Annotated in this window: 120 protein-coding genes and 4 tRNA genes (2 of these 124 only partly in view); 87 read left to right on the forward strand and 37 right to left on the reverse strand. The window is 46.5% G+C overall.

The window, feature by feature from the left end:
- On the forward strand, positions 1–403 hold the end of the coding sequence (locus C2740_RS03525) for a serine hydrolase (RefSeq protein ID WP_251369690.1). Its footprint begins 662 nt before the window's first position; only the last 403 of its 1,065 coding nucleotides appear in the window; its start codon lies beyond the left edge, outside the window; the stop codon is at positions 401–403.
- 1 nt (position 404) lies between these two features.
- Here C2740_RS03525 and C2740_RS03530 read toward each other — a convergent pair whose 3' ends face one another.
- From C2740_RS03530 to C2740_RS03590, 13 genes are all read right to left on the reverse strand, one after another.
- Positions 405–1,229: an IclR family transcriptional regulator gene (locus C2740_RS03530; protein WP_215294029.1), complete on the reverse strand. Its 825-nt coding sequence runs from the start codon at positions 1,227–1,229 to the stop codon at positions 405–407.
- A gap of 94 nt (positions 1,230–1,323) precedes the next feature.
- Entirely contained in the window at positions 1,324–2,358 is a 1,035-nt protein-coding gene (locus tag C2740_RS03535) for a quinone-dependent dihydroorotate dehydrogenase (protein WP_215294030.1), read from the reverse strand.
- Between the two features lie 9 nt (positions 2,359–2,367).
- Entirely contained in the window at positions 2,368–3,123 is a 756-nt protein-coding gene (locus C2740_RS03540) for an arginyltransferase (RefSeq protein WP_215294031.1), read from the reverse strand.
- Positions 3,120–3,857 (reverse strand): leucyl/phenylalanyl-tRNA--protein transferase, encoded by a 738-nt coding sequence (aat, locus tag C2740_RS03545; protein ID WP_215294032.1) that lies wholly within the window; start codon positions 3,855–3,857, stop codon positions 3,120–3,122. Before aat ends, C2740_RS03540 begins: the two co-directional genes overlap by 4 nt.
- A gap of 34 nt (positions 3,858–3,891) precedes the next feature.
- Positions 3,892–4,452 carry an NUDIX hydrolase gene (locus tag C2740_RS03550; protein WP_215294033.1) on the reverse strand — a complete coding sequence of 187 codons (561 nt, stop codon included), beginning with the start codon at positions 4,450–4,452 and terminating at the stop codon, positions 3,892–3,894.
- 9 nt (positions 4,453–4,461) lie between these two features.
- Positions 4,462–6,288 carry a bifunctional chorismate-binding protein/class IV aminotransferase gene (locus C2740_RS03555; protein ID WP_215294034.1) on the reverse strand — a complete coding sequence of 609 codons (1,827 nt, stop codon included), beginning with the start codon at positions 6,286–6,288 and terminating at the stop codon, positions 4,462–4,464.
- Positions 6,289–6,312: 24 nt separating this feature from the next.
- Positions 6,313–6,888 (reverse strand): peptidylprolyl isomerase, encoded by a 576-nt coding sequence (locus C2740_RS03560; protein WP_215294035.1) that lies wholly within the window; start codon positions 6,886–6,888, stop codon positions 6,313–6,315.
- 50 nt (positions 6,889–6,938) lie between these two features.
- Positions 6,939–7,565 carry a 2-hydroxychromene-2-carboxylate isomerase gene (locus C2740_RS03565; RefSeq protein WP_215294036.1) on the reverse strand — a complete coding sequence of 209 codons (627 nt, stop codon included), beginning with the start codon at positions 7,563–7,565 and terminating at the stop codon, positions 6,939–6,941.
- Between the two features lie 10 nt (positions 7,566–7,575).
- Positions 7,576–8,889: a replication-associated recombination protein A gene (locus tag C2740_RS03570; protein WP_215294037.1), complete on the reverse strand. Its 1,314-nt coding sequence runs from the start codon at positions 8,887–8,889 to the stop codon at positions 7,576–7,578.
- 7 nt (positions 8,890–8,896) lie between these two features.
- Positions 8,897–9,376 (reverse strand): DUF3429 domain-containing protein, encoded by a 480-nt coding sequence (locus C2740_RS03575; protein WP_251369691.1) that lies wholly within the window; start codon positions 9,374–9,376, stop codon positions 8,897–8,899.
- Between the two features lie 40 nt (positions 9,377–9,416).
- Positions 9,417–10,271 (reverse strand): 3-hydroxybutyryl-CoA dehydrogenase, encoded by an 855-nt coding sequence (locus tag C2740_RS03580; RefSeq protein ID WP_215294038.1) that lies wholly within the window; start codon positions 10,269–10,271, stop codon positions 9,417–9,419.
- Between the two features lies 1 nt (position 10,272).
- Entirely contained in the window at positions 10,273–11,004 is a 732-nt protein-coding gene (locus C2740_RS03585) for a glutathione binding-like protein (RefSeq protein WP_215294039.1), read from the reverse strand.
- Positions 11,005–11,015: 11 nt separating this feature from the next.
- On the reverse strand, positions 11,016–12,215 hold the full coding sequence (locus tag C2740_RS03590) for a pyridoxal phosphate-dependent aminotransferase (protein ID WP_215294040.1): 1,200 nt from the start codon (positions 12,213–12,215) through the stop codon (positions 11,016–11,018).
- A gap of 59 nt (positions 12,216–12,274) precedes the next feature.
- On the opposite strand from C2740_RS03590, the gene yaaA reads away from it, so the two are divergent.
- Both yaaA and C2740_RS03600 read left to right on the forward strand, forming a co-directional pair.
- Positions 12,275–13,051, forward strand: a complete 777-nt coding sequence (gene yaaA, locus C2740_RS03595) for a peroxide stress protein YaaA (RefSeq protein ID WP_215294041.1) — start codon at positions 12,275–12,277, stop codon at positions 13,049–13,051.
- The gene (locus C2740_RS03600; RefSeq protein ID WP_215294042.1) at positions 13,051–14,262 is read left to right on the forward strand and encodes a DUF2863 family protein; all 1,212 of its coding nucleotides are present in this window, start codon (positions 13,051–13,053) and stop codon (positions 14,260–14,262) included. Before yaaA ends, C2740_RS03600 begins: the two co-directional genes overlap by 1 nt.
- 56 nt (positions 14,263–14,318) lie before the next feature.
- Here the strand turns inward: C2740_RS03600 and C2740_RS03605 are convergent, their stop codons facing one another.
- Complete coding sequence (locus C2740_RS03605; RefSeq protein WP_215294043.1) at positions 14,319–14,693, reverse strand: hypothetical protein; 375 nt, start codon at positions 14,691–14,693, stop codon at positions 14,319–14,321.
- Positions 14,694–14,706: 13 nt separating this feature from the next.
- Positions 14,707–15,696, reverse strand: a complete 990-nt coding sequence (locus C2740_RS03610) for a malate dehydrogenase (RefSeq protein ID WP_215294044.1) — start codon at positions 15,694–15,696, stop codon at positions 14,707–14,709.
- 149 nt (positions 15,697–15,845) lie between these two features.
- Here C2740_RS03610 and C2740_RS03615 point away from each other — a divergent pair, with 149 nt between their 5' ends.
- From C2740_RS03615 to C2740_RS03730, 24 genes are all read left to right on the forward strand, one after another.
- Entirely contained in the window at positions 15,846–16,583 is a 738-nt protein-coding gene (locus tag C2740_RS03615) for a GntR family transcriptional regulator (protein WP_215294045.1), read from the forward strand.
- 132 nt (positions 16,584–16,715) lie between these two features.
- Positions 16,716–17,135 (forward strand): succinate dehydrogenase, cytochrome b556 subunit, encoded by a 420-nt coding sequence (gene sdhC, locus C2740_RS03620; RefSeq protein WP_215294046.1) that lies wholly within the window; start codon positions 16,716–16,718, stop codon positions 17,133–17,135.
- Between the two features lie 24 nt (positions 17,136–17,159).
- On the forward strand, positions 17,160–17,525 hold the full coding sequence (gene sdhD, locus C2740_RS03625) for a succinate dehydrogenase, hydrophobic membrane anchor protein (RefSeq protein ID WP_215294047.1): 366 nt from the start codon (positions 17,160–17,162) through the stop codon (positions 17,523–17,525).
- Positions 17,526–17,529: 4 nt separating this feature from the next.
- Positions 17,530–19,308: a succinate dehydrogenase flavoprotein subunit gene (gene sdhA / locus C2740_RS03630; protein ID WP_215294048.1), complete on the forward strand. Its 1,779-nt coding sequence runs from the start codon at positions 17,530–17,532 to the stop codon at positions 19,306–19,308.
- 17 nt (positions 19,309–19,325) lie between these two features.
- On the forward strand, positions 19,326–20,030 hold the full coding sequence (locus tag C2740_RS03635) for a succinate dehydrogenase iron-sulfur subunit (RefSeq protein WP_215294049.1): 705 nt from the start codon (positions 19,326–19,328) through the stop codon (positions 20,028–20,030).
- Positions 20,027–20,296, forward strand: coding sequence for a succinate dehydrogenase assembly factor 2 (locus tag C2740_RS03640; protein ID WP_215294050.1), 270 nt, complete (start codon positions 20,027–20,029; stop codon positions 20,294–20,296). The genes C2740_RS03635 and C2740_RS03640 overlap by 4 nt, the downstream gene beginning before the upstream one ends.
- Positions 20,297–20,378: 82 nt before the next feature.
- On the forward strand, positions 20,379–21,692 hold the full coding sequence (gltA, locus tag C2740_RS03645; protein WP_215294051.1) for a citrate synthase: 1,314 nt from the start codon (positions 20,379–20,381) through the stop codon (positions 21,690–21,692).
- A gap of 17 nt (positions 21,693–21,709) precedes the next feature.
- Positions 21,710–23,119 carry a 3-isopropylmalate dehydratase large subunit gene (gene leuC / locus C2740_RS03650; protein WP_215294052.1) on the forward strand — a complete coding sequence of 470 codons (1,410 nt, stop codon included), beginning with the start codon at positions 21,710–21,712 and terminating at the stop codon, positions 23,117–23,119.
- Positions 23,120–23,131: 12 nt separating this feature from the next.
- Positions 23,132–23,335, forward strand: a complete 204-nt coding sequence (locus tag C2740_RS03655) for a hypothetical protein (RefSeq protein ID WP_215294053.1) — start codon at positions 23,132–23,134, stop codon at positions 23,333–23,335.
- 24 nt (positions 23,336–23,359) lie between these two features.
- Positions 23,360–24,007, forward strand: coding sequence for a 3-isopropylmalate dehydratase small subunit (leuD, locus tag C2740_RS03660; RefSeq protein ID WP_215294054.1), 648 nt, complete (start codon positions 23,360–23,362; stop codon positions 24,005–24,007).
- 21 nt (positions 24,008–24,028) lie between these two features.
- A complete protein-coding gene (gene leuB / locus C2740_RS03665) occupies positions 24,029–25,099 on the forward strand; it encodes a 3-isopropylmalate dehydrogenase (RefSeq protein ID WP_215294055.1) in 1,071 nt (356 codons plus the stop codon).
- 23 nt (positions 25,100–25,122) lie between these two features.
- Positions 25,123–26,280, forward strand: coding sequence for an aspartate-semialdehyde dehydrogenase (gene asd / locus C2740_RS03670; RefSeq protein ID WP_215294056.1), 1,158 nt, complete (start codon positions 25,123–25,125; stop codon positions 26,278–26,280).
- Between the two features lie 7 nt (positions 26,281–26,287).
- Positions 26,288–27,667, forward strand: coding sequence for a FimV/HubP family polar landmark protein (locus C2740_RS03675; RefSeq protein WP_215294057.1), 1,380 nt, complete (start codon positions 26,288–26,290; stop codon positions 27,665–27,667).
- Between the two features lie 9 nt (positions 27,668–27,676).
- Entirely contained in the window at positions 27,677–28,504 is an 828-nt protein-coding gene (gene truA / locus C2740_RS03680) for a tRNA pseudouridine(38-40) synthase TruA (protein ID WP_215294058.1), read from the forward strand.
- A gap of 27 nt (positions 28,505–28,531) precedes the next feature.
- Positions 28,532–29,209 (forward strand): phosphoribosylanthranilate isomerase, encoded by a 678-nt coding sequence (locus C2740_RS03685; protein ID WP_215294059.1) that lies wholly within the window; start codon positions 28,532–28,534, stop codon positions 29,207–29,209.
- 30 nt (positions 29,210–29,239) lie between these two features.
- The gene (gene trpB, locus C2740_RS03690) at positions 29,240–30,433 is read left to right on the forward strand and encodes a tryptophan synthase subunit beta (protein WP_215294060.1); all 1,194 of its coding nucleotides are present in this window, start codon (positions 29,240–29,242) and stop codon (positions 30,431–30,433) included.
- A gap of 8 nt (positions 30,434–30,441) precedes the next feature.
- A complete protein-coding gene (gene trpA, locus C2740_RS03695) occupies positions 30,442–31,239 on the forward strand; it encodes a tryptophan synthase subunit alpha (protein WP_215294061.1) in 798 nt (265 codons plus the stop codon).
- Between the two features lie 5 nt (positions 31,240–31,244).
- A complete protein-coding gene (gene accD / locus C2740_RS03700; protein ID WP_215294062.1) occupies positions 31,245–32,132 on the forward strand; it encodes an acetyl-CoA carboxylase, carboxyltransferase subunit beta in 888 nt (295 codons plus the stop codon).
- Between the two features lie 4 nt (positions 32,133–32,136).
- Positions 32,137–33,462: a bifunctional tetrahydrofolate synthase/dihydrofolate synthase gene (folC, locus tag C2740_RS03705; RefSeq protein ID WP_215294063.1), complete on the forward strand. Its 1,326-nt coding sequence runs from the start codon at positions 32,137–32,139 to the stop codon at positions 33,460–33,462.
- 3 nt (positions 33,463–33,465) lie between these two features.
- A complete protein-coding gene (locus tag C2740_RS03710; protein ID WP_215294064.1) occupies positions 33,466–34,284 on the forward strand; it encodes an SPOR domain-containing protein in 819 nt (272 codons plus the stop codon).
- Complete coding sequence (locus C2740_RS03715; protein ID WP_215294065.1) at positions 34,284–34,850, forward strand: CvpA family protein; 567 nt, start codon at positions 34,284–34,286, stop codon at positions 34,848–34,850. Before C2740_RS03710 ends, C2740_RS03715 begins: the two co-directional genes overlap by 1 nt.
- A gap of 4 nt (positions 34,851–34,854) precedes the next feature.
- The gene (gene purF / locus C2740_RS03720; RefSeq protein ID WP_215294066.1) at positions 34,855–36,393 is read left to right on the forward strand and encodes an amidophosphoribosyltransferase; all 1,539 of its coding nucleotides are present in this window, start codon (positions 34,855–34,857) and stop codon (positions 36,391–36,393) included.
- Positions 36,394–36,453: 60 nt separating this feature from the next.
- Positions 36,454–37,662 (forward strand): O-succinylhomoserine sulfhydrylase, encoded by a 1,209-nt coding sequence (locus C2740_RS03725; protein ID WP_215294067.1) that lies wholly within the window; start codon positions 36,454–36,456, stop codon positions 37,660–37,662.
- On the forward strand, positions 37,646–38,302 hold the full coding sequence (locus C2740_RS03730) for a bifunctional 2-polyprenyl-6-hydroxyphenol methylase/3-demethylubiquinol 3-O-methyltransferase UbiG (protein WP_251369692.1): 657 nt from the start codon (positions 37,646–37,648) through the stop codon (positions 38,300–38,302). The genes C2740_RS03725 and C2740_RS03730 overlap by 17 nt, the downstream gene beginning before the upstream one ends.
- On the opposite strand, the gene C2740_RS03735 is transcribed toward C2740_RS03730, so the two are convergent.
- The gene (locus tag C2740_RS03735) at positions 38,292–39,398 is read right to left on the reverse strand and encodes an ABC transporter ATP-binding protein (RefSeq protein WP_215294069.1); all 1,107 of its coding nucleotides are present in this window, start codon (positions 39,396–39,398) and stop codon (positions 38,292–38,294) included. The two genes, C2740_RS03730 and C2740_RS03735, sit on opposite strands and share 11 nt — an antisense overlap.
- Complete coding sequence (gene modB / locus C2740_RS03740; protein WP_215294070.1) at positions 39,398–40,051, reverse strand: molybdate ABC transporter permease subunit; 654 nt, start codon at positions 40,049–40,051, stop codon at positions 39,398–39,400. The genes C2740_RS03735 and modB overlap by 1 nt, the downstream gene beginning before the upstream one ends.
- 105 nt (positions 40,052–40,156) lie before the next feature.
- Here modB and C2740_RS03745 point away from each other — a divergent pair, with 105 nt between their 5' ends.
- From C2740_RS03745 to mnmH, 16 genes are all read left to right on the forward strand, one after another.
- Entirely contained in the window at positions 40,157–40,492 is a 336-nt protein-coding gene (locus C2740_RS03745) for a helix-turn-helix transcriptional regulator (RefSeq protein WP_215294071.1), read from the forward strand.
- A gap of 28 nt (positions 40,493–40,520) precedes the next feature.
- Positions 40,521–41,921, forward strand: coding sequence for a sulfite dehydrogenase (gene soxC, locus C2740_RS03750; RefSeq protein ID WP_215294072.1), 1,401 nt, complete (start codon positions 40,521–40,523; stop codon positions 41,919–41,921).
- Entirely contained in the window at positions 41,905–42,993 is a 1,089-nt protein-coding gene (locus C2740_RS03755; protein ID WP_215294073.1) for a c-type cytochrome, read from the forward strand. Before soxC ends, C2740_RS03755 begins: the two co-directional genes overlap by 17 nt.
- A 67-nt stretch (positions 42,994–43,060) precedes the next feature.
- A complete protein-coding gene (gene soxY / locus C2740_RS03760) occupies positions 43,061–43,513 on the forward strand; it encodes a thiosulfate oxidation carrier protein SoxY (protein ID WP_215294074.1) in 453 nt (150 codons plus the stop codon).
- Positions 43,514–43,569: 56 nt separating this feature from the next.
- Positions 43,570–43,878, forward strand: a complete 309-nt coding sequence (gene soxZ, locus C2740_RS03765; RefSeq protein WP_215294075.1) for a thiosulfate oxidation carrier complex protein SoxZ — start codon at positions 43,570–43,572, stop codon at positions 43,876–43,878.
- Positions 43,879–43,922: 44 nt separating this feature from the next.
- Complete coding sequence (soxA, locus tag C2740_RS03770) at positions 43,923–44,735, forward strand: sulfur oxidation c-type cytochrome SoxA (protein WP_215294076.1); 813 nt, start codon at positions 43,923–43,925, stop codon at positions 44,733–44,735.
- Positions 44,736–44,754: 19 nt separating this feature from the next.
- A complete protein-coding gene (soxX, locus tag C2740_RS03775) occupies positions 44,755–45,393 on the forward strand; it encodes a sulfur oxidation c-type cytochrome SoxX (protein ID WP_215294077.1) in 639 nt (212 codons plus the stop codon).
- Between the two features lie 58 nt (positions 45,394–45,451).
- A complete protein-coding gene (gene soxB, locus C2740_RS03780; RefSeq protein WP_215294078.1) occupies positions 45,452–47,182 on the forward strand; it encodes a thiosulfohydrolase SoxB in 1,731 nt (576 codons plus the stop codon).
- A 20-nt stretch (positions 47,183–47,202) separates the two neighbouring features.
- Positions 47,203–47,640, forward strand: coding sequence for a DsrE family protein (locus C2740_RS03785; RefSeq protein ID WP_215294299.1), 438 nt, complete (start codon positions 47,203–47,205; stop codon positions 47,638–47,640).
- A gap of 11 nt (positions 47,641–47,651) precedes the next feature.
- The gene (locus tag C2740_RS03790; RefSeq protein ID WP_215294079.1) at positions 47,652–48,629 is read left to right on the forward strand and encodes an MBL fold metallo-hydrolase; all 978 of its coding nucleotides are present in this window, start codon (positions 47,652–47,654) and stop codon (positions 48,627–48,629) included.
- Positions 48,630–48,693: 64 nt separating this feature from the next.
- A complete protein-coding gene (locus C2740_RS03795) occupies positions 48,694–49,005 on the forward strand; it encodes a hypothetical protein (protein WP_251369693.1) in 312 nt (103 codons plus the stop codon).
- A gap of 19 nt (positions 49,006–49,024) precedes the next feature.
- Entirely contained in the window at positions 49,025–50,146 is a 1,122-nt protein-coding gene (locus C2740_RS03800; RefSeq protein WP_215294080.1) for a YeeE/YedE family protein, read from the forward strand.
- A 24-nt stretch (positions 50,147–50,170) separates the two neighbouring features.
- The gene (locus tag C2740_RS03805; RefSeq protein ID WP_215294081.1) at positions 50,171–50,608 is read left to right on the forward strand and encodes a YeeE/YedE family protein; all 438 of its coding nucleotides are present in this window, start codon (positions 50,171–50,173) and stop codon (positions 50,606–50,608) included.
- Between the two features lies 1 nt (position 50,609).
- Positions 50,610–51,053, forward strand: a complete 444-nt coding sequence (locus C2740_RS03810; protein WP_215294082.1) for a DUF6691 family protein — start codon at positions 50,610–50,612, stop codon at positions 51,051–51,053.
- 52 nt (positions 51,054–51,105) lie between these two features.
- Positions 51,106–51,450, forward strand: a complete 345-nt coding sequence (locus C2740_RS03815) for a TIGR01244 family sulfur transferase (RefSeq protein ID WP_215294083.1) — start codon at positions 51,106–51,108, stop codon at positions 51,448–51,450.
- Positions 51,451–51,481: 31 nt separating this feature from the next.
- Complete coding sequence (gene mnmH / locus C2740_RS03820) at positions 51,482–52,555, forward strand: tRNA 2-selenouridine(34) synthase MnmH (RefSeq protein ID WP_215294084.1); 1,074 nt, start codon at positions 51,482–51,484, stop codon at positions 52,553–52,555.
- 4 nt (positions 52,556–52,559) lie between these two features.
- Here mnmH and C2740_RS03825 read toward each other — a convergent pair whose 3' ends face one another.
- Positions 52,560–53,738, reverse strand: coding sequence for an acyl-CoA dehydrogenase (locus C2740_RS03825; protein ID WP_215294085.1), 1,179 nt, complete (start codon positions 53,736–53,738; stop codon positions 52,560–52,562).
- 93 nt (positions 53,739–53,831) lie between these two features.
- Between C2740_RS03825 and C2740_RS03830 the strand changes: the two genes are divergently transcribed.
- Both C2740_RS03830 and C2740_RS03835 read left to right on the forward strand, forming a co-directional pair.
- Entirely contained in the window at positions 53,832–54,542 is a 711-nt protein-coding gene (locus tag C2740_RS03830; RefSeq protein ID WP_215294086.1) for a queuosine precursor transporter, read from the forward strand.
- Between the two features lie 98 nt (positions 54,543–54,640).
- Entirely contained in the window at positions 54,641–56,248 is a 1,608-nt protein-coding gene (locus C2740_RS03835; RefSeq protein WP_215294087.1) for an ABC-F family ATPase, read from the forward strand.
- A 39-nt stretch (positions 56,249–56,287) separates the two neighbouring features.
- Here C2740_RS03835 and C2740_RS03840 read toward each other — a convergent pair whose 3' ends face one another.
- From C2740_RS03840 to C2740_RS03855, 4 genes are read right to left on the reverse strand one after another with little or no spacing between them, the layout of a single operon-like run.
- Positions 56,288–56,551 (reverse strand): DUF1289 domain-containing protein, encoded by a 264-nt coding sequence (locus tag C2740_RS03840; RefSeq protein ID WP_215294088.1) that lies wholly within the window; start codon positions 56,549–56,551, stop codon positions 56,288–56,290.
- Entirely contained in the window at positions 56,548–57,720 is a 1,173-nt protein-coding gene (locus tag C2740_RS03845) for a GNAT family N-acetyltransferase (protein ID WP_215294089.1), read from the reverse strand. Before C2740_RS03845 ends, C2740_RS03840 begins: the two co-directional genes overlap by 4 nt.
- A gap of 2 nt (positions 57,721–57,722) precedes the next feature.
- Entirely contained in the window at positions 57,723–58,109 is a 387-nt protein-coding gene (gene gloA / locus C2740_RS03850) for a lactoylglutathione lyase (RefSeq protein WP_215294090.1), read from the reverse strand.
- A gap of 2 nt (positions 58,110–58,111) precedes the next feature.
- The gene (locus tag C2740_RS03855) at positions 58,112–59,782 is read right to left on the reverse strand and encodes an electron transfer flavoprotein-ubiquinone oxidoreductase (protein WP_215294091.1); all 1,671 of its coding nucleotides are present in this window, start codon (positions 59,780–59,782) and stop codon (positions 58,112–58,114) included.
- A 157-nt stretch (positions 59,783–59,939) separates the two neighbouring features.
- Between C2740_RS03855 and C2740_RS03860 the strand changes: the two genes are divergently transcribed.
- From C2740_RS03860 to C2740_RS03935, 16 genes are all read left to right on the forward strand, one after another.
- Complete coding sequence (locus C2740_RS03860) at positions 59,940–60,641, forward strand: CoA transferase subunit A (protein WP_215294092.1); 702 nt, start codon at positions 59,940–59,942, stop codon at positions 60,639–60,641.
- Positions 60,642–60,689: 48 nt separating this feature from the next.
- Entirely contained in the window at positions 60,690–61,340 is a 651-nt protein-coding gene (locus C2740_RS03865; RefSeq protein ID WP_215294093.1) for a CoA transferase subunit B, read from the forward strand.
- Between the two features lie 80 nt (positions 61,341–61,420).
- A complete protein-coding gene (locus C2740_RS09460) occupies positions 61,421–63,244 on the forward strand; it encodes an alpha/beta fold hydrolase (protein WP_215294094.1) in 1,824 nt (607 codons plus the stop codon).
- A 13-nt stretch (positions 63,245–63,257) separates the two neighbouring features.
- On the forward strand, positions 63,258–65,282 hold the full coding sequence (locus tag C2740_RS03875; protein ID WP_215294095.1) for a bifunctional (p)ppGpp synthetase/guanosine-3',5'-bis(diphosphate) 3'-pyrophosphohydrolase: 2,025 nt from the start codon (positions 63,258–63,260) through the stop codon (positions 65,280–65,282).
- 18 nt (positions 65,283–65,300) lie between these two features.
- Positions 65,301–65,377: transfer RNA gene (locus C2740_RS03880), tRNA-Val, on the forward strand.
- Positions 65,378–65,488: 111 nt separating this feature from the next.
- Entirely contained in the window at positions 65,489–67,411 is a 1,923-nt protein-coding gene (thrS, locus tag C2740_RS03885) for a threonine--tRNA ligase (protein WP_215294096.1), read from the forward strand.
- Between the two features lie 42 nt (positions 67,412–67,453).
- Positions 67,454–67,978, forward strand: a complete 525-nt coding sequence (gene infC / locus C2740_RS03890) for a translation initiation factor IF-3 (protein ID WP_201721516.1) — start codon at positions 67,454–67,456, stop codon at positions 67,976–67,978.
- A gap of 150 nt (positions 67,979–68,128) precedes the next feature.
- On the forward strand, positions 68,129–68,326 hold the full coding sequence (gene rpmI, locus C2740_RS03895; protein ID WP_011902674.1) for a 50S ribosomal protein L35: 198 nt from the start codon (positions 68,129–68,131) through the stop codon (positions 68,324–68,326).
- 25 nt (positions 68,327–68,351) lie between these two features.
- Complete coding sequence (gene rplT, locus C2740_RS03900; RefSeq protein WP_215294097.1) at positions 68,352–68,717, forward strand: 50S ribosomal protein L20; 366 nt, start codon at positions 68,352–68,354, stop codon at positions 68,715–68,717.
- 25 nt (positions 68,718–68,742) lie between these two features.
- Positions 68,743–69,789, forward strand: coding sequence for a phenylalanine--tRNA ligase subunit alpha (gene pheS, locus C2740_RS03905; RefSeq protein WP_215294098.1), 1,047 nt, complete (start codon positions 68,743–68,745; stop codon positions 69,787–69,789).
- A gap of 33 nt (positions 69,790–69,822) precedes the next feature.
- Positions 69,823–72,279, forward strand: a complete 2,457-nt coding sequence (gene pheT / locus C2740_RS03910) for a phenylalanine--tRNA ligase subunit beta (RefSeq protein ID WP_215294099.1) — start codon at positions 69,823–69,825, stop codon at positions 72,277–72,279.
- A 45-nt stretch (positions 72,280–72,324) separates the two neighbouring features.
- Positions 72,325–72,648: an integration host factor subunit alpha gene (locus C2740_RS03915; RefSeq protein WP_215294100.1), complete on the forward strand. Its 324-nt coding sequence runs from the start codon at positions 72,325–72,327 to the stop codon at positions 72,646–72,648.
- A complete protein-coding gene (locus tag C2740_RS03920; protein WP_215294101.1) occupies positions 72,626–72,976 on the forward strand; it encodes a MerR family transcriptional regulator in 351 nt (116 codons plus the stop codon). Before C2740_RS03915 ends, C2740_RS03920 begins: the two co-directional genes overlap by 23 nt.
- A 25-nt stretch (positions 72,977–73,001) precedes the next feature.
- Positions 73,002–73,078: transfer RNA gene (locus tag C2740_RS03925), tRNA-Pro, on the forward strand.
- Positions 73,079–73,107: 29 nt separating this feature from the next.
- On the forward strand, positions 73,108–73,527 hold the full coding sequence (locus C2740_RS03930) for a PaaI family thioesterase (RefSeq protein WP_215294102.1): 420 nt from the start codon (positions 73,108–73,110) through the stop codon (positions 73,525–73,527).
- A 202-nt stretch (positions 73,528–73,729) separates the two neighbouring features.
- Positions 73,730–74,014 (forward strand): H-NS family nucleoid-associated regulatory protein, encoded by a 285-nt coding sequence (locus tag C2740_RS03935; RefSeq protein WP_215294103.1) that lies wholly within the window; start codon positions 73,730–73,732, stop codon positions 74,012–74,014.
- A gap of 65 nt (positions 74,015–74,079) precedes the next feature.
- Here the strand turns inward: C2740_RS03935 and C2740_RS03940 are convergent, their stop codons facing one another.
- The gene (locus tag C2740_RS03940) at positions 74,080–74,778 is read right to left on the reverse strand and encodes an excisionase family DNA-binding protein (RefSeq protein ID WP_215294104.1); all 699 of its coding nucleotides are present in this window, start codon (positions 74,776–74,778) and stop codon (positions 74,080–74,082) included.
- A gap of 300 nt (positions 74,779–75,078) precedes the next feature.
- Between C2740_RS03940 and C2740_RS03945 the strand changes: the two genes are divergently transcribed.
- The 9 genes from C2740_RS03945 to bamC all read left to right on the forward strand — a co-directional run bounded on the left by C2740_RS03945 (position 75,079) and on the right by bamC (position 86,489).
- Complete coding sequence (locus tag C2740_RS03945; protein WP_215294105.1) at positions 75,079–77,934, forward strand: 2-oxoglutarate dehydrogenase E1 component; 2,856 nt, start codon at positions 75,079–75,081, stop codon at positions 77,932–77,934.
- Between the two features lie 40 nt (positions 77,935–77,974).
- Positions 77,975–79,177: a 2-oxoglutarate dehydrogenase complex dihydrolipoyllysine-residue succinyltransferase gene (odhB, locus tag C2740_RS03950; protein WP_215294106.1), complete on the forward strand. Its 1,203-nt coding sequence runs from the start codon at positions 77,975–77,977 to the stop codon at positions 79,175–79,177.
- Positions 79,178–79,189: 12 nt separating this feature from the next.
- Positions 79,190–80,626 carry a dihydrolipoyl dehydrogenase gene (gene lpdA / locus C2740_RS03955; RefSeq protein WP_215294107.1) on the forward strand — a complete coding sequence of 479 codons (1,437 nt, stop codon included), beginning with the start codon at positions 79,190–79,192 and terminating at the stop codon, positions 80,624–80,626.
- The gene (zapE, locus tag C2740_RS03960) at positions 80,627–81,730 is read left to right on the forward strand and encodes a cell division protein ZapE (RefSeq protein WP_215294108.1); all 1,104 of its coding nucleotides are present in this window, start codon (positions 80,627–80,629) and stop codon (positions 81,728–81,730) included.
- Positions 81,731–81,739: 9 nt separating this feature from the next.
- Complete coding sequence (locus C2740_RS03965) at positions 81,740–82,591, forward strand: 3',5'-nucleoside bisphosphate phosphatase (protein WP_215294109.1); 852 nt, start codon at positions 81,740–81,742, stop codon at positions 82,589–82,591.
- Between the two features lie 29 nt (positions 82,592–82,620).
- A complete protein-coding gene (locus C2740_RS03970) occupies positions 82,621–83,823 on the forward strand; it encodes a tryptophan--tRNA ligase (RefSeq protein WP_215294110.1) in 1,203 nt (400 codons plus the stop codon).
- A 32-nt stretch (positions 83,824–83,855) separates the two neighbouring features.
- On the forward strand, positions 83,856–84,395 hold the full coding sequence (locus C2740_RS03975; RefSeq protein WP_215294111.1) for a bifunctional 2-polyprenyl-6-hydroxyphenol methylase/3-demethylubiquinol 3-O-methyltransferase UbiG: 540 nt from the start codon (positions 83,856–83,858) through the stop codon (positions 84,393–84,395).
- A gap of 76 nt (positions 84,396–84,471) precedes the next feature.
- Positions 84,472–85,344 carry a 4-hydroxy-tetrahydrodipicolinate synthase gene (gene dapA / locus C2740_RS03980; RefSeq protein ID WP_215294112.1) on the forward strand — a complete coding sequence of 291 codons (873 nt, stop codon included), beginning with the start codon at positions 84,472–84,474 and terminating at the stop codon, positions 85,342–85,344.
- Positions 85,345–85,352: 8 nt separating this feature from the next.
- Complete coding sequence (gene bamC / locus C2740_RS03985) at positions 85,353–86,489, forward strand: outer membrane protein assembly factor BamC (RefSeq protein ID WP_251369694.1); 1,137 nt, start codon at positions 85,353–85,355, stop codon at positions 86,487–86,489.
- A 72-nt stretch (positions 86,490–86,561) separates the two neighbouring features.
- Here the strand turns inward: bamC and C2740_RS03990 are convergent, their stop codons facing one another.
- A complete protein-coding gene (locus tag C2740_RS03990; protein ID WP_215294114.1) occupies positions 86,562–86,747 on the reverse strand; it encodes a hypothetical protein in 186 nt (61 codons plus the stop codon).
- Positions 86,748–86,856: 109 nt separating this feature from the next.
- Positions 86,857–88,089 (reverse strand): cupin domain-containing protein, encoded by a 1,233-nt coding sequence (locus tag C2740_RS03995; protein ID WP_215294115.1) that lies wholly within the window; start codon positions 88,087–88,089, stop codon positions 86,857–86,859.
- A 54-nt stretch (positions 88,090–88,143) separates the two neighbouring features.
- On the opposite strand from C2740_RS03995, the gene C2740_RS04000 reads away from it, so the two are divergent.
- A complete protein-coding gene (locus C2740_RS04000; RefSeq protein ID WP_251369695.1) occupies positions 88,144–88,752 on the forward strand; it encodes a peptidylprolyl isomerase in 609 nt (202 codons plus the stop codon).
- Between the two features lie 6 nt (positions 88,753–88,758).
- Here C2740_RS04000 and cysE read toward each other — a convergent pair whose 3' ends face one another.
- Positions 88,759–89,517 (reverse strand): serine O-acetyltransferase, encoded by a 759-nt coding sequence (gene cysE / locus C2740_RS04005; protein ID WP_215294301.1) that lies wholly within the window; start codon positions 89,515–89,517, stop codon positions 88,759–88,761.
- A 23-nt stretch (positions 89,518–89,540) separates the two neighbouring features.
- Positions 89,541–90,290: an RNA methyltransferase gene (locus tag C2740_RS04010; RefSeq protein ID WP_215294117.1), complete on the reverse strand. Its 750-nt coding sequence runs from the start codon at positions 90,288–90,290 to the stop codon at positions 89,541–89,543.
- A gap of 129 nt (positions 90,291–90,419) precedes the next feature.
- Here C2740_RS04010 and C2740_RS04015 point away from each other — a divergent pair, with 129 nt between their 5' ends.
- The gene (locus tag C2740_RS04015; protein ID WP_215294118.1) at positions 90,420–91,208 is read left to right on the forward strand and encodes an inositol monophosphatase family protein; all 789 of its coding nucleotides are present in this window, start codon (positions 90,420–90,422) and stop codon (positions 91,206–91,208) included.
- A gap of 20 nt (positions 91,209–91,228) precedes the next feature.
- On the opposite strand, the gene C2740_RS04020 is transcribed toward C2740_RS04015, so the two are convergent.
- Genes C2740_RS04020 through C2740_RS04030 form a run of 3 tightly spaced genes read right to left on the reverse strand, consistent with a single transcriptional unit; the run spans position 91,229 to position 93,347 of the window.
- The gene (locus C2740_RS04020) at positions 91,229–92,017 is read right to left on the reverse strand and encodes a UDP-2,3-diacylglucosamine diphosphatase (protein ID WP_215294119.1); all 789 of its coding nucleotides are present in this window, start codon (positions 92,015–92,017) and stop codon (positions 91,229–91,231) included.
- Positions 92,014–92,517, reverse strand: a complete 504-nt coding sequence (locus C2740_RS04025; protein WP_215294120.1) for a peptidylprolyl isomerase — start codon at positions 92,515–92,517, stop codon at positions 92,014–92,016. Before C2740_RS04025 ends, C2740_RS04020 begins: the two co-directional genes overlap by 4 nt.
- Entirely contained in the window at positions 92,517–93,347 is an 831-nt protein-coding gene (locus C2740_RS04030) for a M48 family metallopeptidase (protein WP_251369696.1), read from the reverse strand. Before C2740_RS04030 ends, C2740_RS04025 begins: the two co-directional genes overlap by 1 nt.
- A gap of 60 nt (positions 93,348–93,407) precedes the next feature.
- Between C2740_RS04030 and cysS the strand changes: the two genes are divergently transcribed.
- The 13 genes from cysS to C2740_RS04095 all read left to right on the forward strand — a co-directional run bounded on the left by cysS (position 93,408) and on the right by C2740_RS04095 (position 103,888).
- Entirely contained in the window at positions 93,408–94,826 is a 1,419-nt protein-coding gene (gene cysS / locus C2740_RS04035) for a cysteine--tRNA ligase (RefSeq protein WP_215294121.1), read from the forward strand.
- Positions 94,811–95,482 carry a DNA-3-methyladenine glycosylase gene (locus C2740_RS04040; protein ID WP_215294122.1) on the forward strand — a complete coding sequence of 224 codons (672 nt, stop codon included), beginning with the start codon at positions 94,811–94,813 and terminating at the stop codon, positions 95,480–95,482. Before cysS ends, C2740_RS04040 begins: the two co-directional genes overlap by 16 nt.
- 9 nt (positions 95,483–95,491) lie before the next feature.
- A complete protein-coding gene (locus C2740_RS04045) occupies positions 95,492–96,463 on the forward strand; it encodes an acetyl-CoA carboxylase carboxyltransferase subunit alpha (protein ID WP_215294303.1) in 972 nt (323 codons plus the stop codon).
- Positions 96,429–97,721, forward strand: coding sequence for a tRNA lysidine(34) synthetase TilS (gene tilS, locus C2740_RS04050; protein WP_215294123.1), 1,293 nt, complete (start codon positions 96,429–96,431; stop codon positions 97,719–97,721). The genes C2740_RS04045 and tilS overlap by 35 nt, the downstream gene beginning before the upstream one ends.
- 84 nt (positions 97,722–97,805) lie before the next feature.
- On the forward strand, positions 97,806–99,056 hold the full coding sequence (locus C2740_RS04055) for an aspartate kinase (protein WP_215294124.1): 1,251 nt from the start codon (positions 97,806–97,808) through the stop codon (positions 99,054–99,056).
- Positions 99,057–99,157: 101 nt separating this feature from the next.
- Positions 99,158–99,252: transfer RNA gene (locus C2740_RS04060), tRNA-Ser, on the forward strand.
- Between the two features lie 210 nt (positions 99,253–99,462).
- On the forward strand, positions 99,463–100,038 hold the full coding sequence (locus tag C2740_RS04065; RefSeq protein ID WP_215294125.1) for a phasin family protein: 576 nt from the start codon (positions 99,463–99,465) through the stop codon (positions 100,036–100,038).
- Positions 100,039–100,387: 349 nt separating this feature from the next.
- Positions 100,388–100,684, forward strand: coding sequence for a hypothetical protein (locus C2740_RS04070; RefSeq protein ID WP_215294126.1), 297 nt, complete (start codon positions 100,388–100,390; stop codon positions 100,682–100,684).
- A 23-nt stretch (positions 100,685–100,707) separates the two neighbouring features.
- Positions 100,708–101,169 (forward strand): Smr/MutS family protein, encoded by a 462-nt coding sequence (locus C2740_RS04075; RefSeq protein WP_215294127.1) that lies wholly within the window; start codon positions 100,708–100,710, stop codon positions 101,167–101,169.
- Between the two features lie 30 nt (positions 101,170–101,199).
- Positions 101,200–101,535, forward strand: a complete 336-nt coding sequence (locus tag C2740_RS04080) for a YqjD family protein (protein WP_215294128.1) — start codon at positions 101,200–101,202, stop codon at positions 101,533–101,535.
- A 6-nt stretch (positions 101,536–101,541) separates the two neighbouring features.
- Positions 101,542–101,910: a phage holin family protein gene (locus C2740_RS04085; RefSeq protein WP_215294129.1), complete on the forward strand. Its 369-nt coding sequence runs from the start codon at positions 101,542–101,544 to the stop codon at positions 101,908–101,910.
- On the forward strand, positions 101,907–102,188 hold the full coding sequence (locus tag C2740_RS04090; protein WP_215294130.1) for a YqjK-like family protein: 282 nt from the start codon (positions 101,907–101,909) through the stop codon (positions 102,186–102,188). The genes C2740_RS04085 and C2740_RS04090 overlap by 4 nt, the downstream gene beginning before the upstream one ends.
- 23 nt (positions 102,189–102,211) lie before the next feature.
- Positions 102,212–103,888, forward strand: coding sequence for an AMP-binding protein (locus tag C2740_RS04095; RefSeq protein ID WP_215294131.1), 1,677 nt, complete (start codon positions 102,212–102,214; stop codon positions 103,886–103,888).
- A gap of 22 nt (positions 103,889–103,910) precedes the next feature.
- Here C2740_RS04095 and C2740_RS04100 read toward each other — a convergent pair whose 3' ends face one another.
- From C2740_RS04100 to C2740_RS04115, 4 genes are all read right to left on the reverse strand, one after another.
- Positions 103,911–105,659: an IlvD/Edd family dehydratase gene (locus C2740_RS04100; RefSeq protein WP_215294132.1), complete on the reverse strand. Its 1,749-nt coding sequence runs from the start codon at positions 105,657–105,659 to the stop codon at positions 103,911–103,913.
- A 74-nt stretch (positions 105,660–105,733) separates the two neighbouring features.
- Positions 105,734–106,726 (reverse strand): transporter, encoded by a 993-nt coding sequence (locus tag C2740_RS04105; RefSeq protein ID WP_215294133.1) that lies wholly within the window; start codon positions 106,724–106,726, stop codon positions 105,734–105,736.
- Positions 106,677–107,216 carry a hypothetical protein gene (locus C2740_RS04110; RefSeq protein ID WP_215294134.1) on the reverse strand — a complete coding sequence of 180 codons (540 nt, stop codon included), beginning with the start codon at positions 107,214–107,216 and terminating at the stop codon, positions 106,677–106,679. Before C2740_RS04110 ends, C2740_RS04105 begins: the two co-directional genes overlap by 50 nt.
- Positions 107,217–107,219: 3 nt before the next feature.
- A complete protein-coding gene (locus C2740_RS04115) occupies positions 107,220–108,539 on the reverse strand; it encodes a U32 family peptidase (RefSeq protein WP_215294135.1) in 1,320 nt (439 codons plus the stop codon).
- Between the two features lie 157 nt (positions 108,540–108,696).
- Here C2740_RS04115 and C2740_RS04120 point away from each other — a divergent pair, with 157 nt between their 5' ends.
- Positions 108,697–109,740: an alpha/beta hydrolase gene (locus C2740_RS04120; RefSeq protein ID WP_251369697.1), complete on the forward strand. Its 1,044-nt coding sequence runs from the start codon at positions 108,697–108,699 to the stop codon at positions 109,738–109,740.
- 54 nt (positions 109,741–109,794) lie between these two features.
- Here the strand turns inward: C2740_RS04120 and C2740_RS04125 are convergent.
- A tRNA-Asn gene (locus C2740_RS04125) sits at positions 109,795–109,870 on the reverse strand.
- Between the two features lie 21 nt (positions 109,871–109,891).
- Between C2740_RS04125 and thiD the strand changes: the two genes are divergently transcribed.
- Positions 109,892–110,776, forward strand: a complete 885-nt coding sequence (gene thiD, locus C2740_RS04130; protein ID WP_215294136.1) for a bifunctional hydroxymethylpyrimidine kinase/phosphomethylpyrimidine kinase — start codon at positions 109,892–109,894, stop codon at positions 110,774–110,776.
- Between the two features lie 22 nt (positions 110,777–110,798).
- On the opposite strand, the gene thiE is transcribed toward thiD, so the two are convergent.
- Positions 110,799–111,722, reverse strand: a complete 924-nt coding sequence (gene thiE / locus C2740_RS04135) for a thiamine phosphate synthase (RefSeq protein ID WP_215294137.1) — start codon at positions 111,720–111,722, stop codon at positions 110,799–110,801.
- A 17-nt stretch (positions 111,723–111,739) separates the two neighbouring features.
- Positions 111,740–112,264, reverse strand: partial view of a thiazole synthase gene (locus C2740_RS04140; protein ID WP_215294138.1) — the 3' portion only. It continues 294 nt past the right edge of the window; the window shows 525 of its 819 coding nt (coding positions 295–819); the start codon falls outside the window, past its right edge; it ends in the stop codon at positions 111,740–111,742.

Below are 112,264 nucleotides of genomic sequence, written 5' to 3' on the forward strand. Positions count from 1 at the left end.
GGACCATTCGCATTTTGCTGATCCTACTGGCTTGATGAGTGAGAACGTGGCGTCTGCTGAAGATTTAACCCGCATGCTGAACGCTGCCTATCAGTACAAAATGATTCGTGAGTTTTCAACATGGCCCGATTTAACGATGGTGATTGCCAAGCGCCCACAGAAGTTCCTAAACACCAATCGTTTAGTACGATCAGGTGATATGAATATCGGCCTACAAAAGACGGGCTTTATTAATGCAGCAGGTAAGTGCTTGGTTATGCAAGCCAGGGTGAATAACACCCCTCTATTGTTAGTCTTCTTAGATTCTGTTGGTACGCAATCGCGTTTTGCTGATGCGGTACGAGTGCGCGATTGGTATGAGCGTATGCCTTCAGGCGCCCAACCCATTCGCCGCTTAATGTAATCTAGGCAGCTGAGCCAGGATCGCTGGATTTGGGTTTGTAGCCCATCCCTTTAGAAATCTGTAGGGCTGTATCCTGCAAGGCTTTTAACCAATCTGCTTGCATTCGGTCTGTCGGTGAGCTGAGTGATAAACCCGCAACCAATTTACCGGTGTCATCCAAAATTGCGGCGGCTAAGCAGCTCACACCCAACTCCAATTCTTCGTCATCGCGCGCATTGCCTTCTTTGCGAACTTGATTCAGAGCAGCTTCTAATTTGGCGAGGTCCGTAATGCTGTTGCGGGTGTGCCCTGATAAGCCGGTACGGGTGACATAAGCGCGCACTTGGCTAGGGTCATCACTGGATAAAAATAATTTACCTACTGAAGTAAGGTGTAGTGGTGCGCGACCACCAATGGCGCGAACCACTTGCATGCCAGAGCGTTCGCTATAGGCGCGATCGATGTACACAATCTCATCACCTTGGCGTACCGATAGATTAACGGTCTCACCAGTAAGCTTATGCAGTGTACGCATCGGAATTTGCGCAGCCTCACGAACAGAGAGCCGTGCTTTAACTAAGTTACCAAGCTCCAAAAGTTTTAAGCCAAGACGGTAGGTGCCGCCATCACCACGCTCTACTAAACGGCAGGCCACCATATCATTCAGAATACGGTGGGCAGTGGAGGGGTGTAGACCCGTTTGTTCGGCCAAATTCTTGAGGCTGCTTGATTCTTCTTGTTCTGCCAAGGCGTCAAGCAAATTCATCATGCGCTCAACCACCTGGATGGCTGTTTTACCAACTTCCCCAGTGCTTCTGGTGTTTTTGACGGTTTTGCTCGTGCTCATGGAGTTTATTGTAGCGATTTCAGATGCGATTGCATATTATGAAATCCTGCTGGAACGATTCCTGAGCGTCAATACTCAGTATTCAGAGGTGATTCTAGGATTGTCTGAGGGCCTTAGCGCACTCATTTACTAGATCTGGACCCCGGTAGATTAGGCCGGTATACAGCTGCACTAGGCTGGCGCCAGCCATGATTTTTTCTCTTGCATCGGCTCCTGACAAAATGCCGCCAACACCAATGATGGGAAGATTGTTCCCCAACCGTGCCTTCAGTGTTTTGATCACCTGATTTGATGCAGCGCGCACTGGAGCGCCAGATAATCCACCAGCTTCACCACCATGATTCATCCCTTGTACCGTATCACGACTAATAGTGGTGTTGGTAGCAATGATGGCATCGATACCAAACTCTATGAGTAGATCTGCAATCAAATGAAGGTCGGTGGCATCTAAGTCAGGTGCAATTTTTAAGAAGAGCGGTTTGCGAACGCCATAACGATCGCTTAAACGTTTTCTGGCTTCATCTAAGTCGCCTAATAATGAGCGCAACATTTCTTCTCCCTGGAGAGCCCGTAGGTTCTGGGTGTTAGGGGAAGAGATGTTGACGGTAATGTAAGAGGCGATTTCATAAACAGCCTCCATTGCCAGAATGTAATCACTGGCCGCATCTTCAATTGGCGTACTGGCATTCTTGCCAATATTCATACCCAAAACACCACCCTTTTGCCAAAACTGGGAGCGACGTACGCGCGCAACGCAAGCTTCAACACCATCATTATTAAAGCCCATGCGATTGATGATGGCCTGAGCCTCTGTGAGTCTAAACATGCGGGGCTTAGGATTGCCGGCTTGTGGGCGCGGGGTAACTGTGCCGATCTCTAAAAAACCAAATCCAAGGGCGGCAAGTGCATCGATATGCTTGCCGTCTTTATCTAATCCGGCAGCTAAACCGACTGGGTTTGGAAAAGTAATTCCACAAATCGTATGTGGGTCAAGCACCGGTTTAGTAAGGAAGCGTTCAAGAAGGCCCCAACGCTGAGCACGATCTAAATTACTGAGGGTGAGGTTGTGGGCTTGTTCGGGATCTAGGCAAAAGAGCCAGGGACGCAAAAGAGAATAGCGATCAATCATGGGTAGATATTATGACCCAGTCAACCCAGACAAAGGCTGCCAGTGATCATCAATCAAACCTTCCATAGGCTGATACTTGGCCTTATAGGACATTTTTTCACTCTCTTTAATGTAGTAGCCAAGATAGAGATAAGGAAGTCCGAGTGTTTTTGCCTGCTCAATTTGCCATAGGATGCTGTAACTGCCGTAGCTAGAGGCATGTACAGAGGTATCAAAGAAGGTATAAACCGAAGAAATGCCCTGATCCAAGATATCAATCATGCTAATCATGCGCAGGCGGCCAGGGTGGGGGTCATGTGGCCCATCGCGAAACTCCACAATGCGTGAGTTCACCCGGCTTTGCAACAAGAACTGCATGTATTGATCTTGGTCTTCGTTATCCATTTCTCCGCCAGCATGTCGTTGGTTTTGATACTGCTGGTACAGCTGGTAGTGCTCATCTTGATAGCCTAAGTTGAGAACGGATACTTCGAGGCCGAAGTGTTTTTTCCAGGAACGACGTTGACTGCGTGAAGGCATAAATTGATTCACTAAGATGCGGGTGGCGATACAAGCCCGGCATTCATCGCAATATGGGCGATAGGTGTAAAGACCGCTACGACGAAAGCCCGCATTCAAAAGCTCACTGTAAACATCCGCATGAATTAAATGAGACGGCGTAGCCACTTGGGAGCGCGCCATTCTGTTGGGTAAATAAGAGCAAGGATAGGGCGCCGTTGCATAAAACTGTAATGCGGTGAGCGGAAGTTCTTTGAGCTGGGTCATAGCCAGTGGGTCAAGATTGTTTTATCAAAAGTCCAAGATGATTCCATCTTAGTTTGATTTACAGATATTTGCAGTTGCTCTAAAAATTGTCCCCTAGCAATCGGGCTAGCACCCAGGGAATGCAGGTGTTCCGTCTCTTGCTGGCAATCAATCATGGCAATCCCGTTCTGAAGGCACCAGGCACTTAAGCTCGCTAGGGCAATCTTCGAGGCACCCGGTTTGCGGCTAAACATCGATTCCCCAAATACCATCCCGCCAAAGGATACGCAGTAAAGGCCGCCAATCATCTGACCCTGTTCAGTCACAGCGATGCTATGCGCATGACCTTGTTCATGAAGTGCAGTGTAAGCATCCATGATTTCATGGGTGATCCAAGTGCCATCTTGATCTTTTCGACTACTGGTAGCGCATGCACGAATCACTGCACCAAAATCTACATCTACCGCAATTCGTGAGTGAGCATCTTGGCAAAAAAAGCGAAGACTCTTTTTAAGGGAATCACTGCATTTAAATTGCGCAGGCTTGAGAACCATCCGGGGATCTGGTGACCACCACAAAACGGGTTGATTATCGGAGTACCAAGGAAAAATGCCTAACTGGTAAGCCTGGGATAATTGTCCGGGATATATCCGTTCACTGACGGCAATTAATCCAGGTACGCTGGGATCGGGATCCGGATGAATCAGCGGGTTTGGAAAGGAATCGTTTGGTCCAAGCCAAGCAATTTGACTCATGCCTTGACCCCTAACTCGACCCATAGCTTAGCCACTAAATTCTTTCAGAGGGCAAAACGTCGCGACTCCGTACATGAAATGCTTTGCCTTCTTCTAATAGGCCTGCAGCACGATCAGCAAAGAACCATTCCAGCGTTTGTTTAACCGTTGGAAAGGCTAATTCTGCCCAAGGAATCTCATGCTCATCAAAGAGAGCTACTTCAAGACTCTCCTCGCCGGCAGAAAATTCCGGTGAATCCATTCTTGCTAAATAAAACAGGTGTACTTGTTCTGCATGCGGAACATTGAGTAAGGAGTAGAGCGGTCCAATTTCTACATGAGCACCCGCCTCTTCATGTGTTTCTCGAGCAGCGCCATGACCAGTACTTTCACCTAATTCCATAAAACCCGCAGGCAAGGTCCAATAACCAAGACGTGGTTCGATGGCACGGCGACATAGAAGCACTTGCTTACCGTAGATCGGAATGCTACCCACTACATTGCGGGGATTTTGATAATGGATGCTTCCACATGCTTCACATACATGGCGTTCACGAGAATCATCGGCCGGAATCTTGATGGTCAGCAGCGTGGCGCAGTTAGGGCAATACTTCATACTGACTTTCTAGAAATGGGCTTTGATAGTGCCACGTAGGGCATTGCTAAGAATAATCTCATCTGCCATTGAAACATCATTAATAGTCAGGTTGGCTTCGCGGGCATTGAACATGGGATCGGCTAGTAGGCTTGCGCGCAGTACCCCTGGTAACAAGCCAGCTGAAACGGGGGGAGTAAGCCATTCAGAGCTACCTTGAGGTTTAACAAAAATGCTAGTTCTGCCTCCTTCAGTAACAAAGCCCTGCTCATTAGTAAAGAGGGCATCAAAACCCCCTAATTCGGTGGCGGTCTGCCAAGCAAGATTGTAGAGATGGCGGTTGCTCACCTTGTGACGCAATAAAGCATCGCCAGAAAACATTCGCATATCGCCAGAAAGAATATCTTTTGCCCAGAAAATTTTGACGGGTTCATGAAGACTTTCGAGAACTCCAATAGAGGCTGACAATTCACCGTTGGGAGCAAGATCAAGTCTTAGCCTAAAAGAAGTTGCGGGATTGAGTGATGAACATGTATTTGTAATCACTGCTGTTGCGGCAGATCTATGAAATGGAATGCCCAAGGCTAAAGCGGATGACTGCATGCGATCTAAATGAAGCTCAAGTTGTTGCGGATTTCCTTCGGCAATGGCAATCGTTTCGAATAATCCGGTAGCAGCGGAAAGATTCTTGAAGAAGGCGGATTTAATTTGGCACTCTTGCCATTCTTGTTTTGCATCAGAATCATTAGTAATGCCAGCACCGATTCCCAGGGTAAAAGTGGAGGCATGTGACTGAGTATCTTCTGTAATCTCAACCGTGCGGATGGGAACGCTAAAAGCAAAGTCTCCACTGGGGTCTAGCCAACCTAAGGCACCACAGTAATAGCCACGATCTTCAGGCTCTAACTCTTGAATAATTTCCATGCTGCGTTTTTTGGGCGCACCTGTTACTGAGCCACAAGGGAAGACAGCACTCAGAATATCAAAGAGAGCAGTATTTGGTTTGGCTTGGCTCTGAACAGTTGAAGTCATTTGCAATACATCACCATGTCTAGCAACTTCAAATAAATTAGGTACCGTGACCGTGCCAGGTAAAGAGACGCGGCCAAGATCATTACGCAAGAGATCCACAATCATGACATTCTCGGCTTGATTCTTCGGATCGTCTGATAAAGCGCTTGCTACTTCAGATAATGCGCTGGCAGTGCCTTTCATCGGCATTGCTTTTAAGGTATCACCTTCGCGGGAAATAAAGAGCTCGGGAGATTGAGAAAGTAAGTAGCTGCCAGAGTGTGCGATATATGCCCCAAACCTACCGGGCTGACGCTCACGTAGGCGACTATATAAAGCCAGTGGTGAACCATATGTCTTGCCAGAAATTCGGTAGGTATGATTGATTTGATAGCTATCGCCACTGCGAATGTATTCCTGAATGCTAGCAATATCAGATGAAAACTGCACTTCATTTAATGACTCACGAATATCGAGCACACCAGCAGTCTTCTGGCGACCCTCGAGCATCGCAATCTGCTTAGCGATGAAGGTATCCACTTCAGTCTTGGATAGCTTGTCATAGCCTTTAAATGACCAAGCCTCGATCAGCGGGTGTGAACTTGGGCTAGCCTCTGATCTTTGTGGAAGCTGATGAATTTGTCTGCCAAACTCATACGCAAATGCAGCAACTACAAACTCGCCTCTAGCAAGCGAAGCAGTAATCTGGGTTAAACAGGCCTGAGTCGCAGCTAGATCCTGAGCATTGTCACCACTTGTAAGCACTCGCCAATACTGCAGTGGGTTTTCATAATGACGACTAGATGGCTTAGCTGCTGTACTTTGCGCATCATCGAGCAAAATCATCGCAGCTAACCTAATGTCTTCTAGTTATTTCAGAAGGGTGGCAGATTCAATAGTGACAGTCTTGGATGGCACATCAGCCATTCTGCCCATTCGTGGGGCTGGTGCCACCATGGTAGGTAGCTTGCGAATGGCATCGATGGTTTGCATCCCAGAAATCACCTTCCCAAATACGGTATAGCCATTGCCCATTGCATTCGGGTAGTCCAATGCCGCATTATTGTTAACGTTAATAAAAAATTGGGAGGTCGCAGAATCAGGGTCAGCAGTACGAGCCATTGCAATGGTGTATGTATTGTTCTTGAGGCCATTGTTTGCTTCTGATGCAACCGGTGCATCAGTCGACTTTTGCATCAGATCAGGAGTAAAGCCGCCACCTTGAATCATGAAGCCATCAATGACGCGATGAAAGATGGTGCCATTGTAAAAACCACTTTTGACATAATTTAAAAAGTTAGCGGTAGTCTTTGGGGCTTTCACATCATCGAGCTCTACTACAAAGTTGCCCATGGTGGTTTTGAATTCAACCTTAGTGCCAGCAATAGCAGCTTGGCTAGCAAAGCAGGCGGCAATCAGAATGAGGCTGGTAAAAAGCTTACGCATAAGGACTCCTTGGGTGAGATAGATACAACAGATTGTATTGCGCAACCGCATTAAGTCAGTCCGTTTGGGACATTGCCAGCATAGGCATAGGAGGCTTCCTCGAACATGCCTGGCCGATTGAGGTAGTCCAGCGCCCAATCAATGGTATCGACGCCCCAAAAACAATGTTGCTTCAGTATCAGGGCCGGCAATCCAAAGGCGCCATCTGCTTTAGCCTGATCGGTATTGGCAATGAGCCTAGATTTTACTTCGGGGCTTTCTGGTTTTGCAGTATCTGCTGGCAAACCTAAATAAGTACAAAACTCGGACCAAGAAAGATTGGGATCTTTACCTTCCATCCACACATAATCAAAGGCGCGTTCAAGCATGGCCCAATCTGCATTCTCTTGTACAAGAAGACGCTGAGCTGCAACTGTCATAAACGGGTGGTGTTCAGGAAAGCGAAATGGGATGCCTAACTTTTCAGCTTGCCAGACACAAAATTGATATGTATGCGGACGCTTGGCGGTGATTTCACCAGGACCTTTATTGTCAGTGGCCCTTAACAGGCCGCCTAAGAGAATTGGGACGGGTGTGATGTTGAGTTTGTCTTCTAAACGCTGCCTTTGCTTAATATACAAATAAGCAAAAGGTGAAATGATGTCGTAGTAGAGGGTGGCTGCTGTTTTCTCACTCATAGAGTCTGCCCTATTTCCCTTTGTACTCAGCATCCAGTTTTCGTAAGAAAGCCAGTTTTTCTTTAATCTGACTCTCCAGACCACGCTCCACAGGTTCATACCATTGTGTTTCTGGCATTCCTTCGGGCAAATAGGATTCACCAGCGGCATAGCCATGCGGTTCATCGTGTGCGTAGCGATATTCTTTGCCGTGTCCAAGCTCTTTCATGAGTTTAGTTGGCGCATTGCGCAAATGATTGGGCACCGGCTTAGATTGATCTTGGGCAACATAGGCTCGCGCAGCATTAAATGCCTTGTAACTAGCATTACTTTTTGAGGCTACCGCCAAATACACTACCGCTTGACCTAAAGCCAGCTCACCTTCGGGCGATCCTAATCTTTCAAATGTTTGGGCGGCATCGTTTGCTAATTGCATCGCTCTGGGATCGGCTAATCCAATATCTTCCCATGCCATGCGAATAATGCGGCGCGCTAAGTAACGCGGATCTGCGCCACCATCGAGCATGCGACAAAACCAATAGAGTGCTGCATCAGGGTTGGATCCCCGCACTGATTTATGGAGCGCAGAAATCTGGTCATAAAACTGATCGCCACCTTTATCAAAGCGACGTGCCTGGACAGTAAGCGCATTTTCAATAAAGGCTTGGTCAACAACATCAACAAGAGCGTTAGGTGTCAAAACGGCATTACGAACTTGCTCTACTAGATTGAAGAGTCTTCTAGCATCGCCATCAGCATTAGAGATCAGAGTATCTATTGCGCTATCGTCAAATTTGACATTGGGCATAGCATGCTGATGTGCGCGAATAAATAGCTTCTTCAGTTCATCTGCAGTTAATGATTTAAGTACATACACTTGTGCACGAGATAAAAGTGCTGAGTTCACTTCAAAAGAAGGATTCTCAGTAGTGGCGCCAATAAAGGTAAAGAGGCCTGATTCAACATGAGGTAAAAGGGCATCTTGCTGACTCTTGTTGAAGCGATGAATCTCATCAACAAACAAAATTGTTTGCTTGTCATATTGCGCCATGTTTTGTTGCGCTTGTTCAATGGCTTCGCGAATCTCTTTGACGCCAGCTAAGACTGCAGAGATGGCAATAAATTCGCGCTCAAAGGCTTTTGCTGAGAGGCGTGCCAGCGTTGTCTTGCCTACGCCTGGAGGCCCCCACAAAATCATTGAGTGGGGCTTGCCTGAGGCAAACGCTAGATTAAGTGGCTTGCCGGCCGCCAATAAATGGGTTTGCCCAATCACTTCTTCAATGTTTTTCGGACGCAAAGCTTCCGCTAGTGGCGGCGGAGGGGTGCTCTCGAAAAGACCGCTCATTGAACAGTCATGCTTGAATAAAGAGAATGACGATGGCTGCCCAGCTTAAGCAAGCCGCGGCAACATAAGTCAGGCGATTGCGGATCGTCATAAAGGTGCTGCGTGCTGCTTCATCAGAAAAATAATATTGATAGGTGCTCTGATCAATATTGCGCTGAATGATTAAAGTGGATGCCAAAATCAACAGCCCCACCGGAATATAAATATGCAAGGCAACCCAGGCAACTAGTGCGGGAATCACACCCCAAATCCAAGCATTGCGGTCAACCCAACGATCACCAATAGGTGCTTTGCCTAAGTGATGCAAGTTAGCGCCCCAATGTAAAGCACCCATAAAGGAAGTAATCACTGCCCCATAGCCCGCAAGAGACTCTGCACTTAAATAGTTCAGAGGCGTTGGCGCGAGCTGCACCATTAAAGCGAGGCCAATAAAAGGAATGAGACCAGCGTAAGCCAGTTTACTAACTAGGGGTGGAATAGGATTCACGAGCACTTCAGTTTTAGTTGAGGTTAATTGGATTGGGAAATTATTTGTCGTAGGTATAAATGCCGCGACCGGTTTTGCGACCTAGATAACCGGCTGCAACCATTTCACGAAGGAGTGGGCAAGGGCGGTACTTGGAGTCGCTGAAGTTTTCAAAATAAACCTCCATCACCGCTAAACAAGTATCTAAACCAATGAGGTCTGCCAAGGCTAAGGGGCCGATAGGTTGATTACAGCCCAACTTCATACCGGCATCGATATCTTCTGGACTAGCAAGTCCTTCTGACAGCACGAAGAATGCTTCGTTAATCATGGGTAACAAAATGCGATTCACCACAAACCCTGGTGAATTCTTCACGGTGATGGGTTCTTTGCCAATTTGTTTAGCCATCTCAATAATGGCGGCATGCGTTGTGTCGCTCGTCTGCAGGCCACGAATCACTTCTACTAAAGCCATGAGAGGTGGCGGGTTGAAAAAGTGCATGCCAATGAAGCGCGCTGGATTTGAGTCAAGTGCAGCAAGCTTGGTAATCGATAAGGAGGAGGTATTGGTGGCAATGATGGTGTCTTTGCCAACAATCTCATCTACTTGCTTGAGAATCTTTTCTTTAATTGCTTGATTTTCAGTAGCAGCTTCAATGACTAAGCCTAAGCCCTTGAAATCTGCATAAGAGGTACTGCCTTTAATTCGCTTGAGTGCCGCTTCTTTTGCATCGGCAGTGAGTGTTTCTTTCTTAACGAGGCGATCTAAGCTTTTACTAATTTGATCCAGCCCGCGTTGTACGGCTGCTTCATTAATATCAACCATGACGACATCGAGACCGGCAACCGCACAAACCTGTGCAATACCATTACCCATTGTGCCCGCACCGACCACGCCAACTGATTGAATCTTCATTTCATTTCCTCTTTTGATACTGGGTTGAACCAAATAATTGCTCTCTAGCCTTATTGTCTGTCAAGGGCTTGCGTAATGCGGTTAATACTTCGCAACCACGCTTGACTGCTGGACGTTCACTAAGCTTTTCAAACCAATGCTTGAAATGAGGAAAGTCATTAATCTCAATACCTTGATTTTTCCAATTTCGCGTCCAAGGGTAAATCGCCATATCCGCAATCGAGTAGGTTTTACCTGCTATATAAGGATTATCTTTCAGTTGCGCATCCAGAACTCCATATAAACGCTTTGCTTCATTGGTGTAGCGATGAATGGCGTAGTCAATTTTCTCGGGGGCGTACAGTCGAAAATGGTGGTTTTGCCCAAGCATAGGTCCTAAACCACCCATTTGGAACATGAGCCATTGCAAAACCTCATACTTAGCGCGAGTTGTTTTAGGAAGAAACTTGCCGGTCTTGCTGGCGAGGTAGAGCAAGATGGCGCCGGATTCAAAAATACTGATTGGCTTTCCATCGGGCCCATGGGGGTCTACTAATGCCGGAATCTTATTATTCGGACTAATCTTTAAAAAGTCCTTGGCAAACTGATCACCAGCGCCAATATCAATGGGGTGGGCAACCCAACCCTTACCTAAGCGATAGCCACATTCCTCCAGCATGATGTGGACCTTGTGGCCATTCGGCGTTGGCCAGCTATAAACATCAATGACGTTTTTGGATTGCTTATTTGCCATGGGGGATCTCTCTATAAGTTTTGTAAGCGTTGTAAGGCATTCGATAAAGTCTGTTCTTCTTTGGCATAACAGAAGCGGATCACGCCAGATTCAGTGGGTTGATCATAAAAAGCGGAAACGGGGATAGCCGCTACACCAACTTTGGTGGTGAGCCATTGACAAAAATCTGCTTCATTCAATTTGGATTCTGGAATGCTCAGTGCAGAGTAATCGACGCACTGAAAATAAGTGCCAGGTGTTGGCAGTAGCTTAAATTGAGTCTTCTCTAAACCAGCCCGAAAAAAATCCCGTTTGGATTGATAAAAAGCCGGAAGATTTAAGTAATGCGATGCATCTTCTAGATAGGAAGCGAGGCCATACTGCATTGGTGTATTTACAGTAAAGACATTGAACTGGTGAACCTTTCGAAATTCTTTAGTGAGCAAGGGAGGCGCTGCTACATAGCCGACCTTCCAGCCAGTAACGTGATAAGTCTTACCAAAGCTGGAAATTAGAAAACTCCTTGCAGCCAGCTCTGGGTGGGAGGCAACGCTGTGATGTACGGCGCCATCAAAGACCATATGCTCATAGACTTCATCACTCAAAATGAGCGCAGAAGTATTTTTCACTAATTGCGCTAGGCGATCTAAGTCAGCTTCTTGCCACACCATTCCAGTAGGATTGTGCGGAGAGTTAATGATGAGTAAGCGTGTTTTGGAATGAATAGCCTTAGCCAAAGCCTCCCAAGGAATTTCATAAGAGGCCACTTGACCATTTGGGTCACGCTTTACTTGAAGTGATACTGCAATGGTTTTGCCACCTGCTAATTCAATTGAGGGTCGGTAGCTATCGTAAGCAGGTTCAATGATAACCACTTCGTCGCCTGGGCTTACACAGGCAAGTATTGCTGTGAGAATGCCCTGAGTGCCCCCCGCAGTTATCGTGATTTCTTTATCGGGATCATAGTGATGGCCATATAGGTTTTTAATCTTTTGGCAAATTCCGTTTCGCAGTTCAGCGATGCCAATCATGGGGGGGTATTGGTTGCGATCGGCGAGCATCGCATCATTGACGCTAGTAATTAATTTGCGATCACAAGGAAAATCTGGAAAGCCTTGCCCTAAGTTGATTGCTTGATGCTCCACTGCAAGCGCAGACATAACGGTAAATACCGTTGTTCCTACATTGGGTAGGCGACTCGGAAATGAGGGTGCGTGGTCTGGCGCGGTCATTTGGGGCAGGGAAGTCTAGTAGTCGCTAGAATGGTAAAAATACATATACAAATTGTGCCATGCTGATCGTACTTTCTCCCGCTAAATCCTTAGACTACAAGACCCCAGTCCAGGTCAAGGCGCCTACCTTGCCTGAATTTGTCTCGGAATCGGCCAAACTGATCGCTGACCTCAAAAAGCTGTCCCCTCAGGACCTAGCTAAGCTAATGGGTTTGTCCGATCCATTGGCAGCCTTAAATGTCGGCCGTTACCGGGATTGGTCTAAGAAATTTACCGAAGAGAACAGCAAGCCAGCGATCTATGCCTTTGATGGTGATGTCTATGACGGCTTTGACGTCAAAACCCTTAATGCCAAGGCAGTTGATTTTGCTCAAGACCATATCCGGATTTTGTCTGGTCTCTATGGTGCTTTAAGGCCCCTCGATTTGATGCAGGCCTATCGCCTGGAAATGGGCACTGCATTCAACAATATCAGAGGCAAGGATCTTTACGCTTTTTGGGGTAGCCGGGTAACGGATTCGCTCAAGAAAATATTGGAAAAGCAAAAGAAGCCTGCGCTACTCAACCTGGCCTCAGAGGAGTATTTCAAGGTCTTGCAGGCTAAAGATTTGGATTGCCCTGTTATTTCCCCTGTATTTCAGGACGCTAAAGACGGAAAGTACAAAATCATTTCGTTTTATGCCAAGCGCGCACGTGGGTTGATGGCGCGTTACGTAGTCGAGAACCGCATTACCGATCCAGCCGATTTAAAAAGTTTTCATTTGGATGGGTATAAGTATTTTGCTGCAGAATCGAAGTTAGACAAGCCGGTATTTAGAAGGGCAGAGAAAAAATAATGGCCGTACATCGCACGAAGTCTTCGCAACGCAGTTCTCCCGAAGTTGAAAAGCTGGTATCTGACGCCATTTCCTTGGCAGCCTCTGGCAGTCAGATTGAAGATCGCTTTTGGGAAGATCGCCTCAATATTCGTTTGATGCGTTTACTGAAAAGCCAAAATCAAAATGTGATTGATGCCGCTCTAGATCAAACTTTTCGCATCAACACGGTTGCCTTTGAAGTACTTGCGGATTCTGCAGAAACCTTGGCGGAGTCCCTGAGAATGGAGCATGAGGGGCAGGAGTGGGATGTTCTTTTATTGGCGATGCCGATTGTGGCGCATACCCGTTATCAAATTCCTTCTGGACCTTTACCGGCAAGTATTATTGAGGCGACTGCGCAGGCCTTGAACGCTGCTATTGCTGCCCCTGATACCCGTCTTGCCATTGTTCCTTGGCTCTACAGCATTGATCAGATGCCTCACTCTCATTGTCAAACACGTGTCTTGACTGAGTCCTTGGCTAATGCGGCAATCTGCAATAAAGATGTCAAGCTTGAGTTGCGCGATATGTCTGAGACCATTGCAGTCCTGGCTGATCCCCGTTTCATTATTGCTGCTTTAAGTGCGCCCAGTGGAGCCCCTATCTTCCGTTGGCAGGCTGAGCCTCCAGCTCGGCAAGAACGTGGCGTGAGCTTGATTGGTTGGCAAAACGCAATGCAAGAGCCGATTGCTTCTTTGCTGCCAGGTTGTGAATTCGAACTCTTACTTCCAGAATCTTATTTCACAAATTGCCGTTTAGCCGATAAGCATGTTCGTCCCTTGAGTATTCGCGCAGCGGTGAACTTTTTAGAGAGCGGTTTAGGTATCTTGCCTGCTGGCTTATCTTGCGTAGTGGGTGCATTTGGAGAAGAGCAGGCTGATGAGTACCGCATTTCCTTTAGCGCAAAGGGATCCCCAGAAATTATGTATGGCGTGATCTGGCCTTTGTATGACCGCGAGAGCGTGGCGAGCGATGCCTTAAATGATCTGTCGGATGATGAAAGCCCAATCAAGAAAATATGCGATGCTTTGCATGATGCTGGAGTGGAGGATGTCTTTCGTCATGCAATGCTTTTTGAGCCAGAGTTATGTGATGACTGTGGCGCCCCGCTATTCCCCGATCGCTCAGGAGAGGCAGTGCATGCAGAGATGCCCGAAGACTCTCCAACCCAACAACCCCTATTTCACTAATACAAAAGAAAAAGCCGAGAAACTCTCGGCTTTTTAATTGATGCGTTGATGAAGCATTAGTTCTGAGTAAACGGCTCAGCACCAGCAAATAAATGCGGTAACTTGCCAGATCTCATCTCTGCGGTTTGGCAGAAGTCAGCCAGCCTGACGCCCGCTTTAATGTTAAACAACATTGCCTTGTTACCAAGCACAACAAGGTCATGCCCGCTGTTTGTGTTTTTGTAACGCAGACTGCCAGGCAATGAAGTTTGACGATCTAAGTCGAACGTTTTGGATTCCCAAGTTAAGCGAACTTTCTCGGTAGTGCCAGAAGTTTTGAACTGTTTACTTTCGCTGCAAGTCCAAGTGAAAACTTCTTCACTAGCGCTGACGTGTGCAGCAGCAAAAAAACTGGCAATGACAACGCTAATGGTAAGAAGATTTTTCTTCATGTGTAATTTTTCCTTAGGAGAGCAAATGCTTCACGCCAGCTTGCTCTTCAAGCAATTCATTGAGGGTATGAGTCATGCGCTCACGGGAGAATTCATCGATCTCTAAACCTTCGATCATTTTGTACTCGCCGTTTTCGCACACTACTGGGAAGCCATAGATCACTTCAGCTGGAATACCGTACTCGCCTTTAGAAGGAATACCCATAGTGACCCATTTGCCATTCGTACCGAGCACCCAATCACGCATGTGATCAATCGCAGCATTTGCAGCAGAAGCTGCAGATGAGAGACCACGAGCGTCAATGATGGCTGCGCCACGCTTACCAACGGTAGGAATGAAGGTATCCTTGTTCCAGGCTGGATCGTTAATGGCGTCTTTTACAGACTGACCATCGATCGTTGCAAAGCGATAGTCTGGATACATTGTTGGACTGTGGTTACCCCAAACAATCAGTTTCTCAATGTCAGCAACAGGCTTGTTTAGCTTTGTGGCCAACTGTGAGAGTGCGCGATTATGATCGAGACGCAACATTGCTGTGAAGTTCTTCGCAGGAATATCTGGAGCAGATTTCATCGCGATATATGCATTGGTATTTGCTGGGTTACCAACCACCAATACTTTGACAGTCTTCTTAGCAACTGCATTCAATGCCTTGCCTTGAGCCGTAAAAATTTGTGCGTTAGCAGAGAGTAAATCTTTACGCTCCATGCCAGGACCGCGAGGACGTGCGCCAACCAAGAGGGCTACGTCAATATCTTTAAACGCGGTCATGGGGTCAGAGTGCGCTGTCATGCCTGCCAATAGTGGGAATGCGCAGTCCTCTAATTCCATCATCACGCCAGCCAAGGCTTTTTGAGCTTTCTCATCCGGAATCTCAAGCAACTGGAGGATGACAGGCTGGTCTTTGCCCAAAAGGTCGCCATTGGCGATACGGAACAGAAGGGAATATCCGATTTGACCGGCTGCACCGGTTACAGCGACACGCATTGGGGCTTTTGCCATTACTAATAACTCCAGAGGAAGGTTAATTAATCAAAACATTTCTATTATCCATTTAAGTGTATGGACTTTCGCTTTACACTGTCAATGACGTCTTATATAAGACTAGAATCACCGTAAATTTTATCCAATTGCTATCGACTGGAGTCAATTTGTCAGAAGTCAATTTGCCTGTTGCCTCATTTAGCCCTCTGTACGAGCAGATCAAGTCAATGATTTTGGCTAGCCTGCAAGCTGCAGAATGGCTTCCTGGAGCAGCCATCCCTAGTGAAATGGAATTGGCGGCACGCTATGCCGTTAGCCAGGGCACCGTCCGCAAGGCTATCGATGAGCTGGCAGCCCAAAGCTTATTGGTGAGACGTCAAGGGAAGGGTACTTTTGTTGCCACCCATCAAGAAGACGATTGGCAATATCGTTTTTTACGCTTATCCCCTGATTCTGGTGAGAAATTTCATCTCACTAGCCAGTTTTTAGCCTGTGTCAGGGCTAAAGCAAGTCCTTATATAGCGGATTTGCTTAAATTAAAGGCAGGTGACGCAGTGATTCATATTGATCGTGTCCAGAGTTTTGCAGGTAAACCCATTGTTTTTGAAGAGATTTGGCTACCTGGAGCCCGCTTTAAGGATCTTGATCTCGAGGCGCTGAATACCTGGCATGGTCCGGTATACGCTTTCTATGAGAGTCAATTTGCGACACATATGGTGCGTGCAGAAGAAAAAATTAAGGCAGTAGCTGCTGATGAAGTCTTGGCGGGTCATCTCCAATTGCCACTTGGCGCACCACTGCTTTCTGTTGAGAGAGTGGCCTTCACTTACGGGAATAAACCAGTAGAAATTCGTCATGCCAGATACGACACTTCAGAGCAGCACTACGAAAATAAATTGAACTAAAAATATCCGTTAAAACCCCTATTTAACGCTTTTAAACACTAAAAAATCCCCACCACCCCTAAGGTTTCCAATAGAATATGTTGCGACACAACAAAACCACAATAAACCTCCACTTAAACATCGAGATTGCCCATGGTTGATGCACAACACAATGTAAAAAAAGATAAACCGGTTTATCGAAATATTGGCCTAGCCCAATTAGTGAAATATCGCCTTCCTTGGGCAGGGAAGGTTTCTATTCTTCACCGCATCAGCGGAGCGGTATTGTTCCTCTTATTGCCATTCATCTTGTATCTCTTTGATCAGAGTTTGGCTTCTGAGTTGAGTTATCAAAAATTCCAAGCTTTTACTAGCAACATTTTGGTAAAAATAATTTGCCTAGGCTTGATCTGGTCATTCTTGCACCACTTTTGTGCTGGTATCCGTTACCTCTTACTCGATTTGGAAATCGGGGTGGAGAAGTCGGAATCCAATCGCTCTGCCATCATTGTTTTAATTGTTGGCTTGGCTCTGACGGCAATCGTTGGCCTCAAATTATTTGACCTGTACTAAGCGCACATCACTTAAGGAAATTTCATGCCTATTTATCAAATTGGACCAAAGCGCTTAGTTGTAGGCGCCCATTACGGTCTTAAAGAGTGGATCATCCAACGCGTCACTGCGATTGTGATGGTGATATTTACAGTTGTTTTGCTGGTTGACTACTGCATCACTGGTAGCGCAACTTATGAAGGCTGGTCTGGTCTTTTCGCCAATCAGTTTATGAAGCTTTTAACCTTGTTGGCTTTATTCAGCCTTTTCTATCACGCCTGGATTGGTGTGCGCGATATCTGGATGGATTACATCAAGCCCGTCAGTATTCGTTTAACACTGCAAGTGTTGACCGTCCTCTATCTCGTAGCCTGTGCGGCCTATGCCGTCCAAATTTTGTGGAAAGTGTAATTCGATGACTGCAATTCAAAAATCATTGCCACGCCGCCGTTTTGATGCGGTGATTATTGGTGCGGGTGGTTCAGGTATGCGTGCTTCATTGCAATTGGCGGAAGCTGGTCTCAATGTTGCTGTATTAACGAAAGTTTTCCCAACACGTTCACATACGGTTGCTGCACAAGGTGGTATTGGTGCTTCATTGGGTAATATGAGCGAAGACAATTGGCACTATCACTTTTATGACACTATTAAAGGTTCTGATTGGTTAGGTGACCAGGACGTCATCGAGTTTATGTGTCGTGAGGCGCCAAAAGTTGTTTACGAATTAGAGCATTTTGGTATGCCATTTGACCGTAATCCAGATGGTACGATTTATCAGCGTCCATTCGGTGGTCACACTGCAAACTATGGTGAAAAACCAGTGCAACGTGCTTGCGCTGCTGCTGACCGTACTGGTCACGCAATGTTGCACACCTTGTATCAGCGTAACGTGCGCGCTAAAACCAATTTCTTTGTTGAGTGGTTAGCCCTGGATTTAATTCGTGACGATGAGGGTGATGTCGTTGGTGTTACCGCTCTTGAAATGGAGACTGGTCAGGTTTATATCCTTGAAGCCAAGGTTGTTATGTTGGCTACAGGTGGTGCAGGCCGTATTTGGGACGCCTCTACTAACGCATTTATTAATACCGGCGACGGTATGGGTCTTGCAGCCCGCGCAGGTATTCCATTGGAAGACATGGAGTTCTGGCAGTTCCACCCAACCGGCGTAGCGGGTGCGGGCGTATTGCTGACAGAGGGTTGTCGCGGTGAAGGTGGTATCTTGCGCAACAAAGACGGTGAGCGTTTCATGGAGCGTTATGCGCCAACCTATAAGGATTTAGCGCCACGCGATTTCGTATCTCGTTGCATGGATCAAGAAATTAAAGAAGGGCGCGGTTGTGGTCCCAACGGTGATTATGTTGTGCTGGATTTGACGCACATTGGCGCCGAAACGATCATGAAGCGTTTACCTTCTGTGTATGAAATTGGCATTAACTTTGCTAACGTTGACGTGACTAAAGAGCCCATTCCAGTTGTGCCAACCATTCACTATCAGATGGGCGGCATTCCAACTAACATCAATGGGCAAGTGGTTGTGCCTGCCAACGGTATTCATAACGAAATCGTGAATGGCTTGTATGCCATTGGCGAATGCTCATGCGTCTCCGTTCACGGTGCAAACCGTTTAGGCACGAACTCATTACTAGACCTTTTGGTATTTGGTCGCGCAGCGGGTAACCACATTGTTGGCTTGGGCTTGAAGAATCGTGAGTTCAAGAAATTGCCTGAGAATGCTGGTCAGCAAACCTTGGAACGTATTGCGAAGTTAGATAACTCTACTTCTGGTGAGTACGCACAAGACGTTGCTAACGACATTCGCAAGTGTATGCAGAAATATGCTGGCGTGTTCCGTAATCAAGAGCTGATGGATGAAGGCGTTCGTCAAATGGCGAAATTGACTGAGCGTGCTCAGAACTTGTGGGTCAAAGATAAGTCTGAGATTTTCAATACAGCGCGTATTGAAGCGTTGGAAGTAGCTAACTTAGTTGAGACTGCCAATGCAACCATGATTTCTGCTGCAGCCCGCAAAGAAAGTCGCGGTGCACACTCACATGATGATCACCAGCATCGGGATGATGACAACTGGATGAAGCATACCCTTTGGTATAGCGAAGGAAATAAGCTCTCTTATAAGCCAGTGGTATTAAAGCCTTTGACTGTTGAGTCCTTCCCTCCTAAAGAACGTACTTTCTAAGCGAAGAGAAATAGAAAATGAGTGATATCCGTATATTTGAAATTTACCGCTACGATCCAGATGTCGATGCAGCTCCACGCATGCAGCGCTATGAGCTAGAACTTACTGGCGAACGTATGTTGTTAGATGCCTTGATTTCTTTAAAGAAGCAAGACGAAACAATTTCTTATCGTCGTTCATGCCGTGAAGGTGTGTGCGGTTCAGATGCGATGAACATCAACGGTAAAAATGGTTTGGCTTGTTTGACCAATATGTTGACTTTGCCTAAGGTCATCACATTGCGCCCATTGCCTGGCTTGCCAGTCGTGCGTGATTTGATCGTCGACATGACTTTGTTTTTCAAACAATACCTGTCTATCAAACCTTACTTGGTAAATGACAATCCACCTCCAGAAAAAGAGCGCCTTCAGAGCCCTGAAGAGCGTGAAGAGTTAAATGGCTTGTATGAGTGCATCTTGTGCGCATCTTGCTCAACTTCATGCCCATCATTCTGGTGGAACCCTGATAAGTTTGTGGGTCCAGCGGGCTTGTTACAGGCATATCGCTTTATTGCTGATAGCCGTGACGAAGAAACATCGCAGCGCTTGGATAATCTGGAAGATCCGTATCGCTTATTCCGCTGCCATACCATTATGAATTGTGTGGACGTCTGTCCTAAGCACTTGAACCCAACCAAGGCAATTGGCAAGATCAAGGAGTTGATGGTTCGTAGGGCAGTATGACCCTAGGCAATGCAGAGTTATATCGTTTAAAGAGTGATGCTCGTAGAGGCTTGCTAGAAAACGACTTAATTCTGCAGCGCTTCTTTGAGCGTTATGGCGCTCAGTTGAGCGAAGCAGATGGAATCGTTTTAAGTCAGTTATTGGCCCTTGATGACAATGACCTCATGGATTTGTTAATTGGTCGTAAAGATTCAGTATCAATGTTGGAGAAAGAGATGCAGTCTGATTCTTTCAAAGCAGTTTTACAAAGGCTCAGAGAGAAATAATTCAGCTTTTTGGTGCAGTGGTAGTGATGGCATTTGATTGAATAGTGTTTTACTCATAATTTTGAATGACTAAGGATTAGAAATGATTGAATCGGACATCAAAGCAAAACTCTCGTTTTCGGATGGCACGCCAGATATTGATCTGCCAATTTACAAAGGAACAGTTGGTCCTGATGTAATCGATATTCGCAAGCTCTATGGTCAGACTGGTAAGTTCACTTACGATTCAGGTTTTCTTTCTACTGCGTCTTGCAATAGCAAAATTACTTATATCGATGGCGACAAAGGTGAGTTGCTCTATCGCGGCTACCCAATTGAAGACCTGGCAAATAACTGCGACTTCTTGGAAGTGTGCTTTCTGCTGATTAATGGTGAATTGCCAAACGCTACCGAGAAAAAAGATTTTGAAGAAATGGTTATGCACCACACTATGGTTCATGAGCAGATGCAATTCTTCTTGCGCGGTTTCCGTCGTGATGCGCACCCAATGGCAGTACTGACTGGCTTGGTCGGCGGTATGGCAGCTTTCTATCATGATCAAATTAACTACAGCGATCCAAAGGCGCGTGAAGTAGCGCAAATTCGTTTGATCGCGAAGATGCCAACCCTTGTGGCAATGGCATACAAGTATTCAGTAGGACAACCTTTTATCTATCCAGATAATTCTTTGTCATACACCGCCAACTTTATGCGCATGATGTTTGCTACCCCATGTGAAGAGTACAAAGTAAACCCAGTATTGGTACGTGCTTTGGACCGCATCTTTACCTTACATGCAGACCATGAGCAAAATGCTTCTACATCGACCGTGCGTTTGTGCGGCTCTTCAGGCACAAATCCATTTGCTGCTATTTCTGCTGGTATAGCCTGTCTATGGGGTCCGGCTCACGGTGGAGCAAACGAAGCTTGCTTACAGATGTTGAATGAGATTCAAGCAAGCGGTGGCGTTGATAAGATCCATGAATTTATCGCTCAAGTGAAAGACAAGAACTCTAGCGTTCGTTTGATGGGCTTTGGCCATCGTGTTTACAAAAACTTTGATCCACGTGCAAAATTGATGCGTGAGACTTGCTATGAAGTTTTGAATGAACTCGGTCTGCAAGATGATCCATTGTTCAAGTTAGCAATGACCCTTGAGAAGATTGCTTTGGAAGATGAGTATTTCGTTAGCCGCAAGCTCTATCCAAACGTGGACTTCTATTCGGGCATCGTGCAGCGCGCACTTGGCATCCCAACAGAAATGTTTACCTGTATTTTTGCTTTGGCAAGAACAGTAGGCTGGATTGCGCAGTGGGAAGAGATGATTACCGATCCAGAGTACAAGATCGGACGTCCACGTCAGCTGTATGTTGGTGAAACTTCACGCAAGGTTCCTAACATCTCGGTTCGTAAATAAGGTTCTTAAGGTCGCTCATGTCTCGTACGCTTTATGACAAATTGTGGGATGACCACGTTGTTTACTCTGAAGAAGATGGCACAGCGACGATCTATATTGATCGTCAGCTACTGCATGAGGTAACTAGCCCTCAAGCGTTTGAAGGCTTGAATATGGCCGGTCGCCCAGTTTGGCGTATCTCTGCGAATTTAGCAGTTTCAGACCATAACGTGCCAACAACAGATCGCTCTGAAGGTATTGCTGATCCAATTTCAAAATTGCAAGTAGATACCTTGGATCAAAACTGCGATGCTTTTGGTATTACCCAATACAAAATGAACGATGCCCGTCAAGGAATTGTTCATGTGATTGGGCCAGAGCAGGGCGCAACTTTACCGGGCATGACGGTGGTGTGCGGTGATTCGCATACCAGTACTCATGGCGCATTTGGTGCTTTGGCATTTGGTATTGGCACTTCAGAAGTCGAGCACGTATTGGCGACTCAAACCCTGCTCATGAAAAAGAGCAAGAATATGTTGGTTAAAGTAGATGGCCGTTTGCAGCCAGGCTCTACTGCTAAAGATATCGTTCTTGCTGTCATCGGTAAGATTGGCACTGCAGGGGGAACGGGCTACACCATCGAGTTTGCTGGCGAAGCCATACGCAGCCTATCGATGGAAGGTCGTATGACCCTTTGTAATATGGCAATTGAAGCTGGTGCAAGAGCGGGCTTAGTTGCCGTTGATGAAACCACTATTGAATATATTCAAGGTCGCCCATACTCACCAAAAGGCCCAGCGTTATTGCAAGCTTTACAGTATTGGAGAACTTTGCATTCTGATTTAGATGCAAAATTTGATGCAGTAGTGGAGTTGCGCGCAGAAGAGATTGCCCCTCAAGTGACTTGGGGTACTTCACCAGAAATGGTGCTTGCCATCAGCGAACGTGTTCCTGATCCAGAAAAAGAGCGTGACCCTAATAAGCGTTCTGCAATGGAGCGTGCATTGGAGTACATGAATCTGACTCCGAATACGCCACTAAGCAGTATTTCCGTTGATAAAGTATTTATTGGCTCCTGCACCAATAGCCGCATCGAAGACATGCGCGCAGCAGCTAAAGTGGTTGATCGTCTTGGTAAAAAAGTTGCGGCGAATGTGAAGTTGGCATTGATTGTTCCTGGTTCAGGATTGGTTAAAGCGCAAGCGGAGCGTGAGGGCTTGGATCGCATCTTTAAGGCTGCTGGCTTTGAATGGCGCGAGCCAGGTTGCTCTATGTGTTTGGCAATGAATGCTGATCGCTTAGAGCCGGGTGAGCGTTGCGCATCAACTTCCAATCGTAACTTTGAAGGCCGCCAAGGTAATGGCGGTCGCACCCATTTAGTGAGTCCTGCGATGGCAGCTGCCGCTGCAATTGAAGGGCATTTTGTTGATGTACGTAAGATTTCATAAGGGCCATTCAGAATGAAATTTTCTCCAGTATCTTTAATGGCTAAATTAGCTATCGTTGGTATTGCAGGTCTTACCATCTCTGCTTGCAGCAATACGTTTGAAGGCATGGGGAAAGATTTACAAACGATGGGTAAGTCAATGGATAGCTCAAATAGCACCCAAAATAATCAGTCACAAACCAAGGGTAAAGATGTTGTGATTACCCCTGTGAAGTAAACATTAAGAGTTAAAGTCAGAATCATGGATAAATTTACGGTATACAAAGGTTTGGTTGCTCCGCTTAATCGCGAGAACGTGGATACCGACGCTATTATTCCGAAACAGTTTCTCAAATCCATCAAGAAGACTGGTTTCGGTCAAAACTTATTTGATGAGTGGCGTTATTTAGATCATGGTGAGCCAGGGCAGGATTGCAGTGCTCGCCCAGTTAATCCTGATTTCATTCTGAATCAGGCTCGGTACAAGGATGCCGGGATTCTTTTGGCGCGCAAAAACTTTGGTTGTGGCAGCTCCCGTGAACACGCCCCTTGGGCGCTTGATCAATTCGGTTTTAGGGCAGTCATCGCCCCTAGTTTTGCCGATATTTTTTACAATAATTGCTTCAAAAACGGTCTTCTACCCATCGTTTTGACAGAAATTCAGGTTGATCACCTGTTTAACGAAACTCTCGCATTTAGTGGCTATCAGCTCACTATTGATCTCGAAGCTCAACAGGTGATTACCCCTGATAGCACTGTATATAGCTTCGAAGTAGCCCCATTCAGAAAGTATTGCCTTCTCAATGGTCTGGACGATATCGGCTTAACTCTGCGACATGCAGATAAAATCAAGGGTTATGAAGCCGAGCGCATTCTCAAAATGCCTTGGCTTGCGACACAATTGCCGTAATTTTAGATTTAAAGGCCTTTCATGAAAATTGCAGTTCTACCGGGCGATGGTATCGGCCCGGAAATCGTTGCTCAAGCCGTTCGAGTTTTAAATGCACTCGGCCCAAAGTTTGATCTTGAAGAAGCCCCTGTTGGTGGCGCCGCTTATGATGTCGCCGGACACCCTTTGCCGCCAGCAACTCTTGATTTGGCAAAGAATGCTGATGCGATTTTATTTGGTGCAGTGGGTGATTGGAAATACGATACCCTTGCGCGTGAATTGCGTCCAGAGCAGGCTATTTTAGGATTGCGCAAACACTTAGAACTGTTTGCTAACTTCAGACCAGCAATTTGCTACCCAGAGTTAACTGCAGCGTCTAGTTTGAAGCCAGAGATTATTGGTGGCTTAGATATTTTGATTGTGCGTGAATTGAATGGCGACATCTATTTTGGTCAACCGCGTGGTATTCGTAGTTCAGAGTTGCCTTTGTTTAAAGGTGCGCGCGAAGGTTTCGACACCATGCACTACAGTGAGCCTGAAGTAGAGCGTATTGGTCGCGTTGCTTTTGAAGCGGCGCGCAAACGTGGCAAGAAAGTATGTAGCGTTGATAAAGCAAACGTTTTAGAAACTTCACAACTGTGGCGCGAGGTGATGATTCGTATTTCTAAAGAATATCCTGATGTTGAGTTATCCCATATGTATGTGGATAACGCTGCAATGCAGTTGGTAAAAGCGCCCAAGGCATTTGATGTGGTGGTAACTGGTAATCTGTTCGGAGATATTCTTTCTGATGAGGCAGCGATGCTTACAGGCTCCATTGGTATGTTGCCTTCCGCATCATTAGACAAGAACAATAAGGGTTTGTATGAGCCCAGCCACGGTTCTGCACCTGACATTGCCGGCAAAGGTATTGCGAATCCCTTGGCAACGATTCTTTCTGCGGCAATGATGCTGCGCTATTCCTTGGGAATGCCAGCTGAAGCGGATCGGATTGAAAAAGCTGTGCAAACAGTATTGGCACAAGGCTTGCGTACAGCTGATATTTATACCGCGGGCACTCAAAAAGTATCTACTGTACAAATGGGCGATGCAGTAGTCGCCGCACTCTCATAAATCGACATAAAAATTTATTCATCATGGTAAATACAAAAACTCCTATAGTAGGCTTAGTTGGCTGGCGTGGTATGGTCGGTAGCGTCCTGATGGAGCGCATGCTTGCCGAAAAAGATTTCGACCTAATCGAGCCTATCTTCTTTAGTACTAGCCAAGCAGGAGGCGAAGTGCCATTGCTCAATGGTCAAAAAGTAACAAAGAGCGAAAGTACTTTGCGAGATGCCAATGACATCCAAGCATTGTCACGTTGCGACATCATTTTGACTTGCCAAGGTGGTGACTACACCAACGAAATATTTCCAAAACTGCGAGCTGCAGGCTGGGCTGGTCATTGGATTGATGCTGCTAGTGCATTGCGCATGAAGGATGATGCTGTCTTGGTATTGGATCCAGTCAACCGTTCCGTAATTGATCAGGCATTGGCTGCTGGAGGTAGAAACTGGATTGGTAGTAACTGCACCGTGAGCTTGATGATGATGGCTATGGGTGGTTTGGTAAAGGCTGACATGGTTGAGTGGATCAGCGCCATGACTTACCAAGCGGCATCTGGTGCTGGCGCACAAAACATGCGTGAGTTGCTTTTGCAAATGGGTGCTTTGCGCGACAGTGTTGCTACTGAATTAGCAGACCCTTCCTCATGGATTTTGGATATTGATCGTAAGGTAACGGAAACATTACGTTCAGCAGATTTTCCGAAAAAGAATTTCCGCAACACTGCCTTGGCTGGTAGTTTGATTCCATGGATTGATGTGCCAGTTGAAAATGGTCAAACGAAAGAAGAGTGGAAGGGTGGCGCTGAGTTCAACAAAATCTTGGGTCGTCCAGCATTCCGCACTCCTGGCAGTATTCCAATCGATGGATTGTGCGTACGTGTTGGCGCAATGCGTTGCCATTCACAAGGTTTGACTGTGAAGTTAAAGAAGGATATTCCACTTAAGGAAATCGAATCTATCTTGGCAAATGATAGCCAATGGGCCAAAGTAGTGCCAAACGAACGTGAATTGACAGAACGGGACTTATCGCCGGCAGCAGTGAGTGGCACTTTGACTGTGCCTATCGGCAGATTGCACAAATTGGCGATGGGTCCGGAGTATCTTGGTGCATTTACTGTGGGTGATCAGCTATTATGGGGTGCTGCTGAGCCCTTGCGCCGTATGCTCAGAATCCTACTCGAGAGGTAATGAACAGATGCTTCGTCTTGATCAATCTAGTTTGCTTAAAGTAATTTGCTTTACTTTGCTCAGTTGGTCTTGCACGGCCAGTGCGATTTATTTAGGCGTCCCTAAATTACAGTCTGTCCCTGGTGAACCTTTGCGTGTTGAAATTCCCATTCGTAGTGGACCAGATGAAAAAGCTTTTTTATCAAGTCTCACTGTTGAGCTTCCGAGTAAGGCTGCTTATGAAAAATTGGGAATTTCTCAAAAAATTCTAGATCTCAATCCGCAGGTGATGGTTTATCGAAACCGCCAAGAACAGTTAATGGTGCTAGTTGAGTCAGTTAACCCTGTACCAGTTAGCAATGATCCATTCTTGGATATATTAGTGAAGCTGAATTGGTCTAGCGGAAGTCTTACTAAAACGTATACCTTTTTACTAGGCGATACGCAGAAGGTGATAGTAAAGCCCGGTCAAAGTCTATCCGAGATTGCGACCATTATGGCGCCTCGCTTGGAAGGCGCTAGCCTAGATCAGACTATGCTGGCCTTATACAAAGCGAATCCTGAAGCATTTGCCAGCGGCAGCATTAATAGATTAAATTCTGGAGCTGAGCTTAATAAACCAAGCCAAGCACTTCTGCGCTCTATTAGTCCAGTTGAGGCACATCAGTTTGTTGCTGATGCGAATGAACAGTGGCGCGCGGATCAGGGTACAAAAGGCGATAAAGGTCCTGATGGCTCTAGTAAGGGCATCAAAACTAAGGCGGGGGAGAATGCTGCAAAAGACCGTTTGAAGATTGGCTCCAGCGCTGAAGGTAGCGCTGAAGAGCGTCGCTATACGGAAGAACTGGTTGCCCAAGAAAAAGAATTAGAGCAAGCCAAAGCGCGTGTTGCAGAACTGCAAAAGAATATTGCTGACTTACAGCGACTCTTGGAAAAATCCAAAGATAAAAAATCTGTTGCTGATAATTTTGGTTTGGGTGGCTTTGGGCCAGCTGTTTTGGCAATGGGTTTAATTGCATTCACAGGACTTCTGCTGTGGGTCTTGGCGCGCAATGCGCGTGGCTCAGAATCTTCTGCATTTGCTAAGGCCGAGCCAGACTCGCAAAAGACGGCCGCCGCCCCCAATTTTGAAATGCCTGAACGGGCTAAAGCACTATTTTCTGGAATTGATCTTGATCTTTCCACTCCAGCGCAAGAGCCATCTGCTGAAGTTGCGTCTGAGAGCAATCCTCTGGCGGATACCTTGCGCGTAAAACTGAACTTGGCTCGCGCTTACATCACTATTGAAGATTACTCGGCAGCAAAGAAATCTTTAGAAGAAATTATTCGCGTTAGTAACTCAGTAGATCCAACCATTACGATTGAAGCGCAAGGCTTACTATCAGAGCTTTCCCATCGTCAGGCTTAGGGCTGAGCGATGCGTATAGCGCTCGGCCTCCAATACGACGGTAGTCCGTATGCTGGATGGCAAGTTCAACACAATCACAATACTGTTCAAGCAGAATTAGAAAAAGCAATTACGGCTTTTATTGGTGAAGAGGCTAAAAGTTTTCCGGTGCACACCATTACTGCTGGCAGAACAGATGCTGGCGTCCATGCGCTTGGACAGGTAGTTCATTTTGAGACACAGGTTGAGCGGGAAGATTTCTCATGGGTGAGGGGGGTAAATTCATTCCTGCCACCATCGATTGTTATCAATTGGGCCAAAACAGTCTCGACAGAATTTAGTGCGCGATTTTCGGCATTCGAGCGCACCTATATTTATGCAATACATGCAGGACCTTGTCCTTCGCCGATGGTGAATGCGCGCGCGGGTTATGTGCTATTGCCACCCAATCAATGGTTTGATGTCGATGCCATGAAAGAGTCTGCCCAATGCCTTATTGGAGAGCACGACTTCACCTCATTTAGATCTTCCGAATGTCAAAGCAAGACGCCGGTAAAAACAATATATGCGATTGACATCATTTCTGATGAGCCTTGGTTGTATTTCCGCATTCGAGGCAATGCATTTTTGCATCACATGGTGCGCAATCTTGTTGGTAGCTTTTTGCAAATTGGTCGCGGTAAACATCAGCCAGAATGGATGGCTGAGGTGTTGGCCGCTAAAGATCGCCATTTGGCTGCCCCCACTTTTATGCCGGATGGTCTATATTTGGCCAAAATTGCTTATCCGGAGGAATTTGCCATACCAGCGCCTTGGCTAAAAAACTCCTGGTTGCCTGCTCAGATCATTCAGTCTTAGGGGCTTATAAGGCCTTATCATTCATTTATGGGCTTATTGACATATTCTCCGGGGCGAACCCGGGTCAAAATCTGCGGTTTAAAGACGGCGGCAGATACTGATGCGGCCGTTCTGGCTGGTGTTGATGCCGTTGGCTTTGTCTTTTATCCCCCCAGTGTTCGAGCTGTAAGCCCCAATATGGCTGCCCAGCTCATTTCTAGACTTCCGGCGGGGGTAGACGCCGTTGGACTGCTGGTGAATGCGAGCGATGATGAGTTTGCTGCTATTCGTGCGGCTGCCCCAATCACTTTGTGGCAGTTTCATGGGGATGAGACCCCTCAGAGATGTGCTCAATTGGCTCAAGGTGAGCCCTGGATGAAGGCTGCGCGTGTAGGCCCTCAGTTCGCCTTCGATGATTTTTCCCTACAATATAGGGATGCAAACGCTTTTCTACTAGATGCTCTCGTCGAGGGCTATGGTGGCGGAGGCGTTCCTTTTGATTGGCAAGGAATTCCACAGACATGGGTAAGCGAAAACGCGCCTCGGGTCGTTTTGAGTGGTGGATTGAACACGCACAACGTGGGCGAGGCGATTGCTCGTCTACATCCTTGCGCGGTTGACGTCTCTAGTGGCGTAGAAAGCAGCAGGGGTATTAAAGATCCTGCGCTCATGGCTGAATTTGTAAAAGCAGTGCGCGCAGCAGATGAGAAATCATCATCCCAATAAATTGCTGTAGATAAATCAAAAGAGGTAGCTATGTACGACAAGCCAGATGCACGAGGACACTTCGGTCCTTACGGCGGCGTGTTTGTTTCTGAGACGTTGATGTTTGCATTAGATGAGCTCAAAGAAGCTTATGCTAAATACCAACACGATCCAGAATTCATTGAAGAGTTTCATTACGAGCTCAAACACTTCGTCGGAAGACCGTCGCCGGTATACCACGCCAAGCGCTGGAGCGAAATGGTCGGCGGTGCACAGATCTATCTTAAGCGTGAAGATCTTAATCACACTGGGGCACACAAGATAAATAACGTGATTGGCCAAGCGATGCTGGCTAAGCGCATGGGCAAGCCTCGCATCATCGCTGAGACCGGCGCTGGGCAGCACGGTGTTGCTACAGCGACTATTTGCGCGCGCTTTGGTTTGGATTGCACGGTTTATCAGGGTTCTGTAGACGTTGCACGTCAGGCACAAAACGTCTTCCGTATGAAATTACTCGGTGCCAAAGTAGTTCCCGTGGAATCGGGTACCAAAACATTAAAAGATGCACTCAATGAAGCAATGCGCGATTGGGTGACCAATGTGGAAAATACTTTCTACATCATTGGCACTGTCGCAGGGCCGCATCCTTACCCAATGATGGTGCGCGATTTCCAAAGCGTCATTGGTGAAGAGTGCAAAGTGCAAATGCCGGAGATGACTGGTCGACAACCAGACTTCGTATTAGCTTGTGTTGGGGGTGGCTCTAATGCAATGGGCATTTTCTATCCCTATATTGACTACCCAGAAGTAAAGCTAGTTGGCGTTGAGGCTGCAGGCCATGGATTGGGTAGTGGTCTGCATTCAGCAGCACTTTGTGTTGGTAAGCCCGGTGTTTTGCATGGCAACCGCACTTACTTGTTACAAGATGAGAATGGTCAGATCTCTGAAACCCATTCGGTGTCAGCGGGTATGGACTACCCCGGCGTTGGTCCTGAGCATGCTTGGTTGAAGGACTCTGGCCGTGCTGACTACGTAGCTATTACCGATGAGGAAGCGCTTAAGGCATTTCATGACTGTTGTCAGATTGAGGGCATCATTCCTGCATTGGAGTCGGCCCATGCAATTGCTTATGCCTGCAAGCTCGCCAAGACTTTGCCAAAAGATAAAACCATCTTGGTAAATCTTTCGGGACGTGGCGACAAGGATATGCACACCGTTGCACAAGCTACTGGTTCTGAAGGTTAAGAAAAACGATGTCAAAAATTACAGCGCTCTTTAAAGAGTTAAAAGCAAGTGGCAAAAAAGGATTAATTCCTTTTATTACTGCAGGCGATCCCGATCCAAAGCAAACGGTTGAGCTAATGCATGCGCTAGTACGTGGTGGCTCGAGTGTCATTGAGTTAGGCGTACCTTTCTCAGACCCTATGGCTGATGGCCCAGTGATTCAGAGATCATCGGAGCGTGCTTTAACACATGGTGTGACTTTGCATTCTTGCTTGGAGATGGTGAAAGAGTTTCGTCAAAAAGATGTCACTACTTCCGTAGTCTTAATGGGTTATGCAAACCCTGTCGAGCAAATGGGGGCAGAGCGTTTCGCAACCGAAGCAAAAGCGGCCGGTGTAGATGGGGTCTTGGTTGTGGATTACCCACCAGAAGAGTGTGTAGATTTTGCTGCACGTATGCGTGTTGCAGGTATTGACCCGATTTTCTTATTGGCACCAACCTCATCTCATGAGCGTATTAAAGAGGCTGCCAAAATTGCCTCTGGTTATATCTATTATGTTTCGATGCGTGGGGTCACAGGCGCTTCCCACCTCAACACTCAAGATGTGGCCAGCATCATCCCTAAGATTCGCGAGGAGACCGATATTCCAATTGCCGTAGGCTTTGGGATTAGCGATGCGGCAAGTGCCAAGGCGGTATCCGCTAGTGCTGATGCAGTGGTCATCGGCAGTCGAATTATTCGTCTGTTAGAGGATGCGCCACCTGGTCAAGCGGTACAATCATTGGAAACCTTCATTCGTGAGATTCGCGACGCATTGGATAGTTAAAACTAATGAGCTGGATAGATAAATTACTCCCACCCCAAATCCAACATACTGATCCTGCAAATCGTAAGTCAGTACCAGAAGGGTTGTGGGTGAAGTGCCCAAGTTGCGAAACGGTTCTCTATAGCACTGATATCGAAGCTAACCTTTCAGTTTGCCCAAAATGTAGTCATCACATGCGAATTGGCGCGCGACAGCGTTTAGATAGCCTTCTCGATTCAAGTGGCCGATACGAAATCGGAGCAGATATTTATCCAACCGATCCGCTCAAATTTAAAGATTCTAAAAAATATCCAGATCGTATTAAAGAAGCCAATGATGCTTCTGGCGAAACAGAAGCTCTGATTGTGATGGGCGGCAAGATTGAGAGTATTCCAGTTGTGGCAGCTTGTTTTGAGTTTCAATATATGGGTGGCTCAATGGGATCTGTCGTGGGTGAGCGTTTTGCCCGCGGTGTGCAAGAAGCGATTGACAAGAAATGCGCTTTCATCTGTGTTACTGCTACTGGTGGTGCGCGTATGCAAGAGAGCTTGTTATCTCTATTTCAGATGGCAAAGACTAACTCGATGTTGACTCTGCTGTCTAAAAAAGGTTTGCCATATATCAGTGTATTGACTGACCCTACGATGGGCGGTATTTCTGCAAGCTTTGCCTTTATGGGTGATGTGGTGATGGCTGAACCAAAAGCCTTGATTGGTTTTGCTGGTCCACGTGTCATTGAGCAAACTGTTCGTGAAAAATTACCAGAAGGTTTTCAGCGCTCCGAGTTCTTGATGCAAAAGGGCGGCATTGACATGATTGTTGATCGTCGCCAGATGCGTGGCGAGATTGCACGCTTATTGGCGCTCTTACAAAAACTACCAGAGCCTGCGATTGCGGGTAGCGCAGTCGTTTAAGCGCTTGAGTACAGCCCACCAAACCCCAATTCTTTTTTCTAGTCTAGAGGCTTGGCTTAGTCACCTCGAAACAGCGCACCCAGTCGGTATCGACATGGGTCTGGAACGTATCAATCGAGTCAAGGCGGCCTTAGATCTTCATTTTGATTGCCCTGTAATTACAGTTGCTGGCACTAACGGCAAAGGCTCTACTTGCGCTTATCTTGAAAGTATTTTGCTAGCCTCCGGATATCGCGTTGCTTGCCACACTTCACCTCACCTTCTCAAATTCAATGAGCGCGCCCGTGTCAATGGACAAGAGGTTACCGACAATCTTTTATTAGAACATTTTGCTGCTGTTGAAAATGCACGCGTGAGTTTGGTAGATGCACCAACGCTAACGTATTTTGAGTTCACTACTTTGGCTATCATGCATCTGTTTTCTAAATCCAATATGGATGCCGTGGTGTTAGAAGTAGGCATGGGTGGTCGTTTAGACGCAGTCAATATTGTGGATGCCGATTGCGCGATCGTTACTAGCATTGATATTGATCATGCAGATTTCTTGGGAGCTACTCGCGAGGCTATTGGTTTCGAGAAGGCGGGCATCTTTCGTCCTGGACATATCGCCGTGTGCGGCGACCCAGTACCGCCGCAATCTTTAATTGACTATGCAGAAAAGCTTGGCTGTGATCTTTGGTTGCAAGGACGTGATTACAACTTTCAGGGGGATAAGCAGCAGTGGGGATGGGCAGGTCGTAAGAAGCGCTTTAGTGGTCTTGGATACCCAGCGTTACGGGGCGCTAACCAAATTCTGAATGCCTCCGCTGTCATTGCCGCCTTAATGGCCTTGCACCAACGTCTGCCAGTCAGCGCCCAGGATATTCGTAATGGTTTTGCTTTGGTTGAACTGCCGGGCCGTTTTCAGGTTTTGCCAGGGCAGCCAACCATAGTTTTGGACGTGGCCCACAACCCCCATGCCGCAGCTACTTTGGCTCAAGGCTTAGACAAAATGGGTTACCACCCTTATACCTATGCCATTTTTGGGGCTATGGCCGATAAGGATATTGAGGGGGTAATGAAGCCCTTGTTGAGTATTGTGGATTTCTGGTTTTGTACGGATTTGCCAACCCCTAGGGCGGCCAGCGCAAAGTCCTTGAGCCAGAGACTTGAGGCCTTGGGCGTAAAGCCTCAAAACGGAGCGGATGGCGGTATTGAAACCTTTGAAAATCCTGCTGCAGCGTATCAAAAAGCGCTCTCAAAAGCGGGTGAGGGTGATAGAATTGTGACCTTCGGATCCTTCTATACCGTTGCAGGCGTAATGATTTACCGAAACAACCAGGCCCATTGATCCATGATTCGTTTACCGAGCTTCTTTAAGCGAAAAACACAGGCTGATGACCTTGAATTAGGTTCAGTAAGGGGGCGCACTGCTCAACGCGCTGCTCCTCGCAGTTTTCAGCGTGCTGCCGAAGCAGAAGAACTTGCCCTCACCGAAGACCCAGAACAACAAAGGGCTCGCCATCGTTTAATTGGCGCCACTGTATTAGTGCTGATTGCGGTCGTGGGTTTGCCGCGTATTTTGGATAGCAAGCCTAAGTCAGCGCCAAATGATATTGCTGTCAACATCGTAACGAGTCTGCCAATTCCGGGTATTGATGCAAAGCCAGAAACCAAGGTCGAAGAAAAAGTAAAAGTAGATACCCCAACAGAGCTTGTTAAAGAAGCGGCAGCTATTCCAGAAGTGAAATCTGAGCTTAAGGTGGAGCCCAAATCAGATACCAAGATTGAGGCTAAGTCTGTACCAAGCAAAACTGCCGCCTTAGGTCTAGCTACCGGAGAAGAAGTAGTCTCTGCTTCTAATACCAAAGCGAAGACTGATGACCTTACTAAGACCAATGCAAGTAGTGCTAACAATGTTGCGAGTGGTTCTGGCAAATTTATTATTCAGCTGGGCGCATTTGCATCTGAAGATCGCGCTAAAGGTTGGATTGCTAAACTCAAAGAACAAAAGATTCCTAACTACGTTTTTAATAAAACAGCTAGCGATGGCAGCAAACTCTATGTTTTACGTGCTGGTCCGTTTGCAGATAAAGATGCTGCTGAAGCAGCAGAAAAGAAAACGAAGGCGATGGGTCTTTCACCAAGACTCGTCGAGACTGGTAAACAGTAATGGAATACTTATCCACCTTAAAATTAACATCGGTGGATTACTTCACCCTAGTTGTCCTCTTGGTATCCGCCTTGGTAGGCATTTCTCGTGGCTTATTTAAAGAGGTGCTTGCTCTAGCTTCATGGTTTGCGGCTGCGTGGGTTGCCTATCACTATACAAATTACCTTGCCACCGAATGGCTTTCAACATTTCACCTTGATGAGTTACTTGGTCTGGGTATCAGCTTCCTGATTCTTTTCATCTTGACCTTGATTGTTTGTGGATTGCTCGGTGGTCTAGTGCAAAAAATTATTTTGTCAGCAGGTTTGAGTTTGACGGACCGTTTTTTAGGCTTGGTATTTGGCCTAGCGCGTGGTGGCCTGATTGTGATTATTCTGGCAACGCTCGCTGCACTAACGCCGATCCCACAAAGCAACGCTTGGAAAGATGCTATTACAAGACCGGCTATGGATACGGCAACCGGTTTAATTAAAGGTTGGCTGCCAGCTGACTGGGCTAAGCAATTGGGTGATTCAATGCCCAAAGTAACGCCAACGATTACTCCTAAATTAACAATAGGAATCTAGAGATATGTGCGGCGTCGTCGGAGCTATTTCCCACTCACCAGTAAATCAACTTCTCTATGATGCTTTGTTGCTTTTGCAACACCGCGGACAAGATGCAGCTGGTATTGCAACTATGAACGGTAACTCGTTCACCATGCATAAAGCCAATGGCCTTGTGCGCGACGTATTTAGAACTCGTAATATGCGCAGCTTGGTTGGTAATGCTGGTATCGGCCAGGTCCGCTACCCAACTGCTGGTTCAGCCAGCAGCGAAGAAGAAGCTCAGCCTTTTTATGTCAGTGCGCCATACGGAATTGTTTTAGCGCACAACGGTAATCTTACAAATGCACCGAGCTTGCGGGTTGAGATGGCCTATCGTGATCGTCGTCATATTAATACCAGTTCTGATACCGAAGTGCTCTTAAACGTCTTAGCTGATGAACTTCAAAAAGAGACCAATAGCGCTGCCTTGGATGAGGGCGCTATGTTTAATGCAGTTACTGGAGTGACTAGTCGCGTTAAAGGTTCTTATGCCGTTGTTTCGATTATTGCGGGTTATGGCCTATTAGCATTTCGCGACCCATTTGGTATTCGTCCCCTTTGTCTTGGGCGGATTGATACGCCACAAGGTCCTGAATGGATGGTGACATCTGAGTCTGTGGCGCTTGAAGGTCTTGGTTTTACTTTTGTACGTGACGTTAATCCGGGTGAAGCAATTTATATTGATTTGGATGGTAATTTTTATTCCCGTCAGTGTGCGCCTAATGCAGTCCTCACGCCTTGTATTTTCGAATACGTCTACATGGCACGTCCAGACTCCACTATTGATGGAGTAACTGTTTATAACGTGCGCATGCGCATGGGCGATTATTTAGCAGAGAAAATCCGCAAAGAGACTAATGTGGATGAAATCGATGTGGTCATGCCAATTCCTGATTCAAGCCGACCTGCAGCAATGCAAGTAGCCAAGAAGCTTGGGGTGGATTATCGTGAAGGCTTCTTTAAGAACCGTTACATTGGTCGCACCTTCATCATGCCTGGTCAGGCAGTCCGCAAAAAGTCTGTACGTCAGAAACTTAATGCAATGCGGATTGAGTTCAAAGATAAAACGGTGCTGATCGTAGATGATTCAATCGTCCGCGGCACTACCTCATTCGAGATCGTGCAAATGGCACGTGAATCTGGCGCGAAGAAAGTAATCTTTGCATCAGCAGCGCCACCTGTCCGTTTTCCGAATGTGTATGGCATTGATATGCCAACACGGAGTGAGTTGGTTGCTTATGGTCGTACCGATGAAGAAATCAACAAGATGATTGGTGCTGACCAATTGATTTATCAAAGTGTTGAGGATATGAAACAAGCAGTTCGTGATATCAATCCTGATCTCAAGAACTTTGAGGCCTCCTGCTTTGATGGCAATTACATCACCGGAGATATTACCGAGTCCTATCTTGATGCCTTAGAGGCTGCCAGAAATACCTCTGATGCTAAGGCTGATCGTCAGCGTGATTCGAGTGACTTTGCCCGCTCACAGCTCCACCTGCATTTGGCTACTGAAGACTAAAAAGCGACAAGAATTTGCCTTCTACGAGGCAATTCTGCAATTCGGTGTCAAAATAGCACGATGAAGAGCAAAACTATACGCAAAAAGCCGGATTTTTCTAAGCTGGCATTAGAGACTTTGGCGGTCCGTGCTGGCACTCGCCGCACAGCTGAATATCAAGAGCATTCAGAGGCAATGTTTCTGACGTCGAGTTTTTGCTTTGATAGTGCAGAGTTGGCTGCCGATGGCTTTGCTCACGCAGATCAGGGCTTTATCTATTCCCGCTTTACCAATCCAACTGTGAGCATGTTTCAAGATCGCTTGGCTGCCTTAGAGGGTGGCGAAGCATGCATTGCTACTGCCTCTGGTATGTCGGCCATCTTGACGATGGCGATGGCTCATCTGCAAGCTGGCGATCATGTGGTGTGCTCCCGCTCGGTATTTGGTGCAACGGTTCAATTGTTTACCAATATCTTGGGGCGCTTTGGGATTACAACAACTTATGTTGATTTGGCTGATGCCAAGTCATGGCAGGCTGCTGTCCAGCCAAACACCAAATTATTTTACTTAGAGACGCCATCTAATCCCCTGACAGAGATTGCAGATATCAAGTCAATTTCCAAGGTTGCCAAGAAAGCAGGCGCCTTATTCGCAGTGGATAACTGCTTCTGTACGCCGGCCTTGCAAAAGCCGCTGGCTCTCGGTGCTGATGTCGTGATTCATTCAGCGACAAAGTATTTGGATGGTCAAGGCAGAGTGGTGGGTGGTGCAATTGTGGGTAGCAAAGATTTCATCATGGGCAAGGTGTTTCCTTATGTGCGCACAGCAGGACCAACACTATCCGCATTTAATGCCTGGGTATTTCTCAAAGGTTTAGAGACTCTAGAGCTTCGTATGAAACAGCAGAGTCAAAATGCACTCGCCCTGGCCCAATGGTTGGAGAAGCAGTCTGGTGTTGAGCGTGTTTACCATCCTGGCCTCGCATCCCATCCTCAGCATGCATTAGCAAAACGTCAGCAAAAAGCAGGCGGTGCGATCGTATCTTTCATCTTGAAGGGTGGCAAGAAATCGGCCTTTAGCCTCATTAATCAAACTAAGCTTTGCTCAATTACAGCAAATCTCGGTGATACACGCACGACCATTACTCATCCTGCGACAACTACCCATTGCCGCGTAACTCCAGAGGCTCGCAAGGCAGCAGGCATCTCTGATGGCTTGGTGCGTATTGCGGTTGGTCTTGAAAATATCAATGATTTAAAGAATGACCTCGTTGGTGGACTCAAAAAATAAGGAAGTCCACCTCAGTAAACCTTTGGGTTTTGCTGATGCCACTCAGTTTTGGAATGAGCGATTCAATAAAGAAGAATTTATCTTTGGTAAAGAGCCAAATGAATATCTCGTCAAACAAGCTAATCAGTATCTAAAGCCAAATAACAAAGTCCTCTGTATTGCGGATGGTGAAGGGCGCAATGGCGTCTGGCTTGCTAAGCAAGGTATGCAAGTAGTTGGCTTTGATGCGTCTGATATTGCGCTTGCTAAAGCAAACCAGTTCGCAAAAGATAACCAGGTAGTAGTCCAATACTCATTCTCGGATGCCGATAGCTTTGCTTGGCAGGCAAATACTTATGATGCCGTTATCGGGATCTTTATTCAGTTTGCTGATCCGCAGATGCGTGAGCGCATTTTTCAGAAGACCTATGAGGCATTAAAGCCCGGCGGCATTTTGATAATGCAGGGCTACACACCTAAGCAGCTCGAGTACAAGACGGGTGGCCCGTCTCTCATTGACCATCTGTATACCGAAGAGCTCATTCGAGAACTCACAATTGATTTTGAGATTCTTGAACTGCGCTCATACGAACAAATGTTATCAGAAGGCCCAAGACATACTGGCATGTCTGCCTTATTGGGGCTGGTTGCTAGGAAGTAAAGCGGCGCGGGTCGTTGATGGAGCGTAGTGGCATGATGTGAATCTTGCTACCATCGATTTCAGCATAGGTCTTCGTGCCGAGCTCTAGGCCTAAGCGTTTGACTTCTGCTGCAGAGGCTTCCCAGGTAATGGTATGAGCGCTATTGTTTGCAAGAAGTTGAATGACGGCAATCTGACCCAGGGCGCTAATTTGCTCAACGACAACAGGAATGCCGTCCGAGACCTGGCTATCATGAACGCTCAATCCATCTGCCGGAATTACCCAGGCGACTGGTGTACCCGGAGGGATCTTACCTTTATCCAGTACATTAAAAATATGATGACTTCTATCCCAGGAGAGCTTACCCGAGGTGAATATACCTTCGAATATATTGTTAATGCCAACTAGCTCTGCCACTCTCGAGTTTCTGGGTTTCTGAAATAAAACCCTTGGAGCTGCGGTCTGCAAGCCAATACCTTGGTCAATTACGGTGATGTGATCTGCCAATAAATCAGCTTCGCGTAAATCATGAGTCACTAGCAGAATGGGAATATGCAACTCTTTTCTGAGTTCAGCTAAGATTTTATAAAGACTTTGACGGGTAGGCGCATCAATTGCAGAAAAAGGCTCATCAAGTAGCAGGACCTTGGGTTTTTTTACAAGCGCTCGAGCGAGGGCTACGCGTTGTTGTTGTCCGCCAGACAGTTCGTGAGGTATGCGTTGAGCCAGTTCGGCAATGCCCATATGGTTTAACCAATCTAAGGCGATTGATTCACGCTTTGCTTGATTCAATCCAGAATTTTGCAAAGGAATACAGACATTTTGCAGGGCAGTTAAATGGGGAAAGAGTGCATATTGCTGAAATAAAAATCCGCATGAGCGCTCGGCTGGCGGGAGATACTTTGTAATTCCTTGCAGTTCATTTGCTTCGAACCAGGCTTCAGTGTCGCATTCAATTTTCCCCGCACTAGCATTGTTCAGACCTGCAATTGTCCTGAGGACTGATGTTTTGCCGCTTCCGGATGGGCCTACCAGAGCATGTAATTCTCCGGGGGCGCATTCAATATCAATTTGCAATGGATTGGGGAGTATTTGTGTGGCTTTGACCTTCAGCATTAAGCTCTCCATCCACTTCTACGAGATGGGTTTCGGCCAAACACACCATAGGAGATTGCAATCGCTATTAAAGAGGTTGCAAGCAATAGCAATGAAAGTACTCCTGCGCCAGCGCTATCAAAGCTTTGAACTTTGTCATAGATAGCAATGGAGACTGTTTTGGTTTCCCCGGGTATTGCGCCACCCATCATCAGGACAACGCCAAATTCTCCAAGAGTGTGGGCAAAGGTCAGGACGGCTGCACTAGTGATGCCACGCCAGGCTAATGGCAATTCAATCAAGCGAAAGATTTGCCACTGAGAAAGACCGCTGACTTGAGCAGCTTCAATAATTTCAGGGTTGATGGATTCAAAAGCCCGCTGTATTGGCTGAATTGCAAAGGGTAGATTCACAATTAGGGAGGCTATTAATATTCCGGTGAATGAAAATACCATCGGAATACCAAATAAGCTTTTGCCGCTGAGGCCGACCAGCAGGTAATAGCCCAATACGGTGGGGGGGAGCACTAATGGCAATGCTAAGGCGGCCTCTATCCAAGACTTACTTTTACCGAGTTTTTGTAGCGAGTGGGCAACCCAGACTCCAAAAGGCAGAATGAGAACAAGGGTCCACAAAGCAAGCTTTAACGAGAGAAGAATGGCATTTATGTCCATGTATTTATTGTATCCGTTGATATCGTCAGGGTATGTCTCTATATTCAGTGGCCTTAGATATGGGTTAAATATGCGTTTATACGTATATATTCATAGATAACCTACATGAAATCTAAGGTTCAAAAAGCAACCAAGAGTTTGTCTCCCAAGCAGATGGAGAAGGTATTCGCACAAGTAGCGGCCTATTTCAATGTTTTATCTGAACCAGCACGTTTGCGCATCATGTATGCAGTATGTACAGGTGAAAAATCAGTTTCAGAGGTAGTTGTGATGTGCGGCACAAGCCAAGCAAATGTATCTCGGCACCTTTTAGCACTGCATAAGGCTGGAATTTTACTCAGACGTAAGGACGGTGTAACGGTTTATTACTCAATTGCAGATAACGCAACCGTAGAGATGTGCCAGACAGTCTGCGCAAAGATTGCTGAAAGCATTCATTAATACAAAGTATTTATCAAGCAGAGGTCAAATGACGAAGAAGCAAATTGAATTGAGCGCTGAAGAGATTTCGGTGGTTGAGAAGCCTGCTAGTAGGGCTAGGCTTGTTAAGGCGCCAGAGCACTTTATTTCTCAGGAATTAATTGCTGATATCAACGCCAATGGTCTAGATGAAACACGCCGCGGCTTTTTGCGCAAAGGATTCTTTTCCGCTTTAGGTGGTGCAGCAGCTGGCTTAGCAGCCCCAATGGCATTTGCTACTGGTGAGGGTGACCCAGCGATTCTAGAAAAGCAGGAGTGGCAGACTACTCTTGGTAAGAACGTAGCGACGATGCCATATGGCGTGCCATCCATTTATGAAGCCAATTTGATTCGTCGTGAATCACCTGGCTTGACACGTGTATCCGCAGCTTCTGTTGCTTTCACACCTCTGCAAGGTTTGTTTGGAACGATTACTCCAAACGGCCTTCACTTTGAACGCCATCATCAGGGTTGGTACAACTTAAATCCTGAAACACATCGTTTGATGATCAATGGCATGGTGAAGAATGCCCGCGTCTTTACGATGAATGACTTAATGCGTTTGCCATCAGTCTCTCGTACACACTTTATTGAGTGTGGCGCAAATACCGGCCTAGAGTGGGGCAACGTTGCAGTGCCAACAGTGCAATACACCCATGGCATGCTGTCTTGTTGCGAATTTACAGGTGTGCCACTTAAAGTATTGCTAGAGGAGTGCGGAGCGGATCTGAAAAAAGGCAAGTTTCTTCTTACTGAGGGTGGCGATGGCTCGGGTATGACTCGTACGATTAATCTTGACTCTTGTCTTGAGGATACGATCGTTGCCTGGAGTATGAATGGGGAGATGCTGCGCCCAGAAAACGGCTTCCCATTGCGCTTGGTAGTACCAGGAGTGCAGGGCGTCAGTTGGGTGAAGTGGTTGCGTCGCCTTGAAGTGGGCGATATGCCTTGGAATACAAAAGACGAAGCCGTTCACTATATTGAATTGATGCCTGATGGAATGCATCGTCAATATGCATCCATACAAGAATGTAAATCCGTCATCACCACACCCTCTGGTGGTCAGCAATTGTTAGATAAAGGTTTTTATAATGTCAGCGGTATGGCTTGGTCAGGCCGCGGCAAGATTAAACGCGTTGACGTGTCATTTGACGGTGGTAACAACTGGCGTTCTGCACGCCTAGAAACGCCAGTTCTTACAAAGTCCATTACCCGGTTCAATATTGATTGGGTATGGGATGGATCACCGGCAATACTGCAGTCTAGAGCGGTAGATGACACTGGTTATATACAGCCATCCATCAAGATGTTACGCGATGTTCGTGGCAATCGCTCGATTTATCACAACAATGCAATTCAGTCTTGGAAGTTGGATTCAAATGGCGAGGTGAGCAATGTACAGGTTGGATAAATTATTTGCTCGCTTAGTATTTTTAGGCCTGGCAGTATTTTCTGCTCAGCTTGCCCATGCCCAAGGCGTTCAAGGTTCTACTCAGTTTCCTGGGATTGGTCGCAATGCAACACCGGCAGAAGTGATTGCTTGGGACATTGATGTGCGACCCGACTTCAAGGGTCTACCAAAAGGGTCTGGCTCCGTAGAAAAGGGCCAAGCGATTTGGGAATCCAAATGCGCTAGTTGTCACGGTGTTTTTGGTGAATCTAATGAAATCTTCACGCCAATCGCAGGTGGAACGACTGTTGATGACATAAAGACTGGAAAAGTTGCTTCTTTGGTTGATCGCAAGCAACCACAGCGGACCACTTTAATGAAGGTGCCCACTGTCTCTACTTTGTGGGACTACATCTATCGTGCCATGCCTTGGAATGCACCACGATCACTAACGCCGGATGACACTTATGCTCTTGTGGCATTTATTTTGAGCTTGGGCGAAATCGTTCCAGATGATTTTGTCCTAAGCAATACCAATATTGCGGAAGTACAAAAGAAGATGCCTAACCGGAATGGCATGACTCGTAATCATGGCTTTTGGAGTGTGAGCGGCAAGCCGGATGTAAACGGTTCTTCTTGCATGAGCAATTGCGTGAAGTTTGTGCAGATTGGTTCTACATTGCCGGATTTTGCCAGAAATGCGCATGGCAATATTGCAGAGCAAAATCGTCTTTATGGCCCATATCGTGGTTCGGATTCGACTAAGCCACCAATTGACAGACTGCCCGGATCTTCGGGTGAGGGTTTGGCGCATGCTGCTGATACCCATGCTGCCGCAGTAAAAGGTCCTGCAGCATTATTTAAGAATGAGAATTGCTCTGCTTGCCATGCACCCAACGCGAAGCTAGTGGGGCCATCGATTGCTGATATTGCAGCGAAATATAAAGGTCAAAGCGGGGCTCAAGAAAAGCTCATGGCTAAGGTTAAAAATGGGGGTTCAGGAGTATGGGGGGCCATTCCAATGCCGCCACAGTCGCAGTTATCCGATGAGGACAGGGCGACTCTTGTACGCTGGGTTCTGACAGGGCAATAGATTTACAGAGGGTTTTTGGAAATACCGCTATATTTGATACTAAGAGTAGATTATTAAAGGAGTTTTTATGAATCAGCAGCGACGCAGTTTATTGAAATATTCAGCCGTTTTTGGCTTGATGGCTTCTGCGGGTCTTATTAGCGTAGCCCAAGCTCAAGAGTGGAATAAAGCCGCTTTTGAAGGCAAGAGCCTTGAGGATGTATTCAAAATCTTAGGTGCAGGCAGCCCAGATAAATCAGGTGCCGTTACTTTGAATGCTCCTGATATTGCGGAGAACGGCGCTGTAGTTCCGGTTGGAATTACAACAACACTGAAAGCAGAGCAAATGGCTATCTTGGTTGAGAAAAATCCAAGCGCCTTAGCTGCGCAATTCTTTATCCCAGCTGGTACCGAGCCATTCGTGACTACTCGCATCAAGATGGGCCAAACCTCCAACGTATATGCCTTGGTAAAAGCCGATGGCAAGTGGAGTATGGCGGTTAAAGAAGTGAAAGTGACTTTGGGTGGTTGCGGCGGTTAATTGCCCCCAGTCCTATTAAATACCATTAATTAATTACTAGATTACAAGAGGAAAACATGGCTGATCCAATGCGCGTAAGAGCTGCTGAGAACGGTGGAATTGTGGATGTAAAAATTTTGATGAAGCACGACATGGAATCTGGTCAGCGTAAAGATGCTGCCGGTAAAACGATTCCCGCATGGTTCATTAGCAGTATCAATGTCAAAGCCAATGGCAAAGATGTACTGAATGGTCAATTTGGTCCGGCAGTTTCTAAGGACCCATTTTTGAACTTCAAATACAAAGGCGCTAAAGGCGACAAGATTGTTGTGAGCTGGGTAGATAGCAAAGGCGATAAGCGCACTGACGAAGCCACTGCTTCTTGATGTGGATCTTCTTCACTGTCTCAATAGTTTTGAAAGGGTAACAAATGCAGCGTAAATACACCTTAGGCTTAGCCTCAGGATTACTGGCAACGATGTTGTCAATTTCATCAACGTCATATGCACAAAGTGCGACAGACGATATCGCAAAGTATCGCGAGATGATTGCAGATGGAAACCCTTCCGAACTCTATGAGGCCGCTGGTGAAGAGCTTTGGAAGAAACCAGCCGGACCGAAGAACGCAACGCTAGAAAAGTGTGATTTAGGCTTAGGGCCAGGCGTTTTGAAGGGTGCCGCAGCCCAGTTGCCGCGATACTTTAAAGATACCAACAAGGTGCAAGACCTTGAGTCACGTTTGATGACTTGTATGCAAAAGTTACAAGGTCGTGACCCGCAAGAAATGATTGATGCCCCTTTCCAAAAAGGCCCAAAAAAGGATATGGAGGCGATTGTTGCTTACGTAGTGACTTTATCTAAAGGCGACAAGATTAAGGTCAGCACTAGTCATCCAAAAGAAAAAGAAATGTATGAGCTTGGTAAGCGCGCATTCTTTTTTCAAGGTGGACCAATGGATTTCTCCTGCGCTTCTTGCCACGGTGAAGATGGCAAACGTATTCGTTTGCAAGATTTGCCTAATATCACCACCCAAAAGGGTGCCGCTTTAGGTTGGGGTTATTGGCCTGCGTATCGCGTCTCTAGCGGACAGTTCTGGACAATGCAGCAGCGTTTAAATGACTGCTATCGTCAGCAACGTTTCCCGTTCCCAATTTATGGCTCCGACCTAACTGTCGCTGTGTCGATGTATATGGCAAAGAATGCCAATGGCGGCACAGTTGAAACCCCTGGTTTGAAGCGTTAATGGATAAGAGACAGAGAATATGAATATGAAGAACCTTAAATCCCTCTTAGCCATCGCAGTATTTGCCTTAGCTGCTGTTGCTATCCATGGCTCTGCAAGCGCTCAACAAGCCAACAATCCTAAGTTCAACAAAATGATGAAGGATGGATTTAGGGCTGATGGTATTGCTGGCCTAGACCGTATTGATCAGGACGCAACTCAAAAGTTTTGCTCTGACCCTGTATTTGCAAATAGCAAGCAGGGTGAAAAGATGCGCGAGAAGATTCAGAAAATGAATATGGATAGCATCAAGCAACCCTCAGACGGTAAATATATTGGTGACTGGAAGAAAGGCGAAGCGATTGCACAAAGTGGTCGTGGTGCAACCTGGACTGATAAAGCAGATACTCCAATTGGTGGTGGCTGCTACAACTGTCACCAAATCGATAAGAAGGAGATTTCTTATGGAACGATTGGCCCAACATTGTGGAACTATGGCAAGGCACGCGGCTATTCTCAAGAAGTCGTCACCTATACCTGGAACCGAATCAATAACTCCAAGGCTTATAACGCCTGCAGCAATATGCCAAGGTTTGCTCACTTCAAGCTCTTAAATGAGCAGCAGATTCAGGATGTCATGGCATTACTGTTGGATCCTGCTTCTCCAGTGAATCAGTAAATAGAGTAACAAAATATCAAGAACAGGCCGACAGGCCTGTTTTCTTAAGGGGAATACTATGTCTTTAAGTCGTCGCGATTTCTTGCAAGCTTTGGCTATTGCATCTGCAGGCGGAATGAGTTTGCAATCAAATTTTTCCAACGCGCAAAGCGCAGCCCAAAAATTCTATGATTTACCTAAGTTTGGCAATGTGCATTTCTTGCATTTCACAGACTGTCATGCACAGTTATTGCCTATTTATTTCCGCGAGCCTAATGTCAATTTAGGCATTGGCGCGCAAGAGGGTAAAACGCCGCACTTAGTTGGGGAATACTTCTTGAAAGCGAATGGTATTGCACCTGGCACTCGTGATGCTCATGCATTTACCTATTTGGATTATGTAGCAGCAGCTCAAAACTACGGCAAGATGGGTGGATTTGCCCATATGGCTAGCTTGATTAAGCAAATGAAAACAAATCGCCCTGGAGCCTTATTGCTTGATGGTGGCGACACTTGGCAGGGCTCTGGCACTGCCTTGTGGACCAATGGTCAAGACATGGTTGATGCTGCTCTTGCTTTAGGTGTTGATGTAATGACGCCTCACTGGGAAATGACTTTGGGTGAGAAGCGCGTGATGGAAATTGTGAACGGCGATTTCAAGGGTAAGGTCTCTTTCATCGCGCAAAATATTAGGACAGCTGACTTTGGTGACATCGTATTTAATCCTTACGTTATGAAAGTGCAGAATGGCATTCAAGTAGCAATCATTGGCCAAGCCTTCCCTTACACGCCAATTGCTAATCCTCGCTACTTCACTCCTGACTGGACATTTGGTATTCAAGAAGAGAATATGCAAAAGACCATTAATGAAGTCAGATCAAAGGGCGCAAAGGTTGTCGTTCTCTTATCTCATAATGGCATGGACGTGGATTTGAAGATGGCATCTCGTGTTCGTGGCTTAGATGCAATTTTAGGTGGCCATACGCATGACGGTGTTCCTATACCAGTCAAAGTCAAAAATGCTGGTGGCGTCACCCTCGTGACCAACGCTGGTTCCAATAGCAAGTTCTTGGGTGTATTGGACTTTGATGTGAAGGGTGGTAAAGCGGTTGACTTCCGCTATAAGCTTTTCCCCATTTTCTCAAATATGATTCCGGCTGATCCAACCATGAGTAAGCTCATTACTAAGATCAGAGTGCCGTATGAGACAAAACTTAGTGAGAAATTAGCAACTACTGAGGGGCTCTTGTATCGTCGCGGCAACTTCAATGGTAGTTTTGATCAGCTCATTCTTGATGGCTTGATGGCGCAGAAAAATGCGGAGATCGCTTTTTCACCAGGCTTCCGGTGGGGCACCAGTCTCTTGCCTGGCCAAGCTATCACCCGTGAAAATCTCTTAGATCAAACGGCCATCACCTATCCATATACCACTGTCACCAATATGACTGGTGACACCATTAAGACGATCCTGGAAGATGTCGCAGACAATTTATTTAATCCTGATCCTTATTACCAGCAAGGTGGAGATATGGTGCGCGTTGGCGGTATGCAATACGCTATCGACCCAGCGCAAACTGCTGGTAAGCGCATTACCGATATGCGCCTAAACGGCAAAGCAATTGAAGCTAGTAAGACTTATAAGGTCGCTGGTTGGGCACCGGTAAGCGAAGAGGCTAAAAATGCTGGTGGAGAAGCAATTTGGGATGTAATGGAGAGGCATTTAAGAGATGTCAAAGTTGTGAAGGCTGTAAAGTTGAATGAGCCAATCATCAAAGGCGTTAGCAATAATCCTGGCATGGCTCCAATTTAAATAGTATGAAAGTAATGTCCATGAATAAACTGATTCACCTTATATTGATAGCAATGATTGCTCTTGGTTTTGGGTCTATTGCCAACGCACAATCATCAGGGCCTACTAAAGTGGTTTATCACATTGATGAAGCTGAAACCCAAGGCTTGAAAGGGCTACGCAATATTCGCAACCATTTGGATACTTCTCCCAATACCATCATCATCGTTGTGACTCATGCTAATGGTGTTGATATGTTGATGGAAGGTGCTAGGGATAAGAAAAATAATGTGGAATATGCGCCATTAGTTGGGGCTCTCAAGTCACGTGGCGTGAAGTTTGAGGTTTGCGAAATTACTTTAAAAAATCGTAATCTCAAAAAAGATCAATTCACCCTTGATGCGGATTTCACGCCATCTGGTGTGGTGCGTGTTGCCGATCTCCAATACAAAGACGGCTTCGCTTACATCAAGCCTTAGTCTATATTCAAATGAATCTTTGTAAGACTGCTATTGCTTTCTTAAAGTGCATGATGTGGATCCTGATGGGATCTTTTATCTTTTTTGGCGGCACTCATGGGCAGACCATTAAACCTGCCGACACTATTCAATTAAAGCCAGTTCAGGTTGCCCCGCATACTTATTTCGTGCGGGGATTTCCGGAGTTGGGGAGCAGCGTTAATCAAAACTTTATTTCTAATGCTGGCTTTGTTGTTACTCCTGCGGGTGTCGTAGTGGTTGACGCCTTGGGATCGCCAATATTGGCGCAAAAATTGATTGCTGAAATCAAGAAGATAACAAATCAAAAGATAGTTGCTCTTATTGTTAGCCATTATCATGCCGATCACATTTATGGCCTGCAAGAATTTCAAAAGATCGGCGCCAAAATTTATGCGCAAGGTGAAGGTAGAAACTATCTGTCTTCAGAAACGGCTAGGCAGCGCTTGATTGCCTCAAGAGTAGATTTTGCTCCTTGGGTCAATGCCAATACAAGGCTGATTTCAGCTGACGTTTGGATTGATCAAGCAATGAATCTCAATGTTGGTGGCGTCAATTTTTTCATTAGTCGCGTAGGGCCTGCACATGCGCCGGAAGACTTGATGGTTTATGTCCCATCAGAAAAGGTGCTACTTGCAGGTGATCTAGTATTTCGAGGCCGCATCCCATTTGTTGGCAATGCTGACAGTAAAGGCTGGCTAATCGCTCTGGATGAGATCGAAAGACTCAATCCCAATATTGTGATTCCAGGGCATGGTAACTATTCCGTTAAACCTGCTGAGGACATTGCCTTCACTAGAAACTACCTTAAATACTTGCGGGAGTCGATGGCCTCAGCTGCCATCAATATGGACCCCTTTGAAGATGCCTACAAGCAGACAGATTGGTCTGAATACGAAGGAATGCCTTTATTTAGGGCTGCTAACCGCATGAATGCCTATAACGTCTACCTATCAATCCAGGCCGAGTGAGCCAATCTTGCCTGTTGGGCCTTAAAATAGAAGATTAATGCTAAATCCTTGATTTGTAATCAAAATGGTTTTTATCCGATCTATTCCTGCAATTGTCTTGAGCGCACTGGTGAGTGCCTCAGCTTTTGCTACACCTGATTTGGCAAACGGTAAAACCATTGATCAGCAAAAATGCTACGGCTGCCATGCCAAGAAATCTGGCTTTGGTAATGGCGACATGATCTACACACGTAGCGATAGCAAGGTGAAGTCTGTCGCCAATTTGAGGAAGATGGTTGGCATTTGTAACACCGAACTTCGTTTAGACCTATTTCCCGAAGATGAAGCAGATGTCGTTGCTTATCTCAATCAGCAGTTTTATAAATTTAAACCTTAATTTTTTAAATACAGTCACTATGGATGTTGTTGATATTAATTCTCTAAGTAAGTCAGTTCTTTGGGCTACATTAGTTATTACCTTTGTGCTTGGTGCGGTCATGCAGAAAACAGGCTTTTGCAGCATGGGTGCCGTTTCTGATGCATTCATTATGTCTAGCTGGGATCGCTTGAAGCAGTGGTTCTTGGCGATTGGCGTTGCCATTATTGGATTTTCTTTAATGTCTAACTTAGGCCTCATTGATCCATTAAAAAGTTTTTATACCGGCAATAAGTTTTTATGGCTCTCTACTATTGTTGGAAGTGTGATGTTTGGCTTTGGGATGGTTCTAGCTTCAGGATGCGGCAGTAAAACGTTGATACGTATCGGTGGGGGCAATTTAAAGTCTATTGTTGTTTTCATGGTTCTCGGTTTAACTGCCTATATGACTATGCGCGGCTTCTTGGGTGTTGTTCGCATTAATACGCTGGATACTTTTTTTATTTCCTTTAGTACCCCGCAAGATTTGCCAAGTCTTCTCAGTGGTCCTTTGGGCATTGCCCGTTCCTCTTTGCATCTGGCTTTGGGTTTAATCATTGGTTTTGCATTTATTGCCTATGCCTTAGCTAGCAAAGCATTTTGGACCGCAGAAAATCTAATTGCTGGCATTGTGGTTGGCTTGGCAATCTGTGCTGTGTGGTGGGTCTCTGGCAATCTTGGTTACGTAGCGGAAGACCCAAATACCTTGGAAGAAGTTTTCTTGCTGACCAATTCCGGACGCATGGAAAGTTTGTCATTTGTTGCCCCCTATGCATATTCACTAGACTGGCTCATGATGTATAGCGATACTTCTAAAGTGCTGACAGTGGGGATTGTTGCTGTAGCCGGGATGATATTGGGTTCAGCCCTTGTTGCAGTTGTCACAAAATCTTTTCGTTGGGAATCTTTCCGCGATGCTGAAGACACTGCCAATCATCTCGTTGGCGCTGCCTTGATGGGTTTTGGCGGAGTTACTGCACTAGGTTGTACTGTGGGGCAGGGTTTAAGTGGTATTTCTACATTGGCCCTGGGATCCCTCCTGGCTTTACCTGGATTCATATTTGGCGCCTATCTAGGATTGCGTTATTTGCAATTCCGCCTTGCCCCAAATCCTTGCGCTTAATCAACACTTAATTGGATGGAAGTAATGCAAATTGACTGGCTCTCTTTTTCCCCCATTCCATCCCTGTTAGGGGGAATGATTCTCGGTGTGGCCGCAGCACTGTATGTTTTGTTGCATGGTCGCATACTGGGTATTAGTGGAATCGTTGCTGGATTGCTACATCCTAAACTGACTGACTCTGCCTGGCGCCTCAGTTTAGTTATGGGTTTAGTCACGGCTCCATTTTTAGCGGCGGTAATTTTTGACATCTTTCCAATCGTTGAGATTGACTCAAGCTGGTTTGCGATTGTGATCGCCGGTCTTTTAGTTGGCTTTGGCGCTCAGTATGGATCAGGCTGTACGAGTGGTCACGGTATTTGTGGATTGTCTCGCCTGTCACCACGCTCATTAGTTGCAACACTTGTTTTTATGAGTACTGGTTTCTTAATTGTTTTTGTGACTCGTCACTTGATCGGCGCTTAAGATGAGAAAACATGTTGGCCTCTTTAGTCAGTATGCAATTGGCGCGCTCTTTGGGTGGGGGTTAATCATTTCTGGCATGAGCAATCCGCAAAAGATTTTAGGATTTCTGGACCTCGCTGGAAACTGGGATCCATCCCTGATGTTTGTAATGTTGGGCGCAGTCATTGTTGGTCTTGGCGGCTTTTATATTGCTAGCAAACGAACTGAAGCCTTTTTTGGGGGCGCTCTGCATATTCCAACAAGACGAGACATCACCAAGCCTTTGATCATTGGCAGTCTTATCTTTGGGGCGGGCTGGGGCATTGCTGGTTTTTGTCCTGGTCCAGCACTGGTTGCGCTTGGGGCAGGGCATCTGAAGGCTCTAGTATTTGTGCTGGCAATGCTGGCCGGTATGGAATTTTGCGAGCGTTTCTTTACAGCCCATATAAACAAGCCCAGCATCTGAGAAGCCTGATTTAGAATCAACCCTATTGCCTATATTCTTTGTAGAGGGTTTCATGAGTCTTCCTATTAGTTGCCATACCGCTCAGTTCGGTACTCTTGGTCAGATTGACCCCAGTCATTTAGCGGAAATCGCCCAGCAAGGGTACAAAAGTGTGATTAATAATCGTCCTGATGGTGAGGGCGGACCTGATCAGCCAAGCAATGCATCCATTCAGATGGAAGCTGAAAAGCTTGGTCTCAATTACGCCTATTTGCCTGTCATACCTGGTGCGCTCACTCCAGCTCAGGTGCAAGAGATGGCCCGCCTTCTTAAAACAATGCCTGGTCCTATTTTGGCCTTTTGTCGTTCTGGAGCCCGCTCAACCAATCTGTATCAACTTGCATTGCAAGTCAGTTAACTGATACAAGTTAACTGAGCTAGCAAATGGTATGCAACCTAGTAATCCGCACATCCTTAAGTTAGATACATTTCTTTCTGAGTTGAATGGGTTTGATCTGATCATTGATGTGAGGTCACCCGCTGAATTTGCTTTGGACCACATTCCCGGGGCAGTGAATTATCCAGTTCTGAATAATGAAGAGCGTGCGCAGATCGGCTCTCTATATAAGCAAGTTTCTCCCTTTGCCGCCAAGAAACTCGGCGCAGCCTTAGTATCGAAAAATATTGCCGAACACATAGAGTCGCATCTACTAGAATTGCCGCGTGAATGGCGCCCACTGATCTATTGTTGGCGCGGTGGTGAACGTAGTGGGGCATTTACCCATATTCTGAATCGCATTGGCTGGAAAGCCATGCAACTGGAGAGTGGTTATCAAGGCTTTAGGCGGACTGTGATTGATGGCCTCGAGCAATTTGCAAATGCTTTCACATTCCAAGTGATCTGCGGCATGACAGGAAGCGGCAAGACAAGAGTATTACAAGAGATTGGCGCACTAGGCGCACAGATCCTGGATCTAGAGGGCTTAGCAGTTCACCGTGGATCTGTTCTGGGAAATGAGCCCAATGCCGAACAACCCTCGCAAAAGGGTTTTGAAACAGCCCTCTGGAATGCGTTGCGTAATCTTGATCCATCAAAGCCAGTCTTTGTAGAGTCGGAGAGTAAAAAGGTTGGTGGCTTACATGTGCCAGATGCTTTAATGGAAAAGATTCGCAATGGTATTTGCATCGAGTTACGCTCTAGCGCCCAGACACGCGTCTCTTGGTTAATTCGTGAGTATCATCACTTCTTAACTGATACAGATAACTTTAAGCAAAAGCTTGGTTTGCTTACTACGCATTATGGAAAAGTTCAGATTGCCAAATGGAATGAGGCTATTGATGCGGGTAACTTTGCAGACTTAGTTGAAGAGCTATTGGTAAAGCACTATGACCCATCTTACCAATCATCGATCGTGCGTAATTTTCCGCAATACAAGATCGAAAATTTTGTACAGCTAGAGAATGACAGTGATGAGGCCTTCGCCAAAGCGGCAAAGGCCATCGTCACAAAACTGGGTTCTTAGCTGACTAGCTAAACGCCTGAATACCAGTTTGTGCACGGCCCAGGATTAGAGCATGAATATCGTGCGTGCCTTCGTATGTATTCACTACTTCTAAGTTCAGCATGTGACGTATGACCCCGTATTCATCAGAGATACCATTGCCACCATGCATATCGCGCGCTAAACGTGCAACATCTAAAGACTTGCCGCAAGAGTTGCGTTTCATGATGGAGGTAATTTCTGGGGCAGCAATACCTTCATCTTTCATGCGACCTAAGCGTAAGCAACCCTGGAGGCCCAGCGTAATTTCAGTTTGCATGTCAGCCAGTTTTTTCTGTATCAACTGATTGGCAGCGAGAGGTCTATCAAATTGCTTGCGATCTAGAGTGTATTGGCGAGCAGCATACCAACACCATTCAGCGGCACCTAGAGTTCCCCAAGCAATGCCATAACGAGCGGAGTTCAAGCAAGTAAATGGACCTTTCAGGCCGCTAACTTCTGGAAATTCATTTTCAGCCGGGACAAATACTTCATCCATCACGATTTCACCAGTGATAGAGGCGCGAAGACCCATCTTGCCACTGATCTTGGGGGCACTTAAGCCCTTCATCCCTTTTTCAAGGATGAAGCCACGAATAATGCCTTCATCGTTCTTGGCCCACACCACGAATACATCAGCAATCGGAGAGTTGGAGATCCACATCTTGGATCCCGTTAAAGAAAATCCTCCTGGCACTTTCTTGGCACGAGTGATCATGCCGCCAGCATCAGATCCGTAGTTTGGTTCAGTTAAACCAAAGCAACCAATCCATTCGCCAGTAGCTAGCTTAGGAAGATATTTTTGTTTTTGTGCTTCGCTACCAAATTCATTGATAGGAACCATGACTAAAGATGACTGCACGCTCATCATCGAGCGATAACCGGAATCCACGCGTTCAATCTCGCGAGCGATTAGCCCATAAGAAACATAATTCAAGTTGGCGCCGCCGTATTCCTCAGGAATAGTGATGCCTAAAAGACCTAACTCTCCCATTTCTCGGAAGATTGCAGGATCGGTTGTCTCATTGCGGAATGCATCATGAATGCGTGGCATGAGGCGTCCTTGAGCATACTCAGCTGCCGCATCGCGGATCATGCGCTCTTCTTCGCTTAATTGAGTATCGAGGAGAAGGGGGTCGGCCCAGTTAAAGCTGGCTTTACTCATTACTTGATCATCCTATTGTTGGTTTTTCTTGCTTCCTGCGAATTTTCAGGAATGCAGATATTCTTCTTTCTATTATCCATTTTTTCCAAACTTATGGACTCACCTAGACGACACCATCGCTATTACGACTTAATATTGGCGGCCTTTGTAGTCGTATTGCTTTGCTCCAACTTTATTGGTGCCGGGAAAGCGGCGGTTGTTGATCTTCCATTTTTCGGAACAGTCTATTTTGGCGCTGGAATTCTGTTTTTTCCCATTGCCTACTTTTTTGGCGACATCCTGACTGAGGTTTATGGTTATGCCTATGATCGTCGTGCAGTTTGGGCGGGCTTTGCAGCTTTAGCGTTTGCAGCGGTAATGGCGCAGATTGTGATTGCCTTGCCAGTTGGGCCTGGTGCTTATATGGACAATTATCAAAATGGCCTCGAAACGGTCTTTGGCAATTCCTGGCGCATTGCTTTGGCTTCGATGTTTTCTTTCTGGTGCGGCAGTCTTACTAATGGCTTTGTTCTTGCCAAAATGAAAATTTGGACTACGGGCCGTTTTCTGTGGACGCGCACTATCGGTTCAACAGCAGTAGGCGAGTTAGTAGATTCCTCTTTCTTTTATATGTTGGCCTTTTATGGCATATGGCCTACCCATGAAGTGATTCAGGTGGCGCTGGCGCAGTATGTACTGAAAACTTCCTGGGAAGTGCTGGCAACACCAATGACCTATTGGGTCGTGAATTTCCTCAAGCGCAAGGAAAATGAGGATTATTACGATACCCATACAAATTTCACCCCATTTAGGGTCAAAGTCTGAATTAGACCTTTGCGGCCTTAACCCGTTAAAATAACGGTCTTTGCCCCCAAATATGGGGGTATCTGTTGAATTCAATTTCAGAAAGCTAGAAACCATCCGTGTTGTCCGCATCTAATATCACCATGCAGTTTGGGGCGAAACCCCTGTTTGAAAACATTTCCGTGAAGTTTGGCGGTGGCAATCGCTATGGCCTCATTGGCGCAAACGGTTGCGGTAAATCTACTTTCATGAAAATTCTCGGTGGCGAGCTTGAGCCCACCAGTGGTAATGTCAGCTTAGACCCGGGCATTCGTTTGGGTAAATTGCGCCAAGATCAATTCGCCTATGAAGATGTGCGTGTGCTCGATGTAGTAATGATGGGTCACGAAGAGATGTGGAAAGCCGCTGCGGAGCGCGATGCGATTTATGCCAATCCAGAAGCGACCGATGAAGATTACATGAAGGCTGCTGAACTTGAAGGTAAGTATGCTGAGTACGGTGGCTATACCGCAGAAGCAAAAGCAGGTGAGTTGTTATTGGGCATCGGCATTCCGATAGAACAGCATACTGGTCTAATGAGTAACGTTGCCCCGGGTTGGAAACTACGTGTATTGCTGGCGCAAGCATTGTTCTCTGACCCGGATGTTTTGCTGCTAGATGAGCCAACTAATAACTTGGATATTCACTCGATTCATTGGCTTGAAGATATCCTCAATCAAATTAAGAGCACCATCGTCATCATTTCCCATGATCGTCACTTCCTCAATGAGGTCTGCACGCATATGGCCGATATGGACTATGGAACTTTGAAGGTCTATCCAGGAAACTACGACTCCTATATGTTGGCATCTGTTCAGGCGCGAACACAGCAACTCAGCTCTAACGTGAAAGCCAAAGAAAAAATTGCTGAATTAGCAGCTTTCGTGGCCCGCTTCTCTGCAAATGCTTCTAAGGCTCGCCAGGCAACTTCACGTCAGCGTCAGTTGGAAAAAATTGAGATTGTTGAAGTCAAGCCTTCTTCACGTCAAAATCCGTTTATTCGTTTTGATACTGAGAAAAAACTACACAATATGGCCGTTGAGTGCAACGCGCTTACTAAAGCCTACGACCGAACCATTTTCAAAAACTTCAAGCTGGGTGTTCGTGCTGGTGAAAAGATTGCCATTATTGGTCAAAACGGCGCTGGCAAAACAACGCTCCTAAAAACTATTCTCAGCAAGCGCTTTGATGGCATAGCAGCAGATAGTGGTGATGTGAAGTGGGCCGAGAATGCCAACGTTGGCGTAATGCCGCAAGACAATACTGAGATGTTCGCTAAAGACGAATTACTCATGGACTGGATGAATGAGTGGCGCAATACCGGTGATGACGATCAAGTAATTCGTGGCACCTTAGGGCGTTTACTCTTCTCTGGTGATGACATTGGTAAATCTGTCAAGGTGCTATCCGGTGGTGAAAAGGGCAGAATGATTTGGGGCAAGCTTATGCTCCAAAAATATAACGTTTTAGCAATGGACGAGCCAACCAATCACATGGATATGGAATCGATTGAAAGTTTGCAGATTGCCTTAGAGAAATTTGATGGCACTCTTATTTTCGTATCCCATGACCGTGAGTTTGTATCGGCATTGGCCAATCGCATCTTAGAGGTGAAGATGGATGGTACGGTGGTGGATTACTCGGGTACTTACGAAGAGTATTTGCGCAGTCAGGAACTGGCTGGCTAAAGTGTTATCTAGAATGACAAACAATAAGCCTGCGAGTAACTACGTAGGCTTATTTTCTTTGGCCTGCCTCTGAAAGCGCATGGCAGTGCCATCTTCACGAATACGTTTCCAAACTGAGAGTTTCTCTTCATCCGAGAGAAATACCCAATTGCTGACTTCACTTAGAGTGCGACCACAGCCTTGGCAGATCTCGTCATAAAGCGTTGTGCAGACTCCAATGCAAGGAGAGTCGGAAGCATCATCTCCCGTAGAGAGTGAATGTGAGCCGTCTTGGGCTTGGGAGTTGGCGGTATCAGAATTCATGGAAGTACTTTAGTCGATTTCAGCGGACTATGCTCGGCAAGCTCATCTACATACGCGCCAATCCCTTGGTGCTCACGATCAAGAAAATGTCCAATCGCCTTTGCAAATCTGGGGTCTTTAATGAAATGAGCGGATTGGATCGTAGTTGGTAAAAAGCCTCGCGCCATTTTATGTTCACCTTGTGCGCCACCTTCAAATGTCTGAATACCTTCAGCGATACAGTACTCAATGGCCTGGTAATAGGCAGTCTCAAAATGCAGACAAGGAATATGTTCTATTGCACCCCAATATCTTCCGAAGACCTTGGATGATGGTCGATCCACTACTAGCAAGGAAGCTGCAATTGGGCTTCCGTTTCGCTGGGCAAAAATTAAATGCAGATTGTCTGGCATTCGCTTTGCCAATAACTTAAAGAATGATTCATTTAAGTAAGGGCTTGATTGATGCTCTAGATAAGTATTTTGATAGCAATCAAAAAAGAATTCCCAATCTTGGTCGTTTGAATCTTCGCCGGGTACATGTTGAAACGAAATAGCCTCTCTTACCACTTGCTCTCGTTCGCGACGAATATTTTTTCGACGCTTCATTGTTAACGCAGATAAAAATTGCTCAAAACTTTGAAAGTTTTGGTTTTGCCAGTGAAACTGCACTGAGTCTCGCAATAGGAAGCCTTGTTCCCTTAGATACTCTGCTTGAGAATTCATTGGAAACAGAATGTGTGCAGAAGATAGATCGTTTTCTGCCAACAAAGACTTGAGGCCATCAATTAATGCCTCCTGAATTCTAGTCTGGTTCGACTCAGACCCGCATAAGATGCGTGAACCCTGCACGGGGGTAAATGGAATGGCACAAAGTATTTTGGGGTAGTAGTTCAAACCCTGCTGTTCATAAGCCTGCGCCCAAGACCAGTCAAAGACAAATTCACCATAGGAGTGTTGCTTTAGGTATAAAGGCATGGCGCCGACTAATCGGCCATCTTGTTTGAGAGTCAGGTGGGCAACTTGCCATCCAGTATTACCACCTACGCAGCCTGTTTCTTCAAGCGCGCTTAAAAATTCATGCTTTAGAAAGGGGCCGTCATTAGGGCTGAGAAGCGCATTCCAATCTGCAGCAGATACGTCGGATAGACGATCTAGGATTTCTAAATGGAGCTTGTCAGAGCCTGTCACTATTAGCGCTGGATTAATTCAATCTTGTATCCATCAGGATCGGTCACAAAGGCAATGATGGTGTCGCCACCTGCTACAGGACCAGCCTCACGAGTGACTTTGCCACCAGCAGCTTTAATTTTGTCGCAAGCAGCATAAGCATCTGGAACGCCAATGGCGATATGTCCATAGGCATCCCCCAGATCATAAGAAGAGACTCCATGGTTATAGGTTAGCTCAATCTCAGCTTGGCCATCAGCATTACCTTTGCCGTAGCCAACGAAGGCTAGGGAATATTTTTGCTCTGGGCGCTCGGTTGTGCGGAGCAAATTCATACCCAGCACTTTGGTATAGAAATTAATCGAGCGATTTAAATCGCCGATGCGAAGCATTGTGTGTAGGATCATCATGGTTACATTGACGCGTAGTTAGGGCCACCACCACCTTCTGGAGTAATCCAGATGATATTTTGGCTTGGGTCTTTAATGTCACAGGTTTTGCAATGGACGCAGTTCTGCGCATTAATTTGCAATCTGGCTTTACCATCAACCTCTACATACTCATAGACACCGGCAGGGCAATAGCGTTGCTCTGGACCGGCATAAGTCTTCAGGTTGATGTCTACCGGTACAGAATTATTCTTAAGGGTTAAGTGAGCCGGCTGATTCTCTGCATGATTGGTGTTAGAGATAAATACCGAGGAGAGGCGATCAAAGGTAATCTTGCCGTCAGGTTTCGGATAGTCAATTGGCTTATGTTGTGCTGCGGGCTCTAAGCATTCATGATCTGCATGCTTGAGATGCACGGTCCAAGGCATATTGCCGCCCAGGAGTTTTTGCTCTAGGCCAACCATGATGGTGCCAAGGTAAAGGCCCTTAGACATCCAAGGCTTAAAGTTACGCGCTTGATTGAGTTCGGTATGAAGCCAGCTATTTTGGAAAGCTGTTGGGTAGGCGGATAACACATCGGCAGAGCGATTTTCTTGAATAGCAGAAACGGCAGCTTCAGCAGCAAGCATGCCGGTCTTAATTGCGGCATGACTACCTTTAATACGCGACGCATTTAAGAAGCCTGCATCACAACCAATTAATGCACCACCTGGAAAGACTGTCTTCGGTAGACTGTTTAATCCGCCTGCAGTCAGTGCACGCGCACCGTAAGCAATCCGCTTACCACCCTCAAATGTTTCCCGAATCTTAGGATGCAATTTATAGCGCTGGAACTCTTCAAAAGGAGAAAGGTAAGGATTTTTGTAAGAGAGACCTACAACCAAGCCAACAGCAACTTTGTTGTCATCCAAGTGATAGAGAAATGACCCACCATAGGTATCGCTTTCCAGTGGCCAGCCAGCAGTATGAACCACCAGCCCAGGCTTGCTCTTAGAGGGCTCAACCTCCCAGAGCTCCTTAATGCCAATGCCATAACTTTGTGGATCGGCGTCTTTATCTAAGGCAAATTTAGAAATTAATTGCTTGCCTAGGTGGCCACGCGCACCTTCAGCGAAGAGTGTGTACTTAGCACGTAATTCCATCCCAAGCTGAAACTGATCTGTAGGATTGCCTTCTTTGTCTAAACCCATTACACCAGTAATCACGCCGCAGACTGCGCCTTGCTCGTTGTACAGAATCTCTGCCGCTGGAAAGCCCGGGAAAATTTCTACACCCAGATTCTCAGCTTGCTGTCCTAACCAACGTGTTACGTTTGCGAGGCTAACTATATAGTTACCTTCATTTTTAAAGCAGCGGGGCAGCATCCAATTGGGAACTTGAAACGCGTTATCAGTGGTGAGGAATAGAAATTGATCTTGCGTCACTTCAGTGTCGAGTGGCGCACCCATTGCTTTCCAGTCAGGAAAGAGTTCGTTGAGGGCTTTTGGATCCATGACGGCGCCTGACAGAATATGCGCGCCAATCTCCGAGCCTTTTTCTAGAACGCAGACACTAATCTCTTTGCCGGAGGAGTTGGCCAATTGTTTGGCTTTAATTGCTGCCGATAGACCAGCCGGGCCGCCGCCAACAATGACTAGGTCATAGTCCATGGATTCCCTGGGCCCAAATTGCTCTAGTAATTGTGCTGCGTTCATGCAAATTCTCCGGAATTTCTTAAAAATAGGCTTTTCAGCCCCATTAGTTTAGTTCGAATAGCTAAAAACCAAATCGGTGCTGAGACTGGCTGGGCTTGGAGAGCTGAGGCGTTATGATTACTTTTTTACCCATTTCGGCAATATTAGGACAAAAGCGATGAATAAAACCTACCCATCGGCAGTAGATGCTTTGCGAGATATCTTGAATGACGGACAAAAACTGGCTGTTGGCGGCTTTGGTCTATGCGGCATTCCAGAGGCCCTCATTCAGGCAGTAAAGGATTTGGGTGCACAGAATTTGACAGCGATTGCAAATAACGCAGGCGTGGATGGTTTTGGTTTAGGTCTGCTATTGAACTCTCGCCAAGTAAAAAAGATGGTTGCATCTTATGTTGGCGAGAATAAGGAATTTGAGCGTCAGTTTTTAGCTGGTGAGTTAGAGCTTGAATTCACCCCTCAGGGCACCTTAGCAGAAAAATTACGTGCCGGTGGTTGTGGTATTCCTGCTTTTTATACAAAGACTGGTGTTGGTACATTGGTTGCTGAGGGTAAGGAAGTAAAAGAATTTGATGGCGAGAAATACATCATGGAGCGTTCCATCGTTTCAGATATTTCTTTAGTGAAGGCATGGAAGGCAGATAAGTCTGGAAATTTGGTTTATCGGTATACCGCTCGCAACTTCAATCCAGTAGTAGCGATGGCTGGAAAGATAACGGTTGCTGAGGTTGAAGAGATTGTTGAGAACGGCCAACTTCACCCCGATGAAATTCATACCCCAGGAATTTATGTGCACCGTTTAGTGCTGCACAAAACACCTGAGAAGCGAATTGAGCAACGTACCTTGACTGCAAAAGCTTAATTACCCAAAACAGAAGAGCAACAGAACAGAATATTTAGGAAGATTGATATGCCTTGGACTAGAGATGAGATGGCAGCACGTGCTGCCAAAGAGCTAAAAGATGGTTATTACGTAAACCTGGGAATCGGGATGCCAACTTTGGTGGCAAACCATGTTCCAAAGGACATGGAAGTGTGGCTCCAGTCAGAAAATGGATTATTGGGTATTGGCCCATTTCCAACGGAAGAAACCATTGATGCAGATTTAATTAATGCAGGTAAGCAAACAATTACCACTCTCCCTGGCTCATCCATTTTTTCTTCTGCTGACTCTTTCGGCATGATTCGTGGCGGAAAAATTAACATTGCTATTCTGGGTGCGATGCAAGTCAGTGAGCACGGTGACTTAGCTAACTGGATGATTCCAGGAAAAATGGTCAAAGGCATGGGCGGTGCAATGGATTTGGTTGCTGGTGTAAAGCATGTGGTTGTCTTGATGGAGCACGTTGCCAAAAAGAAAGACGGCACAGAAGAGCTCAAGATTCTGCCTAAATGCACATTGCCATTAACGGGCGTGGGCGTGATCAGCCAGATTATTACTGATCTTTGCGTGTTGGATATCACACCAAAAGGTCTGAAATTGACCGAATTAGCTCCTGGTGTCACCAAAGAAGAGGTAATTGCTAAGACGGGTGCCCCTGTTGATACAGCGGGTTTCTAACTACCGTCATTATTTAATGAAATAATGGGATCACCATGTCGGGATCCCATCATTCACATTCAGTAAAGTCTAGAGTTCAGATGAGCTCAGAAGTAGATCCTTCGCTGCACGCCCATAAAAAGGGTGACGCAAGGCACACCCACAGCAAGCAAGTCTCAAACCAAAATCTGCTTTTAATAGCCCTCGTACTAACTTTGGGTTTTTCAGGCGTTGAGGGTGCCGCCGCGTACTTCGCAAATTCCTTGGCGTTGATCTCTGATGCTGGTCATATGGTGACCGATGCCGCAGCTTTAGGTTTGGCGCTCTTGGCCCAAATTATTTCTCGTCGCCCGCCATCGCCAAAACATTCTTTCGGCTTCGGAAGGGCTGAAGCACTAGCAGCGTTCGTAAATAGTATTGTGATGTTAGCTTTAGTCGTATGGATTGTGTTTGAAGCTATTAGTCGTTTCTATGACCCGCATAAAGTAGACGGCCTGACTGTTACGGTGGTTGCTGCGATCGGCCTTCTCATGAATATCGTCGTGGCCTGGGTGTTGTCACGTGACAAGAAGAGCGTTAATACACGTGCTGCACTTGTTCATGTCATGGGTGACTTGCTCGGATCAGTTGCTGCCTTGATTGCTGGTGTTGTTATTCAGTTAACTGGCTGGATGCCAATTGATGCCATCCTCTCAATCCTGGTTTCCCTTTTAATTCTCAAATCAACGATTTCTATTTTGGGTGAGTCATATCACTTCCTAATGGAGGGTGTTCCTCTGCATATTGATTATTTGCAGGTGGGCAAAGACTTGAGAGGTGTGCCCGGCGTATTGGCTGTTCATGATCTTCATGTTTGGGAGATGACACCAAGCTTTCCTGCATTAATTGGCCATATTGAAATCGCTGAAATGCAAGAGTGGCCGGAAATTATGTCGCGTATCAATGCAATGCTGCTTGACAAGCATGGTATTGACCATGTGACCTTGCAGCCCGAAGTATTTGGCGGAACCGATGAGTATGTCCCAGATGAGAGCGCTCAGGATGAAGTGTATTCAGCCCCAGTGATTCACCAGGGCGACACCTTTTATGTGCAGTGCATGGATGGCGATAGCAATCATCGCATGGCCTATCACGCTTGGGGCAATCCGAGAAATCCAAGAGTCTTGCTCTGCGTTCACGGCTTAACAAGACGCGGTAGCGACTTTAAGACTCTAGCTGAGGCAATGTGCCGCGATTATTACGTAGTCTGCCCAGATGTTGTTGGCAGGGGAGACTCAGATCGTCTCAGTAACCCAATGCAATATGCTGTTCCCCAGTATGTTGCCGATATTGCCCAACTCGTTAAAACACTGGGAGTATCCCAAGTCGATTGGATTGGAACTTCGATGGGCGGCCTAATTGGCATGGTTTATGCAGCAATGCCAAACTCCCCAATTCGTAGAATGTTAATCAATGATGTCGGGCCAAAAATTGAAGCTGAAGCGATCAAACGCCTAGGTTCGTATGTTGGTCAGCCATTTTCATTTGCTAACCGTACTGATGCTTTAAATCGGCTGAACGAAATTTGCGCTACATTTGGTGAGCACACTCCTGATGAGTGGGAAACCTACAACGGCCCAATGCTGATCGAGCGTAATGGCTTATGGATCATGCACTACGATCCTGATATTTCCGTGCCGTTTGCTTCTGTGAACCCCATTATGGCCAAGGCAGGTGAAATGGCAATGTGGCATGCCTTTAAGCAAATTCATATTCCGATGTTGATCGTGCGTGGTGCTGATTCTGACTTACTTTCGGCAGCTACAGTTTCCCAGATGTGCAAAGTCAATCCATACGCTCGTAGCATTGAGATTCCGAACGTGGGTCATGCACCAGCATTTGTGAAAAAAGAACAAATTGCGCTAGCAAAAGAATTCTTTAGTTAAGCTTTGGTTGCCAATGGCAAACGCCTCTAGTAAATCAGAAAAAGTAAGCATATTTACCGATGCTTGGTATGGCGAGCCAGCAGAATCTCATACCACTGGCGTAGCCCAAATACTGCAAGCCCTCAACCTAGATGAGGCTACATTGACTGCAGCTAGCAACATCGCGCGTACGCATGGCAAAGATGCCCTCATCAAACTGATTGGTGAAGAGCCGGCAAAGTTATTGATTGGTTATCGCGGCTTACGCCAGGCTCAAGCAAAGTTAGTTCGTGATGATGGTGGTCTCAGTGTCACAGGTCAAGAGGAGATGCTGCGGAAGATGCTTCTAGCATTTGGCGATGATCTTCGTGTTGTCCTGATTTATTTGGCCTCACGCTTACAGACTCTGCGATGGGTTGCGCAAGAAAAAATGTCTATGCCTGCAGCTTGGGCACAAGAGATTCTCAATATCGATGCTTCGCTGGCTAATCGATTGGGTATCTGGCAAATGAAGTGGGAGATGGAGGACTTGGCATTTAGAGTCATGTCGCCAGATATTTATCGCGATATTGCCAAGATGCTCGATGCCAAAAGAATTGAACGTCAAACCTTTATCGATCGCATTGTTTTGCAGCTTCAAGATGAATTAAAGTTGGCACAGATTGATGGTGAGGTGTTAGGTAGGCCAAAACACATCTACAGCATCTGGAAAAAGATGCAAGGTAAGTCACTCGACTTTGCTGATCTTTATGATGTCAGAGCATTTCGTGTCTTGGTTGCGGATGTGAAATCTTGCTACACAGTATTAGGTATTGTGCATAACGTATGGCAGCCAGTACCTCGTGAGTTTGATGATTACATTGCAAGGCCCAAGCCGAATGGATATCAATCTCTACACACAGTGGTGATGAATGAAGATGGCACTGCCTTTGAGATTCAGGTGCGCACCCAAGAAATGCATCAGCAGGCAGAGTATGGTTTAGCAGCCCATTGGCGTTACAAAGAGGGTGCCTATATTGGTATGGCGACGCCGCCCAATTCAGGGAAGGCAAATAAACCCAGCATCAACCATCAGCAGGGTACTCATAGCGCAGAGGTGGCTTATGAAAGACAAATCGCCTGGGCGAGACAGCTTATCTCCTGGAAAGAAGATGCATGGGAGCAACTCAAGCATCATGAGATAGATCATCATATTTATGTGCTAACCCCTTTAGGTAAAGTGATTTCTCTGGAGAAAGGATCTACGCCAGTTGATTTTGCTTATGCAGTACATACCAGCCTGGGGCATCGTTGTAGAGGTGCGCGAGTAGATGGTGCAATGGTTCCCCTGGAGACGGCATTGCAAAATGGTCAAACTATTGAGATCGTTGCAGTCAAGCATGGGGGTCCATCACGAGATTGGATTAGCCCAGATAAGCACTATTTACGCTCGCATAGAGCACGCTCTAGAGTACGCGCTTGGTTTAATGCCCTTGATGATGAGGAAGCAGGCCTTTCAACAAAACCTCCAGAAAATAAAGTTGAAGTTAGCGCAGAAGAAAAGACGCCTACACCAGAAATTATTTTGCGCAATAGCACTCGCAAAGCTGGACAAAGCGGCGATGTCTTAGTTGTCGGCGTGGATTCTTTGCTGACGCAATTAGCGCGTTGCTGCAGGCCAGTGCCTCCAGATGCAATTGCAGGTTTTGTGACTCAGGGTCGAGGGGTCTCGATTCATCGGCGCTCTTGCAAAACCTTTAGAGGGCTTTTGGAGCGAGCACCAGAGCGGGTTATTCAAACTGCCTGGACTGCCGCTACCAACAAAACTGCGGAGAATGATCAAAAGAGGGTGTTCCCGGCTGATTTAGTAGTAACTGGTTTGGATCGCCAAGATTTGATGCGCGAGCTCTTTGAAATTCTGACTCGGCAAGGTGTCCATGTGATTGATTTGCGCAAATCTGCTAAAAAAGGCCTCGCCCAGATCCTTTTAACGCTAGAGGTAAAGGATTCTGAGGTACTACGCTCAGTTCAAAATAGCCTAGAGGAGGTTAAAGGGGTCACCCAAGTGCGTCGCCGGTGATAAACTCTATGGCTGTATAGGCTCGTAGCTCAGCTGGTTAGAGCACCACCTTGACATGGTGGGGGTCGTTGGTTCGAGTCCAATCGAGCCTACCAACGAATAAGACCCAAAGGGGAAACCCGAGGCGCGGATGCCCATAAGCTGCCGCGCTTTATTTTTAGGTCATAGTAGTAAAACAGAAGTTCAGTCAATAAGATGGAGTCGTCATGCTTGTAGTTACTCTGCCCGATGGATCAAAACGTGAGTTTGAGGACCCAGTCCGCGTAGCGGATGTTGCTCAAAGCATTGGTAGCGGTCTTGCAAAAGCAGCCCTTGGCGGCATTGTTGACGGCAAGATAGTTGATACCAGTTTTGTAATCGATAAAGATAGTCAGCTCGCCATCATCACCGACAAGAGTCCTGAAGCACTTGAGATTGTTCGTCACTCAACCGCTCACTTATTGGCATACGCTGTTAAAGAATTATTTCCAGAAGCGCAAGTGACCATTGGTCCAGTGATAGAGAATGGTTTCTATTACGACTTCTCTTATCATCGCCCGTTTACTCCAGATGATTTGGTTGCGCTTGAGAAAAAAATGACTGAGCTCGCTAAAAAAGATGAACCAGTCATTCGCACGGTGATGCCGCGCGACGATGCGGTAAAGTTTTTCAAAGATCAAGGTGAGAATTACAAGGCAGAATTGATTGCCGCTATTCCGCAAGGCGAGGATGTTTCCTTGTATGCCGAAGGTAAGTTCACCGACCTATGTCGAGGACCTCATGTGCCATCGACCGGTAAACTAAAAGTATTTAAGCTACAAAGCGTTGCTGGCGCTTACTGGCGCGGTGATAGCAAGAATGAGATGTTGCAGCGTATTTATGGTACTGCCTGGCTGCACAAAGAAGATCAAGATGCTTACTTGCATATGTTAGAAGAAGCTGAGAAGCGTGATCACCGACGTCTTGGCAAGTTACTTGACCTCTTTCATTTTCAATCGGAAGCTCCCGGACTCATTTTCTGGCATCCAAAAGGTTGGTCAATTTGGCAAGAAGTTGAGCAATACATGCGACGTGTGTATCAGCAAGAAGGCTATCAGGAAGTAAAGGCGCCGCAGATTCTGGATCGTGGTCTTTGGGAAAAATCTGGGCACTGGGAAAACTATAAAGAAAACATGTTCACTACTGAGTCTGAAAATCGCGCTTATGCATTAAAGCCGATGAACTGCCCTGGCCATGTACAGATTTATAACTCTGGCTTGCATAGCTATCGTGAGTTGCCACTTCGTTTTGGTGAGTTTGGTCAGTGTCACCGCAATGAACCATCCGGTGCATTGCATGGTTTGATGCGCGTTCGCGGTTTTACTCAAGATGATGGCCATATTTTCTGTACCGAAGATCAGATTCAGTCAGAGGTTGCCCAGTTTGACAAAGCGGTGCGCGCTGTTTACCAAGATTTTGGCTTTACTGAAGTTGCTGTGAAGCTGGCTTTGCGTCCGGCAAAGCGCGTTGGTGATGATGCTATTTGGGATAAAGCGGAAGAGGCCCTGCGTGGCGCCTTAAAGGCTTCTGGCCAAGAATGGGAAGAGTTACCAGGCGAGGGTGCTTTTTACGGCCCGAAGATCGAATATCACCTCAAGGACTCTATTGGGCGTACTTGGCAGTGTGGCACGATTCAGGTAGATTTTTCAATGCCAGCCCGTTTAGGAGCTGAATATGTGGCTGAAGACAATAGTCGCAAGACCCCAGTAATGCTTCATAGAGCAATTGTGGGCTCTTTGGAGCGTTTTATCGGTATATTGATTGAAAACCACGCAGGAAACATGCCAGTTTGGCTTGCTCCGACCCAGGCGGTAGTCCTGAATATCTCCGGAAATTCTGCTGCATATGCACAACAAGTGCAGCAATTGCTGAAAAAACAAGGGTTTAGAGTCGAATCGGATTTGCGGAATGAGAAAATTACGTATAAAATACGCGAGCACGCATTACAGAAGACCCCATTTTTGCTGGTTGTAGGGGATAAAGAGTCTGAAAGTAATACGGTGGCCGTTCGTGCCCGTGGCGGAGTGGATTTAGGTGTAATGCCTCTTGATGCCTTCGTTGCCCGACTCCAGCAGGATATATCCCAGAAAGTCGGACCCGAGCCTAGCTAGGGTTAGAACGGTTTTTATTGTTTTTTTAAAGGAATTAAGAAGATCGCTACTGAAAAATTGCAGCGCATTAACCGGGAAATTACTGCTCCTGAAGTGCGTTTGATTGGAATTGATGGAGAGCCCATCGGTGTAGTTAAGTTGAGTGAAGCCTTGGCGGCAGCAGAAGAGAAAGAGACCGATTTGGTTGAAATTGCTCCGACAGCCGAACCACCTGTAGTCCGGATCATGGACTTCGGCAAATTCAAGTACCAAGAAGCCAAGCGTCAGCATGAAGCAAAGCTGAAGCAAAAAGTGATTCAGGTGAAGGAAGTTAAATTCCGTCCTGGCACAGATGATGGTGATTATGGTGTGAAGCTACGCAATCTAATCCGCTTTTTGGAAGATGGCGATAAGACAAAGATTACGCTGCGGTTTCGGGGTCGCGAAATGGCCCACCAAGAAATCGGAGCAAGAATGTTGGAACGTTTGAAGTTGGATCTGCAAGAGCATGGCCAAGTTGAACAGTTTCCAAAAATGGAAGGCCGTCAGATGGTGATGGTACTGGCCCCCATTCGTAAGGCTAAGTAAAAAGAAAATTCTTAGGAGTTCTCTTTTTCTTATGTAGGGAGGCATTCTTAGTGAATAACTAAGATGCTGGCAGTTTGAAGTGCTTCTGGGTACAGGAAGAGTAACCGTCGGTTACCACCTATGTTGCACAAGTGAATGAAGGGGTGCTTTATGCCCAAGATGAAGAGCAAGAGTAGCGCTAAAAAGCGCTTCACGGTTCGCGCAGGCGGAACGATTAAACGAGGTCAGGCTTTCAAACGCCATATCCTCACCAAGAAGACCACAAAGAACAAGCGTCATTTGCGTGGTTCCACCGAAGTTGCGAAAGCTGACGTTAAGTCAATTCGCTCCATGCTTCCTTACGCTTAACCTCAGACTAGATTAGGAGAATTAAATGCCAAGAGTCAAACGTGGGGTTACAGCAAGAGCCCGTCATAAAAAAATCACTGATGCCGCAACAGGTTATCGCGGTCGTCGTAAAAACGTATTCCGTATTGCTAAGCAAGCGGTTATGCGTGCTGGTCAATATGCATATCGTGACCGTCGCAACAAGAAACGTGTATTCCGCGCTTTGTGGATTGCTCGTATCAACGCGGCAGTTCGTCAGCATGACATGACCTATAGCGTATTCATGAATGGTATGAAGAAAGCGTCAATCGATCTCGATCGTAAAGTGCTTTCTGATATGGCCATTGCTGACAAAGCGGCTTTTGCTGCTTTGGTTACTCGGATCAAATCCGTAGTAAACGCTGCAGCTTAATCTTAGTTTTTTAAACTAAGCTGCAATGGTTTCTCTCGACCACATTGTCGAGGATGCTAAACGTGATTTCCTCGGAGCTGCCGATGCGGCAGCTCTTGAGGACGCGAAAGCCAAGTATCTCGGTAAATCAGGTGTTCTCACTGAGCGTCTAAAAGCGCTTGGTGGAATGTCGCCTGAGGAGCGTAAGAGTGCTGGCGCCCACATTAATCAAATCAAAACCCAGGTAGAAGCTGCATTGCAAGAGCGTCGCCAAGCGTTGGCTGATGCAGTGTTGATGCAACGCCTAGCTGCGGAGTCTATTGATGTTTCCATGCCTGGTCGTGGCCAAGCAGTTGGTAGCTTGCATCCTGTGATGCGTACCTGGGAACGTGTTGAAGAGATCTTTCGCTCAATTGGTTTTGATGTAGCTGATGGCCCTGAGATTGAAACCGATTGGTTTAATTTCACCGCCTTAAATAGTCCTGAGAATCATCCTGCCCGTTCAATGCAGGATACTTTTTATATTGACGGCAAAGATAGCAGTGGAAAACCTTTGTTGTTGCGTACCCATACCAGCCCAATCCAAGTTCGTTATGCCAGTGAGCATGTGAAGAAATATGCCCATGCAAATGTGATGCCTCCAATTAAAGTAATCGCCCCCGGAAGAACCTACCGTGTGGATAGTGATGCCACCCATTCACCAATGTTTCATCAGGTTGAGGGTTTGTGGATAGCAGAGAATGTTTCCTTTGCAGATCTCAAGGGCGTCTATACCGACTTATTGAGAACTTTCTTTGAAACAAACGAATTACAAGTGCGCTTCCGTCCATCCTATTTTCCTTTTACAGAACCTTCTGCTGAAATTGATATGGCTTTTGGCAATGGAAAACTTGCTGGTCGCTGGTTGGAAATCTCTGGAGCAGGGCAGGTTCATCCCAATGTATTACGCAATATGGGTATTGATCCAGAGCGTTACACCGGTTTTGCATTTGGGTCTGGCTTGGAGCGCTTAACGATGTTGCGTTACGGAGTAGATGATTTGCGCCTCTTCTTCGAAAACGATCTCCGTTTCTTGGCACAGTTCCCTGCATAACAAATTATTCATTAAGAAATCTTAGATCGCGCTATGCAATTTTCTGAATCTTGGCTCCGTCAGTATGTGAACCCCTCACTCGATAGTGATGCATTGGGTCATGCAATGACAATGGCCGGTTTAGAGGTGGAAGAGCAACATTCGGTTGCGCCTGTATTTACCAAAATCGTGATTGCGCAGATTTTGTCTGCTGAGCAGCATCCCGACGCAGACCGTTTGCGTGTCTGTAAAGTCGATGCTGGGACTGGTCAAGAATTACAAATTGTTTGCGGTGCACCCAATGCCCGCGCTGGTATCAAGATTCCTTGTGCCATGGTTGGCGCTGAACTTCCTCCGGCAGAAGTAGGCGGAAAGCCATTCATGATCAAAGTAGGTAAGTTACGTGGTGTAGAAAGTCAGGGCATGTTGTGCTCTGGTCGCGAGCTTGGTCTAGGTGATGATCATGAAGGTATCTTAGAGTTACCGGCAGATGCACCGATTGGTAAAGACATTCGTGAGTACCTAGATCTAGATGATCAAATTTTTGTGATTAAGTTAACGCCCAATAAGGCGGATTGCCTTTCTCTTATGGGAATAGCGCGAGAAGTATCTGCAATTACTGGTGCAGCACTTTGTGCTCCTAAATGGAATGTACCAGCAGTATCATTCGATGAGAAGCGTAAGGTCATAGTAGAAAATAAAGAGCTCTGCGGACGTTTTTCAGGTCGAGTAATCCGCGGCGTGAACCCACAGGCAAAAACACCGGATTGGATTGTGCAACGTCTTGTACGTGCCGGCCAAAGAAGTATTTCTGCATTAGTGGATCTATCTAACTATGTGATGTTAGAAATGGGTCAGCCTACACATGTATTTGATATTGATAAATTGAATGGCGATATCACAGTGCGTTGGGCTAAAGCAGGGGAAATTCTTGAACTATTAAATGGTCAGACGGTGACTTTGCAAGGCCCAGACTCTGCAGGCAAGATGCAGGATGCTGGTGTAGTTGCTGACCAATCCGGTCCAGTGGCTCTTGCAGGGATCATGGGCGGTAATCATTGCGCTGTATCTGATGTCACCAAGAATATCTATGTAGAAGCAGCCTATTGGCTTCCTTCGGCTATTCAGGGACGCGCGCGTCGCTTTAATTTTAGTACCGATGCTGCTCATCGCTTTGAGCGTGGCGTAGACCCGCAAAATACTGTCAATTGCCTTGAATATCTTTCCTCTTTAATTTTAGAGGTGTGCGGTGGCCAAGCGGGCCCAGTAGATGACCAGGTTTTAAACCTACCAGAGCGTAAAGCTGTGAAAATGCGGCTGGCCCGCGCTCAAAAAGTGATCGGCATTCCGCTCACAAATACAATTGTTGGCGATGTCTTTCAGCGTTTAGGTTTCGATTTTAAGCAAGATAGCGATGCATTTGTAGTCATGCCTCCAAGCTATCGGTTTGATATTGAAATCGAAGAAGATTTGATTGAAGAAGTCGCACGTATGTACGGCTTTGAAAATATTCCTGATATTCCTCCAGTTGCCTCTTTAAAAATGAGTGCTAAGGCAGAGGCAAAGCGCGGTATTCATTTATTGCGCCAGCGTTTTGCTTTGCAAGGCTATCAAGAAGTTGTGAATTTTGGATTTACTGATCTTGAAAGTGAAAAACGACTGACTGGTGTTGCCCAGGAAGACGTCATTGCCGTTCTCAATCCAATTGCCAGCCAATATGGGGTAATGCGTAGCACCCTATGGGGTGGATTGCTAAATAACCTCAAAGCCAATTTGAATCGTGGTTCAGGTCGTGTGCGCTTGTTCGAGGCTGGCCGGGTATTTATGCGTGATTCTAGCGTCCAAGAGGAGCCTGGTAAGGTGGCCGGCTTTAATCAGCCACAGAAGGTGGGCGGCTTGGCTTATGGCTCTTTCGTGCCAGAGCAGTGGGCAAGCGCTAATCGAGTTGTGGATTTCTTTGATGTGAAGGGCGATCTTGAGAGGGCTTTAGATCCTCTGCAGTTTGTAACTGAGGCCGGCCAACACCCCGCTTTGCATCCGGGCCGCTCAGCACAGATATTCCTAAAAACAATCTCAGGAAAGACTGTAGTTGGTTGGATTGGTGAATTACACCCCGGTTTACAGCAAAGCTATGAGTTGCCGCAAGCACCAGTTCTATTTGAGTTAGATTTGGACCTCATTAGAGACTTAGGCTTGCCTCAGCCAGAGGAGCTCAGCAAGTTCCCAGCAGTGCAACGTGATTTGGCTTTGGTAGTTAAACAAAATGTTTCTGCGCAATCTTTACTGGATGCAATGGCAGCCAGTAAGCAGAAATTCGTACGTACCATTGAGCTGTTTGATGAGTTCAAGCCAAAGTCAGGATCCAGCAGTATGGCTGATGATGAAAAGAGTTTAGCTTTCCGCGTAACCCTTCTAAATACGCAGGAAACATTACAGGATCCCCAAATTGATGCAGTTATGGCAGCTTTATTGGATGCCGTAGAAAAAAAGTGCGCGGCTCGTCTGCGCTAGGTTTAGTATTAGGTAAATATCAAAAAGCTTTTGAAGAGACTAGCAATGAGTGAAATCAATATCAACGACACCGTTACCAAGAACGAACTATCCGAAGCACTCTTCGATCAGGTTGGTCTCAATAAGCGTGAAGCAAAAGATATGATTGACGCTTTTTTTGATCGCATTGGTCAATCTCTTGAGTCTGGCGTTGAAGTGAAGATCTCCGGCTTTGGTAATTTCCAGTTGCGCAATAAATCGGCTCGTCCTGGCCGAAACCCAAAGACAGGACAAATGATTCCGATAGCGGCAAGACGTGTAGTTACTTTTCATGCAAGTCAAAAGCTTAAAGATGTAGTGGAGTCACATGCTCGAGAAATCCGAGTTTGATGCTAGCTCGGCGTTACCGAGCTCTCAACTCCCCCCGATCCCGGCCAAGCGATATTTCACTATTGGTGAAGTTGCAGAATTGTGCGGCGTCCGCTCCCACGTATTGCGTTATTGGGAGCAGGAGTTCTCACAGCTAAGCCCACAGAAACGACGGGGCAATCGCCGCTATTATCAGCACCATGAAGTAGTGTTGATTCGTAAAATCAGAGCACTGCTTTATGAAGAAGGTTTTACTATTAGTGGCGCCAGAAATCGCCTGGATGAAGTGCGCGGCGAACTACGCCTCCGCGATGAGTTGCAGGCGGTTTTGCAAATTCTGTCCAAATAGTTGCTGATACAATTTTGTCTCTTGTCGGGGCGTAGCGCAGCCTGGTAGCGTACATGCATGGGGTGCATGTGGTCGGAGGTTCAAATCCTCTCGCCCCGACCACCTATCTCTAGCCTTTTTATTGACCCCAAATGAGCTCATCAAACCCCACTCCACAAATACAAGCTAGAACTAGCTTCTTTGGCTTAGATATTCCTTTTCTTGACCATTTGGGCGTTGTTCCCGAATATGCGGAGAATGGCAAGTCACGGATTAGCCTTGTGCTCAAACCCGAATTTACCAATAGCTTTCAAGTTGCTCATGGAGGCCTAGTCATGACTTTGCTCGATTTTGCGATGGCGGCTGCCGCGCGAAGTGCAGCTAAACATCCTTTGGGGGTTATCACTATTGATATGACGACTAGCTTCTTGCGACCGAGCGTTGGCAGTATCGTGGTGGAGGGGAGTGTATTAAAGGCTGGCAAGACCGTGAATTATTGTGAAGCGGTGGTATTAAATGATGCCGGTGAGATCACTGCGAAGGCGAGCGGTACATTCATCTTGAGAAAGTAGCATCTCTAGTAGATTCTTTATAATCGATAATAATATTTATAACTATTATATTGATTAATATAATAGTTGATTTTATTAACCTTCAAATTTTAGGTTATTAACATATTGCTTAAATGATTAATTCATATATAATTAATCTATAAATAGCTTAATATATTTTAATTTAGCTATTCAAAATCACCCTATTTGGAGAAAAATATACATGTCTTCTTATAAAGACTTATTAGCTCAGCGTGAGCAGTTGGATAAACAGATTAAAGAGGCAATCGCTCTAGAAAAAGCCGATGGAATTGCTAAGGCTAAAGTGATTATTGAGCAATATGGACTAAATGCTTCGGACTTATTTAGTCGTAAAGCAGGCACAAAGAGTGCTGGCGGCAAGGTGGCCCCTAAATACCGCAACCCATCAACAGGCGAAACCTGGACCGGTCGTGGCAAGGCTCCGAAGTGGATTGATGGCAAAGATCGTGCTAACTACCTGATTTAATTCCATGATTTAACTGCTGCATCTAAAAAGGCCGCTCATGCGGCCTTTTTAAGGTCAATAGCCTATTAGGCGCATTTCTTGGCTAGTGCCTCTATAAAAATGGGCTCCAATAATTCATACCGGCTGCCTTGGGGCCATGATTGATCCACCTCGATATTGGTTGCAGGGTAGCCAAAAATAAGCGGATTATGGTCAATGAGACCATTTTCTAGCTCTTGTTGGATATTTTCTGTGAATTGGGCTCGATGACTATTGTTTTCATCTGCAAGGGCTAGGACGCCCGGGTGTAGCTTGATAAAACCTTCATCTACTAGTATAGGAATCCTCTGTGTGTCCTTGTTTTTACTCAGATAATGGATTAGATGGACCTGTTCAACCGGTGGTATTAATGCATCTAAAAAGATCAAATCAGGCGCAATGGATACTGCCTTCATTAAGCCTTCCAAGCTATCAATAGCCACCTCCATCTCTACCTTTAATTGCCAATCTCTAATTGATTCGAGGAGGGTTTGGCTATTTTCAGCCCTACGAAATATGCCCATGGCAATACAGTTTTGACTGGTCTTTTGTCGCATAGCTCTTTTTCTACGTTGGAGTTGCTGCTCTAGTGAGCTAGCCATTATTCTTCTGTGCCCCCCGCGCGTCTTCCAGGCAATTAATTCACCTAATTCCACCATTTTTTGAACGGTTCCAAGCGATACCTGCAAAATCTTGGCGCTTTGTCTGGTACTGAGATATTCCATATCCGGAGTAACGGTTTTCATATTTCCCTTAATTTCATTAATTCATTTGAAGATTTAGAGAATAAAAATCAAACTCCAGGGAATCTGTCAGTCAATCTTGAAAGCCAAGTAGGAAAGTGCTTATTAATTCGCTTTACATGGGGAAATACCCCAAAACCCGGATCAATCAGGGAAAGCCCTTTATATAGCAATGGTCAATCGTGTTAAATTACTAAGGTAGTAACAGTATTTGCACAGATCAATTCGTGAGACGGTACAGCCGCGTAACGGATGGTTATAACCACAGTTTTTAATCGGGAAACCCGATGAAAGGTGAGCATCATGATGCAGGAATCAAGAGATAACTCTTATCTCTTTGGCGGTAACGCACCCTACGTAGAGGAACTCTACGAATCTTACTTGCACGATCCGGCTTCTGTCGCTGATCATTGGCGAGCTTATTTTGATAACGTGAAACAAGTCCCTGCTGTGGATGGTTCATCTCGAACTGACATTGCACATGCGCCTATCGTTGCCTCTTTTGCAGAGCGCGCTAAGCAAGGTCCTATCAGAACGATTTCTGATTCGGCTGACTCTGAGCTCGGACGTAAACGCGTTGCTGTTCAGCAATTAATTGCCGCGTATCGTAACGTGGGTAACCGCTGGGCGAATATTGACCCATTGAAGCGCACTGAGCGCCAAGACATTCCTGAATTAGATCCCGCTTTTTATGGATTCACTGATGGCGATATGGATATCGTCTTCAACACAAGCAATACCTTCTTCGGCAAATCCGATATGTCCTTGCGTGATTTATTGCAAGCATTGCGGGAAACCTACTGCGGCACGATCGGTGCCGAGTTTATGTATATTGCCGATCAAAAGATTAAGAAGTGGTGGCAAGAGAAGTTAGAGTCTATTCGCTCAACGCCACAATTTAATGTGGAAGAGAAGCGCCAAATTCTGGACCGTGTTACTGCGGCAGAAGGCTTGGAGCGCTATCTTCAGGCGAAGTATGTTGGTCAAAAACGCTTCTCCCTTGAGGGTGGTGAGAGTTTTATTGCCTGTATGGATGAGCTTATTCGTGACGCTGGTTCCAAAGGCGTTCAAGAAATCGTAATCGGTATGGCCCACCGTGGTCGCCTGAACGTGCTCATTAATACCCTGGGCAAAATGCCAAAAGACTTGTTTGCTGAGTTTGAACACAAAGGTCCAGAGACATTGCCAGCCGGTGACGTGAAGTATCACCAAGGTTTCTCAAGTGATATGTCCACACCAGGAGGCCCAGTTCACTTATCTTTAGCGTTTAATCCATCCCATTTAGAAATCGTGAATCCAGTAGTTGAAGGTTCAGCACGTGCTCGTATGGAGCGTCGTGGCGATATGTTGGGTGAACAAGTTATGCCAGTCCTAGTACACGGTGACGCTGCGATTGCGGGTCAAGGCGTGATGCAAGAGACTTTGGCGATGTCAGAGGTTCGTGGCTACTCCACGGGCGGTACTGTGCATATTGTGATTAATAACCAAATTGGTTTCACAACATCTGATCCACGCGACTTGCGTTCAAGCTTGTATTGCACGGACATCATGAAGATTGTGGATGCTCCTGTATTGCACGTGAATGGTGACGATCCTGAGGCGGTGGTTCTGGCCACTAAATTGGCGCTCGAGTTCCGCATGAAGTTCCATAAGGATGTGGCGATTGATATCGTTTGCTTCCGTAAGCTTGGTCATAATGAACAAGATACGCCTGCGATGACTCAGCCATTGATGTACAAGATTATTGCTGCGCACCCTGGCACACGTAAGGTCTATGCCGATCGATTAGAGGCCCAAGGCGTCTTGCCAGCGGGTACTGGCGATTTGATGGTGAAAGAGTACCGTGCTGCAATGGACGAAGGTAAACAGACTTCTGATCCGGTATTGAGCAACTTCAAAGGTAAGTTCGCAGTCGATTGGATTCCTTTCTTGAATAAGAAATGGACCGATGAATCTGACACCGCCATTCCATTGACAGAATGGAAGCGTTTGGCTGAGAAGATTTCGACCATTCCTCAAAATTTCAAAGCCCATCCATTGGTTGCGAAGGTCTATAACGATCGCGCAGCAATGGGGCGAGGTGAGGTAAATGTTGACTGGGGTATGGGTGAACATATGGCTTTTGCCTCCTTGGTTGCCAGTGGCTACCCAGTGCGTTTATCCGGAGAAGATAGCGGTCGCGGTACCTTTACACATCGCCATGCGGTATTGCATGAACAGGATCGTGAAAAGTGGGATACCGGCACGCATATTGCTCTTCAACACGTTGCTAAAGATCAGGCGCCGTTTGTGGTGATTGACTCGATTCTTTCTGAAGAGGCGGTTCTCGGCTTTGAATATGGTTATGCAGCAGCAGAACCGAACACTCTAACCATTTGGGAAGCCCAGTTCGGCGACTTTGCTAACGGTGCACAAGTGGTGATTGACCAGTTCATTGCTTCTGGTGAGGTGAAGTGGGGTCGTGCTAATGGCCTTGTCATGATGCTGCCTCACGGTTACGAAGGTCAAGGTCCAGAGCATTCATCCGCACGTTTAGAGCGCTTCATGCAATTATGCGCCGATACAAATATGCAGGTGATTCAACCGACTACTGCATCACAGATCTTCCACGTATTGCGCCGTCAAATGATTCGTCAGTTCCGCAAGCCGCTGATCTTGATGACGCCAAAATCATTACTTCGTAATAAAGAGGCTGCCTCTCCTTTGTCAGAATTTACAAAGGGTGGATTTCAGACCATTATTGGCGAGCGCGATGACGCGATCGATGCTAAACAGGTCACGCGTTTGATTATGTGTTCGGGTAAGGTCTATTACGATTTGGTGAAGCAGCGCACCGAGAATAAGATTGCTGATGTCGCCATCATTCGTCTAGAGCAGCTCTATCCGTTTCCACATAAAGCATTGACCGCTGAACTCAAGAAATATCCAAAACTAGAAGAGGTGATTTGGTGTCAGGATGAACCACAAAACCAAGGTGCTTGGTTCTTTGTCCAACACAACATTTTGGAAAACATGTCTGATGGTATGAAGTTGGCTTATGCAGGTCGTCCCGCATCTGCTTCGCCTGCTTGCGGTTATGCACATCTCCATCAAGAACAGCAGAAGTCTTTACTGAATGCGGCATTTGCCAAACTAAAAGGTTACGTGATTACGAAATAACCGTCGTCACAACTCAACATACATATAACTAGGATTAATCATGGCTATTTTTGAAGTTAAAGTTCCACAACTCTCTGAATCAGTTGCTGAAGCAACTTTGTTGCAATGGAAAAAGAAAGTCGGCGATGCCGTTGGTCAAGACGAGATCTTGATTGAAATCGAAACTGATAAGGTTGTTCTTGAGGTACCAGCCCCGTCTGCTGGTGTTTTAACTGAAATCGTGGTTGCCGATGGTGGCACTGTTGTTGCAGAGCAGTTGATTGCTAAGATTGACAGCACTGCAGTAGCTACTGCGGCTCCTGCGGCTGCCGCACCTGCCCCAGTCGCCGCTCCAGCACCTGCAAAAGCAGCAGCTCCTGCTGCCAAAGCCGGCGCAGCTGCTGCTCCTTCGGCCGCGAAGATTCTTGCTGAAAACAATATCAACGCTGGCCAAGTTGCTGGCTCTGGTCGTGATGGCCGCATCACTAAGGGGGATGCATTAAGTGCTGCTGCTGGTGGTGCAAAATCTGCCGCTATTCCAAGTGCACCAATGCCGATGGGCGCTCGCCCAGAAGAGCGCGTTCCAATGAGCCGCTTGCGTGCCCGTATTGCAGAGCGCTTACTTGAGTCACAAGCAAATAATGCAATTTTGACCACGTTCAATGAAGTCAATATGGCTCCAGTGATTGCAATGCGTAACAAGTACAAAGATCAATTTGAAAAAGTTCATGGTGTGAAGTTGGGCTTTATGTCCTTTTTCGTGAAAGCAGCCACACACGCCTTGAAAAAATTCCCATTGCTCAATGCCTCGGTTGATGGAAACGATATCGTTTACCACGGCTACTTTGATATCGGTATCGCTGTAAGCTCGCCACGTGGTTTGGTTGTTCCGATTCTGCGTGACGTTGACCAAATGAATTTGGCTGATATTGAGAAGAAGATTGCTGAGTTTGGTGTTAAAGCGCGTGAAGGCAAGCTGTCGATTGAAGAGCTCACTGGCGGCACATTCTCCATCTCTAATGGTGGCGTATTTGGTTCCATGCTTTCAACCCCAATCATTAACCCACCACAATCTGCAATTTTGGGTATCCATGCCACTAAGGACCGTGCTGTTGTTGAAAACGGTCAAGTAGTCGTTCGCCCAATCAATTATTTGGCTTTGTCTTATGATCACCGCATTATTGACGGCCGCGAGGCGGTGCTTGGTTTAGTTGCGATGAAGGATGCTTTAGAAGATCCATCACGTCTTCTCCTTGATTTGTAAGAAGGGAAGATCATGAGCCAAGCTTTTGATGTACTCGTAATTGGTGGTGGCCCTGGTGGCTACATCGCCGCCATACGTGCTGCGCAACTTGGTTTTAAAGTTGCCTGTGCTGAATCTAGTTCTTATGATGATCCTAAAGGTGAGCCACGCTTAGGTGGTACTTGCTTAAACGTCGGCTGTATTCCATCCAAGGCTTTATTGGCTTCTTCTGAGGAATTTGAGAAGATTGGGCATCATGCTGCTGATCATGGCATTAAAGTTGGCGCTGTCAGCATTGATTCCAAAAAGATGGTTGCTCGTAAAGATGACATCGTTACGAAGATGACTGGTGGTATTCAGTATTTGTTCCGCAAGAATAAGATCACTTTGCTAAAGGGCCATGCCTCTTTTGAAGCTAAGGGTGCTGATGGCTATCAAGTCAAGATTGACGGTAAAGACAAAGAAACTGTAAGTGCCAAGAATGTGATTATTGCAACCGGTTCAAAAGCACGTCATTTGCCTGGTTTGCCAGTAGATAACGTTTTGATCTGCGATAACGAGGGTGCCTTAAAGTTTGATTCAGTGCCCAAGAAGCTTGGCGTGATTGGCGCCGGCGTGATTGGTTTGGAGCTCGGTTCCGTATGGCGTCGCCTGGGTTCTGAGGTGACTGTGCTCGAGGCGCTACCTACATTTTTGGCGGCTTGTGATATCGGTATCGCCAAAGAAGCTCACAAGCTTTTTGTGAAGCAGGGCTTGAACATCAATATGGGTGTGAAGATTGGTGAAGTGAAGGCAGATAAAAAAGGTGTTGTTGTGAATTACACCGATAGCGCTGGTAAAGCTGCTAAGTTGGAATGCGATCGCCTGATAGTATCTGTTGGGCGTGTACCCAATACCGATCAGTTAGGCTTAGACAAGATTGGCCTTAAGGTAGACGAGCGTGGCTTTATTCCAATTGATGACCATACTTGCGCAACTGCTGCTCCTGGTGTTTATGCGGTTGGTGACGTAGTGCGCGGCCCCATGTTGGCCCATAAAGCAGAAGACGAAGGCGTTCTCGCGGCGGAAGTAATCGCTGGTCAAAAACCACACATTGATTACAACTGCATTCCTTGGGTGATCTATACCGATCCTGAAATTGCTTGGGTTGGTAAGACTGAGCAAGCACTCAAAGAGGCTGGAATTGCATACAAGGCAGGTCAATTTCCATTTGGAGCTAACGGTCGCGCATTGGGTATGGGTCGCGCTGATGGTTTTGTCAAAATCTTGGCCGATGCCAAGACTGATGAAATCCTGGGAGTTCACATCATTGGACCAAATGCATCTGATTTAATTGCAGAAGCAGCTGTAGCGATGGAATTTAAGGCAGCAGCTGAAGATATTGCACGCATCTGTCATCCGCATCCCAGCTTGTCAGAAGTGATACGCGAAGCAGCATTAGCGACGGATCAACGCGCATTAAATATGTAATTGAAAACCATTGAGTTTTACCAGCAAGAGTTAAAGACGCGCGGGTATCAAAGTGATCCCGCGCAGCTTCGTGCTGTAGAGCGTCTACAGCAGTGCGAAGACGAGTGGATTGCCTATAAAGAAATCCGTAGCAACAATCTCAAGAAGGCGCTCTTTAAGCCGGCACTCCCCCGCGGTTTGTATTTATGGGGCGGGGTAGGTCGTGGTAAATCCTTTTTGATGGATTGCTTTTATGCAGCTTCACCATTAGAAAAAAAGATTCGCATTCATTTTCATGAGTTCATGCGGGAAGTACACCGCGAATTGCATGAGCTTTCAGGCATGTCAGATCCGCTAGATGAGCTTGCTAAGAGGATATCAAAGCGCTATCGCCTGATTTGCTTTGATGAGTTCCATATTAATGACATTGCTGATGCCATGATGCTGTATCGCCTATTAAGTGCGCTATTTGAGGATCGCGTGCAATTTGTGATGACATCAAACTATCGCCCGGATCAGCTGTACCCCAATGGCCTGCATCGCGATCGCTTATTGCCAGCCATCAAATTACTTGAAGAAAAGTTAGATGTTCTGAATGTCGATGCAGGTAACGACTATCGTCGTGTGCAAATGGCTCAAGTAGAGGCTTACCTATCTCCGGCTAATGCAGAAACCCAAGTCAAACTTGGCCAAATGTTTCAGACTTTGATTGGTAAGAAAAAAGAGACGCAAATGCCGGTCTTATATATCGAGTCTCGCGAACTGCGTCCCTTGCACATGGCTGAGGGAGTAGTTTGGTTTGATTTTCAAACGCTGTGTTGTGGCCCGCGCTCTCAAAATGACTACTTAGAGATTGCCAAGCAGTTTCATACAGTGATTCTTTCTGGAGTGCCGTATATGCCTCCAAGAATGACGAATGAAGCCCGTCGGTTTATCTGGCTCATAGACGTTTTATACGACCATAAGATCAAATTAATCATCTCGGCTGATGTTCCAGCCCCAGATCTGTATACCGAGGGTCAAATTACCGCGGAATTCTCCAGAACCGTGTCCCGCCTGATTGAGATGCAGTCCCGTGACTACCTGGATGCGCCACGCCGGGTAATTGACACAAGCTTGACCTAAAATAGGGTCATGAGCAGCCTTTCCCCCATTAACGCCGACTTACATTGTCATTCAGTAGTTTCTGATGGCACTTTGACGCCTGAAGCACTGGCAGAGCGGGCGAAGGCTAACGGCGTGCATTTATGGGCATTAACTGATCATGATGAGCTGGGTGGGCAGCAGCGTGCAAAAGATGCAGCTAGTGCCTTAAAGATGGATTACCTCGCCGGTGTTGAGATTTCGGTGACTTGGATGGGGCAAACCATTCATATCGTTGGGCTTGGTATTGATGCTGACCACGTTGGAATTTTAGAGGGCCTAAGACGCACGCGTGATGGTCGTAGTAATCGAGCGCAGCTCATGGCGGAACAATTGACTAAAGTAGGTATTCCGGGGGCCTATGAAGGCGCCTTACATTACGCCGGTAATCATGAGTTGATTTCGCGCACACACTTTGCACGCTTTTTAGTAGAGCAGGGAGTTTGTCGAGATACTGAGCATGTATTCAAAAATTACTTAGTGGAAGATAAGCCCGGCTTTGTTCCACATATGTGGGCAACCTTGGATGATGCGGTTTCCTGGATCAAGGCGGCTGGCGGAGTGGCTGTGATTGCCCATCCAGGGCGCTACAGCAGACTGAATGCGATGCAGATGGATGAGCTCTATAAGCACTTCAAAGATATTGGCGGCTTGGCGATTGAAGTGATTACGGGAAGTCATAGCCCAGATCAGTACCAAACCTTTGGAAAAATTGCGCAACAATATGGTTTCTTGGCCTCACGTGGATCAGATTTTCATGATCCTAGGGAGAGCCATATTGACTTAGGGAACTTGCCACATTTACCAGACCATCTCACACCAGTATGGTCTGTATTTCATTGATTCATTAACGACAAAGATAAAGAATAAAGATGTTTGCTGAACGCGTTCTCTCTGGTATGCGACCTACGGGTAATTTGCATCTTGGCCACTACCATGGCGTCCTGAAGAATTGGGTGCGCTTGCAGTCTGAGTATCCATGCTTTTTCTTTGTGGCTGACTGGCACGCTCTGACCACTCATTATGAAACTCCCGATGTGATTGAACAATCCGTTTGGGATATGGTGATTGATTGGTTGGCAGCAGGTGTCGACCCAAATCAAGCAACCTTGTTTATTCAGAGCAAGGTACCCGAGCACGCAGAACTTTTCTTGCTGTTGTCCATGGGAACTCCATTGGGCTGGCTTGAGCGAGTGCCAACCTATAAAGACCAGATTGAAAAGTTAAAAGAAAAAGATCTACAAACCTATGGCTTCTTAGGTTACCCATTACTTCAGGCTGCTGATATTTTGATTTACCGCGCACAGTTTGTGCCCGTTGGTGAAGATCAAGTACCTCACGTAGAGATGACACGTGAAGTAGCGCGTCGCTTTAATTATTTGTATGGTCGTGAACCTGGCTTTGAGGAAAAGGCGTTGGAGGCGGTCAAGAAGCTTGGCAGCAAACGCGCCAAGATGTATGCGGAGCTACGCGTGGCATTTCAGGAGCGCGGTGATGATGAAGCATTAGGGCAAGCCAAGGCATTGTTACAGGAAGCGCAAAGTTTATCGATGGCTGATCGTGAGCGGTTATTTGGTTTCTTAGAGGGTTCTCGCAAAATTATTCTTCCGGAGCCGCAGGCGTTATTAACCGCTGCGTCACGCATGCCGGGGATTGATGGTCAAAAAATGTCGAAGTCTTATGGCAATACCATTAGCATTCGTGAGCAACCTGAAGAGGTGATCAAGAAAATTAGGACGATGCCAACGGATCCGGCTCGCGTCCGCAGAACAGATCCCGGCGATCCCGCGCGTTGCCCAGTATGGCAATTGCATACCGTGTACTCTAGCGAAGAGACGAAGCAGTGGGTTGATAAAGCTTGTAAATCTGCAGGTATTGGCTGCCTTGAGTGTAAACAGCCGGTGATTGATGCCATTCTGGCAGAGCAGCAACCTATGTTCGAGCGTGCTCAGAAATATTTAGATGATCCCAGTTTGTTGCGTTCGATTATTGCTGATGGTTGCGATCAGGCTCGTAAGGTTGCGCAAGAAACGATGCGCGAGGTCCGTGAAGCAATGGGCCTTGCTTACGACTGAGTCAAAACTTGTCTAGTGCGCATGATGTGATTATGAGTGCGTCCCCTTGGGTGAGGCGCTTTGCGCCACTCATTCCTCAGGGTGGGGCAGTTCTGGATCTTGCCTGTGGGTCGGGCCGTCATGCTCAGTTATTAGCTAATCTGGGGCACTCTGTTTTGGCAGTTGATCAAGATATCTCAGGAGTAGAGCAGTTAAACTCTCCCGCCATCACCCCAAAATGCCTCAATCTTGAGCAAGATCTTTGGCCTTTGCTCGGGACTTGCTTTGACGGCATCGTAGTTACTAATTACCTGTTTCGTCCTCATCTTGATCGTTTGCCTGAGCTTCTAAAAAAACAGGGGATTTTGATCTATGAAACTTTCGCCCAGGGAAATGCGGAGTTTGGGAAACCATCCAACCCCAATTTCCTTTTAAATCCTGGGGAATTGTTGGCTTTTGCAGCCCGTCATGGCCTCCAAGTAGTGGCGTACGAGGATATTTATGTGGATCAGCCCAAACCAGCTATGGTTCAGCGCCTTTGCGCTGTAAAAGACGCGTTAAAAAGCCGCATTCCGTTACAATTTCAAGGTTAAGACAGTCAATATCGGTACATATTCGGTGACAAATACAGCTCAATCTACAAGCGGCAAAAAGACCATTTCTGGCAGCATGCCAGCTATTGTTACGCCAATGCATGAAGATGGTAGTTTGGATTACGCCAGCCTACGATCTTTATTAGATTGGCATGTAGCCGAAGGCTCTGATGGCATCGTGATTGTGGGTACAAGCGGCGAGTCTCCTACGGTCTCTGTCCAAGAGCACTGTGAACTCATTCGTGTAGCGGTAGAGCACATCGCTGGCCGCATTCCTGTAATTGCCGGTACTGGTGGTAACTCCACAATTGAGGCAATTGAATTAACTGAGTTTGCTAAAAAAGTTGGCGCAGATGCCAGTTTGCAGGTAGTTCCTTATTACAACAAGCCAACGCAAGAGGGTATGTATGCCCACTTCAAAAAAATTGCAGAGTCTGTTGATCTACCGGTCATTTTGTATAACGTTCCGGGCCGCACTGTGGCTGATTTAGCGGGCGATACCGTGGTGCGTCTTGCAGGTGTACCTGGAATCATCGCGATTAAAGATGCCACTGGTAGCTTAGAGCGTGGCACATTATTAATGGCTGATTTGAAGCGTGCGGGTCATGGCAATTTCTCAGTCTTCTCTGGCGATGATTTAACTGCAGCAATGTTGATGCTCATGGGTGGCAAAGGGAATATTTCTGTAACAGCGAATGTTGCACCACGCTTAATGCATGAGCTGTGTGTTGCAGCGATGTCAGATGATGTGAAAAAAACCCGTGAGATTCAATACCAATTACTAGCGGTACATAAAGCAATGTTTACAGAGGCAAACCCAATCCCAGTGAAATGGGCCCTCCATGAAATGGGTAAGATCACTGCGGGCATTCGCTTGCCGTTAACCCCTTTAAGCGCTTCCTTACGTGAGCCCTTAAAGGCAGCATTAAAACAGGCTAACTTGATATGATGAATTTGATGCAAATACTTCGCCGCTACATCGCAATTTTGGGTTTGGTTATTACATTGGTCTCCGGACTAACAGCGTGTAAATCTGTTACCAGTAGCGATACGGTAGATTACAAAGCGACCGGGGCAGTGCGTGGTCCTAATTTGTCTTATCCCCCTGATTTGATTACTGCTCAAGCGGATCGTCGCTACATTGTGCAAGACGGTACTGCAACCATGTCTGAATACAACGCAGCCATGAAAAAATCAGTGCAGATGCGTAACAACGTGATGACTGGCATTCCGGGTATGCGTATTGCACGTGATGGTGAGCGTCGTTGGTTAGTAGTTGAAAAACCTGCTACTGAGTTATATCCACAAGTAAAAGATTTCTGGCAAGAGAATGGCTTCTTATTGACCATTGATTCACCTTCAACTGGCATTATGGAAACGGATTGGGCAGAAAACCGCGGCAAGATTCCGCAAGATTGGATTCGCTCTACTATCGGCGGTGCCTTGGACTCTATCTATGACACTGGTGAGCGTGATAAGTACAAAACCCGTTTAGAGGCGCCTAAGCCTGAAGAGACTGAGATTTACATTACACAAAAAGGTGCGCTTGAAAAATGCGTAACTGACACAACAGGTTCTTGTCTTTACACCATTTGGACAAGTCGCCCGAATGACCCAGAATTAGAGGCGGTATTCTTGGCGCGCTTAATGGAGCGTCTTGGCATGACTCAAGAGCAAGCCAAGGCAATGGTTGCCGTACCTTTGGGCCCAAAGACCCCTAAGGCAAAATTAGTGCAAGAGGCTAATAATCAGGGTTATATCGAGTTGAGCGCTGGCTTTGATCGATCATGGCGCGATATTGGATTGGCTCTAGATCGCTCTAACTTTACTGTTGAGGATCGTAATCGTTCTAACGGTGTTTACTACGTGCGTTATATCAACGCTAAGGATGTCGGCGAGAAAAAAGGTTTCTTCACCAACCTCTTTAGTAGCAAAGATGATTCAAAGTTGCAGGCTAAGAAATATCAAGTGATTGTGAAGAGCACTGGTGAAAATTCAGCGAATGTCTATGTGCAGGATGCTGAGGGTAAGCCGGAGAACAGCCCAGCTGGTATTCAACTGCTCACTTTGCTAACTGATCAGTTAACCAAATAAGCTAGAAAGTTGGAGTAACTTTAAGCAATAAAAAAGCCGCCCTTCAGCGGCTTTTTTTCTTCATGAAGAAGATTACTTCTTAGCGTCAGCAGCAGGAGCAGCAGGTGCAGCTGGAGCGGCAGGAGCAGCAGCAGGAGCTTCAGCAGCTGGAGCGGCAGGAGCAGCAGCAGGAGCTTCAGCAGGTTTTGCTTCTTCTTTTTTACCGCAAGCGGCCAAAGCGATAGCTAACATTGCAACGAATACGAGTGACTTCTTCATTTGTAATTTCCTCTTAAAAAATGTAACAACAATTACCGGTAATTGTGTTGAAAATTCCAAGGGATTATCCCTAGGTGATTTCCAGTATTTATTATATCCATCCTTGAAATTAGACCTCAAAAACCAGCCAGCCAGCGAGGTAGGCCTCATAAAGACTGCTCTGGCCGCTCACTGGAAGTTTTTTGGATAAAAGGCTTTTCTTGGCAGATAGGGATCGCCAAGCTTGGGCAATATCCTTTGTCTGCCCCTGGCTCATATTATCCCCGTTACAAAAAACTGCTTTACCCAGACTAAGGATGCGTGTTTGGGGGTTGAGAAGCAGTCTTTTAGTAGCAAGATTCTTGGTAAACAGGGTGGGATTTAATGGATTTATTGGACTATCAAAAAATGCCTGTTGTTTGGGTTCGGATAAGTAGGCTGTAATTCCAGGTAAAAAACGGTCAACACGATTCAATTTCAGATGACGCAGTTTTTGTGTAATTTGCTCAATCAGCTCTTCGGGCAGCTGTTCCGCATGAGTGGCTGCCTTTTGTTTCGGGTCAGCAAATTTTTTCTCAAGCTCTGGAATATCTTCCAATGATTCAGCGAGTCGCCACAGTCCTTCTTGTAATAACTCTTTGAAGCTAGGAGAGCGAAAGCCAACCGACCAAGTTTGACAGCCTGCATCCAGAGCGATGCCATCGTGAGCAACGTGGGGCGGTAAGTACAGCATATCCCCTGGCTCCAATACCCATTCCTGCTCAGGCTTAAAGTGTTGCAAAATCTTGAGCGGTAAATTTGGGGTCAGACTTAAATCTTCCTGCTCTGAAATCTGCCAGCGTCTACGACCAGACATTTGGATTAAAAAGACATCATAGGAATCAAAATGAGGTCCAACACCGCCACCAATCCCGGCAACGCTGATCATTAAGTCATCGAGACGAGCGTCTGGAATAAAACGAAACCAAGAAAGAATTTTTGCAGCAGCAGGGTGGTGTGCTTCCATGCCTTGAAGTAAAAGTGTCCAATTGGGTTTACTGAATGCTGGAATCATTTTTTTTGAAAACGGGCCGGTATTAAAGCTCCATGGCCCAGCTTTAATGAGTCGAGATTCAACGGTATCTTGAGCTGCAAATTCGACTAATTCATCTGCTGAAATAGGGCTCCCCAGGCTTTCCTGATCTTGTGATGCTAGCGCAAATGCAGGGATGGCCTCGCGGACTAGTAAGGGCTTTTTATGCCAATACCGCTTCATGAATAAATCTGGGCTAATCCCCCCAAATAAGGCCCAGGACTCCTTTAGAGGCAGGTTTTGCGGTGCCTGGGGCGGCTGATAGGGTTTGCTCAAGTAAAATGGAGTCATAAAGTTAAAAGCTTAGCAAAAACTCATTAAAAACAAATGTTCGATAGATTTCGCATGAAGATTGAAAAAAATACCATCGTATCCCTTCGCTACAAGTTAACCGATGCGCAAAATAATGTTATCGAAGAACCAGATTCTCCGATGGTATACCTGCATGGTGGTTACGAGGGCACTTTCCCAAAAATTGAAAGTCTCTTGGATGGCCAAGATATTGGCTACGAGACAACGGTTCAGTTGGAACCTAGCGAGGCTTTCGGGGAGTATGACCCAGAACTTTTAAAGATTGAGCCCCGTACCCGTTTTCCGGAGCCGCTTGAAATTGGGATGCAATTTGAAGGCGTGCCTGATGCTGATGAAGAATTGGAAGTAGCCGATGAATCAGATTCAGATGACGAGCCACTCATCTACACAGTGACTGATGTTGCAGATAGTCAGGTGGTATTAGATGGCAACCATCCCCTAGCAGGCATGGCATTGCGTTTCTGGGTTCAAGTGGAAGATGTGCGTGCAGCTACAGAAGATGAAATTCAAAACCGCCATCCAGAAGGTGGCGAGAGCTTTACCTTTGGAATGCCAAACGACGATGGGGACGATGCTGAAGAGGAAGAGTTCCTGAGTAGTACTTTGGGCTTGCGCACTTCGAACCCGCGCACGCTTCACTAAACAGCGCTACTCTTTAAGCCATTCTTTAATGGCATCTAGGTCTCGCTTGGTATCGCTTGAGCCTGGAGCATCAGTTGGCGTATTACCCAGTTTAGCTAGCGCCTTTTCTAGTGCAGCAATTTTGGCTTCTTGCTCAATCGTTGCATCAATTAAACCCTTGAGCGCCATGGATACAGGATCATCTACATTGGGTGTTACGCCATAAGCAGAAAAATATTCTTTTGTTTTGCTGTCCGCGCTTTGCGGTAAATCTGGATGCAAGATGCGTGCCGGTATACCAACGGCAGTAGCACCTGCTGGGATTTCTTTGAGAACAACTGCGTTTGAGCCAATGCGTGCGCCATCGCCAACCGTAAAACCACCTAGTACTTTTGCGCCTGCGCTGACAACCACGCCTTTGCCAAGAGTGGGATGACGTTTAACGCCTTTGTATAGTGAAGTGCCACCCAAAGTAACGCCCTGATAGATCGTGCAGTCATCGCCGATTTCTGTGGTTTCCCCAATGACGATGCCCAGACCGTGATCTAAAAATACTCTGCGACCAATCTTGGCGCCAGGATGTATTTCAATACCAGTAAAAAAACGGGCAAACATCGATAGCACCCGGGCTATCCACTTGAGTCCAAGATTCCATAAAAAATGGGAGACACGGTGAAAGAAAACCGCATGCAAGCCCTGGTAGCACGTAATGACCTCAAGGCGATTTCTGGCTGCAGGGTCTCTTGCAATGATGGAGTCGACTTGGTCGAATAATGAATTAAACATCATTTGATTTTAACGGGATACGCCTATTTTCTCAGGAGCATCTGTTTGGCGATGCCACGTAAGAGATCAATTTCTTCCTTATGCAAGCTGCTCCGAGCAAATAAGGCTTGTAAGCGAGGCATGAGCTTTTTGGGATTGCTGGGGTCTAGGTAGCCAATGGCCTCAAGACCTTCGCGCCAATGATCCAACATGGCCGCAATGGCTGCTGGATCGGCCAACTCGGCTAACTCCTCACGATTCACCATCATCTCTAGGTCACCAGCCTCCGCGAAGCTCTCTCTCAGTGTGTAGGCGCAGACCATGAGTGCTTGGGCTAGATTGAGTGATGGGTAGTCAGGATTGGCGTCAAGCCAGACCCTATGGGTACATAAGGCCAGATGTTCGTTATCAAGACCCGTTCTTTCGGGCCCAAAGACCATGGCAACCCGCCCATGCTGGGCTGTTGTATTGCGAATGAGCGCGCGGGCTGCTACCCAGTCTAGGGCTGGCGGACCAAATTCTCGATCCCGACTGGTTAGGCCAAGGACAAGCGAGCAACCCTGAACTGTCGATGCTAAAGATTCTGATTCCTGGGAGGACTCTAAGACATTGAGTGCGCCACTGGCTAAGGCAATAGCCTCTGATTCTTTGGCAATATCCTTGGTCTTAGGATTTATCAGGCGCAGATCACTAAACCCCATTGTTTTGAGCGCGCGGGCCGCTGAGCCTACATTTCCTGGGTGACTAGTCTCCACCAGAACCCAGCGTAGCAATTGGTATTTCTCGGTATTCATGGGGGGTTTAGAAGGGTCCAGGAAGGTGCAAAGCGCCAATCGTTTAGAATCAAGGTATTAGCTTCGTATTGTCCTGCAGTTTAGGCAATATTACAGGCTCGTTCTTATTTAATTTGTCCATCAATACTTATGCATCCCATGTTAAATGTGGCCGTTAAGGCTGCCCGTCGTGCTGGAACCGTGATTAACCGAGCTTCTCTGAATCTAGAGCGCTTGCAGGTTGATCGTAAACAACATAATGATTTCGTAACCGAGGTGGACAAGGCCGCAGAAGCGGCCATAATCGAAACGCTGAGTGAAGCCTATCCAACACATGGTTTTTTGGCTGAAGAAACTGGCGAACATAATATCGATGCAGAGAACGTCTGGATCATCGATCCATTAGATGGCACTACCAATTTTATTCATGGCTTTCCGCAATATGCGGTATCTATCGCATTGGCCGTCAATGGCACAACACAACAAGCGGTTGTCTATGACCCAACGCGTGATGAGCTATTTACTGCAACCCGTGGAGCGGGCGCGTATTTAGATCGCCGCCGCTTGCGCGTGGCCACTCAAGATCGCCTGGCAAATTCTTTGCTTGGCACGGGCTTTCCCTATCGTGAAGACCAAGATCTTGAAAAATATCTCAAAATCTTTGCGGAGATGACACGTCAGTGCGCTGGTTTGCGTCGCCCAGGTGCTGCGTCTTTGGACTTAGCTTATGTTGCTGCTGGTCGTTACGATGGCTTCTTTGAAAGTGATCTCAAGCCTTGGGATATGGCGGCAGGCGCCTTATTGATTACGGAGTCAGGTGGCTTGATTGGTAACTATCGTGGGGAAGAAGGTTTCCTGAAGAGCGGTGAAGTCATGGCTGCTAATCCAAGAATCTTTGCACAGATGGTGCAATGTTTATCTAAATACTCTCATCAGTAAAAGGGCAAGAAACCGGCTATTTAGGTTTTTACTAGATCAAGATAGCGCACACCCTGACTATCGATCGATAGTGCGCTAGCCCTTGGAGCGGTGCTTTCAGGGTGATCTAAATCCCAGTCAGAAAGTACCCAACGTTGCCAGGTTTGCTCACCTAATTGCTCTTGGTGATGGGCTGGTAAATGAGTGTGGCCGTGGATTAATTTATCCACAAATCGATCCCGCGCCAATGCAGCACAAGCCTCCAAGGTGACATTGGTTCTCGCATTATTTTGTTGGGATGACTTCCTCGCTCCGCGTTGGTATTGACTGTAACTATTGCTACGAAGGTGATTGGCAATGGAGCGTCGCCAGTGAAGCGGCATGTTCAAGAATACTCTTTGCATCCACGGCTTTCTCACTAGCTTGCGAAACATTTGATAGCCAACATCTGCTGTACAGAGTGAGTCGCCGTGACACACTACATATTGCTCATGGGCGATTTCAATGCAAGAAGGATCTGTTAGTAAGGACATTCCTGTCTTTTTCAGGAAGGCGGGCCCTATTAAGAAATCACGATTGCCGTGAACATAATAGGTTTTGGTTTTGGTGGATAAATTGGCAAGGGCGCGTTGAACCTCTTGCTGGAAGGGTGAGCTTGGGGAAGTGTCATCACCCACCCAATACTCAAATAAATCACCCAGAATAAAGACAGCCTGTGCCTTGGGAGCATCTTTTTCACAGAAGTCAAAAAAACGCTGCGCCGTCAAGGGCATTGACGGCGTCAGGTGTATATCGGAGATGAGCAGTGCGCTCGAGTATTGCGGGATCATTCCTCGAGAACGGTTGCCTTTTCAATCACCACATCTTCAGTTGGAACATCTTGATGAAAGCCAGAGCTTGCGGTCTTTACTTTACGAATAGTGTCAACGACATCCATGCCATCGGTGACTTTGCCAAAGACAGCATAGCCCCAGCCTTGGGCATTTTGTGCAGTGTGATTTAAAAAATCATTGTCATTAACGTTGATAAAGAATTGTGCTGTAGCAGAGTGTGGATCGCTGGTGCGCGCCATCGCCACGGTGTAGCGATCATTCTTTAGACCATTGTTCGCTTCATTTTCAATTTGTTTGCCAGAGGACTTCTCTTTCATGCCAGCAGTCATGCCGCCGCCTTGAATCATGAAGTTATTAATCACGCGGTGAAAGATGGTGCCATCATAGTGACCACTCTTCACGTATTCCAAAAAATTGGCAACACTCTTCGGCGCCTTGGCAGAGTCAAGGCTGAGGGTGATGTCACCCTGATTCGTTTTTAACAGTACTTTAGACATTATTTAGATCGACTTTCTGGGGGGTTAGTGGATGGAATTGTTGTTGCTTTATTGGGCTGACTAATGAGCTTCATTAATGCTTTAGCCCGATTGGAGTATTGGCGTTGATTGAGTTGTGCTGATAAGGCGGCCTCTTCATAGGCTTGCGCGCCAAGTCGCACATAGAGTTCACCTAAGTTGGCCGAGGCGATCGCGTAACTTGGCCGCAATTTGAGGGCAAGTTCTAAATAGTCTCTTGCCTCAATCCATTTGTCTTGACTTGCTGCTATGGCCGCCAGATTGTTGTAGGGCTCAGGCAACTCTGGGAATTGTTGGGTTATTTGAATCAAGGTTTTTTTTGCTTGCTCAAGCTCGCGCATTTCAAGTTGCAGGCGGGCTCTTAAAAAACGTAGCTGCACATTTTTTGGCGATTTTTTTAAATACGCATCAATCAGTTTGATGGCCTCCGGAAATTGGCGTGCTTTGACTAACTTTTCAATATCTGAGGGCACTGCATTTTTACTTACAGGATCTGGCTCAATGATCAGGAATGATAAGAATGGCAATGCCACAGTCTCAGATAGCTCTGGATTGAGCGGGTCGTAAGGTGTATCTACCGATGTCCTGGGGGGATCATTGGGGCTGTATCCGCCCAAATAGGGGGTATTGGGCCCACATTTCAATTCTTGGGTGCTTGCTGCCTTCATTTCTGTATCTGCAAGCTGTTGGGCGGGGGTGCTACAGCCCGCGATCAACGCAGCAGTAAATATGGCAGCAAGGATCTTTATCAGAACAGGGTATGGTGCTTGGATGGTTAAGGGCATAGGGGAAAGGGTGTGAAACTGGCTCATTCGATATACTCAGCGCTCAGTCTAACAAATTGGCGCTACTTGCCCCACCTTTATAGCCCTATGCTGCAAATCTATAACACCCTTAGTCGTTCAAAAGAGGTATTTAAGCCCATTGTGCCGGGCAAGGTGAAGATGTATGTCTGCGGCATGACGGTTTATGACTTTTGCCATATTGGCCACGCCAGAGTCATGATTGTGTTTGATATGGTGGTTCGCTGGTTGCGGGCCAGCGGCTATGAAGTTCAGTATGTCCGCAACATCACCGACATTGATGACAAGATTATTAATCGTGCGATTGAAAACGGCGAGCCCATAGCCGCCCTCACCAATCGTTTTATCGATGCTATGCATGCTGACTCTGATGAGTTGGGCCTCATGCACCCCGATCAAGAGCCACGAGCAACCGATTACATTGAGCAGATGCAGGGCATGATTGGCAAGCTCATTGAAAATGAATTGGCATATTCGGTAGATGATGGCGATGTGAATTTTGCAGTGCGCTTGCTTCCCAGATACGGTCAGCTCTCTGGTAAATCCTTGGATGATCTGAATGCCGGTGAACGTGTTGCGATTGTGGGCGGTAAACGGGATCCATTAGATTTTGTCCTTTGGAAAAGTGCGAAAGCCGAAGAGCCTGCAGATACTCGCTGGGCATCTCCATGGGGTGAGGGCCGCCCAGGTTGGCACATTGAGTGTTCTGCCATGTCTTGTGACTTGCTTGGCGAACATTTTGATATTCATGGCGGTGGCGCTGACTTGCAGTTTCCTCATCATGAGAATGAAATTGCCCAGAGTGAAGGGGCCTTGTATGGAAAAAATCGCAAAGATGACGATGCCCCCTTCGTCAATTATTGGATGCATAACGGCCATATTCGGGTAAACGAAGAGAAGATGTCAAAGTCATTAGGCAATTTTTTCTTGATTCGGGATGTTCTCAAAAGCTTTGACCCCGAAGTATTGTGTTTTTTTATGCTCAAGGCCCATTACCGCAGCCCAATCAATTACAGCGATGCTCAACTCGAAGAGGCTCGTGCTGGCTTGGGCAGGCTGTATACGGCATTGGCACAAGCAGAAACTCAAACTAGTACCCTTGATCCGCAGAATTCATGGGTACAGCGCTTTGCGCAAGCGATGAATGATGACTTCAATACCCCCGAGGCGATTGCCGTGTTGTTTGATTTGGCCACTGAGGTCAATCGTGCACAGGGCGCTGAGAAGCAAATGCTGGCTGGCACCTTAAAGTCGCTTGGTGCTTCACTCAATTTCTTGCAACGTGACCCAACGGCATTTTTGCAGGCAGACTCAAAACAAGAGGGTGGCTTGAGCGCTGCTCAGATTCAAGAAAAAATTGCTGAGCGAGTTGCATCCAAGCAAGCAAAAGATTTTGCTAAAGCAGATTTGATTCGTAAGACGCTATTAGATCAAGGCGTAGTTCTAGAAGACAAGCCAGGCGGCTTGACAGAATGGCGAAGAGCTTAGTGACTGCAGTAAAAGAAAAATCCATTTTGCAAGAAGTTGCTCCAGAGTATTGGGAGCAAGCTTGTCGCGAGCTCATGAAACAGGACCGCATTCTCAAAAAACTTATTCCCAAATATGGATCTGGTTTTTTAGTTACTCGCGGTGATGCATTCACAACCCTAGCTAGAGCAATCGTAGGACAACAAATTTCGGTAGCTGCTGCGCAAGCTGTTTGGGACAGAGTGGTGATTGCCAGCAAGAAGAAAGTGAACCCCAAAAATATTTTGGCACTCACCGTAGAAGAATTGCGGGCAGCAGGTTTATCGGGGCGTAAAGTTGAGTACATCCGTGATTTGGCCGATCACTTCGACTCAGGGCGCCTGCATGCCAATCAATGGAAAGAGATGGACGATGAGAGCGTCATTAAAGAATTGAGCGCCATTCGGGGAATCGGCCGTTGGACAGCGGAAATGTTCTTGATTTTTAACATGGTTCGCCCAAATATCCTGCCCCTAGATGATGTTGGCTTAATTAAGGCTATTTCCCTGAATTACTTCAGCGGTGAGCCTGTCAGCCGCCATGAGGCCAGGGAAGTTGCAGCCAATTGGGCCCCGTGGCGTACGGTTGCCACTTGGTATATGTGGAGAAGTATCGACCCCATCCCCGTTGAATATTAAAATCAGATGATGAAAACGACTTTCCTGGATTTTGAGCAGCAAATCGCCGAATTAGAAACAAAGATCGAAGAGCTGCGTTTTGTACAAGATGAGTCATCGGTGGATATTTCCGATGAGATCAAAACGCTTTCCGAAAAAAGTCAGCAACTCACCAAAGATGTCTATGCTGCACTAACACCATGGCAGGTATCCCAAGTAGCTCGTCATCCTCAGCGTCCTTACACCTTGGATTACGTCAACGCACTATTCACTGATTTTCATGAACTGCATGGCGATCGTACATTTGCTGATGATCAATCCATGATTGGCGGTTTGGCGCGTTTTGATAACCAGCCGTGTATGGTGATTGGCCATCAAAAAGGCCGCGATACCAAAGAGCGTGCACTGCGCAACTTCGGCATGAGTCGCCCTGAGGGATATCGTAAAGCGATGCGCCTCATGCGTCTTGCGGAAAAGTTTGGCATTCCTGTTTTTACGTTTGTGGATACACCGGGAGCATTTCCTGGTATTGATGCAGAAGAGCGCAATCAATCTGAGGCGATTGGTCGCAATCTCTATGTTCAGGCCGAATTAGAAGTGCCAATCATCGCTACGATTATTGGCGAAGGTGGCTCGGGTGGTGCTCTAGCAATTGCCATGGGTGATGTGGTGCTGATGCTGCAAAACTCTACCTATTCGGTGATCTCCCCAGAGGGATGTGCTTCGATTCTGTGGAAAACTGCGGATAAAGCTCCCGAGGCTGCAGAACAACTAGGCTTGACTGCCCAAAGATTAAAAGCCTTAGGTCTAATCGATAAGATCGTAGCTGAACCTGTGGGCGGCGCTCATCGTGACTATGACACCATGATGGTCAATATGCGTAAATCTCTTAGTGAGTCGATGAAGACCTTTGATGGCATGAAAGTAGAGTCACTGCTTGAACGTCGTCATGAACGCCTAATGAGTTATGGCAAGTTCAAGGAAATCACAGCCAAGCCTTAAGCCGGGTAATCGAATTGCGGTTGCCTTGAGTGGCGGCCTCGATTCGGTTGTGCTGCTCGATACCGTTTGCAAAGCGCACGCAAAATACAAATCTGCTGAAATCTATGCTTTTCATATTCATCACGGTTTACAAAAGCAGGCTGATGACTGGTTGATCTTTTGCGAGAAGCTCGCCAAAAAATATCAAATCCATTTTGATTTTCGCTTACTCCACTTTTGTAAAGAAGAGGGCAATATCGAAGCGAATGCAAGAGCGGGGCGCTATGAAGCCCTAGAAGATCTCTGCGCGGAATATGACATTAACGACATTTTCTTGGCGCATCACCAAAATGATCAGGCAGAAACAGTGCTGTTGCAGCTGCTGCGTGGTGCTGGTGTTGCAGGCCTGGCAGCCATGCCCGCCAGCCGTAAACTCAAGACAACAGATGGCAAGATTACACTCTGGCGCCCTTTACTGGATCAAAGTAAAAAACAACTTGAGGCTTATGCCAAAAAACATAAGCTCAAGTGGGTTGAAGATCCGAGCAATCAAGATTCTAAATACCGTCGCAATGCCATTCGTAAAACAGTTATTACAGCACTAGAAAAAATTCAGCCCGAAGCTATTGCTAATCTGGCGCGAAGCGCAGCATTGCTTGGTGAAGCGCAGGGTTTGCTTGACCGATTAGCAACCCAAGACGGTAAAGCTATTCTTCTGAAGAATGGGGTTCAACTAAAGCAAGTACTTGAATTAGCAAAAAAGGATTTACCTGCTGCCAATAATGTTTTGAGATATTGGTTGAAGGCAAGCGGGCTGACGATGCCTTCGCAAGAGCGCCTTGCTGGATGGTGGCGCGATCTTGAGGCAGTAAAGGCTGATGCTCAGCTAGAGTGGGTGCATGATGAGAGAGTCATTCGGCTTTGGCGTGGGACTTTGCAAGTCGTAGACGAAACTGCTGGTGAGTGGGTTTTTAAATCTATCCCCAGTTCAAGTGAAACTTTGGGGCTTCCAAGTAAATGGGTCAAAGAGGCTCAGCAAAAGGGCCAGATCACCCAGGTAAATAGGTCTGGATCAGAAAAAATTCAAATCAAAGCCAAGACACCACGCAAAACCCTCAAGAATCTCTTTCAGGAGGGCGATATTCCACCATGGCAGCGTAAGGCGCCGCTCTTGTTCATTAATGGGGATTTGATAGCAGTGGCGGGGGTCGGTCTTAGCTACCCGCATTTGGTTAACACGGGGCCTAGGGTGCTGCCCGAGTGGCAACAGAAGGTTTAGCAGGTTTAAAACCCTGTAAAATAAGGCCTTTTTGATCCTCAGGAAATTCATTTCCTGCTACAGATAGTGAAATAGACAGTTTTTATGGCTCTTATCGTTCATAAATATGGTGGCACCTCAATGGGCTCAACAGAGCGCATTGCGAATGTTGCTAAACGCGTTGCTAAATGGATGCGTGCTGGTCACCAAGTGGTTGTCGTGCCTTCAGCCATGTCAGGCGAAACCAATCGCTTGCTTGGTCTAGCAAAAGAAATTAATCCTGATGCAAATCCGCGCGAGCTTGATCAAATTGCATCAACTGGTGAACAAGTCAGCTCTGGCCTACTAGCTTTAGCATTAATGCGAGAAGGTGTGGATGCAGTCAGCTATGCTGGCTGGCAGGTAACAGTTCATACCGATTCTGCTTTTACTAAAGCACGCATTAAAAGTATTGATGACAAGAAAATTCTGAGTGATTTGAACGCTGGTCGAGCAGTAGTGGTCACCGGTTTCCAGGGCGTTGATCCAGAAGGCAATATCACCACATTAGGTCGTGGTGGTTCAGATACCTCTGCAGTCGCTATGGCAGCTGCACTTAAAGCAGATGAGTGTTTAATTTACACCGACGTCGATGGTGTTTATACAACTGACCCTCGAGTTTGTGAAGATGCACGTCGTCTAGACAAGATTACTTTTGAAGAGATGCTAGAAATGGCTAGCTTAGGTTCAAAGGTCTTGCAGATTCGTTCAGTAGAGTTTGCTGGTAAGTACAAAGTTAAAACCCGGGTTCTGTCTTCCTTGACAGACCCATTGATGCCCTTAGACATCGAGATGAAGTCGGGCACCTTGATTACATTTGAAGAGGACAGCACTATGGAAGCCGCAGTTATTTCCGGCATCGCCTTTGCGCGTGATGAAGCGAAGATTACCGTTTTAGGAGTTCCTGATCGCCCAGGTATTGCCTATCAAATTCTGGGACCAATCGCAGATGCGAATATTGATGTTGACATCATTATTCAGAACCAATCCGTTGATGGCAAGACTGACTTTACATTTACTGTGCCACGTGCTGATTATCAAAAAGCATTGGATCTACTCAAGAACACAGTGCAAGCGCATATCGAAGCAAAAGAAATTTCAGGCGACCCGAAGGTTTCTAAAGTTTCAGTGGTTGGTGTGGGCATGCGTTCTCATGTTGGGGTTGCCAGCAAAATGTTCCGAACTTTGTCAGAAGAGGGCATCAATATCCTCATGATCTCCACTAGTGAAATCAAGATTTCTGTAGTGATTGATGAGAAATATATGGAGCTAGCAGTCAGAGCCCTGCATAAGGCATTTGAGCTGGACCAGAAGTAAAACAACAATAAACACAAAAGAGGGACCATAAAACCCCCTTTGCGGCCACAGTAAGACAGTAATCCGTTAAACTGTGGGGCGTTGTAAAGAGTTAGAAATACGGAGACGTGGCCGAGCTGGTCGAAGGCACTCCCCTGCTAAGGGAGCATCGGGGCTAAAACTCTGATCGGAGGTTCGAATCCTCTCGTCTCCGCCAGTACTTTATTCATTGCCACCCATTAAAAAACCACCCTTCACTTGGTGGTTTTTTCATTTCTAGCGTTCAAATCCCTGTTTTAAGCACTTAAATTGAGGTTTTTACTGATATGTTGCATTGCCGCAAATAAATGTTGCAGCACAACATATTCTTTTCTATAATGGTGCATCGCAACAAATTTTGTACCTCTACTTAAATAAAGGAATCATCATGTTTCAAACTCAATTAAACGATAAAATCGCTCATGCTCAAGCTAAAGCTGTTGAAAACGCTAAACATTTAGCCCAAGTAGCTGTTGAAAGCGCACAAGAATTAGCTGAAATTAACCAAGCTGCTGCTAAAGACGCATTGGCTGCTGCACAAGATGCAAGCACACAATTGTTGGCTATCAAAGATCCACAGCAATTAACTAAATTGGCTCAGCCTGAAGTCGCTCAAGAAGCTGCTAAGTATGCCGCTGCTTATCAAGCTAAAGTGAACACAGTAGTTCGCAATGGCAATAAAGAAGTTGCTCAATTGGTTGACGCTTCGATTGATGATGCACGCGATGATTTGGTAAAGTTTGTTAAAGAAGCTACTAAGTCTGCACCTGCTGGCGCTGAAGCTTTTGTTTCTGCATTCCAAACAGCATTTGATGCTTCAGTTCAACAGTTTGACCAAGTTCGCGCTACTGCAACTGATGCTTTTGCAAACTTTGAGAAGAGTGTTGACGCTGCATTGGCAAATATTCAAGGCCAATACGCTGCTAAACCTGCAAAGAAAGCTGCTGCTAAATTAGCTGCTTAATTCAGTTTTAACTGCTTTGCAAAGGCCGCCTCCGGGCGGCTTTTTCTTTTCTTCCACTCCACAACCCCGCTAATCCCAATATTGGGCCCCTATTTAGGGTTATTCCTATATTACTGAAGTTCACAACTTCTCAACTTCTGTGGTAGAGTATGTTTACTGGGAGAAGAAATGAAGAGACAGGTGCCAAAAACACATCAAGCCTTGGAGTGGGTGGGGAAGGGTTTGAGCGCTGCTCAGGCAGCTCGAAAACTAGAGATTTCAGAATCCAGTGTGTATGCCGCTCTCAGAAAGTCGAAAGCAAAAGATTTGGGCTGTTGCCCAACCTGTGGTCACAAAATAAGGAATTAGGATGAAAAAGTATCTGCTGGTAGTGGCATCTATATCTGTTGCAGCATTTGCGTACGCGAATACGGTTTCTGATTCATCTGCATTGGTAAATCAACAATGCCAAATTTCTGCTGAAGCAGTATCAACATTAAAAGGCTTACGTTACGGGAACACCTCAATTAGAAAGGATGTGTCCACCCTGATTAATGCCCATCTGAAGGCTCCGGAGAATCGTGAAATGGCCCAGAAAGTTCTAAATCTAATGGTTGATGACAAATCCACAGATGTCGCCACGCTTGAAGGCAAGTACTGTTCTTAATGATTTGATCTCCGGACTCTAAGGTGCCATTGATTGCTGAGTGTCCTGATTGTGGCAATGCGCGGTCATTGTTTAATCAGTGTCCGCACTGTGACTCTGATCAGTTGCCAAGTTTAAGTTCCGATACGGTTGAGCTGAATATTAAGCAAGGCAGCCCCTATGTTGAGGAGGCTTTAGAGCAATTAACAGATCAATTGCGTAAATGCATAGAGTTGGGGATTAAAGCCATCGTTCTGATCCATGGTTATGGGTCAAGCGGTGAGGGTGGCTATATTAAAAAGGCGGTTCATCATGCTCTGGAAAGCAATCGCTATTCAGATAGAGTGGATGAATATTTCTTTGGCGAGAATGTGGGATATGGAAGTGTGTCGTATCACACGCTTTTAAAGCGCCGCCCTGGGTTAAAAAGATATCTCAAACGCTTTAAAGAAGGAAATGCTGGTATGACGGTGCTATTACTAGGCTCGTCACAGAGAAGTGCTTAGAATAGAAGCATCTCTACTAGGAGTATTCCTATGACCGCAAAAAAATCTGATATCTCACCACAAGCAGCTACTGTCAGTTCTGACCAGTTAATTGGCGAATTCAAAGCATTGATGTCAGATGCTGAAGCATTGATTCAGGCAACCGAAGGTCATGCGGATGGCGCCATAGGATCTCTCCGCTCAAAAGCTCTTGAAACCATTGCCGGTGCAAAAGAGAGTATCTCTGATTTTGAGGGTGCTCTCACCGACAAAGCAAAAGCGCTTGCGGAAGGTGCAGATGACTTTGTGCATCGGAACCCTTGGGAGGCGGTGGGTGTTGCAGCTGGGCTTGGTTTATTAATTGGCTTGTTTATTCGCCGTCGCTAAGCAGATATGTCCCAAGAAAATTTACTCTCCTCTATTAAGAATCTTGTTTCCACAGGCGCATCTATTGCGCAAACACGACTCGAGTTGATCTCGGTGGATGTGCAAATTGCCAGAAGTAAATTAATCAGTTTGCTAGTGATGATCGTAAGTGCCTTATTTTTCTTATTCTTTGGCCTGGTGATGTTGGCTTTATTGATCGTTATCTACAGTTGGGAATCTGATCGGATGATGGCCCTGGGTTTGCTGACTAGCGCTTTTTTATCGGTTGGACTCATTTTGTCCTTATTGATCATGCAATCATTGCGTACGATGCCCAAGTTATTTGAAGCCTCAATCGCTGAGCTTGCTAAAGATCGAGAGTCACTCTCCAAATGAGAGAGCGATTCAAGGAGCTCGAGCTTCGTCTTCATGAGCTCAAAGCCCAGGCTGATCGTGAGCGTAAAGAATTTAGTGAGCACTTTGAGGCATGGGAGAAGCCACTCTCGTGGGCAGATAAAGGCGTTGATGCTGTGAACTTCTTAAAAAGTAATCCGATACTTTGGACCAGCGCATTTGCTGCGCTTGTGCATTACAAGCCTAAATTAGCCAGCAAGGTGCTTGCTATCGGTTGGGGCGCTGTCAAGCTTCTCAAGAGCGCCAAGAAACTCATCTGAGTTCATCAAATTACTAAACTCAGATGGCCTTAGAAACCGCTAAGCCTTGGCTAAAGAATTATCCAGTAGGCGTCCCACACGAGATTGGGCCGCTGAGTCATACATCCCTGACTGACTTTATCGAGGAATGCTTTGTGCGTTTTGGCAAGCGCAGGGCGGTTGAAGCTATGGGAAAGTTTTTCTCATACAGAGAGCTCGATCGACTCTCTAAAGACTTTGCTTCCTATCTCCAAACTCTCAATTTAGAGAAGGGTGCACGGGTCGCTTTGATGTACCCCAATGTCATTGAGTATCTTGTTGCCATGATTGGCACTCTGCGTGCTGGTTATGTGGTGGTCAATATCAACCCACTCTACACCGCCCGAGAACTCGAGGCCCAATTGGTCGATAGCGGAGCAACAGTGTTGGTTGTCATGGAGAACTTTGCTCATACCTATCAAACAATCAACCCAATAGAGGGTATACGGCAAGTGATTGTGAGTAGCCCAGGAGAATTAATGGGCCTCAAAGGCCATCTGATCAATTGGGTAGCCAGAGACATTAAAAAACTGATACCAGCTTGGAGTTTTGCCCATATTACTTTCAAAGACGCACTTCAAAGCGGTGGCGAGCATCATTTTCAGAAACCTTACATTGGTTTAGAAGATATTGCTTTCTTGCAATACACCGGTGGTACGACGGGAACCTCTAAAGGCGCCGTTTTGCTTCATCGTAATATCCTCTCTAATGTGATGCAGATAGAGGCCTGGTTAAATCCTGGCCTCAAACAAAAGCCAGAACAGCAATTGGTATTTCTGTGCGCATTGCCGATGACCCATATTTTTGCTTTAACAGCTTGTGCCTTGCTCGGTATTGCTAAGGGCGGCTTATTACTTTTGGTTCCCAATCCACGCGATATCACCGGCTTTATCAAAATGCTACTTAAGCATCCTAATATCAATATATTCCCGGGTGTGAATACGCTCTTTCATGCGCTGATTCATCGGCCAGAGTTTAAGAAGGTAAAACTTCCTCAGTTATTAGTCACCATTGGCGGAGGCATGGCAGTGCATAAGAAGACAGCTGACCATTGGCAGGCTCTCACGGGTGTACCCATTGCACAGGGCTACGGATTATCAGAAACATCGCCAGTAGTCTGCGTCAATACACCACTAGAAAAGCATTTCACAGGGCATATTGGCATGCCAATACCCAGCACCAATCTTGTCATTCTTGACGATGACGGGGTTGAACTCTCGCATGGCAGCCCTGGGGAGATCTGTATTCAGGGGCCGCAAGTCATGGCAGGTTATTGGAATAAACCAGAAGAGACAGAGCATTGCATGACAGCCGATGGTTTCTTTAAATCGGGTGATATTGGTTTTATCACCGATGAAGGCTATGTAGAAATTGTTGATCGTAAAAAAGATATGATTGTGGTGGCTGGATTTAAAGTGTTTCCTAATGATGTGGAGGATCACTTAGTCCAAATGGATGGCGTTAGAGAATGCGCAGTCATTGGGGTGCCACACCGTAAGCTTGGAGAAATCGTTAAAGCTTACGTGGTGCGGGACAATCATCACTTAACTGAGGCCGATATCTTGCAATACTGCAAAGAGCATATGGTGAGTTATAAACGCCCTCGGAAAATCATCTTTATTAACGAGCTTCCTAAATCCAATGTCGGAAAAATTCTACGCCGAGAACTGAGAAATATTTAACAATACAGTAGCAACTAGATACTTAGTTGCGCGGGGTTTTACCAACCATCTTGGCTGCTCTTAAGAAATCAAAGTCAACGCCTTGATCAGCTTGTGTCACAGTATCTAAGAATAGTTTCTTGTATCCACGCTCAGCTGTTGGCGGGGTGATTGGATTCTCTTTGGCGCGCTTAGCCAACTCTTCATCAGAAATTAATAAGCTAATTTCTCGATTCTTGACACTCAAGCGAATGCGATCGCCATTGTGCACATGCGCCAAGGGCCCGCCAATTGCAGATTCAGGAGTAACGTGTAGCACAATCGTTCCAAATGCCGTGCCACTCATACGACCATCCGAGATGCGTACAATATCTTTAACACCAGCACGCGCTAGTTTCATGGGGATAGGGATATAGCCAGCTTCAGGCATACCAGGCGCACCTTTGGGGCCGATATTTTTGAGAACCAAAATGTCATCAGCGGTGACATCTAAGTCGGGGCTATCAATTCTGCTAGCTAGATCCTCAGCATTCTCAAACACCACAGCACGACCTTCATGTTCCATGAGTTTCTCATTGGCGGCAGATTGCTTAATAATCGCGCCACCAGGAGCAAGGTTGCCATGCAGGACGGCAATGCTGCCACGGGGATAGATTGGCCTGTCAAAGGGGCGAACAACATCTTGTTGAAAGCTTGGCGGTGCAGAATCGATTTCTTCGCCAAGTGTTTTGCCAGTCACTGTCATTGCATTGAGTTTTAATTGTGGCTTGAGTTCGCGCAATAAAGTAGCCATACCACCAGCATCATGGAAATTTTCCATATAGTGATCACCGGAGGGTTTTAAGTCAACCAGTACAGGAGTTTCATTACCCATTTTGTCAAGGGCATCCAGATCAATCTCAAGACCCATGCGACCAGCAATTGCCGCTAAGTGCACAATGCCATTGGTAGAGCCACCAATTGCCAGCAATACTCGGATTGCATTCTCAAAAGCATCTGCCGTCAGAATCTTGTCGATAGTCAAACCATCTTTAGCCATTTGAACAGCGCAAGTACCCGTTTCTTCTGCCACCCGAATGCGGTCTGCAGTGACAGCCGGCGGAGTAGCGCCACCCGGAACCGTCATGCCTAAAGCTTCAGAGATACAAGCCATCGTGCTGGCAGTACCCATGACAGAGCAAGTGCCTACGCTGGCCACAAGTTGATCATTTACTTCATCTTTTTCAATTTCATCGATTTCACCGGCGCGGAACTTGCCCCAATAGCGGCGACAGTCAGTACACGCGCCGACACGCTCGCTACGATGTGAGCCAGTGAGCATAGAGCCTGTGATCAGCTGAATCGCTGGCAATCCGGCAGAAGCAGCACCCATCATTTGAGCGGGAACCGTTTTGTCGCAGCCACCGATCATCACAACGGCATCCATCGGTTGTGCACGCAACATCTCTTCAGTATCCATAGACATCAGATTGCGCAAATACATGCTGGTTGGAGCAGCAAAGCTCTCATGAATCGAGATTGTCGGAAACTCCATTGGTAAGCCACCAGCAAGCATGACGCCACGCTTTACTGCTTCAATCAGTTGCGGCATATTGCCATGGCAGGGGTTGTATGCGCTGCCAGTATTAATGATGCCGATTACAGGGCGATCCAAGGCGCTATTGGTATAGCCTGCACCTTTAATAAATGCCTTTCGTAAAAATAAAGAGAAGCCTTTATCGCCATAGCTCGTTAAGCCCTTACGTAAACCTGTTTCAGGCGCTGCTTTAGGATCTGTTGGCTTAGTACTCATTTTTGTCTCAGTATTGAATGATTTGTATAAATGCTCTGTAAGGGCTAATTGTAGTCATGCAATCATGACCACGCCTACAAGCCGCCGCCCCAGCGGTATTGCCAAGAAATACCCAGCATGTCATAACTTGTATTAGTACGAGAATAGACACCAGTACTGCCGGTGAGGCGAATGGCATTGTGTTTATCAACCGGATAAGAAATCGTGCTGCCAAATCGCCAATTTTCTTGCGAGCCGTTCACCGCCGTGCCATTGACGTAGGTTTGGCCACCAAAGAAGTAGGTGGCATCCGCTGATATCCAAGCGGTATTGGGGAAGTAATAAATTACATGGGTTTCTGTGGAATACACCGGGTTTTGGGAGAGGGTGTTATTGCCCATGTAATTGGCATTGCTCGTATAAATCGATGCCATGCCAGCCAATTCTAAGCGCCATGGACCAACTGCTTTAGAGGCCCCAACGCCCGGCTGAATGACTGTCCGATTGCCGCCAACGTTGACCATTTGATCACTGTTGTATTTGCCCCATGGAATGGATGCAGCAAGACTTGCGCCAATAATGAGGTCTTGTTGATAATTCTTAAACTCACTTGCCGCCAAAGCGGGTGCGCCATACAGATTGACGGAGGCCTTAATCATAGGGTCTGAAAGACCTTCGGCAGATGCATTGATCACTTGGCCATTTGCGGTACCTGTGCCAGATAATTCAGCATAAGGAAGCACCAGGGAAAGCCTGCCGGATTGACCTGCAACATCCAGGATATGGGTCAAGCTTATTGCTTCAGTAGTGATTTTGTATGAGCCGCTTTTAGCTTGAGCAATACCGCCCGTAATAAAGGTAATACCAATCGGTGCATTGGAATATGCGCGAGCCTCAATTTCTTGAGCGTGAATACTGCTAGATAAAAGACCTAGAGTAAAAGCCCAAAATAGATTTCTAGAAAATGAGACCAATGAAAATGACTCAAGTAACTTCAGTAACTTAAGCAACTTAAGAAACGCAAGCAACTTCAAAAAACTATTGACCAACAGAATTTTTTCTACCGAACAAAATGGTGACAGTTGCATTGGTACCTAGGGCCAACTTCATTCCGACTAAGACTAAATAGGGCCAGACAATTAACCAGTAGACAATAGTCATTGCCAGTACTTTCAACGGATTTTTCTGTCCAAACGCCGACATGGAATCAATAAAGTTTTTACCATGCATGAGACCTTCAATACCAGCCTCAATGTAGTTCAGGGCTAGAACAACAAAGATGTAAAAAATCGATTCAAGCAAAAGGGATTTGATGATGCCATTGGATTTATTAATATTGATCGGGAAGATCGCTTGCGCAATCAACATAAATTTGGCGCATAAGCCTGCTTTAATTATGGCAATTCCAAATATGCTTAAAGGAATGGGGCGTTCATCTAAAGAGGTGGCACCTAAAAAAGCAAGGGCGCAGAACCAGGCTCCAAAATACAGTGTGAGCGCAAAGGCTTTTTTGGCTTCAGCCAGCATTTTTTCTTTGATGCCTGGTAAATGACCTGTGGTGCTTCCGGGTGTAATCATCAGTTAAGCATTACAGCAAGATTCACCACTAGAGCAAGCAGAGGCAGTCTCTACAGGGGCTGGCTCATGGGTATAGCGGGCAATAAAGGCATGTTTACTCTGCAGCGGTAACTTGATCCAAACAAAGTGACCAGAACCGGGGGCAACATCGATTGGCTCGCCAGCCATATTCCACATGGCATCTAAAACAATGTCTTGGTTGCCTTGAGGTTCGATGATTTCTAGTTTGTCGCCAACTGAGAAGCGGTTTTTGACATCCACTTTGACGCGGCCAGAGGCCGAATCAATATCCAGAGTTTCGCCAACATACAAACTTCTACCAGAAAGAGAGTGGCCTCTCATATAGAGTTGGTATTCCTTATCGTGATGACGCTCATAAAAGCCATCGGTATAACCACGATTCGCAAGACCTTCTAAATTGCCAAGCAAGGTTGTATTAAAGGGTCTGCCTGCGACCGCATCATCAATTGCTGAGCGATAAGCTTGGCATGTACGTGATACGTAATAGGGTGACTTCGTGCGACCTTCAATCTTGAATGAGTCGACACCCATCTTCGTTAATCTCTCGATATGCTCAACAGCGCGCAAGTCTTTAGAGTTCATGATGTAGGTGCCATGCTCATCTTCTTCCATCGGCATTAATTCATCAGGACGACGGGCCTCTTGAAGAAGCACAACGTCACCACTAGTATTTTGCTGCCCTGGTTTGACCTTGTAATCCCAGCGACAGGCATTGGTGCACGCACCTTGATTGGAATCGCGATGAGACATATAGCCAGACAAGAGGCAGCGGCCAGAGTAAGCAATACACAAAGCACCATGAACAAATACTTCGAGCTCCATTTCAGGACAATCTTGACGCACTTCCTCAATCTCGTCAAAAGAAAGCTCGCGAGACAAAATCACTCGGCTAATTCCAACAGAGCGCCAGAACTTAGCGGAAGCACCGTTGACTGTATTGGCTTGCACTGATAAATGAATCGGCATATCCGGCCATGCTTCTCTAGCCATCATGATCAAACCGGGATCAGACATGATCAGGGCATCGGGTTTCAAATCTACAACTGGCGACATATCTTTAATGTATGTGCGCGTCTTTGCACCGTGTGGCAGTAAATTTGAAACCAAGTAAAACTTCTTGCCCAAATTATGCGCAGTATCAATACCTTGTTTGAGTACTTCGATCTTGCCGAAGTCGTTATTGCGAACCCGCAAAGAATAGCGAGGCTGGCCAGCATAAATCGCATCCGCTCCGAATTCAAAAGCGGTTTGCAACATCGAAATGCTGCCTGCAGGGGCTAGAAGTTCAGGGGTCTTAGTCATAGCAGTTATTTTAAAGCCCTTGGCAGGTTTTGGGTTTTGGCGCAGATGGCTAGTGAAAACACCTAAAAATGAGGATTTCCACTCTTAGGAGAGCCAAGGCAATGCTATATTGGCCAAACAAAATAGACATAAGGGCATCAGCCCAAAAGGAGATGAAGTGAAATTGATAGCACGCACACTAGTAGCGCTAATTTCTTGTTTATGCCTCGGCCAAGCATTTGCCGCTGGAAAGATTCAAATGAACGAGTACATGGTGCCAAGTGACACTCCAGGTATTTCTTTGTACGTGCGCAATAAGCATCTAGCTGGCATGAAGAAATTCACTGCCGAGAAAACCTTGCTTTATGTTCACGGCTCAACCTATCCAGCAGAGACCGCCTTTGACTTATCGCTGGGCGGAACTTCATGGATGGAGTACATGGCGGCAAGAGGTTATGACGTCTGGCTAGTTGATCTTCGAGGCTATGGCAAATCTACTCGTCCTCCTGAGATGGATCAGCCTGCTGACCAAAATGCGCCAATTGTGAGAACAGATACAGCGGTAAAGGATGTATCTAGTGCAGTTGACTACATCCTCAAGAAACGCAATATCAGTAAGATTAATCTCCTTGGCTGGTCTTGGGGTACAACCATCATGGGCAAGTACACCACCGAGAATAACGAGAAGGTCAATAAATTAGTGCTCTATGCGCCACAATGGTTACGTCAAGGCGGAGCGCCATTAACGGATAAAGGCGGCCAATTAGGCGCCTATCGAGTTGCCTCGATGACCGATGCTAAAAATCGTTGGCTCACCGGTGTTCCTGAGAATGCTAAAGCGACTCTGATTCCGCAGGGTTGGTTTGAGAAGTGGGCAGAAGCAACTTTTGATACAGACCCATGGGGAAGAACACAAACGCCAAAAAAACTCAGGGCACCTAACGGTACCGTTCAAGACGCTCGTGAATTCTGGACAGCTGGTATTCCGGTATACGAACCTAAAAATATCCGTGTGCCAGTCATGCTAGTGCATGCAGAGTGGGATGCAGACTTGCCCAGCTATATGCTCTATGAGTATTTCACCAAGCTAGAAAATGCCCCATACAAAATCATGTTGCAAATTAGTGAAGGTACTCACACCATCATCATGGAAAAGAACAGAATGTTGATGTTTGCAGGGGTTCAGGAGTTCTTGGATAGCAATTTCAAGCCCGAGAAATAAGCACCGATCCCAAAACAAAAAAGCCCCTAGAGTACTCTAGGGGCTTTGCTTATTTGGCTCCTCGACCTGGGCTCGAACCAGGGACCTACGGATTAACAGTCCGGCGCTCTACCGACTGAGCTATCGAGGAATAAGCCGATATTATAGCAAGATGCGCTCACTACTTCCTACATCCGTACAGATCCCCAGAGTAATGACTATTGCTGGCTCAGACAGCGGCGGTGGGGCGGGCTTGCAGGCTGATCTTAAGGTCATCACCGCTCTTGGGGCTTATGGCATGTCTGTGATCACCGCTATTACGGCTCAAAACACCCTAGGGGTCACACGTATTCAGGATGTGGATCAGAATGTTGTTGCAGCCCAAATTGATGCCGTCCTGTTTGATATCGGGGCGGATATTGTCAAAATTGGAATGCTGGCCAGCCCAGAAATTGTGCAAACGGTAGCCAAAGCATTGCGCCGTCATGACGTTAAAAGGATTGTTCTAGATCCCGTATTGCGTGCCACCTCAGGAGCAAGTCTTGGTGGTGATGACACAGCTCAAGCCATGATTGCGGAACTATTTCCGATGGCAACATTGATTACTCCAAATATGGATGAGGCATCTTTGCTTTTAGGTCGCGATATTCATGGTGCGAATGATTTCAAAAAAGCAGCACAAGAATTGCTGGCGATGGGCCCACAAGCAGTCTTAATTAAAGGGGGGCACCTCGACGCTACGCATACGCAAATCACGGATTTTTTGATGTGGAAAACGATTGAAGATGGACTCGAAGTAATTCAGTCAAAAGAATTCAAACACTATCGGGTCAATACCCTCAATACCCATGGCACGGGTTGTTCGTTAGCATCTGCAATTGCAACCTACCTGGCTGATCGCCATGATTTGAGTCATGCAGTAGCAAAAGCAATTGCCTTCGTAGAAGCGGGATTAGAGGCGGGGCGCTTCTTAAGTATTGGTGAGGGTCCGGGTCCCCTATGGCATATGCACGATTTCTACCCAACAGCTTTGTTGGATGAAAAAGGGAAGTGCTAATCGCTTTTTAGATCATTGCGGACTACTGCATTAACTCTTGTAAGTACCTTACAGCAGCCTTGGGATCTTTCGCTTGGGTAATGGCGCGCACAACCGCTACGGAGCCAACACCACTTTTAGCCACCGCCCGAATGCTATCTTGATCAATGCCGCCAATGGCGACCAATGGATAGTGACTCATCAGTTTGGCATATTGATACAGGCGTCCTAAACCTTGTGGCGCAGTAGCCATCTTCTTTAAATTGGTTGGGAAGACTGCTCCCATTGCAATATAGCTAGGGCAAAAGCGATCTGCATAAATCATCTCTGCATAACCATGGGTACTCAAACCCAAACGCAGACCAGATGCACGAATTTCATCCAAATTGGCAGTTGTCATATCTTCTTGACCCAGGTGCACACCATAGGCACCCGCATCGATTGCTTGCTCCCAATAATCATTAATGAAGAGCAGTGTTTTGCTATCTTTAGCTGCCTCGACCGCTTCTCTAATTTGTTTTCTGATGTTGAATTTGTCTTCAGATTTAAAGCGGAGTTGGACAGTCGGAAGTTCAGCATCTACCATGCGCTTTACCCAATCGGCATCAGGCATCACACCATATAAACCTAAGCGCTTTGGGCATTCTGCAAAAGCATTGGGATTCATATTGCGAGTCCACGGCAATAAATCAAAATGCTCTGGTCTATTGGGCCACTTCAGGGCATTAAACCCACCATCACCTTGTGCCATGCGAGACCATGCCTTACCCAATACTTTGGCATCGGATTCAATAAAACCCATATTGATTGCAGCAAGAGCGCCGGCCAGTTCATAGTGATCGGCTGCTGCTTCATTATCGATTCGGGGTGGAGGATGGCTAGGGGTAAATTGCGGCATCGGAATACACAAATCCTCATTGCAATGGGCTGCAATGATTTGATCAGCAAGGTCCCGAATGAGGCTCATATTCTTAGTCTAGTGAATTAACTCTGATGCCAAAAAGGAGTTCCGACTAATGGCGTACTTGCTTGAGCAGATTCTTGCGGCTTCATGGCCCCAGATAAATAAGCGGCCCGCCCTGCATCTACTGCCATGCCAAACGCTTTGGCCATTACGACCGGATCTTCTGCAAGCGCAACTGCCGTATTTAATAGAACCCCGTCAAATCCCCATTCCATCACAGTACAAGCATGGGATGGGAGACCAAGACCCGCATCTACTAGTAGCGGCACTTTCAGGCGGGCACGCAATAGCTTCATGGCATAGGGATTTAAGGGTCCCCGACCAGTTCCTATTGGTGCCGCCCAAGGCATGACTGCCTGGCAACCAACATCGACTAAGCGCTGGCACAAAATTAAATCTTCAGTGCAATAGGGTAATACTTTGAAACCATCTTTAATTAAAGTCTCAGCGGTTTGAACCAAACGCAGAGTGTCTGGCTGCAAGGTGTAGTCATCACCAATCAGTTCCAGCTTAATCCAATTTGTTTCAAAAACCTCGCGTGCCAT

The sequence above is a fragment of the Polynucleobacter sp. MG-5-Ahmo-C2 genome, from assembly GCF_018687735.1.
GTDB lineage: Bacteria > Pseudomonadota > Gammaproteobacteria > Burkholderiales > Burkholderiaceae > Polynucleobacter.

Excerpts from the sequence above, each read along its gene's own strand:
- C2740_RS03530 (WP_215294029.1), bottom strand. The coding sequence starts at position 1,229 with ATGAGCACGAGCAAAACCGTCAAAAACACCAGAAGCACTGGGGAAGTT.
- C2740_RS03535 (WP_215294030.1), bottom strand. The coding sequence starts at position 2,358 with ATGATTGATCGCTATTCTCTTTTGCGTCCCTGGCTCTTTTGCCTAGAT.
- C2740_RS03540 (WP_215294031.1), bottom strand. The coding sequence starts at position 3,123 with ATGACCCAGCTCAAAGAACTTCCGCTCACCGCATTACAGTTTTATGCA.
- aat (WP_215294032.1), bottom strand. The coding sequence starts at position 3,857 with ATGAGTCAAATTGCTTGGCTTGGACCAAACGATTCCTTTCCAAACCCG.
- C2740_RS03550 (WP_215294033.1), bottom strand. The coding sequence starts at position 4,452 with ATGAAGTATTGCCCTAACTGCGCCACGCTGCTGACCATCAAGATTCCG.
- C2740_RS03555 (WP_215294034.1), bottom strand. The coding sequence starts at position 6,288 with ATGATTTTGCTCGATGATGCGCAAAGTACAGCAGCTAAGCCATCTAGT.
- C2740_RS03560 (WP_215294035.1), bottom strand. The coding sequence starts at position 6,888 with ATGCGTAAGCTTTTTACCAGCCTCATTCTGATTGCCGCCTGCTTTGCT.
- C2740_RS03565 (WP_215294036.1), bottom strand. The coding sequence starts at position 7,565 with ATGAGTGAGAAAACAGCAGCCACCCTCTACTACGACATCATTTCACCT.
- C2740_RS03570 (WP_215294037.1), bottom strand. The coding sequence starts at position 8,889 with ATGAGCGGTCTTTTCGAGAGCACCCCTCCGCCGCCACTAGCGGAAGCT.
- C2740_RS03580 (WP_215294038.1), bottom strand. The coding sequence starts at position 10,271 with ATGAAGATTCAATCAGTTGGCGTGGTCGGTGCGGGCACAATGGGTAAT.
- C2740_RS03585 (WP_215294039.1), bottom strand. The coding sequence starts at position 11,004 with ATGGCAAATAAGCAATCCAAAAACGTCATTGATGTTTATAGCTGGCCA.
- C2740_RS03590 (WP_215294040.1), bottom strand. The coding sequence starts at position 12,215 with ATGACCGCGCCAGACCACGCACCCTCATTTCCGAGTCGCCTACCCAAT.
- yaaA (WP_215294041.1), top strand. The coding sequence starts at position 12,275 with ATGCTGATCGTACTTTCTCCCGCTAAATCCTTAGACTACAAGACCCCA.
- C2740_RS03600 (WP_215294042.1), top strand. The coding sequence starts at position 13,051 with ATGGCCGTACATCGCACGAAGTCTTCGCAACGCAGTTCTCCCGAAGTT.
- C2740_RS03605 (WP_215294043.1), bottom strand. The coding sequence starts at position 14,693 with ATGAAGAAAAATCTTCTTACCATTAGCGTTGTCATTGCCAGTTTTTTT.
- C2740_RS03610 (WP_215294044.1), bottom strand. The coding sequence starts at position 15,696 with ATGGCAAAAGCCCCAATGCGTGTCGCTGTAACCGGTGCAGCCGGTCAA.
- sdhC (WP_215294046.1), top strand. The coding sequence starts at position 16,716 with ATGGTTGATGCACAACACAATGTAAAAAAAGATAAACCGGTTTATCGA.
- sdhD (WP_215294047.1), top strand. The coding sequence starts at position 17,160 with ATGCCTATTTATCAAATTGGACCAAAGCGCTTAGTTGTAGGCGCCCAT.
- sdhA (WP_215294048.1), top strand. The coding sequence starts at position 17,530 with ATGACTGCAATTCAAAAATCATTGCCACGCCGCCGTTTTGATGCGGTG.
- C2740_RS03635 (WP_215294049.1), top strand. The coding sequence starts at position 19,326 with ATGAGTGATATCCGTATATTTGAAATTTACCGCTACGATCCAGATGTC.
- C2740_RS03640 (WP_215294050.1), top strand. The coding sequence starts at position 20,027 with ATGACCCTAGGCAATGCAGAGTTATATCGTTTAAAGAGTGATGCTCGT.
- gltA (WP_215294051.1), top strand. The coding sequence starts at position 20,379 with ATGATTGAATCGGACATCAAAGCAAAACTCTCGTTTTCGGATGGCACG.
- leuC (WP_215294052.1), top strand. The coding sequence starts at position 21,710 with ATGTCTCGTACGCTTTATGACAAATTGTGGGATGACCACGTTGTTTAC.
- C2740_RS03655 (WP_215294053.1), top strand. The coding sequence starts at position 23,132 with ATGAAATTTTCTCCAGTATCTTTAATGGCTAAATTAGCTATCGTTGGT.
- leuD (WP_215294054.1), top strand. The coding sequence starts at position 23,360 with ATGGATAAATTTACGGTATACAAAGGTTTGGTTGCTCCGCTTAATCGC.
- leuB (WP_215294055.1), top strand. The coding sequence starts at position 24,029 with ATGAAAATTGCAGTTCTACCGGGCGATGGTATCGGCCCGGAAATCGTT.
- asd (WP_215294056.1), top strand. The coding sequence starts at position 25,123 with ATGGTAAATACAAAAACTCCTATAGTAGGCTTAGTTGGCTGGCGTGGT.
- C2740_RS03675 (WP_215294057.1), top strand. The coding sequence starts at position 26,288 with ATGCTTCGTCTTGATCAATCTAGTTTGCTTAAAGTAATTTGCTTTACT.
- truA (WP_215294058.1), top strand. The coding sequence starts at position 27,677 with ATGCGTATAGCGCTCGGCCTCCAATACGACGGTAGTCCGTATGCTGGA.
- C2740_RS03685 (WP_215294059.1), top strand. The coding sequence starts at position 28,532 with ATGGGCTTATTGACATATTCTCCGGGGCGAACCCGGGTCAAAATCTGC.
- trpB (WP_215294060.1), top strand. The coding sequence starts at position 29,240 with ATGTACGACAAGCCAGATGCACGAGGACACTTCGGTCCTTACGGCGGC.
- trpA (WP_215294061.1), top strand. The coding sequence starts at position 30,442 with ATGTCAAAAATTACAGCGCTCTTTAAAGAGTTAAAAGCAAGTGGCAAA.
- accD (WP_215294062.1), top strand. The coding sequence starts at position 31,245 with ATGAGCTGGATAGATAAATTACTCCCACCCCAAATCCAACATACTGAT.
- C2740_RS03710 (WP_215294064.1), top strand. The coding sequence starts at position 33,466 with ATGATTCGTTTACCGAGCTTCTTTAAGCGAAAAACACAGGCTGATGAC.
- C2740_RS03715 (WP_215294065.1), top strand. The coding sequence starts at position 34,284 with ATGGAATACTTATCCACCTTAAAATTAACATCGGTGGATTACTTCACC.
- purF (WP_215294066.1), top strand. The coding sequence starts at position 34,855 with ATGTGCGGCGTCGTCGGAGCTATTTCCCACTCACCAGTAAATCAACTT.
- C2740_RS03725 (WP_215294067.1), top strand. The coding sequence starts at position 36,454 with ATGAAGAGCAAAACTATACGCAAAAAGCCGGATTTTTCTAAGCTGGCA.
- C2740_RS03735 (WP_215294069.1), bottom strand. The coding sequence starts at position 39,398 with ATGCTGAAGGTCAAAGCCACACAAATACTCCCCAATCCATTGCAAATT.
- modB (WP_215294070.1), bottom strand. The coding sequence starts at position 40,051 with ATGGACATAAATGCCATTCTTCTCTCGTTAAAGCTTGCTTTGTGGACC.
- C2740_RS03745 (WP_215294071.1), top strand. The coding sequence starts at position 40,157 with ATGAAATCTAAGGTTCAAAAAGCAACCAAGAGTTTGTCTCCCAAGCAG.
- soxC (WP_215294072.1), top strand. The coding sequence starts at position 40,521 with ATGACGAAGAAGCAAATTGAATTGAGCGCTGAAGAGATTTCGGTGGTT.
- C2740_RS03755 (WP_215294073.1), top strand. The coding sequence starts at position 41,905 with ATGTACAGGTTGGATAAATTATTTGCTCGCTTAGTATTTTTAGGCCTG.
- soxY (WP_215294074.1), top strand. The coding sequence starts at position 43,061 with ATGAATCAGCAGCGACGCAGTTTATTGAAATATTCAGCCGTTTTTGGC.
- soxZ (WP_215294075.1), top strand. The coding sequence starts at position 43,570 with ATGGCTGATCCAATGCGCGTAAGAGCTGCTGAGAACGGTGGAATTGTG.
- soxA (WP_215294076.1), top strand. The coding sequence starts at position 43,923 with ATGCAGCGTAAATACACCTTAGGCTTAGCCTCAGGATTACTGGCAACG.
- soxX (WP_215294077.1), top strand. The coding sequence starts at position 44,755 with ATGAATATGAAGAACCTTAAATCCCTCTTAGCCATCGCAGTATTTGCC.
- soxB (WP_215294078.1), top strand. The coding sequence starts at position 45,452 with ATGTCTTTAAGTCGTCGCGATTTCTTGCAAGCTTTGGCTATTGCATCT.
- C2740_RS03785 (WP_215294299.1), top strand. The coding sequence starts at position 47,203 with ATGAATAAACTGATTCACCTTATATTGATAGCAATGATTGCTCTTGGT.
- C2740_RS03790 (WP_215294079.1), top strand. The coding sequence starts at position 47,652 with ATGAATCTTTGTAAGACTGCTATTGCTTTCTTAAAGTGCATGATGTGG.
- C2740_RS03795 (WP_251369693.1), top strand. The coding sequence starts at position 48,694 with ATGGTTTTTATCCGATCTATTCCTGCAATTGTCTTGAGCGCACTGGTG.
- C2740_RS03800 (WP_215294080.1), top strand. The coding sequence starts at position 49,025 with ATGGATGTTGTTGATATTAATTCTCTAAGTAAGTCAGTTCTTTGGGCT.
- C2740_RS03805 (WP_215294081.1), top strand. The coding sequence starts at position 50,171 with ATGCAAATTGACTGGCTCTCTTTTTCCCCCATTCCATCCCTGTTAGGG.
- C2740_RS03810 (WP_215294082.1), top strand. The coding sequence starts at position 50,610 with ATGAGAAAACATGTTGGCCTCTTTAGTCAGTATGCAATTGGCGCGCTC.
- C2740_RS03815 (WP_215294083.1), top strand. The coding sequence starts at position 51,106 with ATGAGTCTTCCTATTAGTTGCCATACCGCTCAGTTCGGTACTCTTGGT.
- mnmH (WP_215294084.1), top strand. The coding sequence starts at position 51,482 with ATGCAACCTAGTAATCCGCACATCCTTAAGTTAGATACATTTCTTTCT.
- C2740_RS03825 (WP_215294085.1), bottom strand. The coding sequence starts at position 53,738 with ATGAGTAAAGCCAGCTTTAACTGGGCCGACCCCCTTCTCCTCGATACT.
- C2740_RS03830 (WP_215294086.1), top strand. The coding sequence starts at position 53,832 with ATGGACTCACCTAGACGACACCATCGCTATTACGACTTAATATTGGCG.
- C2740_RS03840 (WP_215294088.1), bottom strand. The coding sequence starts at position 56,551 with ATGAATTCTGATACCGCCAACTCCCAAGCCCAAGACGGCTCACATTCA.
- gloA (WP_215294090.1), bottom strand. The coding sequence starts at position 58,109 with ATGATGATCCTACACACAATGCTTCGCATCGGCGATTTAAATCGCTCG.
- C2740_RS03855 (WP_215294091.1), bottom strand. The coding sequence starts at position 59,782 with ATGAACGCAGCACAATTACTAGAGCAATTTGGGCCCAGGGAATCCATG.
- C2740_RS03860 (WP_215294092.1), top strand. The coding sequence starts at position 59,940 with ATGAATAAAACCTACCCATCGGCAGTAGATGCTTTGCGAGATATCTTG.
- C2740_RS03865 (WP_215294093.1), top strand. The coding sequence starts at position 60,690 with ATGCCTTGGACTAGAGATGAGATGGCAGCACGTGCTGCCAAAGAGCTA.
- C2740_RS09460 (WP_215294094.1), top strand. The coding sequence starts at position 61,421 with ATGAGCTCAGAAGTAGATCCTTCGCTGCACGCCCATAAAAAGGGTGAC.
- C2740_RS03875 (WP_215294095.1), top strand. The coding sequence starts at position 63,258 with ATGGCAAACGCCTCTAGTAAATCAGAAAAAGTAAGCATATTTACCGAT.
- thrS (WP_215294096.1), top strand. The coding sequence starts at position 65,489 with ATGCTTGTAGTTACTCTGCCCGATGGATCAAAACGTGAGTTTGAGGAC.
- rpmI (WP_011902674.1), top strand. The coding sequence starts at position 68,129 with ATGCCCAAGATGAAGAGCAAGAGTAGCGCTAAAAAGCGCTTCACGGTT.
- rplT (WP_215294097.1), top strand. The coding sequence starts at position 68,352 with ATGCCAAGAGTCAAACGTGGGGTTACAGCAAGAGCCCGTCATAAAAAA.
- pheS (WP_215294098.1), top strand. The coding sequence starts at position 68,743 with ATGGTTTCTCTCGACCACATTGTCGAGGATGCTAAACGTGATTTCCTC.
- pheT (WP_215294099.1), top strand. The coding sequence starts at position 69,823 with ATGCAATTTTCTGAATCTTGGCTCCGTCAGTATGTGAACCCCTCACTC.
- C2740_RS03915 (WP_215294100.1), top strand. The coding sequence starts at position 72,325 with ATGAGTGAAATCAATATCAACGACACCGTTACCAAGAACGAACTATCC.
- C2740_RS03920 (WP_215294101.1), top strand. The coding sequence starts at position 72,626 with ATGCTCGAGAAATCCGAGTTTGATGCTAGCTCGGCGTTACCGAGCTCT.
- C2740_RS03930 (WP_215294102.1), top strand. The coding sequence starts at position 73,108 with ATGAGCTCATCAAACCCCACTCCACAAATACAAGCTAGAACTAGCTTC.
- C2740_RS03935 (WP_215294103.1), top strand. The coding sequence starts at position 73,730 with ATGTCTTCTTATAAAGACTTATTAGCTCAGCGTGAGCAGTTGGATAAA.
- C2740_RS03940 (WP_215294104.1), bottom strand. The coding sequence starts at position 74,778 with ATGAAAACCGTTACTCCGGATATGGAATATCTCAGTACCAGACAAAGC.
- C2740_RS03945 (WP_215294105.1), top strand. The coding sequence starts at position 75,079 with ATGATGCAGGAATCAAGAGATAACTCTTATCTCTTTGGCGGTAACGCA.
- odhB (WP_215294106.1), top strand. The coding sequence starts at position 77,975 with ATGGCTATTTTTGAAGTTAAAGTTCCACAACTCTCTGAATCAGTTGCT.
- lpdA (WP_215294107.1), top strand. The coding sequence starts at position 79,190 with ATGAGCCAAGCTTTTGATGTACTCGTAATTGGTGGTGGCCCTGGTGGC.
- C2740_RS03965 (WP_215294109.1), top strand. The coding sequence starts at position 81,740 with ATGAGCAGCCTTTCCCCCATTAACGCCGACTTACATTGTCATTCAGTA.
- C2740_RS03970 (WP_215294110.1), top strand. The coding sequence starts at position 82,621 with ATGTTTGCTGAACGCGTTCTCTCTGGTATGCGACCTACGGGTAATTTG.
- C2740_RS03975 (WP_215294111.1), top strand. The coding sequence starts at position 83,856 with ATGAGTGCGTCCCCTTGGGTGAGGCGCTTTGCGCCACTCATTCCTCAG.
- dapA (WP_215294112.1), top strand. The coding sequence starts at position 84,472 with ATGCCAGCTATTGTTACGCCAATGCATGAAGATGGTAGTTTGGATTAC.
- bamC (WP_251369694.1), top strand. The coding sequence starts at position 85,353 with ATGCAAATACTTCGCCGCTACATCGCAATTTTGGGTTTGGTTATTACA.
- C2740_RS03990 (WP_215294114.1), bottom strand. The coding sequence starts at position 86,747 with ATGAAGAAGTCACTCGTATTCGTTGCAATGTTAGCTATCGCTTTGGCC.
- C2740_RS03995 (WP_215294115.1), bottom strand. The coding sequence starts at position 88,089 with ATGACTCCATTTTACTTGAGCAAACCCTATCAGCCGCCCCAGGCACCG.
- C2740_RS04000 (WP_251369695.1), top strand. The coding sequence starts at position 88,144 with ATGAAGATTGAAAAAAATACCATCGTATCCCTTCGCTACAAGTTAACC.
- cysE (WP_215294301.1), bottom strand. The coding sequence starts at position 89,517 with ATGTTTAATTCATTATTCGACCAAGTCGACTCCATCATTGCAAGAGAC.
- C2740_RS04010 (WP_215294117.1), bottom strand. The coding sequence starts at position 90,290 with ATGAATACCGAGAAATACCAATTGCTACGCTGGGTTCTGGTGGAGACT.
- C2740_RS04015 (WP_215294118.1), top strand. The coding sequence starts at position 90,420 with ATGCATCCCATGTTAAATGTGGCCGTTAAGGCTGCCCGTCGTGCTGGA.
- C2740_RS04020 (WP_215294119.1), bottom strand. The coding sequence starts at position 92,017 with ATGATCCCGCAATACTCGAGCGCACTGCTCATCTCCGATATACACCTG.
- C2740_RS04025 (WP_215294120.1), bottom strand. The coding sequence starts at position 92,517 with ATGTCTAAAGTACTGTTAAAAACGAATCAGGGTGACATCACCCTCAGC.
- C2740_RS04030 (WP_251369696.1), bottom strand. The coding sequence starts at position 93,347 with ATGAGCCAGTTTCACACCCTTTCCCCTATGCCCTTAACCATCCAAGCA.
- cysS (WP_215294121.1), top strand. The coding sequence starts at position 93,408 with ATGCTGCAAATCTATAACACCCTTAGTCGTTCAAAAGAGGTATTTAAG.
- C2740_RS04040 (WP_215294122.1), top strand. The coding sequence starts at position 94,811 with ATGGCGAAGAGCTTAGTGACTGCAGTAAAAGAAAAATCCATTTTGCAA.
- C2740_RS04045 (WP_215294303.1), top strand. The coding sequence starts at position 95,492 with ATGAAAACGACTTTCCTGGATTTTGAGCAGCAAATCGCCGAATTAGAA.
- tilS (WP_215294123.1), top strand. The coding sequence starts at position 96,429 with ATGGCAAGTTCAAGGAAATCACAGCCAAGCCTTAAGCCGGGTAATCGA.
- C2740_RS04055 (WP_215294124.1), top strand. The coding sequence starts at position 97,806 with ATGGCTCTTATCGTTCATAAATATGGTGGCACCTCAATGGGCTCAACA.
- C2740_RS04065 (WP_215294125.1), top strand. The coding sequence starts at position 99,463 with ATGTTTCAAACTCAATTAAACGATAAAATCGCTCATGCTCAAGCTAAA.
- C2740_RS04070 (WP_215294126.1), top strand. The coding sequence starts at position 100,388 with ATGAAAAAGTATCTGCTGGTAGTGGCATCTATATCTGTTGCAGCATTT.
- C2740_RS04080 (WP_215294128.1), top strand. The coding sequence starts at position 101,200 with ATGACCGCAAAAAAATCTGATATCTCACCACAAGCAGCTACTGTCAGT.
- C2740_RS04085 (WP_215294129.1), top strand. The coding sequence starts at position 101,542 with ATGTCCCAAGAAAATTTACTCTCCTCTATTAAGAATCTTGTTTCCACA.
- C2740_RS04090 (WP_215294130.1), top strand. The coding sequence starts at position 101,907 with ATGAGAGAGCGATTCAAGGAGCTCGAGCTTCGTCTTCATGAGCTCAAA.
- C2740_RS04095 (WP_215294131.1), top strand. The coding sequence starts at position 102,212 with ATGGCCTTAGAAACCGCTAAGCCTTGGCTAAAGAATTATCCAGTAGGC.
- C2740_RS04100 (WP_215294132.1), bottom strand. The coding sequence starts at position 105,659 with ATGAGTACTAAGCCAACAGATCCTAAAGCAGCGCCTGAAACAGGTTTA.
- C2740_RS04105 (WP_215294133.1), bottom strand. The coding sequence starts at position 106,726 with ATGCAACTGTCACCATTTTGTTCGGTAGAAAAAATTCTGTTGGTCAAT.
- C2740_RS04110 (WP_215294134.1), bottom strand. The coding sequence starts at position 107,216 with ATGATTACACCCGGAAGCACCACAGGTCATTTACCAGGCATCAAAGAA.
- C2740_RS04115 (WP_215294135.1), bottom strand. The coding sequence starts at position 108,539 with ATGACTAAGACCCCTGAACTTCTAGCCCCTGCAGGCAGCATTTCGATG.
- thiD (WP_215294136.1), top strand. The coding sequence starts at position 109,892 with ATGCGCTCACTACTTCCTACATCCGTACAGATCCCCAGAGTAATGACT.
- thiE (WP_215294137.1), bottom strand. The coding sequence starts at position 111,722 with ATGAGCCTCATTCGGGACCTTGCTGATCAAATCATTGCAGCCCATTGC.